This is a genomic window from Streptomyces sp. NBC_00846 (genome assembly GCF_045207325.1).
Lineage (GTDB): Bacteria > Actinomycetota > Actinomycetes > Streptomycetales > Streptomycetaceae > Streptomyces.
The window spans coordinates 6,605,283-6,720,625 of record NZ_CP108846.1; the positions used below are offsets into that span (position 1 = coordinate 6,605,283).

Sequence of the window (115,343 nt, forward strand, 5' to 3'; positions counted from 1 at the left end):
GCAGGAGAATCTGGCAAGTCTGAGCACCACCGCCAGCAGCACCACGATCGCCGCCAGCGCCGACACCCGCTGGTGTGCGTCGTCCGCGACCATGCCGTAGACGAGGACGAAGTACGCCGGGGCGAGTCCGAAGCTGATCAGGTCCGAGAGGTTGTCCAGCTCGGCGCCCATCGGCGAGGAGCGCAGCTTGCGTGCCACGAGCCCGTCGAAGAGGTCGAACACCGCTGCCAGCAGCATGAGGATCACGGCGGTGGCCGCGGAGTGCCGGGCCATGCCGCTCTCGTCGCTGCCCGTGAGGTGCGGGATGAGGATTCCGGTGGTGGTGAAGTACACCGCCATGAATCCGCACGTGGCATTGCCGAGAGTGAGGGTGTCCGCTATCGACAGCCGCAAAGAGAGCGGCATGTCCTCACCGGCGTCCTCCTCGGACTCCGCCTCGGGCACCCAGCCTGCCTGGGTCTCAGGATCAATCACGGTCAATTCGAGTCACCCCCGCGGTGGTGGCCTGGCCGACCTCGACCGCGACATCGATACCTTCCGGAAGGTAGATGTCGACCCGGGAGCCGAAGCGGATCAGGCCGATCCGCTCGCCCTGCTCCACCTTCGTGCCCTGCGGGATGTAGGGGACGATACGACGTGCGACCGCACCCGCGATCTGCACCATCTCGATGTCGCCGAGTTCGGTGTCGAAGTGCCAGACAACGCGCTCGTTGTTCTCGCTCTCCTTGTTGAACGCCGGAACGAACCCACCGGGGACGTGCTCGACCGAGGTCACCGTGCCGGCCAGAGGCGCACGGTTGACGTGGACATTCAGCGGGCTCATGAAGATCGCGACGCGGGTACGCCCGTCCTTCCACGGCATGATGCTCTGCACCACACCGTCGGCCGGCGAGATGACCCGGCCCTGGGCGATCTCGCGCTCGGGGTCGCGGAAGAACCACAGCATGCCTGCCGCGAGCGCGGTGGTGGGCACGGCCACCGCCGCCCAGCGTCCGGACTTGCGGGCCCGGGCGAGGCTGAGTGCCGCGGTGGCGACGGTCGGCAGGAGCCACGGCGAAGCTCCGCGCGCAAGGCGGACTCCGCCGCGGGGTGCAGAGGTTTGGCTGTCGGGCATGGATGACCTTCGTAGCGGATGATGCCGCGCTGGCAACGGGGGACGGCGGCTTTTCCGGCGATGTTAGCGGTTGCCGGCCGCAACTGGGCAAGCCAGCAGCCGAGTCGGACGGCTTGAAGGCACCGGCCGAGGATGACAGGGTGTGATCTTCTTCGCGGCCAAATTGGCACGAAAGGGGCAATCAACCCTGGATCCGGTACTCCTCCAGGAGTCGGCGCCCAATGATCATTTTCTGGATCTCGGCGGTACCTTCACCGATCAACAGCATCGGGGCCTCCCGGTAGAGGCGCTCGATCTCGTACTCCTTGGAGAAGCCGTAGCCGCCGTGGATCCGGAAGGCGTCCTCTACGACTTCCTTGCAGTACTCGGAGGCGAGGTACTTCGCCATCCCTGCCTCCAGATCATTTCGTTCCCCGGAGTCCTTTTTGCGTGCTGCATTTACCATCATCGCATGGGCGGCCTCGACCTTGGTGGCCATTTCGGCCAGCTTGAACTGGATCGCCTGGTGCTGGGCGATCGGCTTTCCGAAGGTCTGGCGCTGCTGGGCATAGGAAATGCCCAGTTCGAATGCACGCTGAGCGACGCCGCAGCCACGCGCGGCCACATTTACCCGGCCGACCTCGACGCCGTCCATCATTTGGTAAAACCCGCGACCGGTGGTGCCGCCCAGTACGCGATTGGCTGGAATACGTAGGCCGTCCATGATGAGTTCGGTCGTATCCACGCCCTTATAGCCCATTTTGTCGATTTTGCCGGGAATGGTGAGGCCGGGCAGAACCTCACCGAATCCGGGCTCCTTCTCCACCAGGAACGTCGTCATCGACTTGTGCGGAGCGGTCCCCTCGGGGTGGCCTTCGTCACTGCGGCACAGGACGGCGACGAGCGAGGACGTACCACCGTTCGTCAGCCACATCTTCTGGCCGTTCAGGACGTACTCCTCGCCGTCCCTGACGCCCTTGGACGTGATGGCCGAGACGTCCGAGCCCAGCGCCGGCTCGGACATCGAGAAGGCGCCCCGGACCTCGCCCAGCGCCATCCGCGGCAGGAACGTGTCCTTCTGTTCCTGGGTGCCGTGCTGCTTGAGCATGTACGCCACGATGAAGTGCGTATTGATGATTCCCGACACGCTCATCCAGCCGCGTGCGATTTCCTCCACGCACAGCGCATATGTGAGAAGCGACTCACCCAGTCCCCCGTACTCCTCGGGAATCATCAGGCCGAACAGGCCGAGCTCCTTGAGCCCCTCGACGATCTCCGTCGGGTACTCGTCACGATGCTCCAGTCGGGTCGCGACCGGAATGATCTCCTTGTCGACGAAATCCCGGACCGTGGAGAGGATTTCCTGCTGGACATCATTGAGGCCGGCGGTCTGGGCGAGTCGCGTCATGGCTACTTCTCCACGTTCTTCTGCGAAGGCTGGTTCAGCTCGGGACGGCCGGGCTGCTCCCCGCCGCGCTCCTTGATGTACGTCTTGGTGGGGACCATCACCTTGCGGCGGAACACGCAGACGAGCGTTCCGTCCTGCTTGTAGCCCTTGGTCTCGACATGGACGATTCCCCGGTCGCTCTTGGATTTTGACGGAGTCTTGTCGAGGACGGTCGTCTCGCCGTAGATCGTGTCGCCGTGGAACGTCGGCGCGACGTGCTTCAGCGACTCGACCTCCAGGTTGGCGATCGCCTTTCCGGAGACGTCCGGCACGGACATGCCGAGCAGCAACGAGTAGATGTAGTTGCCAACTACAACGTTCTTGCCGAAATCGGTGGTCTTCTCCGCGTAGTTGCTGTCCATGTGCAGCGGGTGGTGATTCATGGTCAGCAGGCAGAAGAGATGGTCGTCGTACTCCGTGACCGTCTTCCCGGGCCAGTGCTTGTAAATTGCACCGACCTCGAACTCCTCATAGGTGCGTCCGAACTGCATGATCAGGCCTCCGGTGCTTCGAACTTGGAGGTGCGCTGCATGCCGGCGGCGCGGCCCTTGCCCGCGACGACGAGGGCCATCTTGCGGCTCGCCTCGTCGATCATCTCGTCGCCGAGCATCGCCGAGCCCTTCTTGCCGCCCTCCTCGGAGGTGCACCAGTCGTACGCGTCGAGGATCAGCTCGGCGTGGTCGTAGTCTTCCTGCGTGGGCGAGAACACCTCGTTGGCCGCGTCGACCTGACCGGGGTGCAGCACCCACTTGCCGTCGAAGCCCAGCGCCGCCGCACGGCCCGCGACCTCGCGGTACGCGTCCACGTCGCGGATCTGCAGGAAGGGGCCGTCGATCGCCTGGAGGTCGTGCGTACGGGCCGCCATCAGAATGCGCATCAGGATGTAGTGGTACGCGTCCGCGCCGTACCCGGGCGGCTGCTGACCGACGACCAGGGTCTTCATGTTGATCGACGCCATGAAGTCGGCCGGTCCGAAGATCAGCGTCTCCAGGCGGGGCGAGGCGGCGGCGATGTCGTCGATGTTCACCAGGCCCTTGGCGTTCTCGATCTGCGCCTCGATGCCGATCCTGCCGACCTCGAAGCCCATCGTCTTCTCGATCTGGGTCAGCAGCAGGTCCAGGGCGACCACCTGCTGGGCGTCCTGGACCTTCGGCAGCATGATGCAGTCGAGGTTCTGGCCGGCGCCCTCGACGACCGTGATGACATCGCGGTACGTCCAGTGCGTCGTCCAGTCGTTGACCCGCACGACCCGGGTCTTGCCCGTCCAGTCGCCGTTGTTCAGCGCGTCGACGATCGTGTGCCGGGCGCCCTCCTTGGCGAGCGGCGCGCAGGCGTCCTCCAGGTCGAGGAAGACCTGGTCGGCCGGGAGGCCCTGGGCCTTCTCCAGGAACCGCGGGTTCGAGCCGGGCACGGCCAGGCACGAGCGGCGCGGACGCAGGCGGTTGGCGGCAGTCATGCGGGGACCTCCAGAGGGTCGAGCTTGTTCGCTTTCCGGATCTCGTCGACGATACGGCCGATGATCTCCGTGATACCGAAATCCTTCGGGGTGAATACGGCGGCGACACCGGCACCGATCAGGGCCGCGGCATCGGCGGGCGGAATGATCCCGCCCGCGATCACCGGGATGTCGCAGGCGCCCGCCTCGCGCAGGCGGGTGAGTACGTCGGGGACGAGTTCGGCGTGCGAACCGGACAGGATCGACAGGCCGACGCAGTGCACGTCCTCGGCAATGGCGGCCGAGACGATCTGCTCGGGGGTCAGCCTGATCCCCTGGTACACCACCTCGAAGCCGGCGTCGCGGGCCCGTACGGCGATCTGCTCGGCGCCGTTGGAGTGCCCGTCCAGGCCCGGCTTGCCGACCAGCAGCCGCAGCCGCCCGGCGCCCAGGTCGGCCGCGGTCCGGGCGACCTTCTCGCGGACCAGAGCGAGCGGTGTGCCGGCCTCGGCGGTCACCGCGACCGGCGCCGACGAGACGCCCGTCGGAGCCCGGAACTCGCCGAAGACATCGCGCAGCGCCCAGGACCACTCGCCCGTGGTGACACCCGCGCGGGCACACTCCACGGTCGCTTCCATCAGGTTCTCGGTGCCCGCGGCGGCCTTCTTCAGCGCGGCCAGCGCATCGGTGGCACGGGCCTCGTCGCGGTTGTCGCACCACTCGGCCAGGGCCGTGACGACCCTGGCCTCATTGGCGGGATCGACGGTCATGATCGCCCCGTCGAGGTCCGCGGTGAGCGGATTCGATTCCGTCGTCTCGTAGATGTTGACGCCGACGATCTTCTCCTCGCCGCCTTCGATCCGGGCCCGGCGGGCCGCGTGCGAGGAGACCAGCTCGGACTTCAGATAGCCGGACTCGACGGCCGCCATGGCGCCGCCCATCTCCTGGATCCGGCCGATCTCGGCGAGCGACTCCGTGACCAGCTCGTCCACCTTGACCTCGACGACATGCGAGCCGGCGAAGATGTCCTCGTACTCCAGCAGATCGCTCTCGTGCGCGAGGACCTGCTGGATACGGAGCGACCACTGCTGGTCCCAGGGCCGGGGGAGCCCCAGCGCCTCGTTCCAGGCGGGCAGCTGCACGGCCCGTGCCCGGGCGTCCTTGGACAGGGTGACGGCCAGCATCTCCAGGACGATGCGCTGGACGTTGTTCTCCGGCTGCGCCTCGGTCAGACCGAGCGAGTTGACCTGGACGCCGTAGCGGAAGCGGCGCTGCTTGGCGTCGGTGACGCCGTACCGCTCGCGGGTGACCTGGTCCCAGATGCGGCCGAAGGCGCGCATCTTGCACATCTCCTCGATGAAGCGGACGCCCGCGTTCACGAAGAAGGAGATCCGTGCGACCACATCGCCGAACTTCTCCTCGGGCACCTGGCCGGATTCCCGTACGGCGTCCAGGACCGCGATGGCCGTCGACATGGCGTACGCGATCTCCTGGACCGGAGTGGCTCCCGCCTCCTGCAGGTGGTAGCTGCAGATGTTGATCGGGTTCCACTTCGGGATGCGGTTGACCGTGTACGTGATCATGTCGGTGGTCAGCCGGAGCGAGGGGCCGGGCGGGAAGACATGCGTCCCGCGCGAGAGGTACTCCTTGACGATGTCGTTCTGTGTGGTGCCCTGGAGTTTCGTGGGATCGGCGCCCTGCTCCTCGGCGACCACCTGGTAGAGCGCCAGCAGCCACATTGCGGTGGCGTTGATCGTCATCGAGGTGTTCATCTGCTCCAGGGGGATGTCCTGGAACAACCGGCGCATGTCACCGAGGTGCGACACGGGCACGCCGACCCGGCCGACCTCGCCGCGGGCCAGGACGTGGTCGGGGTCGTAGCCGGTCTGCGTCGGCAGGTCGAAGGCGACGGACAGGCCGGTCTGGCCCTTGGCGAGGTTGCGCCGGTAGAGCTCGTTGGACGCCTCGGCGGTCGAATGACCGGCGTACGTCCGCATGAGCCACGGACGGTCCTTCTGACGGCCACTCATGTCAGACGTCCCGGCTGTGCTTGTCGGTCCGCTCCGCTGACGCGTCCCGGCTGTGTTTGTCGGTCCGCTCCGCTGACGCGTCCCGGAACAGGTTGATGGCGTCGATGTGCTGCTCGCGCAGCTCCTCGTCGCGCACCCCCAGACCCTCGCGGGGGGCGAGTGCGAGCACGCCGACCTTGCCCTGGTGGAGGTTGCGGTGGACGTCGTACGCGGCCTGGCCGGTCTCCTCCAGGGAGTAGACCTTCGACAGCGTCGGGTGGATCTTGCCCTTCGCCACCAGGCGGTTGGCCTCCCACGCCTCGCGGTAGTTGGCGAAGTGCGAGCCCACGATCTTCTTGAGCGACATCCACAGGTAGCGGTTGTCGTACTCGTGGTTGTAGCCGGACGTCGACGCGCAGGTGACGATCGTGCCGCCCTTGCGGGTCACGTACACCGAGGCGCCGAACGTCTCGCGGCCCGGATGCTCGAAGACGATGTCCACGTCCTCGCCGCCGGTCAGTTCGCGGATGCGCTTGCCGAACCGCTTCCACTCGCGCGGGTCCTGGTTGTGCTCGTCCTTCCAGAACTTGTAGCCCTCGGCGTTGCGGTCGATGATCGCCTCGGCGCCCATCTTCCGGCAGATGTCCGCCTTCTGCCCGCTGGAGACGATGCAGATCGGGTTGGCGCCACCGGCCAGCGCGAACTGCGTGGCGTACGAACCGAGTCCGCCGCTGGCGCCCCAGATCAGCACATTGTCGCCCTGCTTCATGCCGGCGCCGTTGCGCGAGACGAGCTGGCGGTACGCGGTGGAGTTGACCAGGCCCGGAGCGGCGGCCTCCTCCCAGCTGAGGTGCTGCGGCTTCGGCATCAGCTGGTTGGACTTGACAAGCGCGATCTCCGCCAGACCGCCGAAGTTGGTCTCGAAGCCCCAGATGCGCTGCTCGGGGTCGAGCATCGTGTCGTTGTGGCCGTCCGAGGACTCCAGTTCGACCGAGAGGCAGTGTGCGACGACCTCGTCGCCGGGCTTCCAGGCGTTGACGCCGGGGCCGGTACGCAGCACGACGCCCGCCAGGTCGGAGCCGATGATGTGGTACGGCAGGTCGTGGCGCCTGGTGAGCTCGCTGAGCTTGCCGTAGCGCTCCAGGAAGCCGAAGGTGGCCATCGGCTCGAAGATCGAGGTCCAGACGGAGTTGTAGTTCACCGAACTCGCCATGACGGCGACCAGTGCCTCGCCGGGGCCGAGTTCGGGCACCGGGACCTCGTCCAGATGCAGCGACTTGCGGGGGTCCTTGTCACGGGTGGCGAGCCCGGCGAACATCTCCGTCTCGTCCTTGTGCACGGTCACCGCGCGGTACGACTCGGGGATGGACAGGGCCGCGAAGTCAGCGGCCGTAGTGTCCTGCGATTGGATCGCGTCCAGGATTTCCTTCACGGTGTGCCTCCGGCGGATGGGGGCGCTGAGGGAGCGTTTGAGGGTCCCTGCGAGCAGCGGGGGAGCTGTGTGGTGTGGAGGTGCTGCCGTCGGTTCGGCTGGTACGGCTTCGGCTTGCTCTGTGGAGCAGAAGGGTTTGCCTGTGACGCAGGCGTCCGGGCGCGCAGGCACTTGGCTTGCGGGGACAGCCGGCGTACGTGAGTTCGCAGCACGCCGGCCGCCCGGACTACTTCAACGTATGGCACTCCGTGACACCTGGCAAGGCACTCGGTGCCAACATTTTCTCTCGCTTGTCATCCGCCGGTCGCGCATGAGCAGGAGGGGCGGTGTTTTGCGCGGTTCTGTCCTGCCGGGAGTGGTCAGCGCGAGGGCCGGTACTCGTACGGAGTCGTGGTGCTCAGGGCGAGGAATCCGAGGCGCTGGAGGATCGGGCGGCTCTGGTCGGAGGCGTCGACCTGAAGGTAGCGGTAGCCGCCCTCCGCCGCGCTCCGGGCGCGGTGGGCGACCAGGGCCCGGTAGATTCCCTTCCCGCGCCATGCGGGGACCGTCCCGCCGCCCCACAGCCCCGCGAAGCCGGAGCCGGGGTGCAGTTCCATCCGTGCCGCGCTCACCGAGAGCCGTGCAGTGCGCGACCTGAGCCGCGATCGCGGCGTCCGCCCGGACGGGATCCAGGTCCGGGGCCGACCAGACGACGCCGTTCCAGTCATCGGCCGTGCCGACCTGCCGTACGACGTCCCCGGCGCGTTCGACCCGCACACTGGAGCAGCGGGGCGCGGCAACCCGGTTTCCGGGGCGGGGACCTGTCCCCGCCCCGGTCAGCGGTCCTTGAGCGCCTGCTGGATCGTGCGCATCACTTCGTCGAGGGGCGCGTCCGTCCGCGCCACCGCGACCAGCACCTCGCCCTGGGACGTCACCGAAGCGGCCGGCTGCTTCGCCGGTTCGGCGCCCGCGATCCGGCCCGCGCCGATGCCGGTCCCGAACGTGTCGCGGACGATCGAGAACGCGTGGTCGAGCTGGGCCTCCACATCGCCCTCGCCGTTTGCCCGCAGCCAGCGGCGCAGCACGTGGTTGTGCGCGGTGACGACGGCGGACGCGGCGACCTCCGCGAGCAGCGGGTCGTCGTTGCCGACGTGGTGGTCGCGCTCGTCGAAATGGCCCAGCAGATAGCGTGTGAACAGCCGCTCGTAGCGGGCCACCGAGGCGATCTCCGCCTCGCGCAGGGTCGGGACCTCACGGGTCAGCTTGTAGCGGGCCACGGAGACCGCGGGCTTCGCCGCGTACATCTTCATGACTTCCTTGATGCCGCGGCAGACGGTGTCGAGGGGGTGCTCGTGCGCGGGGGCGGCATTGAGGACGGCCTCGGCCCTGACGAGGGTGTCGTCGTGGTCCGGGAAGATCGCCTCTTCCTTGGAGCGGAAGTGCCGGAAGAAGGTCCGCCGGGCGACCCCGGCGGCGCCCGCGATCTCGTCGACGGTCGTCGCCTCGTACCCCTTCGTGGCGAAGAGTTCCATCGCCGCGGCGGCCAGTTCACGGCGCATTTTGAGCCGTTGGGCTGCGGCGCGGGTGCCTGCGGCACTCTCCTGGGGGTCGGGCGCGGCGGAGACACGGGGGGACCTGGCGGGCTGGGACATGGTGTGAACGTACTGCATCGGTGCAGGGGAACGCGCCTGTGGGGGCGGGCCGCCCGACGGATCGAGCAGCCCTCCCCACCCGGCCCCGGGCTCAGCGCCGGGCATATTCGCGAAAGCCGCGCCCCGTCTTGCGGCCGAGGCAGCCGGCGGCCACCAGATGCTCCAGCAGCGGCGCCGGGGCCAGGCCCGGGTCGCGGAACTCGCCGTGCAGCACCTTCTCGATGGCGAGCGAGACATCGAGTCCGACGACGTCGAGGAGTTCGAACGGGCCCATCGGATAGCCGCCGCCCAGCTTCATCGCGGCGTCGATGTCGTCGAGGCTCGCGTAGTGCTCCTCGACCATCTTGATCGCGTTGTTGAGGTACGGGAACAGCAGCGCGTTCACGATGAAGCCGGCCCGGTCCCCGCAGTCCACCGGGTGCTTGCGGACCTTGAGGCACACCTCGCGGACGGTGGCGTGGACGTCGTCCCCGGTGAGTACCGTGCGGACCACCTCGACCAGCTTCATCGCGGGCGCCGGGTTGAAGAAGTGCATCCCGACGACGTCCTGCGGACGTGAGGTGGCCCGCGCGATCGCCACGACCGGCAGCGAGGAAGTGGTGGTGGCGAGTACCGCTCCCGGCTTGCAGACCTTGTCCAGCATCCCGAACAGCTGCTGCTTGACCGCCAGGTCCTCGGCGACCGCCTCGACCGCGAGATCGACGTCGGCGAAGGCGTCCGGCGAACCGGCCGCGGTGATCCGGCCCAGGGCCTCGTCCCGGGCCTCGGCGGTCAGCCGCCCCTTGGTGACGGAACGCTCCAGGGACGTGGCGATCCGGCCCTTGGCCGCGTCCGCCTTCTCCTGGCTGCGGGCGGCGAGCACCACGTCGTAGCCGGCCTTCGCGAAGACCTCGGCGATCCCCGAGGCCATCGTCCCCGAGCCCGCGACACCCACCGACCCCACCGTGCGCCCGGCCACCGCGGACGCGCTGTCCTGCGGGGTGAGCGCGTCCGGCACCACGGTCTGGCTGCCGGACTCCGCGTACGTGTAGAAGCCGCGGCCCGACTTGCGGCCGGTCAGCCCCGCCTCGCTGAGCTGCCTGAGCACGGGGGCCGGGGCATGCAGCCGGTCCTGCGACGCGGAGTACATCGCCTCCAGGACGGTTCGGGCCGTGTCGATGCCGATCAGGTCGAGCAGGGCGAGCGGGCCCATCGGCAGGCCGCAGCCCAGCTTCATCGCCGCGTCGATGTCCTCACGGGAGGCGTAGTTCGCCTCGTACATCGCGGCGGCCTGGTTGAGGTACCCGAACAGCAGCCCGTCGGCGACGAAACCCGGCCGGTCGCCGACCGCGACCGGTTCCTTGCCCAGGCTGCGGGCGAGCGCGGTGACCGCCTCGACGGCCGGCGGCGCGGTCAGCACCGAGGAGACCACCTCGACCAGCTTCATCGCGGGCGCCGGGTTGAAGAAGTGCAGGCCGAGCACGCGCTCGGGGCGCAGCGACTCGGCGGCCAGCCGGGTCACCGACAGGGCGTTGGTGCCGGTCGCCAGGATCGCCGTGGGGGAGACGATGGTGTCGAGCTCCCGGAAGACCTGCTGCTTGATCTCGTACGACTCGGGCACGACCTCGATGACCAGCTCGGCCTCCGCGGCGGCCCGAAGGTCCACGAAGGTACGGAACCGGGCGAGGGCGTCGCTCCGCTCCTCCTCCGTGATCCGCTCGCGCCGCACGGCGCGGGCGGTCGCGGCTTCCAGGGCGGCGACGGCCTGACGGGCGGCCGCCTCGCTGATGTCGATACCGATGACCTCGTGGCCGGCGCGGGCGAGGACCTCGGCGATGCCGGTGCCCATGGTGCCGAGACCGACGACGGCAATGGTGCTGAGCGGGGTGTCCATCACGGGACTCCAGAGAATGAGTGACGGCTGTGAGGAGCACGGCGTGCGCTGAAGGGCGAACCGGCGCAACGCGTGCGGGAATTGCATGTCGTGGTGCTCAGGGCCGGGGAACGCTGGGCGCGCCCGGACCGGGAAGGGGCGACGGACTCTGTCCCGGAGTCACGTCTCGCAAAGCTGCCGAACCGACAAGCACTCCGAATGGCTGCGTCACCAGGCCACCGGAGCCGGCGGGGAGTGTGTCCCGCTCACATGAGATTAACCGGTGGGTAACGAGCGCGCCAGCCCTGCACAGTTGTGGGCCATGCCACATTCACCCCGGCTCTCGATACGCAGAGTTCCCGTCGATACGCTGACGGTCATGGACGAGGAGTTCCGGTCACTGACGGACCGGCTGGCTGACGAGGCGGGGGAGTCGGCGGCGTACCGCAGACTGCTCGCCACCGACGACGACGAGGAACTGGCCCGCGTCCTCGTGGAACGCGAACGCCCACTCTGGGCAAGGGAGATCGCCGCGTTCCGGCTCGGCTGCGCCGGAGACCGACGGGCCTTCGAGGCGCTGGTCCTGCTGCTCAACCACCGTGACCCCGAGCGCTGCGTCTGCGCAGCCCACGCCCTGGTGCGCCTCGGCGACCCCCGCACCCCGCGGGCAGCCGCCGCCCTGGCGACCAACACCCTGCGCACCGCGTATGCCCTGCATCCGGTACGGCTCCTTACCGCGCTGCGGGCCCCGGAGTCCGTACCGGCGCTGATGAGCACCCTGGAGCGGCTGCTGGTCCCCGGCGATCCGCACTGGCGGGTGGCGCTCGCCTGCGTGGAGGGGCTCGGGCAACTAGGGGACGAACGGGCCCGCCCGCTCCTGGAGGCGGTGGTGCCGCACCCGCGACTGGGCGCCGCGGCGCGGGACGCGCTCAGCCGGCTGCGGAGGCCGGAGGCCTGAGAGCGCGTACGTAGCGCAGCTCGGGCACGAGTACGCCGTCCACCTCGAAGGGCTCCTCGGCGCCGTCGGGGAGGAAACCGGCACGCTCGTAGAAGCGCCGGGCCGGGGCGTTCTCCTTCAGGACCCACAGCACCAGGTCCGGGAAGCCGTCCGCGGCGGCACGGTTGAGTATCTCCGTCATCAGGGCGCGGCCGGCCCCGGTCCCGATCTGCTCGGGCGTCACATAGATCGCGTACAGCTCGCCCCGCGCCGTTCGTCGGTCGTTCTCGCGGTACGGGCCGTAACAGGCCCAGCCGATCACCCCGGCGCCCGGCCGCTCGGCCACCACATTCACGACCGTGTTGCCCTCGGCGAAGAATCCGCGGCGCCGTCGTGCGTCCTCGGCGATGTCCATGGCGTCGAGATGGGACTGCGGCATCAGCCCGGCGTATGCGGCCTGCCAGCTGCGCACCCGGACCTTCGCGACCGCCTCGCAGTCGTCGACGGTCATGTCCCGCACGCGCACGCGCACGCGCACGCGGGCGTCGGGCATGCGGGGCGGGGTCGTCCGTATCGTCATACGGGCCATCCTGGCTCATGCGCCAGGATGGCCCGTACCGGTTTGTCCGGCCCTGGTTCGGCAGCCGTCAGCCGCGGAAACCGAGCAGGCCGTGCAGGATGCCGCCCCTGCTGCCGGCTTGCGCTCCCGGGACCGACTTGACCGACTTCGCCGCCGCCTTGCCGGTCAGCGGATTCGGGTCGGGGGACTTCGCGCAGACCGCGTCCGCGTCGGCGTGGCTGCCGTTGCCGCGCGGGACGGTGCCCTTGGCGAGATAGTCCGCCAGATAGGTGTCCAGACAGTCGTTGCCGCTCAGCGTGATGCCGTGGTTTCCGCCGCCCTGCTCGACCACCAGGCTGGAGCCGCGCAGCTTGCGGTGCAGCGTGACACCGCCCTCGTACGGCGTGGCCGCGTCCTCGGTGGCCTGGAAGAGCAGCACCGGCGGCAGGCTGCTGTTGGAGACCCGTACCGGATTCAGCGGCTCCACCGGCCAGTCGGCGCACGGGGCGTTGTACCAGGTGTTGTTCCAGGTGAAGAAGGGCGCTTTGGCCTGGACGTTCCAGCTGTTGTTGCGCCAGGTGTTCCAGTCGCGGGGCCACTGGGCGTCGCGGCACTGCACGGCCGAGTAGACCGAGTACCCGTTGTCGCCCTTCGCGTCGACCGCGCCGAACTTCTTGTATGCCTTCACGAGCGAGTCCTGGTCGTGGTCGTTCACATAAGCCGCGAACGCGTCGGCCAGGTAGGGCCAGTAGCCGTTGTAGTAGCCGCCCGGCAGGAAGGTGTCCTCGACCTCGCTCGCCCCGACCGTTCCGCCCGCCGGGTGAGCCTCGACGGCGTCACGCATCGCATACCAGGCACGCTCGACCGCTGCCGGGTCGCTGCCGAGCCCGTACGTGCTGTCGTGCTTCGCCACCCAGGCGGTGAACGCCTTGTGGCGGGCGTCGAAGGCATAGTTCTGGCCGATGTTGTCGTCGTACCAGACGCCCTCCGGGTCCACGTTCGAGTCGAGCACCAGGCGCCGCACCCGCTCCGGGAACAGCTTGGCGTACACCGCGCCGAGGTAGGTCCCGTAGGAGTACCCGAAGTAGTTGAGCTGCTGGGAACCGGCCGCCTGCCGGATGACATCGAGGTCCTTGGCGGCGCTGACCGTATCCATGTGGGGCAGCAGATCCGGATACCTCTCCCCGCATGCCTGCGCGAACGAGCGGGCGCGGTTCCGGTTGGCCTCCTCCACGGCGGGCGAGCCCGGCACCGAGTCGGGACGCAGTGGAGCGAAGTACCCCGGTACGCAGTCCATCGCGGGTTCGCTCTTCCCGACGCCGCGCGGGTCGAAGCCGATCACGTCGTACTGCGCGGCAATCGGCTTCGGCAGCGAGGACGCGACGAACCCGGCCATCGAGAGGCCGCTGCCGCCGGGGCCGCCCGGGTTGACGAACAGGGGGCCCTGGAAGGTCTTCGAGGTGTGCGGGATCCGGGACAGGGCGAGGGTGATCTGCCGACCCGACGGATCGTCATGATCGAGCGGAGTGCTCACCGATGAGCACTGCAGCCTCGGGTACGACTCGGTACCGCAGTCGGTCCACGTGAGCTGCGCCGCGGTGCGCGGCGTGCCGGTGTCGGCGATCGCCGGGGGCGGTGCGGCGGTCACGAGACCGGCGACCGTCGCACCGACGGCGAACAGAATTCCTGGACGTTTCGTCATATGGCCTCCCGTGGTGGGGGAAACGCGGCTGCGCGGGGTGCAGCCCCCGCCGCATGCTCCCCACATTCACGCCCGGAAGGACCTGTTCTTGTGAGAGTTGACCCATTTGCACGCTCCGGATGCGCCGGGTCCCGGACCCGGATATGTCACATCCGCACGGTCGGAACAGGGTCGGCTGAGTCGGCTCGGAGCCGTCGAGCGATGACTGCCGCTCCTGACGCAGGGGCAGCCGGCGGGCCGAGCCGTGGCGCGAGGGGCCGATGCCGAACTCGGTCGCCGGCTCGTGGACGTACCGTGTGATGCGCCGCTGGTACCACTGGGGCGCATGGGCGCCCTCGGTGCAGAGCCGCTCGTACTGCCGCACCGGATGGGGGTGGCGCTGCCCGAGCCATCGCATGTACCACTCCTGGGCGCCGGGGTGCAGATGTGCGTGGTCACTGCGTCGGCGGTGAACCGCGCGCTGTTCCCGGCCATATCGGGGTTCTCGACCGGATTATCCCGGCGCAGGGACGCCTCCTCGGTAGCACCGGATCGTTTTCTCCCCTTCGTCCCGGCCCGGATTTTGAGTGGCGTGCCGGAGGTGGTTGGCTCAGCACACCCGGAACAACCGAGTGCTGGAGGAACAGCCATGGCGCAGGTCGAGGCCACGACAGAGCGAGTCATCGCGGCGGATGCGGAGACGGTGTTCGACGCGCTGGCCGATTACGCGGAGACCCGGAGCAAGGTGCTGACCGGCCACTTCAGCGAGTACGAGGTGCGCGAGGGCGGTGACGGCGAGGGGACCCTCGTCCACTGGAAGCTCCAGGCCACCAGCAAGCGGGTGCGCGACTGCCTGCTGGAGGTCACCGAGCCCACCGACGGCCGGCTCGTGGAGAAGGACCGCAACTCCTCCATGGTCACCACCTGGACCGTCACCCCGGCCGGTGAGGGGAAGTCGAAGGCGGTCGTGTCGACCGTCTGGAACGGTGCCGGCGGCATCGGCGGATTCTTCGAGAAGACCTTTGCCCCCAAGGGACTCGGCCGGATCTACGACGAGCTGCTGCAGAACCTCGCCACCGAGGTCGAGAAGTAGCTCCACGCTCTCTTGACCGGCCTCACCGGTTCGGGTGGTCTTCTCGGCCCGTCGGTTGTGCGCCGTAGTGGCTCTCACCGGGGGATAAGCCCCCCCGAGTGCGCCGTCAGCGCCCCCGTCGCGTTTGCCCTTGCTCGTCGCCCGATGCGAAAAATGGGCGGCGCAGATGCGACGAGGGGAGCGGCACGTGGTGGGTGGGATCACTCTGTTGGAGGACGAGCCGGGCGGCATGGGGGCCGCAGAGGCGGCGACCACGGTGCCGATGCCGCAGCCCTCACCGTCCCCCGCCGAGAAGGAGGCCGCCGCCGCTCCGTCCCCCGCGCCGGAGACCAGCCCCCGTCACATCCGGCTGGTCTTCCTGGGACTGATGCTGACGCTGCTGCTCGCGGCGCTCGATCAGATGATCGTCGCCACCGCACTGCCGAAGATCGTCGGTGAGCTGCACGGCCTGGAGAAGATGTCCTGGGCCGTCACCGCGTACCTCCTCGCCTCCACCATCGGGCTGCCGATCTACGGAAAGCTCGGCGACCTCTTCGGCCGCAAGAGCGTCTTCCAGTTCGCGATCGTCGTCTTCGTCATCGGCTCCGCGCTGGCCGGCTGGTCCCGCACCATGGACGAACTGATCGCCTTCCGCGCCGTCCAGGGCATCGGCGGCGGCGGACTCATGATCGGTGTCCAGGCAATCATCGCGGATGTCGTGCCACCCCGGGAACGCGGCCGGTTCATGGGGCTCATCGGCGCCGCCTTCGGCCTCGCCTCCGTCGCCGGCCCGCTGCTCGGCGGCTTCTTCACCGACCACGCCTCCTGGCGCTGGTGCTTCTACATCAACGTCCCGTTCGGCCTGATCACCCTCGCCGTCATCACCGTCGTCCTGAAACTCCCCCGGCCCACGGTCCGCCCCCGCCTCGACGTCCTCGGCGCGCTGCTCCTCGCGACCGCCTCCACCTGCCTGGTGCTGCTGACCAGCTGGGGCGGTACGGAGTACGCCTGGGGATCGCGCACCATCCTGGGGCTCGGCGCCGGGGCCGTCGGAACGGCCCTGCTCTTCCTCGTCGTCGAGCACCGGGCAGCCGAACCGATCATTCCGCTGCGGCTGTTCCGTGACTCGATCTTCAATGTCACCGCGCTCGTCGGCGCGGTCGTCGGGGTCGCGCTCTTCGGCGCCGCCAGCTATCTGCCGACGTTCCTGCAGATGGTCGACGGCGCCACGGCCACCGAGTCGGGGCTGCTGATGCTCCCGATGATGGGCGGCATCGTCGTCGCGTCCGTCGTCTCCGGCCAGCTGATCTCCCGTACCGGCCGATACCGCGTCCATCCGATCCTCGGCGGCGCCGTCTCGGTGGTCGGCATGTGGCTGCTCTCCCGGCTCGAAACCGGCACGCCGCGGTTCGAATACAGCATCGCGCAGGCCGTGCTCGGCATCGGGATCGGCCTGATCATGCCGGTACTCGTGCTCGCCGTGCAGAACTCCGTACGGCCCGCCGATCTCGGCGCCGCCACCAGCGCCAATAACTACTTCCGGCAGATCGGCGGCAGCGTCGGCGCCGCCGTCTTCGGGACGCTCTTCGCCGGCCGCCTCGCCGACGCGCTCGCGGTCCGTCTGCCGTCCGGCGCCGATCTGCCCGACCCCGAGTCGATCACCCCGCAGCTGGTCCATGCCATGGAGCCCGCGCTGCGCGACAGCTACATCCAGGCGTACGCCGACGCGATGCCGCGGATCTTCCTCTACCTCGTGCCGGTGCTCGCGCTCGGCCTGTTCTTCGCCTTCTTCCTCAAGGAGAAACCGCTGGTGTCCCACCACAGCCCCGAATCCGCCGCCGAGTCCGCACCGATCCCCGCCGCCCGTGCCACCGCCGCCGCTCCGCCGCCCGTGTACCTGTCGGGCGTGCCCGTGTGCGGCAGCGTCCAGCACCCCGACGGTACGAAGGTCCCGCGCGCCGCCCTCACCCTCATCGACGTCCAGGGACAGCAGGTCGGACGGGGCGCGAGCGGGGACGACGGGAGGTACGCGCTGAGCGTGCCCGGCGCCGGCAGTTACGTCCTCATCGCCGCGGCCGGCGGTCACCAGCCGCAGGCCGTCAGCGTCACCGTGGGCGAACGGCCCGTCGAACTCGATGTGGTGCTCGGCGGTGCCGGGCGTCTCGCCGGGAGCGTCGTCACCGCCGACGGCATCCCGGTGCGCGATGCCGCAGTCACCCTCACCGATGTGCGCGGCGAAGTGGTCGCGTCCACCCGCAGCGGCCGCGAAGGCGGCTATGTGATCACGGAGTTGGTGGCCGGCGAGTACACCTTGGCCGCCAGCGCCCCCGCCTTCCGGCCCGCCGCCCTGCCGGTGAGCGTGCAGGCCGCCAGGGAGACCCGGCAGGACATCGAGCTCGCCGGTGGTGCGGTGCTGCGCGGCGTCGTACGGGCGAGCGGCGGCCGGCTCGTCGAGGACGCCCGGGTCACACTCCTGGACGCGGCGGGCAATGTGGTCGACACCCTGACCACCGGGCCCGACGGCGCGTTCCGGTTCGTCGACCTGTCCACCGGTGAGTACACGGTGATCGCGGCCGGGTATCCGCCGGTGGCCACCGTCCTCCAGGTCGCGGGTGGCGGACGGACCGAACGCGACCTCCAACTGGGGCACGCGGACTGACCGTTGCGAGAAACGGGCCGGCCGATGGCCTGACCACCGGCCGGCCGGCCCCGCAGCGGGGCCCTCGACACCTGCAGCGGAGTCGCGCAGGAGGCAGGGGCGTTCGCGAGGGCTCTGGGCGGATGACCGTTCGCACCGTCCCGCCCCCCGCTGCCCTGACAGCCCGCCGTCACTCCGGAGCAGCGCCAGCAGCTCCCGCGCGCCCGGGCTCATGGTCCGGGCCGCCGGCAGCACCACGACGCTCTCGTAGTAAGGCTGTTGGAGCCCCTCGAGTTCCACCGCCGCCAGCCCCCGGGCCTCGGGTTTGCGCGAGAAGTGGTGCGGCACCAGCGCGATCCCCAGCCCCTCGTGCACCAGCTCCAGCAGGCTGTGTACGTCGTTCACCTCCAGCCCCACCGTGCCCCGCACCCGCGCCTCGGTGAATGCCCCGTCCGCCGCCCGCCGCGGGCCCCAGTCCGGATGGAAGTCGATGAAGGACTCACCGGGCAGCTCACCCCACGCGACGCGGTCCGCCGCCGCGCCCCGGTGGCCGGGGGCGCAGAGGACGACCATGGGCTCGCGCGCCAGCGTCGCTTGCCCGCCTCACGTGTTGAGGAACTCCGCGCACCGGTAGGGGCCCAACGTGGCGCCTTCGGACGGCCGAAGGGTGACCTCGACGTCGTCGGTCCTGACCTTCGGGTCGAGTACGGACTGGGCGCGCGCCAGCGTGCACACCAGCTGGCCCGTACCCTGGTCGCGTCCCGACTCCGCGTAGGGGCCGTCGAGGCGTACAGTGACGCGGGTGCCCGTTCCGGTCACCGAGTAGGCGCCGAGCTGCTGGACGAGAGAGATGAGCCCGTCGCGCTGCTCGGCGGGCGAAGGACCCACGGCGAGCAGCTTCACCACCGCGTTGAGGTCCTTGACCTCCTTGTCGAGCAGGGGCACCCCGCGCAGTCCGTTGTCGGACGCGAAGTACAGCCGCATCCCGCGCGTCAGCCCGGACGCGGGCTCGCCCGCGCCTATCACTCCGGTCGGCTGGACGCCGCAGCCCATGAGAGCAATCCCCAGCGCGGCGACCACGACCCCCTGTCGGACCTTCACTCCGTGCCCTCTCCTGTACGTCGCAGGGGCAGCCGCAGCGTGAACACCGCGCCGCACCGCGGTCCATCGGCCACGTCGGCCACGTCGATCGTGCCGCCGTGCAGCCGTGCGTTCTCCAGCGCGATCGCCGTGCCGAGGCCGCTGCCCTGTCCGCTGTCGTCGGCCGCGCCACGCGTGCGGGCCGCGTCCGCCTTGTAGAACCGGTCGAAGACCCGCTCTCGAGCCCCCGGCGGCAGCCCGGGACCGTGGTCGGTGACCTCGAGCGTCACGCACTCCCCGCCCGCCTCGCGGGCCGTCTTGAGGGTCACGGTGACCGGCGGGGCTCCGTGCCGCAGCGCGTTGCCCACCAGGTTCGCGACGATCACGTCGATGCGGCGCCGGTCGACCACCGCCCGTACGTCCTCATGGAAGTGCGTCTGTACCCGGTCCGTCCAGCCGCGCAGCGCCAGCGACGCCCGTACGGTGTCGGCGAGGTCCGTCTCGGCCGCGTTCAGCCGTACCGCCTTGGCGTCGAAGCGGGAGATCTCCATCAGGTCCTCGACCAGCCGGGACAGCCGTGCCGTCTCCGCGCCGACGGTACGGGCCGCCCGCGCCGCGTCCGGCGGCAGCTGGTCGGCGTCCTCCTCCAGGACGGTCGCCACCATCGTCATCGCCGTGAGGGGCGTGCGCAGTTCGTGCGACACGTCCGCCACGAAGCGGCGTGCCTTCGCCTCCTGCTCGCGCAGTTCCGCGTCGGAAGCCTGGAGCGCGTCGGCGGTCTCGTTGAACGTCGTCGCCAGGTCGGCGAGTTCGTCGTGCCCGGTGACGGCGACCCGGCTGCCGAGGTCTCCGGCCGCGAGCCCGCGGGTGGCCCGGCCCAGCTTCCGTACCGGACGAAGGACCGTCCCCGCGGCCAGCAGCGCGAGGACGGCGGCCAGCAGCACCACCGGCACGATGCCCTTCCGTACGGAGTCCAGCAGGGCGGCGGTGTCGTCGCGCTCGGCCCGCAGATCGGTGATCGCGAAGACCTCCAGGCCGGAGGTGCGGTGGTCCCCGTCGGCGAACGTGACAGGCGTGCCGACGACCAGGTAGGGCTCACCCCGCCACTGCACCCGCTGGAACTTGGCGTCGTCGCCGGTCATGACGGCGCTGCGCAGCTCGACGGTGATCCGGCCCTCCGTCTCGGCGAGCGAGTCGGAGACCGCGGTGAGGTCCTGGTGGCGGGCGACCACGATTTTCCCGCCGATGCCCTCCGACACCTTCGCCGCGAACCGGGACAGCGACTGCTGGTCGGGCGGTACGTCGAAGTCGGCGGCCACCGTGCCGACCCGCTCCCGGAAGTCGTTCACGGCCGCGTTCTGGGCGCGCTGGAGGATGGCGGTACGAGCATCCCGGTAGGCGAGGGCGGTCGCGGTCACCGCGCTGATCAGGGCGACGACGACGAAGGTGACGACGAGCCGGACGCGCAGCCCGCCGACGAGCCGCCGGGAGTGCCTCTTCGAGGCGACGCCAGGCTTTCCTTCGTCCGTACGGTTCACAGTGGCCCGAAGCGGTAGCCGAAGCCCCGTACCGTCTGTACGTACCGCGGCTTCGCCGGTATGTCCTCGAGCTTGGCCCGCAGCCGGCCGACCGCCGCGTCCACCAGCCGGGAGTCGCCCAGGTAGGTGTGGTCCCAGACGGATTCGAGGAGCTGCTCGCGGCTGAAGACCCGGCCGGGGGAGGCCGACAGTTCCAGCAGCAGCCGCAGTTCGGTGGGCGGCAGCGGGACCGGTGTGCCGTTCTTGGTGACGGTCAGTCCGGCGCGGTCGATCACCAGCCCGGCGAGATCGGCGTCCGCACGCTGCCGTGCGGACGGTTCCGCGCGCCGCAGGGCGGCTCGGATGCGGGCCTCCAGGACGGGCGCGGTGACCGGCTTGACGACGTAGTCGTCGGCGCCCGCCTCCAGGCCGGTCACGATGTCCGAGTCGTCGCCGCGGGCGGTTAGCATGATGACCGGCAGGGTCGCCGAGCGGGCGCGGATGCGGCGGCACACCTCGAAGCCGTCCATGCCGGGCAGCATCAGGTCCAGTACGGCCAGTTCGACCCGCGCGCCCCGCTCCCCGGCCAGCAGGGCAAGAGCCTGCTCGCCGGTGGCTGCGGTGTCCACGCCGTACCCGTGACGGCGCAGTACGAGCTCCATTCCGTCCCGTACGGACGCGTCGTCCTCGATGAGCAGTACATGCGGCATGGGACCGATTATGAGCATGCGGGGACCGCTTCCGCCTACTCCGTACGGGGGGTGGACGCGCAGGTCGGGGGCATTGTTACGTTCCCATCATGTGGCCGTGGACGGGCCATCATCTGCGGCGGCGAACGTGCAGCGCATGAGTTTCCTCAGGACGAACCCCCGAACCCCGGCCAGGCTGCGGATGGCCACCCTCGTGGCCGTGCCCGTACTCGCCTTCTCCGTCGCGTGCGGTGGCGGTGACGACAGCGCCGGCGGAGCGAAGAAGGACGACGCGATCGCCGACGTACCGGACGCTCCGACCGAGAGCACCGCGAAGGGTGGGAGCAAGCCGAACACCCGGCCCGCGGATAAGAGCGCCTTCTTCGACGCCCAGATGAAGTACGTCCAGTGCATGCGCGTCAAGGGCGGCTTCAAGGACTTCCCCGACCCCAAGCTCAGCGGGCACCTCGACTGGACGAAGGTCGACGAGATCGGTTCCCAGCCCGGCCGCAACGAGGGCATCAAGGGCGGCAAGAACGGTGTCTGCGTCACCGAGTTGCAGGCCGCCATGACGGCCGAGCCCAGGCGCGACCAGCAGAAGGACTACGAGTCGATGCTCGCGCACGCCAAGTGCATGCGGGACAACGGTGTCTCCAAGTTCACCAACCCGACTATGAGCGGCGGAAACGCCCAGCCGGGCGGCGACCCGAACCCGGCGTCGCCGTCCATCGACACGAAGTCGCCGTCGTACAAGCAGGCCCGCGAGGCGTGCAAGTCGAAGCTGCTCGACGGTCTGGACGGCATGCAGTGAAGCGCCGCACCGCCTTCCTCGCGCTCGGCGCGGTGACCGCCGCCGTCACCGGGGGAGTCCTGTTCCTCGGCGACGGCGGCGACGCGGGCGCCTCCGGGAGGGGCGGCGACCTGCCGCCCGCCACCGCGACCGTCGTACGCACCGACCTCGTGCAGTCCAAGACGGTCGACGGCAAGCTCGACTTCGCGCAGCGCCGCGCCGTCAAGTCCGCAGTCGAGGGCACCGTCACGGTGGCCGCATCCGAAGGGAAGACGCTGACCATGGGGCAGGCACTGTACGAGCTGAACGACAAGCCCGTCACCCTCCTCTACGGCCCGGTCCCGATGTTCCGCGAGATGAAGACGGGCGACCGGGGCAGCGACGTGCTCCAACTGGAGCGCAATCTGCGCGACCTGGGGTACGGAGCGAATCTTTACGTCGACGCGCGGTACGACGAGAACACCGAGGCCGCCGTCAAGCAGTGGCAGAAGTCGCTGAACCGTGAGACCACCGGCAAGGTCGGCAAGGGCGATGTCGTCTTCCAGCCCGACCGGGTCAAGGTCGTCACCGCGGACGCGGCGCTCGCCGACCAGGTCGGCCCGGATACGCCTGTACTGACGGTCGCCTCCACCAAGCCGGTCGTCCGCGCGCAGCTCGACCAGGGCGACGGCGCGCTCACCTCCCGGGGCACCAAGGTCGAGGTCACCCTGCCGAGCGGGAAGACGGCGACCGGCAAGGTGGCCCGGACGGTGCGCCCCGAGGCGTCCGCCGGGGAGAGCGACGCCGCGCAGAACGGCATCACCGTCGAGGTCGTCCTGGACGGCGGGGTGAGCGCCGCGTCCGGCGAGGACGCCAAGGCGTCGGCGAGCGTGAAATTCGTCAGTGAGGCGCGCAAGGGGGTCCTCGCGGTCCCCGTCGAGGCGGTCGTCGCCCTGCGCGGCGAGAACGGCGGCTACGGCCTCCAAGTCGTCCAGGGCGCCACCTCGAAGATGGTGCGGGTGGAGACGGGCATGACCGCCGACGGGCAGATCGAGGTCAGCGGCCCGGACGTGCGCGAGGGCCTGAAGGTCGGAGTGGCGAAGTCATGACGTCGGCTCCGGTGATCGAACTGCGGGACGCCACCAAGTCGTACCCCGGCGGTGTCCACGCCCTGCGCAGAGTGAACCTCGTCGTCGAGGAGGGCGAACTGCTCGCCGTCGTCGGCCCGTCCGGCTCCGGCAAGTCCACGATGCTCAACGTCATGGGCACCCTCGACAAGCCCACCACGGGCACCGTCCGGGTCGCGGGGTACGACGTGTCCGAGCTTTCCGACTCCCGGCTCTCCGCACTGCGCGCCCGCCACATCGGCTTCGTGTTCCAGCACTTCCACCTGGCGGCGGGGCGCGACGCGGTGGACAACGTCGCCGACGGGCTGCTGTACGCGGGCGTGCCGCTGAAGGAACGGCGCATGCGCGCGCGGGAAGCGCTCGCCAAGGTGCGACTGGACCACCGCTACTCGCACACGCCGAACGAGCTGTCCGGCGGCGAGAAGCAGCGCGTGGCCATCGCCCGCGCCCTGGTGGGAGACCCCCGGCTGCTGCTGGCGGACGAACCGACCGGGGCGCTGGACACCGCGTCCGGCGAGATCGTCATGGAGCTGCTGCACGAGCTGAACGCGTCCGGCACCACCATCTGCGTGATCACCCACGACAACGAGATCGCGGGCTCGCTGCCGCGCCGGGTCCGCTTCAAGGACGGCGAGATCGTCTCGGACTCGTGCTCCGCATCCCGTACGGAAGAGGTCGGTTCATGAAGAACGACCTCAAGCCCTCCCGCCTCTCCCTGTGCGACATCCTCCGCGTCGGTGCGGTCGGCCTTCGCGCGCGTCGCGCGCGCGTGGTGCTCTCGGCGCTCGGCATCGCCATCGGTATCGCGACCATGGTCGCGGTCGTCGGCCTGTCCGAGTCGAGCCGCGCGGACCTGATGGCCCAGCTCGACCGCCTCGGCACCAACCTCCTCACCGCCGAGGCGGGCGAGGACGCCATGGGGCAGGCCGTCAAGCTCCCCAAGAACGCGGTCGCGATGGTCGAGCGCGTCGGCCCGGTGCAGCACGCCACGGCCACTGCCGACGTCGACGCCCGCATCCGCCGCAGCGACGTGGTCCCCGAGGAGCGCACCGCCGGTGTCACCACCCAGGCGGCCCGCATCGACCTGCTGTCCGCACTGGGCGGCGAGGTCGACAAGGGCGTCTGGCTGAATCCGGTCGGCGAACGCCTTCCGACGACGGTCCTGGGCGCGGTGGCGGCGGACCGCCTCGGCATCACCCGCACCGGCGAGACGATCATGATGAACGACACGCGCGTGGTCGTCGTGGGCATCCTCAAACCGCTCGAACTGGTCCCCAACCTGGATCGGGTGGCCATGGTGGGATTCCCCGCCGCCGAGCGTTACTTCGGCTTCGACGGCCATCCCACCACCATCTTCGAGCGCTCCACGGACGCCTCGGTGGAGGACGTACGGGCTGTCCTGGCCCGCACCATCAGCCCCGGCAACGAGGCGGGCATCAAGGTCTCCCGCCCCTCGGACGCGCTGGCCGCCAAGGCCGCCACCGACGAGGGCCTGACGACCCTGATGCTCGGCCTGGGCGCGGTGGCCCTCCTCGTCGGCGGTGTGGGCGTCGCCAACACCATGGTCATCTCCGTCCTGGAACGCCGCCAGGAGATCGGTCTGCGCCGCTCGCTGGGCGCGACCCGGGGCGCGATCCGGCTCCAGTTCCTGACCGAGTCGTTGCTGCTGTCGGCGCTGGGCGGGGCGACGGGCGCGCTGCTGGGCGCGGCGGCGACGTACGGCTTCGCGCGGGTCCAGGGGTGGACGGCGGTGGTCCCGCTCTGGTCCTTGGCGGGCGGCCTGGCCGCCACCCTCCTGATCGGCGTGGTCGCGGGCCTCTACCCGGCGATCCGCGCCTCCCGTCTCCACCCGACGGTGGCTCTGAACGCGACATGAGGCGGCGGCGTACGGGATGCCGTCTCCAGGCGGCGTCCCGTACGCCCCACTTGCCCCACGCCGAACGGGCTTGGGTGCGACGGTGCGACGACGTCATGACGGTTGCCCCGTTGCGGCGGTGTGTGGGGCGACCGTGCCGGTGATGAACCGGCGGAACTCGGTGCGCTTCGGGGAGAGCACGGCCCTCTCGTACGCCTCCCGTCGCGACGCGGCCGGTGTGAGGATGGCTGCCATGACATGGACGGCACCTCGAATCGAACGTACGACGGTCGACGGCGACCAGCTGAACGTCCCGAGCACCGCGGACGAGCGGGTCATGCTGGAAGGCTGGCTCCGGTGGCACCGCGAGACGCTGCTCACCAAGTGCGCCGGGCTGACTCCGGCACAGCTCGCCCGTACCGCCGCCGAGCCCTCCGGCCTCACCCTCCTCGGCCTCGTGCGGCACATGGCGGAGATCGAACGCTGGTGGTTCCGCCGGAGCTTCGCGGGTGAGCCGATCGGTGATGTCTTCACCGGTCCGGGCGACGGCGACGAGGGCATCGAAGGCGTCGAAGCCGCGCACGCCGAGCGCGACTTCGCCGCCTTCCGCGCAGAGATCGAGGCGTGCGAGGCCGCTGTGGCGGGGCGCGGCCTCGACGAGACCTTCGTGTCGGTCACCCGCGGTCGGATCGTCAGCCTGCGCTGGGTGTACCTGGTGATGATCCAGGAGTACGCCCGCCACAACGGCCACGCGGACCTGCTGCGCGAGCGGACCGACGGTGCCACGGGTGACTACCCCGCACCGGCATGACGGTGACCGGCCCCCACCGGGGGGACAGGCCACTCTTCGTCGACGAGGCGTACGGCGCCGCGCCTCAGCCGGCGTCCGCGTCGGGCGGATAGACGGCCGCGTAGGTCGACCGGAACAGGGCGTCGACTTCCTGGCCGCTGAGTCCCTGCGCCCGTGCCTGCTCCAGCCACTCGGCGAGCGATGTGCGCAAGGGGGAATCGGCGTCCGCCTGCGCCGGGGCGAGGGAGCGGGTGATGAAGGTGCCCGCTCCCTGCCGTACCTCGGCGAGGCCCGCGCGCTCCAGCTCGCGGTACGCCTTGAGGGTCGTGTTCGGGTTGACCTTGGTCTCCGCCGCGACCTGCGCTGCCGTGGGCAGCCGGTCGCCCTCCTCCAGGGCGCCCATCCGCAGCGCCTGTTCGACCTGTCGCACGATCTGGAGGTACGTTGCCACTCCGCTGCGTCTGTCGATGCGGAATACGACCACCGTCTTCACCTCCCGTTGGACTGCCGAAACAATATGCACCTGCGGTGCGGGTCCTAGAGGGGGCTCCGGGAGACCCGCCACAGGGTGAACGCGGTGAGTACCGCGGTGGCCGCGAGCAGGATGCCCGCCCCGGTCCACTGCATGGCCGGCATCTGGTCGTAACCGAGGTACTCGACGACGTTGTTGACGATGCCGTGCTCCTTGACGCAGGCGTCCGAGGCAGCCTCGGTGGTCTTGGCGCACAGACCCCAGCCGTAGAGATGGCCGTCGGCCGAGCCGATCCAGCGGTCCACCTCGTGCGACTCGCTCAGCCGTGCGGGGAGGTCGGTGGCGAGCGGATAGGTGACCATGCGCGACGGCGCGAGGTGTACGCGCAGCTCGCCCCAGACGATCTCGACGAACGCGGCGAAGACGAAGGTGACCGCCATGGACACGAGGACACGGCGCAGCAGCATGCCGATGGTGATGCCGGCGGCGGTCAGGAAGAGCCCCAACGTCGGGAGCACCGGGCCGGTGTTGTTGAAGACCGGCCCGTCCGGCCACAGACTGGGGAACACCGAACGGTAGGGCTTCCACCACCAGGTGAAGAACGCCGAGACCACCGCGCCGGACACGATCACGGCCCCGTAGCACCAGGCGAGCTTCACCGTCACCCAGCGGCGCCGGGACACGGACTGGGTGGTGATCAGCTGTGCGGTGCCGTGCTCCTGATCGCCCGAGATCAGCGTGGCGCCGAGGAAGACGGCGAGGATCACCGGCAGTGCGCTCAGGGCGGTTACGGTGAGGCTGAGCCCCGTCGAGTCGAACGTCGGCTGCGACAGCTGCTTGTCCGGCCAGCCGGCCGCTTCGAGCGCCTGGGACATCCTGCCGCGCTGGTAAGCGATCCAGATCGGGCCGAGGACCGTCACGGCGAGCAGAGAGAGCAGCGCGGCCCGGTGCTGGCGTACGACGAGCCAGTTCAGCCCGCGCAGCAGCCGGGGACGGGGCGTCCGGCCGGTCCGAGGGGTGTCGGTCAGGGTGGCGCTCATGAGGTGTGGATCCCTTCGGCCTCGACGCGGGCACCGGGTGTGAACAAGGGGGGCGCGTCCGACGAGCGGAGGTGCGCCAGCAGGACTTCCTCCAGGCTGGGTTCGGCGACCACCCAGTCGGCCGACAGCGGGCCGTTCGTTCGCACCAGCGCGTGGAACTGCCTGCCCTGGACACGCATTTCGATCACCGTGTGGGGGGCCAGCAGGTCGGCCGGGTTCCCGCCCGAGGCGAGTCCCGTCACCAGCGCGTGGGCGGGGACGAGTGCGTCCGCGTCACCCGCCATCCGGATCCTGCCGTCGGCGAGGACCAGCAGGTAGTCGCACATGTCCTCCAGCTCGGACAGCATGTGAGAGGACATCACCACGGTGGTGCCGCGCTCGACGGCCTCCGACATCAGGAGGGTGCTCATGTCGTGGCGGGCCACCGGATCGAGGTCGGACATCGGCTCGTCGAGCAGTAGCAGATCCGGCCGCTTGCCGAAGGCGAGCGCGAAAGCGACACGGGTGCGCTGACCGCCGGAGAGCGTGCCGACGCGGGCGTGCATCGGCACCTGGCCCGACCGTACGATCCGCTCCGCGGCGGTCATGTCCCAGCCGGGGTTGAGCTCGCTGCCCAGGCGCAGTGTCTCGGCCACGGTGAACCGCTTGAACAGCGGCTTGTCCTGCCCGAGGAACGCGAATCGCGGCATCACCGCGGGATCGTCCACCGGCACGCCGAAGATGCGGAGCTCACCCTCCGTCTGCCGGACCTGCCGCGTCGTGAGCCCCAACAGGGTGCTCTTCCCTGCCCCGTTGGGGCCGACGAGACCGCAGATCCGCCCGGCGGGCAGCCGGAACGAGCAGTCGCGCAGCGCCCAGCCGCGCCGGTAGCGCTTACCCAGGCCGCGGGCCTCCAGCGCCCAGGCGCCGGACGCGCCTCCCGGAGTGAATGCGTCTGCCATGCACTTCGCCTCAATTCCATTAGTCAATTAATGGAATCATGGTCTTGCCGAGGGGGGACTGTCAAGGAGGTGCCGCCGGGTCCGTGCGACCTGCGGCTCCGGGCTATCTGGAATGCGCCTGTTCGGGGTGTGGGGCGCTTTCGACCGGAAGAGTGCGCCCCTGGCACAAGGGCATGCCTTGTGCCAGGGGCGCGGTCAGGATGAGGCCGGCGTGCGGGTCAGCGCACGGCGTAGGCCTTGATCAGGGTCTGCTCGATCTTGCTGCCGTTGGCGTCCTGTGCCTTGACGCGCAGCGACACATAGCCCGATGCCGGGTTGCGGACGGACACCTTGTAGTGGCCGTCGGTCTTGGTCTTCACCGTCGCGGGGCTCCAGGTGGCACCGTCGTCGGTGGACGCCTCCACCTCGACCCCGTCGATGTCCGGGGTGGCGCCGGTCTGGAGCGCGAACGCCAGATCGAAGTTGTCGATGGCGCCACCGACGGCGGTGTTCTCCGCATCCAGGTTGAAGCCGTACTTCGGCCAGAGCAGCGCGAGGTTCTCCGTGCCGCTCGCCGGCCGGGCGGACTTGAACGTCCATGCGGTGCTGGTCTGCGCGGACAGCGGGAACCACGCCGGGCGCTGCGTGTCCAGGGTGATGCGGTAGTTCGCCGGGTCAGGGCTGACCGGCAGCGTGGTCGCCAAGAGTCGCGGCACCTCCTTGAGGAGCTTCCCGTCCTGGTATATCCGCACCGTCCGCTTGTCGGCGGCGTGTTCGAAGAAGCTGTGGTGCCCGGGTTCGCTGTCACTCATCTCCGGCACCGTGAGGGTGATGTTGTCACCCTCGCGGACCGCCTGGGTGTTCTCCGGTCCGGCCGGGCCGTTCGCCGCGCCCAGCCAGGTCTCCTCGTGCTGCTCGCCCGGCTGGTAGGTGCGGATTACGTCCCTCACATTGCGGATGGTGTCGGTGCGGTCCGGGTAGACCATGTGCCACCACCGCAACTCCTCCATCATCGGCCGCTTGCTGCCGGTGGAGTACCACTCCTCCCGGTCCACCGGCGCGTCGAAGAAGTCCGGGGTGCCGACGACGATGGAATCGTTCGGGCGGATCGCCAAGCTGACGTCGCCGATCATGGTGCCCTTGGTGCTGCGGTAGTGCGACTTCACCACGGCCGAGTTCTCCGCGGTGACCGCGTCGACGGGGTCGGCCGGAATCCTGCCGGGAACCATCGTCGCGATGTTGTACACCTGGGGAACGCCTGTGATCCCCTTCAGGACGATCTGCGTGGGACCGTCGGCCATCCGGCCGAAGAGCACCGCGCCCTCGTCCTGGGTGAGGGACCAGGCCGGGATGGCAGTGCCGGTGCTCTTCGCCACGCTGGTGCCGAAGGGGCCGGGCTTGTCGTTGACGAGGATCACTGCCTTCGCGCCGGCATCGGCCACTGCGGCGATCAGCTCGGCAGACTTCGTGTAGCTGAACGGGGTGCTCGCGCGGGTGACGACCGCGAGCTTGCCACGGAGGTCCTTGCCGGCCAGGTCCTCCGGCCGTGCCATGCCGGCGTCGACCGCCTGGAGTGTGCTGGTGCCGTACAGCCGGGCCGCATAGACCACTGGCTCAAGCGGGAGCGCCTGCCCGTTATAGGTCGCCCGGATCACCGGCGAGTGCCTGCGCTGCTGGAAGTGGAACTCGAACGTGCCGAGCTCCACCGGCTTGGTGGGCACCACATAGGAGTGGTCCCAGAGCGGGCTGAACGCGCCCTTCAGGAAGTCGATCCCCAGCTTGCCGGGGAGCCGCTGGCGGTACCCGAGCTTGGCGCCGTTCGTCGCCACGGACTCCTTGGGCGTGGCGACCTTGACCTCCTTGCCCAGCCGGGCATCCAGCGTGATCGTCCGATCCGCCTTCACTTCCACCACGGGCTCACCGGCGAGGGTGTAGTCCGTGACGCGGGACGAGGCCTCGTCCCTCGTGTGTACGACACCCATGACGGAGTAGCGTCCCAGCGGCACCGCGACAGTCTTGGTTCCGTCCTGGGGGAAGACCTGCTGGAAAGCCCCCGTGTCCAGGTTGAACACCGCAAGCTCGCCGGGCGCCGGGTTTCCGTGCCGGTCGATCGTGTCGACGGTGAGGTCGACGGTGGGCACCCCCTTCGTCGCACCGACGGTCGTGTGGATCGCGGTGCCGTCGGTCGCGGTGGCGGTGATGACACCGGTGTAGTCACCCAGGGCGCCGAGCTCGGGGTGGTAGGTCACCGTCACGCTCGCGGTGGAGTTCGCCGGGACCGTCACGCCGGTGGCGCTGAGCGTGAACGTGCCGTCCGGTGCGGGCCCGGTCTCCCCGGAAGAGGCCAGGCCGAGCGACAGCGTGGTGTCCGCCGCGGAGGTGTTCACGTAACTGACCGTCTTGGTGACCGGCGCGCTCTCGGCCGTCGACTTGCCCATGCTGACGACGGCGGGGCTGGAGTAGACCGTGGCGTCGATGGCCTTGGGCACGTCGACCCGGCCGCCACCCTGCTGGTAGGCGGTGTACGAACCCTGCTTGGCGGTGCCGACCAGCACCTGCTTGAGCCGGTCGGCGGTCCAGTCCGGATGGCGCTGGGCCAGGATCGCCGCGGCGCCGGCCACATGCGGCGTGGCCATCGAGGTGCCGTTGGCCGCGGTGTAGTTGGCGTCGACCGCGGTACCCATCGAGGTGCCGGCGGCGCGCGCGGCGACGATGCCCACGCCCGGCGCGGTGATCTCCGGCTTGACCGTGAAGGTGTCCTTGAGCGGTCCGCGGCTGGAGAAGTTCGCGAGCTGGTCCTGCTTGGACACCGCGCCGACGGTCAGCGCGGCGTCGGCGGCACCCGGCGAGCCCACGGTCGACTTGCCCGGGCCCGTGTTGCCGGCCGCGATGACGAACAGCGCGCCGGAGGACACGGTGAGCTGGTTGACGGCCTCGCTGATCGGGTCGGTGCCGTCACTGGGGGCCTGCGAGCCCAGGCTCATGCTGACGACGTCCGCACCCTGGGACACCGCCCACTCCATGCCGGCGATAACCCCCGACTGGGGGCCCTCACCGGCATTGTTGAGCACCTTGCCGACGTACACGTCGGCGCCCGGCGCCACACCCTTGAACTTGCCGCCCGACGCGGCACCCGAGCCGGCGATGGTCGAGGCGACATGCGTGCCGTGACCGTGGTGGTCGACCGCGTCGGGGTCGCCGGTGAAGTTCTGCGTCTGCTTCACCCGCCCCGCCACATCAGGGTGGTTGGGGTCGACACCGGTGTCGAGGACGGCCACCTTGGTGCCGGTGCCGTCGTAGCCCTTCGCCCACGCCTCCGGTGCGCCGATCTGCGGCACACTCTGATCCAGCGTCACCTGCACGGGCCGGTCGAGCCAGAGCTTCTTGATGCCATCGGCAAGCTTCGGTGCCTTCGTCGCGGCGGCGCTGTCGTCGTCGACCGCCTCCCAGAACGTCGCCGCCTTCTTCTTGCTCGCGCGCAGCGCCACCGCGTTGGCGCTGGGCAGCTCGTCGGCCTTCACCGAACCGGCCGGCGCGGCCTGCTTGAGCGCCTTGCCCGCCTTGCCCGGCGCGCCCGCGAAGGTCGCCATCAGCGGCACGGTGGGGCGGTGCGCGTCGTCGTAGCCGTACTCGACCAGCTTGGTGACATTGAACAGCTCGCGGTCGAGCTCGTTCGCGGCAAGGTACGGCTGTGCCTTGTCGGGGATGACATAGAGCTCGTCGCCCACCTTGATGGTGGAGAACGCCGCCGGGGTGCCGTCGGGCGCGGGCTCGACCGTCGCCGCCTGGAGGCCGTTGGCGTGGCGCTCCAGCGTCACGACCTCGCCCGTGACGAGGGTGAGCGTGTGTGTGGCGACAACCGGGCCGTTCTGCTGCGGCTGGGTCGCCCGGGTGGCCGGCGTTTCGGCGGCGGCGATGGCGGGGATGCCGAGCGTCCCGGCCACACAGGCGGTGGCCAGCAGCGCCGTGAGTACCCGGTGTGAGCGGTGCGGCAAGCGCCGGAGTATGGGGATGGACAGGTGGGGCGGGAACCTGGTTGCCCCAGCCGGTGGTGACTGTCTCATACGGCAATAACCTTTTCTGAGGGGAGAATGCGCGCTAGTGCCGCGCGGTCGCGGGGATTTGTCATCGCGCCGAGCGGCTGCGATGAATGTGGTTGGTGCCAACCAGTGCTGCTCCAGGCCGATCGGTGGCGCAGCGCCGGGCGGCGAACGGCGCGTTCCGCTGCTGCGGCAGTGACCTGGCACCGGTCGGTCGGCCTGCGGGGTTCGCCCCGGAACCCGGCCTCGTCGGGAAACCAGGAGGGCTGGGCCGGTCGAGGCGATCCGTCAGATTCGACCGTGCGCCAGAAACCCTCCGGACGCGGGGGGATGAGAGGCGACAGGCGGACGTATCGATTCCATGCCGCTGAGTGTTGTTCACGTACCGGCCACCGGACGACTGGGCAGATGACCCAATTTTGCTGCCGCGCCCGCCTAACGGTGCGCGCCGGCCAAGCTGTCGACGACGACGCCGGCTTCGACGACCTTCACGGCCAGCGCAGTCCGGGACGACACCTCAAGTTTGCGCATCGCTCCTTCCACGTGCCGCGCGACCGTCTTCGGCGACAGGATGAGGACACCGGCGATCTCCCGGTTGGTCCGGCCTCCGACGAGCAGCCGGACCACGTCGAGCTCCCGGGGAGACAGCTGATCGCCGTAGCTTCGCCGTCCACCGCGCCACGACGGACGCTTCACCCCGACACCGTATCCACGCAGTGTGTGCATGACGCGCTCGGCGTCGCCACGAGCGCCGAGGGTGGACAATCCCTGGAAGATTTCCGTAAAGAGGGAGAGAGCCGCATCGGACTGGTCCGCACATAGCAGACAACGGGCCTGTCGCTCACGGCTGAGCAGGGCGTCGTACGGCCGCGGAAGGCCCTGCCACGCGTCGGCCGCACGCGCGAACAGTTCGGCGGCGCTGAGGGGATCGCCTTGATGCTGGGCCAGAATCGCCCTGCAGGCCGACAAGGCGGCGTGCGGGCCAGGTGCGCGGCGATCGCGCACTCCCGCTGCGAAAGCGTCGACCAGGTCGCCGGCTTCGTCGGCGCGGCCGGCCATGAGCAGCGCCTCGGCCCGGACCGGGGCGAGTTCGGTGGCCCAGATCCAGGTGCCCTTGCGTTCCAGAAACCGGATCGGCTCGTCGGTCAGCTGCAGTACGTCGTCGATCCGCCCGGCGCCGAGCCGGAGCCTGGCCAGGGCGCCGGCAGGTTCGATGGAGTACTCCGCACCGCCATGTCGGTCCGCCTGTTCAAGGACGAGCCGCAGGCACTCGTCCGCTCTGTCCTGGTCACCGCGGGCCGCATACAGCAAGCCGGTGACCATGGCCGGCGCCAGGCGACTCACCGGCTGCAGGAGTTCCTCGTCACCGGCCAGCAAGCCGGCCCGGTCGGCCAGCCCGTCCCAGTCTCCGGTGAGCCAGTCGAGGTGAGCCAGCGTTACCTGCCCGAGCCTACGATGCTTCCGGTACTGATACGTGTCGGCCAGCCCTACGGCCAGCGTGAGCAAACGCCTCGCCTCCGGGTACCTCCCCCAGATCAGCGCCATGTGCCCGACGTTGATTTGGCCGACCGTGATCTGCTGCCTCTCCGCGGCGGTGGACGCGTCATCGCCGATCAACGCCGCCTCCGCCCACCCCTCCTCCTCACCGAGCAGCAAAAGTCCGCTCGCCCGTCCGACCCGGATGCTCAGCCGGTCCCCCGGCGTCATCGAGACCGGCATCTGCGCAACGCGCCGCAGCCACCTGAGGTGTTCGGCCGCCGGTGTCGTCGTCCCGTACGGCAGGCCGAGAAACACCATTGCGCGGGCTTCTTTCACCGGGTCGTGCCCGAGGTCGGGCAGTGCCCGTTCCATCTCGATCCGGGACTGCTCGAACGCCTCCGTCTGCTGCAGTAGCCGGGCGATGTGGAAGCGGATTTCCGCCGCCTCGCTCGGCGCCGCCTCACCGGTGTCCAGCACGAGGCGGAGAGCGTCCATCAGTTCGCGGTAGCGTTCGTGCCCGCTGAGCAGACCGAACGGAACCTTGCCGGTCAGCCGGACCACGTCGGCGGGCGGCAGGTCGGCGTTGGTGAGCAGATCGTGCAGCAGGATGACCGCCGTCGCATCGTCACCCGAGGCGAGGGCGAGGTCGGCAGACTGTTCCGCGTACCGGCACCAAGCAGTCGTGTCGCCGGCCTCCCGGAAGTGGCGCGCCAGCTGGGCGACCGGGGGCGTGGTGACGCTTTCGAGGACGTGCGCGGCGCGCAGGTGCATCGCCCTCCGCTGCGGCACGGGAATCGCCTCGTACACCGCGCGGCACGCCAGCTTGTGCCGGAACGAGACCAGCCCGCTGGGGTCCTCCGTCAGCAGCCCTGAACCCACCGCCTCCGCCAGGCCCGCCAGCCTGCTCGCCGGATCGCCTTCCGGAGCCATCACCTCGACGACGGCGTCCTCGGGGGCGGGGTCGGTGAGTACGGCGGCCGCGCGCAACGCCGCCTGCGCCGCCGGGCCGAGCCGTGCGCCGCGTTCCAGTACGACGTCCCGCACCGTCGGCGGTACGTCGATCTCACTCAGTCGCTGCCGCGCCCAGGAATCGCCCCGCGGGGTCATGTCAGCGCGGTTCCACATCAGCCGGACGGTCTCCTCGACCGCGAGCGGAAGCCCGTCGATCCGCTCGTGCAGGATGGTCGCGAACTCGTCGGAAACCCGTTCTCCACCCAGCATCGAGGACACCATCTCGGCAGTCCCGGGGACATCCAACGGCTCCAACGACAGCCGCAGCCGCGCCGCTCCCGCCGGTTGCCGCGACGACAACCGCAGCAGCAGGGAGTCCGGAGCGATTTCCTCCGGGCGGTAGCTCACGAGCAGACTGATGCGTTGCTGCGGACGGGATGCCAGGAACAGCAGAAACTCCAGGGTGGCCTCATCTGCCCAGTGCACGTCCTCAACCGCGAGCAACCCGATCTCGAGCCGTTCGAGGAGCTCCTCGATGGCCCGGAACAGCCGGTGTCGTGCCGCTGCCGCGTCTTCGGCAGGGTCGGGTGTGGGCGGCAACGCTGATGCCCACTCGGGGAACAACGGCCGGAGCGCCCCCGCCAGCCCGCTCAGGCCGAGCCGGGCGACATCCTCGGTCGCCGGTCGGATCGCGTCCACCACCGGCCCGAGCGTAAAGGGCTGTCGAACAGCCGGGCAGGCCGCCAGCAGCACCCGCTGCCGGGCCGGGGCATGCGCCGCGAGCAGTTCCTGGATCAGTCGGCTCTTACCGATCCCGGCCTCGCCCTCGATCAGCACGACCACCGGCGGGTCGGACAACGCCGCTCTCAGAGCGGCGAGTTCGCGCTCGCGTCCGACCAAACCGGGTGATGCGATCGCCAGTAGGCTGCGTGTGTCGGAATCGCTGGTAGACATGCGCCCCACTGTGGGAGACAGACGACGGCGTGCCCGAACCGTCGTCTTCCGTGAACAATATGACCAGAGGTTACAAGGCGGGGTGGCAGGGGGATAGGCCAGGTTCAAGGCGTGGTGCCGAAGGCGATACCTGTGGAGTTCCAGGGCTGGGGTTTGTGCTGCCGTCGCGCCCGCCCGGGGGCAGAGAACTCCGTGTCACTTGCCTCAGACTCACATCGGTCCGCTCCGCCGCCGTGGCGCTACGGACCGGCGGGACGCCGCACCGGTACCGCGTTCTTGCACCGTGCGCGGTCTTTGACGGCCGGTTTCCCGGAAGCGGCGTCACGTGCTGTGCCTAAGCTCAGCAGTTGTCACCCCGGCAGAGTTGACGGAAAAGGCAGGCGGAGCAGCCTGACTCGCCGAACTCCTTGAGCGCCGGCGTCGGGTCGGTCAGCAACCGATTAGCCAGTCGGCAGATCCCGCTGCGGAACACTCGTCCGCAGCCGGTACAGGATCCCGTTGGTCACCTCCGGTGCCTCTTGCGCCGCCTGCCTGAGAGCCGAGGACTCTCCGTATCGGCTCTCGACGGCTTGGGGATGAGGAACGACATCGCGATGGCGGCGGGCGAACCAGCCACCCCCAACCGGGGTCGGTCTACCAGATGTCCACTACCTCGGCGAGCTCAACCTGGCCGAGGAGTTGCTCGCCGGGAACCTGCCGCAGCCGGGCCATCCTGAGGCACGGTCACTTCGACACGACGATGTCGGTTCACACCCACGCCGCGCTACAGGCGCGGCGCGAGGCCCTTGACAGGGTAAGGGCACTGCTTGCGGCTGATGGGAGCGATGCCGGATCGTGAGAAAGGGGCGTTTCGGCCTCGGTGACGGCGGAGGGGAGACGGTTGGCCAGCAAAGATGCTTGTATGGGGGCGCCGAGTTGGGTGCCTGCTTAACAGCCTTCAGGAACTGATGTCGGCAACTGGTTTCGCGACCGGCCCGGATAGCCCCTGACCTGTAAGAAGACGGACTCATCATGAAGATCCTGATCAGTGCGGACATGGAAGGCGCCACCGGCGTCACCTGGCCGGCCGATGTGCTGCCGGGCACCCCCCAATGGGAGCGGTGCCGTGCCCTGTTCACCTCCGATGTGAACGCGGCGGCGCTCGGCTTCTACGACGGCGGCGCCGACGAGGTGCTCATCAACGAGGCTCACTGGTCCATGCGCAACCTCCTGCTGGAGCGGCTCGACGACCGGGTGCAGATGCTCACCGGCAGACACAAGTCCCTCTCCATGGTCGAAGGCATCCAGCACGGCGACGTCGATGCCATCGCCTTCGTCGGCTACCACACCGGCGCCGGTGCCGAGGGGGTCCTCGCCCACACCTACCTGGCGAACTCCATCACCGGGGTCTGGCTCAACGGCGCCCGGGCCAGCGAGGGGCTGCTGAACGCGCATGTCGTGGCCGAGTACGGCGTACCCGTCGTCCTCGTCACGGGCGACGACCTGACCTGCGTGGACGCGGACGGGTACGCCCCCGCCGCCCGCAAGGTCGCCGTGAAGGACCACGTTTCGCGGTACGCGGCGGTGTGCCGCACCCCGGCCCGTACCGCCGCTGACATCCGTGCCGCGGCCAAGGACGCGACCGCGCTGGCCGTCCGGCACACCCCGGTGGAGGGCGGCCCCTTCACCATTGAGCTGGAGTTCGACGCCGAGCACCTGGCCGCGGCGGCCACCGTCGTCCCCGGCGTGGCGCCCAGCGGCGAACGGCGCGTGGCCTACACCAGCGCGACGATGTACGAAGGTATCCGCACGTTCAAGGCGGTGACGACGATCGTGTCGTCCGCCGTGGAGGAACAGTATGGCTGAGGCGACCCACCCCCAGGAGAGCGCCGAGAGCGCCGAGAGCGTCGACCGGCAGGCGCTCGACGAATCGGTGACGTTCACCTCCGAACTGATCAGGATCGACACCACCAACCGCGGCGGCGGCGACTGCCGGGAGCGCCCGGCCGCCGAGTACGTCGCCGAGCGGCTGGCCGCCGCCGGACTGGAACCCGCCCTGCTGGAGCGCACCCCCGGGCGCACCAATGTGGTGGCCCGGATCGAGGGCACCGACCCGTCCGCCGACGCCCTGCTCGTACACGGCCATCTCGACGTCGTCCCGGCCGAGGCCGACGACTGGTCCGTGCACCCGTTCTCCGGGGAGGTCCGCGACGGCGTCGTCTGGGGGCGCGGCGCCATCGACATGAAGAACATGGACGCGATGGTCCTGGCCGTCGTACGGGCCTGGGCGCGCGCCGGTGTCCGCCCCCGCCGCGACATCGTGATCGCGTACACCGCCGACGAGGAGGCCAGCGCCGAGGACGGCTCGGGTTTCCTCGCCGACCGGCACGCCGCACTCTTCGAAGGGTGCACGGAGGGCATCAGTGAATCCGGCGCCTTCACCTTCCACGCCGGACCGGACATGCCGCTCTACCCGATCGCCGCCGGCGAGCGCGGCACCGCCTGGCTGAAGCTCACCGCACACGGCAAGGCCGGGCACGGCTCCAAGGTCAACAAGGCCAACGCGGTCAGCACGCTCGCCGCGGCCGTTGCCCGGATCGGCGCGCACGAATGGCCCGTCCGGCTCACCCCGACGGTCCGCGCCGCGCTCACCGAGCTCGCCGCCCTGCACGGCATCCACCCCGACCTCGACGCCCCCGGCTTCGACGTCGACGAGCTGCTCGGCAAGCTCGGGCCGGCCGCCGACCTGGTCGCACCGACCGTCCGCAACAGCTCCAACCCGACCATGCTGGAGGCCGGGTACAAGGTCAACGTCATCCCCGGCCACGCCACCGCCTTCATCGACGGCCGGATGGTCCCCGGTGGCGAGGACGAGTTCCACGCCACCCTGGACCGGCTGACCGGACCCGACGTCGACTGGGAGTTCCACCACCGCGAGGTCCCGCTGCAGGCCCCCGTCGACTCGCCGACCTTCGCGAAGCTGCGCGCCGCGATCGAACGTTTCGACCCGGACGGCCACGTCGTGCCGTACTGCATGTCGGGCGGTACGGACGCCAAGCAGTTCTCCCGGCTCGGCATCACCGGCTACGGTTTCTCACCGCTGAAGCTGCCCGTCGGCTTCGACTACCAGGCGCTGTTCCACGGCGTCGACGAACGCGTCCCCGTCGACGCACTGCACTTCGGTGTCCGCGTCCTCGACCACTATCTGCGCACGGCCTGACCCGGAACGGGGGGAATCGAACATGGTGTCCACAGGGCCCTACGGAACGTGGCCTTCGCCGATCGACGCGCGGCTGGCCGCCTCGCACGACGGCCGTCCGGAATACGTCGGCGTGGTCGGCGACGAGGTGTGGTGGACGGAGCCGCGCCCGGCCGAGGCGGGCCGCCGCGCCCTGATCCGCCGCCGCGCGGACGGGACCGGTGACAGCGTCCTGCCTGCTCCGTGGAACGTACGGAGCCGGGTCATCGAATACGGCGGACAGCCCTGGGCCGGGGCCGAACGCGCCGAGGGCGGACCACTGATCGTCTTCGTCCACTTCGCCGACCAGCGGCTGTACGCCTATGCCCCCGACGAACCCGGCGAGCCCCGGCCGCTCACCCCGGTCTCGTCCGTTGGCGGCGGGCTGCGGTGGGTCGACCCGCAGCTCCACCTCGACCGGGGCGAAGTATGGTGCGTCCTGGAGGAGTTCACCGGCGAGCGGCCCACCGACCTGCGCCGGGTGATCGCCGCCGTACCACTGAACGGCTCGGCCGCCGAGGACCGTTCCGCGGTACGCGAACTCACCGACGACAGCCACCGGTTCGTCACCGGGCCGAGGCTCTCGCCCGACGGGCGGCGGGCCGCCTGGCTCGCCTGGGACCATCCGCGCATGCCGTGGGACGGCACCGAAGTGATGCTCGCGGACGTCGCCGAGGACGGTACGTTCCAGCACACCTGGAGCTTCGGCGGCGGCCCCGAGGAATCGGTGCCGCAGATCGAATGGGACGCCGACGGGCGGCTTCTCTTCGCCAGTGACCGCAGCGGCTGGTGGAACCTGTACCGTGCCGACCCGCACCGGGGCGCGGTCGCGCTCTGCCCCCGGGAGCAGGAGTTCGCCGGACCGCTGTGGAAGATCGGCCTCAGCTGGTTCCGGCCGCTGGAGAACGGCCTGATCGCCACCGTCCACGGCAGGGGCACCACCACGCTCGGCATCCTCGACCCGGCGACCGGTGACCTCGCCGACGTCGCCGGCCCCTGGACCGAATGGGCCGAGTCGCTCACCGTGCACGGCAGTCGGGTCTACGGCATCGCCGCGAGCCCGTACAGCGCCTACGAGGTCGTCGAGCTGGACACCGCGACCGGCCGCACCCGGATCATCGGCACACCGCACGAGGACGCCGTCGACCCCGCGTACTACCCGCGGCCCGAGAACCGCACCTTCACCGGGCCCGACGGCCGGGAGATCCACGCGCACATCTACCCGCCCCGCAATCCCGACCGGGCCGGCCCCGACGGTGAACTGCCGCCCTACGTGGTCTGGGCGCACGGCGGCCCCACCGGCCATGCCGCACTCGTACTCGACCTGGAGATCGCCTACTTCACCTCGCGCGGCATCGGCGTCGCCGAAGTGAACTACGGCGGTTCCACCGGCTACGGCAGGGGCTATCGCAACCGGCTGCGCGAACAGTGGGGCGTCGTCGACGTCGAGGACTGCGCCGCCGTCGCCCGGGCGCTGGCCGCCGAGGGCACGGCCGACCCGCGGCGGCTCGCCATCCGGGGCGGCAGCGCCGGCGGCTGGACCACCGCGGCCTCGCTGACCGGCACCGACGTCTACGCCTGCGGCACGATCATCTACCCCATTCTCGACCTGACCGGCTGGGGCACCGACGAGACCCATGACTTCGAGTCGCAGTATCTGGAGTCCCTCGTGGGCCCCCTCGCCGATGTCCCGGACCGCTACCGCGAACGGTCGCCGGTCAGCCGTACCGACCGGCTGACCACCCCCTTCCTCCTGCTCCAGGGGCTGGACGATCCGATCTGCCCGCCCGTCCAGTGCGAGCGGTTCCTGGCCGAGATCGAGGGGCGCGGTGTCCCGCACGCGTACCTCACCTTCGAGGGGGAGGGGCACGGATTCCGGCGCGCCGATACGATGATCCGTGCCCTGGAGGCCGAACTCTCCCTGTACGGGCAGACGTTCGGCATCGATTGCCCGGACGTACCGCGACTGGAGCTGAAGAAGTGACCCTCGCACCCCTGACCCGCCCCGCCCGGCTGCGTCCCGGTGCCAGGATCGCCGTCGTGGCACCGAGCGGGCCGGTGCCCGCGGACCGTCTGGAGGCGGGCCTCGACGTACTGCGGAGTTGGGGCCTGGACCCCGTCGAGACTCCTCATGTGCGCGACGTCCACCCGGAGTTGGAATACCTCGGCGGTACGGACGAGGCGCGCGCCCGGGATCTCCAGGAAGCCTGGTGCGATCCGTCCGTCGACGCGGTGATCTGCGCCCGTGGCGGGTACGGCGCGCACCGCATGGTCGACCTGGTCGACTGGGCGGCGATGCGCGCGGCCGGACCCAAGGTGTTCATCGGCTACAGCGACATCACCGTGCTCCACGAGGCGTTCGCCCGGCGCATGGGGCTCGCCACGCTGCACGGTCCGATGGCCGGCGCCGAAACCTTCCTCAAGGACCCGGACACGCAGGAGTCCCTGCGGGCCACCCTGTTCGAGCCCGAGACGGTACGGACCCTCGGCCTGCCCACGGCGCGGGCGCTGGTACCGGGCCGGGCCCGCGGCATCACCTACGGCGGCTGTGTGAGTCTGCTCGCCGCCGACCTGGGCACCCCGCACGCCCGCACGTCGGCCCGGGGAGGGCTGCTCGTGATCGAGGACACCACCGAGGACCCGTACAGCATCGACCGCGTCCTCACCCAGCTGCTGAGGGCCGGCGCGCTCGCCGGGACAGCCGGGGTGGCCTGCGGTTCCTGGGCCGGCTGCGGCCCGTACGAGGGCGTGCGGGCGGTCCTCGCCGACCGGCTCGGGCCCCTGGGCGTACCCGTCGTCGAGGAGCTGGGCTTCGGGCACGGGCCGACGGCGCTGACGATTCCGCTCGGCGTGCCCGCCGTGCTGGACGCGCCGGCCGACGGCGGCCCCGCGACGCTCACGATCGAGGGGTCCGCGCTGGTCTGAACGGGGGGCACAGCGGCGGGCAGGTATCCGGTGAACTCGACCTGGGCCAGGGTAATCTGGAGACCAGCTACGTGGGACAGCACGTCCTCGCCTGGTTCAACCGCTACCTCCAGCACAAGAAGAGCACCGACACCGGGCCCGAGTTCGCCTACTAACGCGACTGGAGGAGTGGCCACGGCACCGCGGCCGCCGTGCCGGCCCTGAACCGGAAGAGGTACCTCTCCGGCGACGGCAAGTTCATAGCGGGCGACAGCGCGTACTTGGGCAACCGCGGCATCAAGCCGGTCGCGGTGTTCAGCGCCCCCGAGGACACCGGTGTGCTGGAGCTGCCGGTGGTCGGCGAGCCGGGGAAGTGAGGAGCGCGCGACGGGCCGACCGCCCCCTAAGCTGGCCGGATGTCTGCATTCGACTATCTGGCCGAGGGGCGCCGTGTGGCGATCCGCGCCTACACCCCGGCGGATGCCGAAGAGTTCACCACGCGGGCGAGGGAGAGCCGGGGCGTACACCGCCCCTGGCTCTTCCCGCCCGAGGACGTCCGTGCGTACGCCACCTACGCGGGACGGCTGATCGACGACCCGACCAAGGCGGGCTTCCTGGTCTGCGAACCGGAACGTGAACGCGAACGCGAACGGGAAGCCGGCAAGGGCAGGGCCGGAGAGGGCGGGGGCGGCGGTGGGATCGCGGGGTTCATCAACATCAACAACATCGTCCACGGCGGGTTCCGCTGCGGCGCGCTCGGATACGGGGCCTTCGCCCACACGGTGGGGCGCGGTCTGATGAGCGAAGGACTGGCACTGGTTATGCGGTACGCCTTCGGGCCGCTCGGCCTGCACCGGCTCGAAGCCAACATCCAGCCCGCCAACGAGGAGTCGATCGCCCTCGTCCGGCGGGCCGGATTCCGCCTCGAAGGGTTCTCGCCGGACTTCCTCTTCATCGACGGAGCCTGGCGCGACCACGAGCGGTGGGCGATCACGGCCGAGATGCTGAGCTAGGGCCGGGGCCTGCGGGGCATCGAGCAGGCCGGCCGGCTGAGTCGACCGGCCGGCCGACCGACCGACCGACCGGCCGGATCGGATCGGCCGGCCGTGTTGGTTGTCCGGATCGGATCGGCCGCGCGGTTCAGCAGTGGCCGGGCCTGGCGTACACGGTGATGCGCGCCTGCGTGACCGTCCGGCTCGCGCACTGCTCGAAGTACGCGTCGAGGGTGGCGCGCTTGACCGCCTCGCGCGCGCTCGCGTCCAGGGGCTGGCCCTCCGGGTCGCGCACCGCGATGACGCGAGTGCTGGTCAGGATGCGCTCGCGGATCCGCTCCGGCGGAAACTCACGGCCGAACAGCGTGTTGGACGCCACGGGGGTCCGCTCCAGGGCGAGGTCGGACAGCGCCACGAAGGAGTCCGGCCGGGCCAGCGTCCACACGCGTCTGCGCGACGGCATGAACAGCAACCCGTCCCCGGGCCCGGCGATGTCCTGGACCGCCCGGGCGATCGCCACCGCGTCGTTCTCGCGGCTCCCCGGCTTCCGCAGCGCGGTGCTCACGGGGACGAGGGTGGCGAGCAGCGCGACCATTGCCAGAGCACATGTCACACGTCGCACGGTTCCCGCGTCGCGCGCCGACAGCCGTAGCCGGAGACGGTCGAGCCCCGCGCCCGCCAGGAGCGCGAAGCCGATGGCGGAGGCCAGGATGTACCGGTCCACGTACAACGGATGCAACGGGCTCGTCAGTATGAGCAGCGTGGTGGGCAGGATCAGCAGCGGGAGCGCGAGCCCGGGCAAAGTGACCGGTCCGCGCGAGCGGCCGGTGGAGCGGGCGAGGACGAGGCCCAGCAGGGCTGTCACGACGAAGCCCAGCACCTCCCCGGCGTCCGGCGGGCCGATCCAGTCCACCTGCGCCGACTGCGTGGTGCTGAAGACGGCGATCGGGAGGAGCCCGGCGAGGACCCCGCCCGCCGTGATGGTCCACGCCCGTCTCATCGGCCGCACCGAACGCGTCCCGAAGACGGTCACGCCGTGGCCCAGAAGTATCAGTACGGCGAACTCGTGGAGCAGACAGGCCGTCAGCATGACAACGCCATATGTCACCCATCCCCGTGCCCAGCCCTGCATCCGTGCCCGTCTGCGCCCCCGTGCCCGCCCCTTGTCCGGTCCTTCCGGCCGGGAGAGGTTGCTGACGAGAAGACAACTGGCCCATGTGATCAGCGCGCAGATCAGCGCGTAGGACCGGCCTTCCTGCGCGTACCGCTGTATCGGCGGAAGCATCGGGAGGACGAGGCCCGCCAGCAGTCCGGTCCAGGTCCCGCCGAGGCGTTGTCCGAGCCGTACGATGCCGACCGCAGCCGCGGCGACCGCCAGTACCGAGGGCAGCCGCAGTGCCACGAGTCCGCCGTCCCAGAGGCCGAACACGCCGCGCATGATCAGGTAGTAGAGGCCGTGCACGACGTCGACGTGACCCAGGGTGTGCCATATCTGAGGCACATTCCGGTGTGACATGGCATAGGTGACCGCCTCGTCTCCCCACAGGGTGTTCTGGCGACGGATTCCCCAGAACCCGACGAGCAGGGCGACGAGACCGGGGGTCCACGAGGCCGCCCGGCGCAGGGCTCTCCGGGGCGGTGGCGGTGGCCGGTGATGTTCCGTTCGCGAAGCGACGGCGGGTGCGGGGTGCTGGATGAGAGGGATGACGTGCTCCGTCCCGAGTGGGTCTCTCGCTCGGTCGATCGTCCGCCGTGTCGATGGGCAGCCCCCGCAGGCAGCGCCCATCAATTTTGTTCGCGCTGCTCAACGCCGTCGCGCGGAGAATTCGACGCCGCATCGCGTGAGCGGCGGGTTCACGCTCCCGGAACGTACCGCTGCCCGTATGGCGGGCGCAGCTGCCCGATCCGGCGTATGGGCCCCGTGCCGAGCCGCCGGGTACACCCCACTGGCCGAAGCTGGATTGGGCAAGTCTTTGCCCATGGCCGATTCGGGTTGCCTCCGCGACGCGTGCGCCCGCCGGGTACGGGATGCGGGTCTCTGCACTCCGTACAGGAAGGGGAAAACGGCGGCCGAAAGTATCGGGAGTCCGTCGCCGGCGAGTTGACGATCGTGTTGACCGAACGCAAGCGCAGGCACAGGCTCGATATATAGCTGCTAAATACAACTGGTTCTGCCGGGCCTTCGCCTTCGGCATGCCGCCCGAGCGACGGCACCGTGCGTACGACCGCTTCCCGGCCGGGACCGAATCGGAAGGACGCGTATGTGTGGCATCGTCGGCTGGGTCTCCTTCGACCGCGATCTGCGGGGCGCCGCGGAAGCCGCGACCCTGGACGCGATGACGGAGACCATGGCCTGCCGGGGCCCGGACGACCGGGGGACCTGGACCGCCGAGCATGCGGGGCTCGGACACCGCCGGCTCGCGATCATCGACCTGCCCGGCGGACGCCAGCCCATGACCGTCTCCACCCCCGAGGGCGACGTCGCCCTCGTCTACTCCGGTGAGGCGTACAACTTCACCGAACTGCGCACCGAACTGGCCGCCCGCGGGCACCGCTTCCTCACCGACTCGGACACCGAGGTCGTGCTGCACGGCTACCTGGAGTGGGGCGAGTCCGTCGCCGAACGGCTCAACGGCATGTACGCCTTCGCCGTCTGGGACAGCCGCCACGACAAGCTCGTCATGATCCGCGACCGGATGGGCGTCAAGCCCTTCTACTACTGGCCGACGCCCGACGGAGTGCTCTTCGGCTCGGAGCCCAAAGCCATCCTCGCCAACCCGCTGTCCCGGCCCCGGGTGACCCTGGACGGGCTCCGGGAGCTCTTCAGCCTCGTCAAGAACCCCGGACACGCCGTCTGGGACGGCATGTACGAGGTGGAGCCCGGCACGGTGCTCACCGTCGACCGCGGCGGTGTGCGCCGACACGTCTACTGGCGGCTGGAGACCCGTCCGCACTCCGACGACCGGGACACCTCGATCGCCACCGTACGGTCACTGCTCGACGACATCGTGCGCCGCCAGCTGATCTCCGACGTGCCCCGCTGCATCCTGCTCTCCGGCGGCCTCGACTCCTCCGCGGTCACCTCCCTCGCCGCCCGGCAGCTCGCCAGGGCCGGTGAGAAGGTACGCACCTTCGCCGTCGACTTCGTCGGGCGCACCGAGAACTTCGTCGCCGACGAACTGCGCACCACCCCCGACACGCCGTTCGTCCACGCCGTGGCCGAGCGGGCCGGCACCATCCACCGCGACATCGTGCTCGATCCGGACGCCCTCGCCGACCCCGATGTGCGCGCCCGGATGATCCGGGCCCGGGACATCCCCATGGGCCTCGGCGACATGGACGCCTCGCTCTATCTGCTCTTCCGGGCCATCCGCGAACACTCGACGGTCGCGCTGTCCGGCGAGTCCGCCGACGAGGTCTTCGGCGGCTACCTCCAGTTCTTCGACGAGGAGGCGCGGAGCGCCGACACCTTCCCCTGGCTGGTCCGGTTCACCGAGCACTTCGGCGAGGACGCGGGCGTGCTCCGCGACGAAGTGAACCAGGCCCTCGACCTGGAGAAGTACATCCGCGAGAGCTACGAATCCGCGGTCGCCGGCATCGAACGGCTCACCGGCGAGAGCGACTTCGAGTACCGCATGCGCCGGATCTGCCACCTCCACCTGACCCGGTTCGTACGCGTGCTGCTCGACCGCAAGGACCGCGCGAGCATGGCCGTCGGTCTGGAGGTCCGGGTGCCGTTCTGCGACCACCGGCTCGTCGAGTACGTCTACAACACCCCCTGGGCCCTGAAGTCCTTCGACGGCAGGGAGAAGAGCCTGCTGCGCGAGGCCACCGCCGATCTGTTGCCCCGTTCCGTGTACGAGCGGACCAAGAGCCCCTATCCGTCGACCCAGGACCCGAAGTACGCCGTCGCCCTCCAGGAGCACGCCCGCACCCTGCTCGCGAGCCCCGGCCACCGGGTCTTCGACCTCGTCGACCGCGACCGGCTGCGCAGGGTGGCCGAACACGACGCGCCCGGGATCACCTCGGCGTCCCGACGCGGGCTGGAACGCACCCTGGACCTCGCGATGTGGCTGGACATGTACGAGCCGGAGCTCGACCTCGGCTGAGCGGGCTGCAGGCGGCGGGGCGCGCGATGGCCGCCCCGCCGCTCACCGCCCCTTGTAATTGATCTTCATGGTGTCCATGTCCGTTGCCTTGGACCGGAGTTCGCCATGACCGTAACCCTGGTTCCGCAGCAGGGTCTCGGCCCGGTCCTCGGCGATCGCGGACGCCATCTCCTCGCCGTCCTCGGCGTCCGACACGACCACGAACCGGAAGCTGAAGTGCTTGAGCACCCGGTCATACGTCAGCGAGCCCTCCTCGGTGAACTGCATCGCGCTCAGGCCGTGCTCGTCCACCGCGGACAGGAGCCGGGCGCGCGCCTCTTCGGTCAGGCCGTCCCAGGTGCCGCGCACGATCACTCGGTAGGTGTGCTGCGTGCTCATCGTGTTTCCCGCTCCGCTTTTCGCTCGTGAACCATCGAGGGGCAAGGTTACGGCGGTGCGGGTGAGACGCACGCGAATTATCCGGGCCACCGGGTCCGGGGCCACCGGATTCCGGGCCACCGGCTCCGGGGCTCCGGGCCGGCGGTCTCCGGTGCCGCTCCCGTGATCTTTCGGTCTTTTGCCGAAGTCCGACGGCAACGCCCCTGGCCGGGCCGCAGTCCAACGTGTTCGATGGTCATCGGGGGGGCGCCCGGACCTGAGGCGACCCGCGCGAGGGAGCGAGGTTGCCTTGGCCACGACCGTACGACGTGCCGTACTGACTCTGCCCGCCGCACCACTGGGCCCGGAGAACCCGCTGCCCGCACTGCGGCCGCTCGACGAGATGCATGTCGTCGACGACCGCGAACGGGCCGGACTGCCACGTGACATGGCACACCAGATCGGCTACGAACCGCTGGCCACCGTGCTGCCGGTGCGCATCCTCGACGGGTACGGGCGCGAGCGCGTCCCCACCGGACTCGACGCGATCATCATCGAGAACGCCCGGCTGCGGGCCACCGTCCTGCCCGGGCTCGGCGGCCGCATCCACTCCCTCCACCACAAGCCGACCGGCCGCGAACTTCTCTACACCAACCCCGTCCTGCAGCCCGCCGACTTCGCGCTCAACGGCGCCTGGTTCTCCGGCGGCATCGAGTGGAACATCGGCGCCACGGGCCACACCACGCTGTCGTGCGCCCCGGTGCACGCGGCCCGGGTGCCCGCACCCGACGGCGGGGACATGGTCCGCCTCTGGGAATGGGAGAGGTTGCGCGACCTGCCGTTCCAGGTGGACCTCTGGCTGCCCGAGGACTCCGACTTCCTGCACGTCGGGGTACGGATACGCAATCCGCACGAGCACACGGCACCCGTCTACTGGTGGTCCAACATCGCCGTGCCCGAGGGCGAACGCACCCGCGTCCTGGCCCCGGCCGAGGAGGCGTGGCACTTCGGTTACGAGCGCACCCTGACCCGGGTCCCGGTCCCCGAGTCGGGCTCTGTCGACCGTACGTACCCGGTGCGCGGCGACTTCCCCGCCGACTACTTCTACGAGGTGCCCGACGGCGCGCGCCGCTGGATCGCCTCCCTCGACGAGGACGGGAACGGACTCGTCCAGACGTCGACCGATCTGCTGCGGGGCCGGAAGCTGTTCCTGTGGGGCAGCGGCCCGGGCGGGCGGCGCTGGCAGGAGTGGCTCACCGAGCCGGGCACCGTCGGCTACGCCGAGATCCAGGCCGGACTCGCCCGTACCCAGCTGGAACACGTTCCGCTCGAACCGGGAGCCGAATTCAGCTGGCTGGAGTCGTACGGGCCGCTGTCCGCGGACCCCGGGGCCGTGCACGGCGACGACTGGGCGGCAGCCCGCGCCGAGACGGAGCAACGGCTCGCCGAGGTGCTGCCGCGGGCCGATGTCGACGCCGCGTACGCCGCCTGGCGCTCCTGCGCCGACACCGAGCCCGGCGAGTCGCTCGCCACCGGTTCCGGCTGGGGCGCCCTGGAAGTCCGGCGCGGAAAGTACCAACTCCCCGGCACGCCGTTCGCCGAGTCCACGTTGGATGAACAGCAGGAGCCCTGGCTGGAGTTGCTGGACCAGGGCACCTTCCCCGAGCCCCGGCGGGCGGCCCCGCCCGGTCCTTCCCTGGTCTCGCCGCACTGGCGCGACATGCTGGAGACGGCCGCCGCCGAACCCCTCACCGAATACCATCTCGGCGTCGCCCAGTGGCACGTCGGCGACCGCGCCCAGGCGGTCCGCAGTTGGGAACGCGGACTGGCGCTCGCCCCGTCCCGGTGGCCGCTGTTGCGCTGCCTCGCCGTCGCCGCCGAGGAGAGCGGACAGGGGGACCGGGCCGCCGATCTCTACGCCGAGGCGTTCGGCGACCTGTGTGCGCAACACCCCGACGGCGAGGGCGACGATGAAGGCGGTGATGGCGCCCGGACGTCCGCCGCGTCGGCGCTCGGCCGCGAGGCGATGGAGGCAATGCTGGCGGCGGGGCGCTCCGCGGCGGCCCGGACGGTGTGGGCGGGCCTGCTTCCGGTGGTCCAACAGCGTGGTCGTTTCCGCCTGTTGGAGGCGCGACTGCTGATGGCCGAGGGCGACCGCAGCGCCGCCCGGGCCGTCTTCGACGAGGGCTTCGAGGTCGCGGATCTGCGCGAGGGCGCGGAGATCCTGGACGAGGTCTGGGCCGAGCTCACCGACGAGCCACTGCCGGACGCGTACAACTATCGGATGCGGCCCGGGGCTTGACGCCGACGGCCGTCCGGCCCGCGCCCACCTCCACCGGTGCGGGCCGGACGGCCGCGAGTCGGGTCCGTCGGGAGGGGAGCCCGCGGCTCAGCCGGCCGGGGTCCGGTCGACGTACTCGAAGACCGAGCCGTCCGGATGCACCGCGATCAGATTGCGGCCCACCGGCGTCGGTACCGGACCTGCGAGGATCCGGGCGCCGACGCGGGTGAGGGAGGCGTGGGCCTCGTCGACATCCTTGACCGCGATCGTCGCCGTCACCTTGCGCAGGATCTCCAGCTCCGACTCCGGGCCGCTCATCAGCAGGAAGCAGCCGATCGCGGCGACCGAGACTCCGCCGCGCTCGAAGCGCAGCGCGGAACTGGCCGTGAGGTCCTCGTAGAAGGCCACCGCGGCCTCCAGGTCGTCGACGCAGATGCGCAGCGTGGTTCCCATAATGTCCATGCGCACAAGGGTAGTTGGCGGCGCTCAGGCCCGGCAGAGCACCTCGCCGTGCGGGACCGTGAACCAGGCGTCGTCCCGCTCGCCCCATGCGTGCCAGGCCGCGGCGATCGAGGTCAGCTCCCCGGCGCTCGCATGGCCGCCGGACACGGCCTGCTCCGCGTACACCGAGCCGACCGTACGGTCCGCCCACAGGCCGCTCCACCAGGCACGGCTCTCCGGAGCGGCGAAGCACCAGTTGGCGGCGGTCGGGGTGATGTCGGTGAAGCCGGCCTGCCGCGCCCAGGACAGCAGTCGCCGGCCCGCGTCCGGCTCGCCGCCGTTGGCGCGGGCGACCCGGCGGTACAGCTCCAGCCAGGCGTCCATGCCCGGCACCTCCGGATACCAGGCCATTGCCGCGTAGTCGCTGTCGCGGGCCGCGACGATGCCACCGGGGCGGCAGACGCGCCGCATCTCGCGCAGCGCCTGCACCGGGTCGCCCACGTGCTGGAGCACCTGATGGGCATGGACGACGTCGAAGGAGTCGTCGGGGAAGTCCAGGGCGTGCACGTCCGCGGTGGTGAACTCGACGTTGTCCAGGCCGCGTTCGGCCGCGACCTCGGCAGCCCGGGCCAGGATCTCCCCGGTGGTGTCGACGGCGGCCACCCGGCCGGGGGCGACCAGCGCGGCCAGGTCCGCGGTGATGGTGCCGGGCCCGCAGCCGACATCCAGCACGTTCATGCCGGGGCGGAGTTCGTCGATCAGGTAGGCGGCGGAATTGGCGGCGGTGCGCCAGCGGTGCGAGCGCAGTACCGACTCGTGGTGGCCGTGGGTGTAGACGGCGGTCTCTTTCGGCATGGCGGTGGATCCTTCCTCGGGGCGCGGAGCCCGAACGCGAGCCGCGCGAAGGGCTGATCGTCAGCGACACCGTACGCGCGCATGTCGAATATTGAGATACGTGTCTTGGTATGTGGGCGCTCTCGCGCCCCCACCCGGGTCCCCCGGCACCGCACGGCCACTGTGCCGAGGCCTTGGTCACGCGGCTACGCTGAGTGCGTGATTCCGGTGGTCCGCCGGACCGAGGAGCGCGAGAAGGAGCCGATGGGCCTCGCGGCCGACGGTGCCGAGGTGCTCTCCGGCCGGGGCTCGGACACCACGAGGGGCAGAGACATCGAGGGGCAGAGACATTGAGTGGCGCAGGCCTGGACGTGGCCGTACGCGAGCAGGCCGAGCTCGGCGAGGGCCCGACCTGGGACCCGGTCACCGGCCGGCTGATCTGGGTCGACATCGTCGCCGCCCGCGTGCACACCTACGACCCGGTGACCGGCCTTCGTACGGTCATGGCCACCGAACAGCACGTCGGAGCGGCCAAACCACGCGCCGGTGGTGGGCTCGTGGTCCATCTGCGTGACGGCATCGGCCTGTACGACCCCGACGGCGCGTTCCGCTGGCTGGTCCACGACCCCGAGCCCGGACGCCGCGGCAACGACGCGGCGGTCGCCCCGGACGGTGTGCTGTGGGCGGGCACCATGCGCTACGACGGCGCGGAGACCGGCGGCAGCCTCTCCCGCATCGCACCCGACGGCACGGTCACCCCGGTGCTGCCCGTCGTGGCCTGCGGCAACGGCATCGGGTGGAGCCCGGACGAGCGGCTGATGTACTTCATCGACACGCCCACGCGCCGTATCGACGTCTTCGACTTCGACGGCGAACACGCCGTGAACCGGCGCCCGTTCGCCACCGTCGAGGAGGGCGCGGGGTTCCCCGACGGGCTGACGGTCGACGCCGACGGGGCCGTCTGGGTCGCCCTGTGGGACGGCGCCGCGGTGCGCCGCTACACGGCCGACGGCTCCCTGGACCGCGTCGTCGGACTTCCGGTACGACGCCCGACCGCCTGCGCGTTCGGCGGTGCGGACCTGCGCGACCTCTACATCTCCACGGCCCGCACGGGCCTCGCCGACCCGCACCCGCTGTCCGGTTCACTGCTGGTGCTGCCGGACGCGGGGCACGGGATGCCCCAGACGGCCTTCGCGGGCTGAGCCCGCCCCCTCGGCCGGTTCCGGTGACGGCTCCGTCGGGCGGGCGCCGCCGGTCGAACCCTCGTATAAAGGGCCCTGAGTGCTAAAGGTTCCTGATTGAGTACCAAGGGACCCTGAGCGCGGGACGCACGGGACAGGGCGACGGGGCGGCGAAGGAGGTTCGATGGCGCGGAAGCGGACCGGGCGGACCGGACTGGCGGGGCGCGGCCGGCAGGGCGGGGGCGGCACGCGTTCCGTACGGGAGGACCGCGGCCCGGTCCGGTACGGGCCGCCGGCCCTCGATCCGGGGCTGCCCGTCCTCCCCGAACTGGCCGAGGTGCTCGCCGCCGCGGCCGGACGCGGCGAATCCGAACCGACCGGCGGCGGCGACGCCCTGCGCGAGGCCGCGACCGAGTACTGGGCGCGGCGCGGACTGCACGGCGGCCCGGAGCACGTCGCCGCCGCCCCGGGCGCCTCGCCGCTGCTGCTCGCGCTGATCGCCGCGCACGGCGGCGACGTGCTCATGCCCCGCCCCTGCACGGCCACCTGGTTCCCGCAGGCCCGGCTGCTGGGCCGGCCCGCCTACCACGTGCCGACCCCGGCCGAGTGCGGCGGTGTGCCCGATCCGTACGCGCTGCTGGAGACCGTGCGCCGGGTGCGCGCCGAGGGCGGCCGGCCCCGGCTGCTGCTGATCTCCGTCGTCGACGACCCGACCGCCACCGTCGCCCCGCCGGAACTGGTGCGCGAGGCCTGCGAGGCCGCTGTCGCCGAGGGGATGCACATCGTCAGCGACGAGACGTGGCGCGACACCCTGCACCGGCCGCACGACACGGTCCTGCTCAGTCCGGCCGAGATGTGCCCCGACGACGTCACGGTCGTCAGCGATCTCGCCGGTGCGCTGACCCCGTCCGCCTGGCCGGTCGCGGTCGCCCGGTTCCCGGACACCGAGCGGGCGTCGGCGCGCCATGCACGTACCCTCGACATCCTCACCGCGCTCGGCGCGCTCGTCGCGGGGCCCGTCGCCATGGCCGCCGCCCACGCGCTGCGCGAACCGGAATCCGTCACCGACCGGGTCCGCCGGTCCGCCGCGCTCCAGGCGAAGGTCGCCGCGGCGGCCCACCGGGCGGTTCTCGCGTCGGGCGCGCTGGCCAGGCCCCCGCAGGCGGGGCGCCATCTGTACGCCGATCTCGGGCCGCTCCGATCGAGGCTGGCGAACCGCGGTGTCACGGACTCCCTGGAGCTGGAGGAGTACCTGACGGAACGTCTCGGTACACCGACGCCGGGCGGCCACCGGTTCGGCGACGAACTGGGGGCGCTGCGCGTACGGCTGGGCACCGGGACGCTGCTCGGCTCGACCCCGGAACAGCAGATGGAGTCCCTCACCGCTGTGGAGCCCCTGGAATTGCCGCATGTGGCCGAAGCCCTGAGCATTTTCGGGACGGCACTCGACGAACTCCGATGAGGAACAGCGAGACGGGAGTCTCTCGATGACGGAACACACCGAGCGCTCCCGCACGGGGATCGCGCAACCGCACCGGATCTCGCGCGGCGAGGTCGTCGAACCGCGTCCGCTCGGCGAGGTCCGGGTCTGGCCCACAACCTTCGCCGACCGGCTCACCACGCCACTCCCGAGCGTCATGAGCATGTCCCGGCTGGCCCGTGAACGCGCCCTGCGGCCCAACCCGGAAGGGCTGCGCGGCATCCAGCGGCTCCCGTACGCCCCCGAACCCCTGCCCGTCACCTCGGCCGGCGCCACCTCCGTCACCTGGGCCGGGCACGCCAGCTGGATCGTCCGCACCGGGGGTCTCACCGTCCTCACCGACCCCGTCTGGTCCCGGCGTATCCTCGGCACCCCGGCCAGGATCACGCCGGTCGGCGTCCGCTGGGAGGACCTGCCGCCCGTCGACGCCGTCGTCATCAGCCACAACCACTACGACCACCTCGACGCCCCCACCCTGCGCCGGCTGCCCCGGAACACCCCGCTGTTCGTCCCCGCCGGACTCGGCCACTGGTGCCGCCGTCGCCGCTTCACCTGCGTCACCGAACTCGACTGGTGGGAATCGGCCCGGCTGGACGGCGTCCGCTTCGACTTCGTGCCCGCCCACCACTGGTCCCAGCGGACCCTCACCGACGCCTGCCGCTCCCTGTGGGGCGGCTGGATCATCGGCGCCGACGGCGGCGACGGGCAGCGGATCCACTTCGCGGGGGACAGCGGGTACGGGCACTGGTTCGGCGAGATCGGCCGCCGGTACCCCGGCATCGACCTGACCCTGATGCCGATCGGCGCGTACGAACCGCGCTGGTGGCTCGGTGACGTGCACACCGATCCGGAGGAGGCCGTGCAGGCGTACGAGGACCTCGGCGCCCGCGCGATGGCGCCGATGCACTGGGCGACCTTCCTGCTCTCCGCGGAGCCCGTACTGGAACCGCTGGCCCGGCTCCGTACCGCCTGGCAGCGGGCCGGGCACCCGCGGACACGGCTCTGGGACCTGCCGATCGGCGGCTCCCGCCTGCTCGACCCGGTACCCCGCACGGTCAGTGGCTGAACCGCGCCCGCATCCTGCGCCACACCGCGGGAGCCCCGCTGACCAGCAGCGTCAGACCCACCGCCGCCACCACGCCCTGCCACGGCTCGGGGAAGAGCGAACCGCCCAGAGTGCCGATCAGCTGGTACGTCGCCGCCCACGCCAGACAGGCCGGCACATCCCCGCGGGCGAACCGGCGCAGTGGCATCCGGCCCAGCAGACAGGCCAGCATCACCGGAATCCGGCCCGCCGGAACCAGCCTCGACAGCACGAGCACCACCGCACCGTGCTCGTCCAGCTTCTGCTGCGCCTGCGCCAGCCGCTCCGGAGCGGCCCGGTTGCTGATCGTCCGCAGCCACTTCGAACCGTTCTTCGACCGCACCCCGCGCTGACCGAGCCAGTAGAGACAGATGTCACCGAGGAACGCCGCGGCCGACGCCACCCCGAAGACGATCAGGAGCGAGAACGGCGACGCCTGATGCAGCGCCACCACGGCGGCCGAACTCACCAGAGCGCCCGTCGGCACCACCGGCACCAGCGAGCCCAGCGCCACCAGCAGAAACAGGGACGGGTAGCCGACCGCCTGCTGCGTCGACTCCGGGGGCAGCTGTCTGACGACCTCCTGGATCACCGGGCGGCCTCCGGCCACACGTGTTCGCCGTGCGACAGCCGGTGCACCGTCACCTCCGGCGCCAGCAGCGCCGCCTTGCGGACGAACTCGTCACCCGGCGAGTGGAACTCGTGCGGCCTGACCCCGTCCATGCCGATCGGCCAGTACGTCCCGTAATGCACCGGCACGGCCGACCGGGGAGCCAGCCGGGCCAGCGCCTGCGCGGCCCGGCCCGCGTCCAGATGACTGTGGCCCAGGTGCGGACCCCAGCCGCCCACCGGCAACAGCGCCACATCCACCGGACCGACGGCCCGGGCCATGTCGTCGAAGAGCCCGGTGTCACCGGCGAAATACGTCCGCGCCTCGCCCTCGACCACATAGCCGAGCGCGGGGGAGCGGTGCGGGCCCACGGGCAGCCGCCTGCCGTCGTGCAGCGCGGGAACGGCCCGGACCCGGACCGCGCCGACCGGGACCACGTCGCCCGGAGAGACCTCGTTGATCCGCAGCCCGCGCACCGAGCGCAGCACCCGCAGCCCCGGTACGGAGCGCACCGCACCCGTCGGCACGATGAGCCGGCTGCCGGGCGCGAGCCGGGCCAGTGACGGCAGATGCAGATGGTCGGAGTGCAGGTGCGAGACGAGCACCACATCGGCGACCGCGGCCTCGGGGGCGGGCAGCTCGCCGCGGCGTCGGCGCAGGTGCGCGAAGCGCCGTACGAAGAGCGGATCGGTCAGCACACGGACCCCGGAGTCCTCGATCGTGCAGGTGGCATGACCCCACCAGGTGACTTCCACCGGCACGCGGTGCCTCCTCGTTCCCGGGATTCCTTTGGTTCCGGCTCCTTGCTCCGGCCCCGGCATCGAGCCTAGTGCCGTGACCCGAACGGGGGCCCGGCTCCGTCCGGCCGTCGACCGCGGCCGGTCACTCTCAGTCGGTGAGGCCCAGCGCCCCCGCTGCCTGGATCGCCAGCCAGACCTCCGCCAGGGCCCCCGTCGACGCCATGTCACGGCCGGCCAGCGAACCGAAGCGGCGCAGCCGGTAGGCGAGGGTGTTGGGATGGATGTGGAGCGCGGCCGCGGCCGTCTCCGTGCGGCGGTCCCGTTCCATCCAGGTACGGACGGACACCAGCAGCTGCGAGTCGTGCGCCGTGTCGTAGCGCAGGACGTCGCCCAGCACGTGCTCGACCAGCGCGGTCAGCACGGCCGGGTCGTCGGGCAGCCACCGGCCCAGCGAGTCGTCGCCGTAGCGGACCACGGAACGGCCCGACTCGACGGCCTTCGAGACCGCCCAGAGCGCCTCGCGCTGAGCCACCCGCAACGGGGCCCCGGGAAGGAACGGGCGGCTCATCCCGGCCGCCACATCCGGCAGTTCACCGATCTCCGCCGCCAGCTGCGGCGCGCCCAGGACATACCGGTCCGTGCCCCACGTGAGCAGCAGATGCGGATGGTCCTGGAGGCAGCGCAGCAGCGCCTCGTCCGTGGCCTGCCGCACCACGATCAGCACGGTGTCGCCCTCGATGGCATGCCGGGCGAGCCTGCGCCGGGCCGCTTCCGGGTCCAGCACCTCCTGAAGGAGTTCGGCCAGCGTCTCCGCGCCCTCGCGGCGCAGCGTCTCGCGCTCGTTGCGCACCATCGCGACCCGTAGCGCCGCCACCGTGGCGATGTGCTGGACGACCGCGAGCCCGGCGGGCTGGGCGCCCTCGCGTTCGTACGCGACGAGGAATCCCGCCGGGCCGCCGGGCGCCGGCACGGGCAGCACGAACCCGCCGGGAATGGTCGGCGGAGCGTCCACCGACGCGGGCAGCACGCCCCGGTCCGGCACCGGCACCCCCGGAAGCAGGGGCCGCCCCTGCGGGGTGCACAGATACACGTCGTAACCGGACAGGCGCTCCAGACGGCGCAGCAGCGTCGGCGTGTCGAGGTCCTCGGCGACCAGCCAGCGCAGCGAGCCGAAGACCTGGAGCTGCGCGCCGAGCCGGTGCCTGGCGTCCTCCTGGACCGAGGCCGCGACCTCCTGGGAGACGGCGATGAACGGGACGGCGAGCGGGACCTCCAGGACCGGGAACCCGCGCTCCTCGGCCGCCCGGAAGAACGCGTCATGCAGTGGTGGCATGTGCAATTGCGCAGACAGGGCCAGCGCGGAGACACCCGCGTCGTCGAGCCGCTCCAGATAGGCGCGCTGCCCGGCTGCGGTACGCGGGACCGCCAGCCCCGTCGTCATGATCACCTCGGCGCCCAGCAGCCAGGGCGTTGGATCGGCGAGTTCGCTCGCATGCGCCCAGGAAACGGAACGTCCCAGGCCGCTGCTGCCCGCCTTCACGGAGAGCTGGAGAGCGGGGAACGAGAGCAGATCCTCGACGGTGAGTTTGTCGCTGGCCACAGACAACAGCGTACTGCTCTGTGATGTGCACAATTGTCGGCCGCAGTCCGGGGGCACAGACTGTGGGACCGTCCCATGAACAGCGGGACCGTCCCATATGAACAGAGTGTGGGGCTGCCTCATGAACAAAAGCTGGAGCGCCATGACTACCTCGATCACCGAAGTCGAGACCAATGGTGTCGAGCGGATTCCCGACGCCGACCGCACCGCTCGGCCGGTCGACCTCTTCCGGCTCGCCTTCGGCGGTGCCAACACCTTCGCGACGTGCGTGCTGGGCTCCTTCCCGATCCTGTTCGGGCTCTCGTTCTGGCAGGGGCTCGCGGCGACGCTGCTCGGCCTTCTCGCCGGTGCGCTGCTGCTTGCCCCGATGGCGCTGTTCGGCCTGGCCAACGGCACCAACAACGCCGTGTCCTCCTCCGCCCACTTGGGCGTGCACGGCCGGATCGTCGGCTCGTTCCTCTCGCTCCTCACCGCGGTCGCGTTCTTCTCGATCTCGGTGTGGTCCTCGGGCGACGCGCTCGTCGGAGGCGCCCACCGACTCGCGGGTCTGCCCGAGTCGGATGTGACCTATGGCATTGCATACGCGATCTTCGCCGGGCTCGTCCTGGTGGTCTGCGTCTACGGCTTCCGCTTCATGCTGATGGTCAACAAGATCGCGGTGATCGCCGCGTCGGCGCTCTTCGTCCTCGGTGTCTTCGCCTTCGCGGGAGACTTCGACGCGGGCTACGCGGGCACCTTCGCGTCGACGGCCGATCCGCTGTTCTGGCCGTCGTTCATCGGCTCCGCGCTGATCGTGCTGTCGAACCCGGTCTCCTTCGGCGCGTTCCTCGGCGACTGGTCGCGCTACATCCCGGCTACGACGCCCCGCCGCCGCGTGATGGGCGCCGCGTTCCTCGCTCAGATCGCCACGCTGCTGCCCTTCGTCTTCGGCCTGGCCACCGCCTCGATCATCGCGTCGAAGGCCGCCGAGTACGTCGACCCGGACGCCCCCAACTACGTCGGCGGACTGCTCGCCATCTCACCCGGCTGGTACTTCCTGCCGCTCTGCCTGATCGCCCTGATCGGTGGCCTGTCGACCGGCACGACCGCGCTGTACGGCACCGGCCTCGACGTCTCCAGTGTCTTCACCCGCTTCAGCCGGGTGCAGTCGACGTTCTTCATCGGCGCCCTGTCGATCGCGTTCATCTTCATCGGCCGCTTCGCGCTCAACCTCGCCCAGTCCATCTCCACCTTCGCGACGCTGATCATCACCTGCACCGCCCCGTGGATGATCGTGATGACACTCGGCTACGTGACCCGGCGCGGCTGGTACGACGGGGACGCGCTCCAGGTCTTCAACCGCCGTCAGACCGGTGGCCGCTACTGGTTCAACCACGGCTGGAACTGGCGCGGTGTGTCCACCTGGTTGCTCTCCGCCGGTGTGGCGCTGCTGTTCACCAACCTGCCCGGTCAGTTCGTTGGCCCGCTCGGCAACCTCGCGAACGGCGCCGACATCTCGCTGCCGGTCGGCCTCGCCCTCGCGGCCGTCGTCTACCTCGGCCTGCTCACCCTCTTCCCCGAGCCGCGCGGGGTGTACGGACCGGAGGGCCCTCGTTTCGTCAGGGCGTCGGACACCGCGGTTGCGCCCATCGTCGGCAGCCCGGACGAGGAGACCGCCGCCGAGCCGGCCACCGCGGTCTGAACACCACGGCCTTTTGACGCCCCGCCCCGCCCCGTAGCCAGGAGCCGCACATGAGCACCACCCCCGCGCAGGAAGTCCAGGACGTCGAAGACGTGCAGGACGCCCGGGAAGTCCGCGCCGCCGCCGACGCGCTGATCGCCGCCTTCGCCGAAGGCCGCCTCGACGACTACTTCGGCTCCTTCGCCCCGGACGCCACCTTCGTCTTCCACTCCACCCCGCGGCGGCTCGGTTCCACCGACGAGTACCGTGCGCTGTGGCAGCAGTGGGTGGCGGAGGACGGCTTCCGCATCGTGCGCTGCACCTCTACGGGACAGCTGATCCAGCACTACGGCACCACGGCCGTCTTCAGCCATGACGTGGAGACCACGGTCGCCACCCGGGCCGGCGAGGAGACCGTCCACGAGCGGGAGACGATCGTGTTCGCCCGCGCCGCCGACGGCAGCTGGCCCGCCGTCCACGAGCACCTGTCCGTCCGTACGGCAGCCTGACCGCCCCCCCTTACCGCTACGCCGTCCAACCACGCGTTCCGCCCGACCATGAGAAAGACCGGTTCCATGAGCACCACGTTCCGCAATTACATCGACGGCGTCTTCGCGGACGCCTCGGACGGCCGCACCCTCGACGTCGTGGACCCCAGCACGGGCGAGGTCTACGCGACCTCCCCGCTCTCCGGCCAGGCGGACGTCGACGCGGCGATGGCCGCCGCCGCTGCCGCGTTCCCCGCCTGGCGGGACACCACCCCGTCCGCACGGCAGCTGGCCCTGCTGAAGATCGCCGACGCGATGGAGGAGCGGGCCGACGAACTGGTGGCCGCCGAGAGCCGTGACACCGGAAAGCCGCTCCACCTCACCCGCAGTGAGGAACTGGCCCCGGCCATCGACCAGGTCCGCTTCTTCGCGGGCGCCGCGCGGCTGCTCGAAGGCCGCTCGGCCGGTGAGTACATGGACGGGATGACCTCGATCATCCGCCGCGAGCCGGTCGGCGTCTGCGCCCAGGTCGCGCCGTGGAACTACCCCCTGCTGATGGCTGTGTGGAAGTTCGCCCCCGCGCTCGCCGCGGGCAACGCCGTCGTCCTCAAGCCGTCCGACACCACCCCGGCGTCGACCGTGCTGATCGCCGAGATCATCGGTCAGATCCTCCCCAAGGGCGTCTTCAACGTCATCTGCGGCGACCGCGACACCGGCCGCGCGATGGTCGAGCACCCGACCCCGGCGATGGCCTCCATCACCGGTTCGGTACGGGCCGGCATCCAGGTCGCCGAGAGCGCGGCCAAGGACGTCAAGCGGGTCCACCTGGAGCTCGGCGGCAAGGCCCCGGCGGTGATCTTCGAGGACGCGGACCTGGAGAAGGCGGTCGAGGACCTCGTCGTCGGCGGTTTCTTCAACGCGGGCCAGGACTGTACGGCCGCGACCCGCGTCCTGGTCCACGAGTCCGTCCACGACGAGTTCGTCACCGCCCTCGCCAAGGCCGCCGCCGACACGAAGACCGGGCAGCCGGACGACGAGGACGTGCTGTACGGCCCGCTCAACAACGCCAACCAGCTGAAGCAGGTCAGTGGCTTCATCGACCGCCTCCCCGACCACGCGAAGATCGAGGCGGGCGGCCACCGGGTCGGCGAGAAGGGCTACTTCTACGCCCCGACCGTCGTCTCCGGCCTCCAGCAGGACGACGAGATCATCCAGAACGAGGTCTTCGGCCCCGTCATCACCGTCCAGTCCTTCTCCGACGAGGCCCAGGCCGTCGCGTACGCCAACGGCGTCGACTACGCCCTCGCGTCCTCCGTGTGGACCAAGGACCACGCCCGCGCCATGCGGATGTCCAAGAACCTCGACTTCGGCTGCGTGTGGATCAACACCCACATGGCACTCGTCGCCGAGATGCCGCACGGCGGATTCAAGAAGTCCGGCTACGGCAAGGACCTCTCCGCGTACGGCTTCGAGGACTACACCCGGATCAAGCACGTCATGACCTCGCTCTGACCCACCCGCACCACGTGCGCCCCCGGCGGGGGGCGCACCGGCGTTCCGTGTCCGTACGCCGCACGCCCCCTCGCTCCTCCCGTCCCCGCACGCGCCTTTTTGCGCGGGGGCCGGAGGGGTAGGGTCGCCGTTACGCCCAGCACGGGGGACGGCCACGGGGGACGCAATGGACTTACGGGTGGCGGCCATCGCCAGTCTCACACCACTCGAGGAACTCGACAGTGATCCGTTCCTCGTGGACACCCGCAGCCAGCACGACATGTGCGCCCGCTGGGCCACCGACAAGGGATACGTCGTCACCCGGCAGCTGCGTTTCTACGGACTGCGCCCCGACCACCACGCCCTGTGGACGGACGTCGAGAGCGGCGAAGTCGAGGTGTTCGTCGCCGCCAACGACCGGGTGCTGGCGCGGGCCCTCACCTCGGTGCCGGAGTTCACCGCGGAGTGCGAGCGGCGCGGCGTACGGCTGGAGATCGTGGGACTCGACGAGCCGTCGTACAGCGCCCGTACGAAGGCGAGCGTGCACCGCAGGCTCTCCATGCCGACCGCCGGATACGACGGCTGCTGACCGTCCCCCCGACCGCTGTCGCCGACGGTTCGCGGCCCCGCTGTGAAAGGCTGGGGGGTCAGGGCCCGGAACGGCGGGGTCCGGATGTGAGGTGGGAACGGCGTGGGTGACGGGCGATGGCGAACAGCCGGCAACGCCCTGATGCGGGTGATTGTGGTCTGGGCGGTCTCGACGCTCACGATGCTGGCACTCGCCGGGATTCTGCCGGACTTCCAGCTCCAGTCGGACAACGGCGACAGCATCACCAAGACCGCGTTCACCGCGGCCTGGGGCGCCGGAGCGTTCGGTCTGCTCTCCGCGCTGGTCTGGCCGGTCCTGGTACGGGCGCTGCTCATCGTGCCCGCACTCGTCCTCGGGATGCTCGTCTTCTTCCTCAACGGTTCGCTGCTCCTGGTCGCCCTGCGGCTCATACCGGACGGGCGCGGCGCCGCCAACCCGGAGACCGCGGTCGTCGTCGCGGCGGTGATGTCCGCCGTCGCCTCCGCGACCTCCACGGCGCTCGCCGTCCGCGACGACAACGCCTACCGGCGCCGTCTCTCCCGGCTCGCCGACCGCCGCAGACGGCGCAGCGGTGCCGACAGCGGGCGCAGCGGACCGCCCGGCACCGTCTTCATCCAGCTCGACGGCGTCGGCCACGACGTGCTCGTCCGCGCCGCCGGCTCCGGCCTGATGCCGACCGTCGCGAACTGGCTCGCGGACGAGAAGAGCCATCGGCTCACCCCCTGGCGCACCGACTGGTCCAGCCAGACCGGCGCCAGCCAGCTCGGCATCCTGCACGGCAGCAACCACGACGTCCCCGCCTTCCGCTGGTACGAGAAGGAGACCGGCGACGTCATGGTCTCCAGCCGCCCCGCGAGCGCCCTCGAAATCCAGCGCCGGGCCATCGCCCGCACCCATGACGAGGGGCTGCTCACGGTCGACGGCGCCAGCCGCGGCAACCTCTTCAGCGGCGGCGCCGATCAGCTGGCGCTCGTCCTGTCCATGGCGGCCCGGCTCGGCAGGGGCCGCCGTTCCAGGTCGGGGTATTTCGCCTACTTCTCCGACCCGGCCAACGCCGTACGCACCGCGCTGTCGTTCGTCGCCGAGGTCTGCCGCGAGATCGGCCAGTCGACCCGGGCGCGGATACGGAAGGACACGCCCCGGATCAAACGCGGTGGGTTCTACCCCTTCATCCGGGCCTTCGCGACCGTCGTCGAACGTGACGTGGTGGTCGCCGCCGTCATGGGGGACATGTTCGCCGGACGCACCGCCGTCTACGCCGACCTGGTCGCGTACGACGAGGTGGCGCACCACTCCGGACCGCACAGCCGCGACGCGGAGAAGGTGCTCGCTCGCCTGGACCGCTCGCTCGCACTGATCGAGAAGGTCGCCGAACACACCCCGCGCACCTACCGGATCGTGCTGCTCTCCGACCACGGACAGAGCCCCGGGGAGACGTTCGCGGGGGCGTACGGGCTGACGCTCAAGGACCTGGTGCGGGCCGGCTGCGGGCTGCCCGTGCCCCGTCGGGCGCAGCGCACCCGCAGCGGTTCGGAGGCGCGTGACGCGGTACGGATCGCCCTGCACCGCCGACCGGTCGAGGAGGGCGAGGCGGAACACCGCGCGAAGCCGTCCGACCCGGTCGTCCTCGCCTCCGGCAACCTCGGCCTGATCTCCTTCCCGGACATCGAGGGACGCGCCTCGCGCGAACAGCTCGACCGGAGCCGTCCCGCGCTGCTCGGTACCCTCGCCAACCACCCCGGCATCGGCTTTCTGCTGGTCCGCAGCGAACAGTACGGATCGGTCGTCCTGGGCCGCGGGGGCATCGAGGTACCGGTGTCGGAACTGCAGGACGGGCAGGGGCCGCTGGCTTCCTTCGGTCCGGGCGCGGCGGCCGCGGTGCGGCGCACGGACACCTTCCCGCACGTCGCCGACATCATGGTGAACTCGATGTACGACGGGGGCACGGGCGTTGTGCACGCCTTCGAGGAGCAGATCGGCTCGCACGGCGGCCTGGGCGGCGAGCAGTCCCGGCCGTTCCTGCTGTGGCCGGCGGAACTGTCGGCGCCGGTGGCGGAGGGCACGGAGCTGGTGGGGGCCGAGCAGGTGCACGGGGTGCTGCGGCGGTGGCTGCGGGAGTGCCCGGGGCCGCAGATCCCGCTGGCGGCGCCCGCCGCGGTGGGCGGTGCCGACGAAACGGACGGAACGGTTCAGGTGGCCGGCTGAGGGCCGTCGTCCCTGCTGGGAGGGTGTTGTCAGTGGTGGGCGGCAGGATGGGGGACATGACGAACTCAGCTGTTGTGCTCGCCGATGCCGCCGCCTACACCGCCGCGGTCGAAGAAGCGTCGCAGGCCGCCGCCGCGTACTACGCCACCGGCGAGAGCACGCTCGACGACGATGCGTACGACCGGCTGGTGCGGGGGATCGACGCCTACGAGCAGGAGCACCCGCAGGAGGTCCTGGAGACGTCCCCGACAGGCAAGGTTGCGGGCGGCGCCGCGGGCGGCGACGTGCCGCACACGGTGCCGATGCTGTCCCTGGACAACGTCTTCTCGGCCGAGCAGTTCGCCACCTGGACGGCGTCGCTGGAGCGCCGGATCGGCCGGCCCGTCGCCGCGTGGAGCGTGGAGCCGAAGCTCGACGGCCTGGCCGTCGCCGCCCGCTACCGGGCGGGCCGTCTGGAGCGGCTGATCACCCGGGGCGACGGCACCGCCGGTGAGGACGTCTCGCACGCGATCGGCACCGTGGCCGGCCTCCCCGAGCAGCTCGCTGAGCCCGTGACGATCGAGGTGCGCGGCGAGATCCTCATGACGAACGAGCAGTTCGAACAGGCCAACACCGTGCGCACCGAGCACGGCGGCACCCCCTTCGCCAACCCGAGGAACGGCGCGGCGGGCACACTCCGGGCCAAGGACCGCGCGTACACGGTGGAGATGACGTTCTTCGCCTACGGTGCCCTGCCGCTCCCCGGGACGGGAGAGCTGACTGACACCCTCGCCGAACTCCCGCACAGCGAGGTCCTGGAGTACGTCGCCGGGCTCGGCGTGCACACCGCGGCGGACACGGACGTGGCACCGCGCACCGTCACCACCGTCGAGGAGGTGCAGAGCCGGGTCGAGGGCATAGCGGCGCTGCGTGCCTCGTTGCCGTTCGGCATCGACGGCATCGTGATCAAGGCCGACCTCGCGGCCGACCAGCGCGAGGCCGGTTCCGGGACCAGGGCGCCGCGCTGGGCCATCGCCTACAAGCTCCCCGCCGTGGAGAAGGTCACCCGGCTCCTCGACGTCGAGTGGAACGTCGGCAGGACCGGCATCATCGCGCCGCGCGCCGTGCTCGAACCGGTCGAGATCGACGGCTCGACCGTCAGCTACGCCACACTGCACAACCCGGCCGACATCACCCGCCGCGATCTGCGCCTGGGGGACCGGGTGATGGTCTACAAGGCGGGTGACATCATCCCCCGTATCGAGGCGCCCGTCGCCCATCTGCGGACCGGCGAGGAGCAGCCCGTCGTCTTCCCCGAGGCGTGCCCGCAGTGCGGCTCCGAGATCGACACCAGCGAGCAGCGCTGGCGCTGTGTCCGGGGCCGCGACTGCCGTCTCGTCGCCTCCATCTCGTACGCGGCGGGCCGCGACCAGCTCGACATCGAGGGCCTCGGCGCGACCCGGGTCGTCCAGCTCGTCGACGCCGGCCTGGTGGCCGACCTCGCCGATCTCTTCACCCTCGACCGGGAACAGCTGCTCGGCCTGGAGCGCATGGGCGAGACCAGCACCGACAACCTCCTCGCCGCCATCGAAACGGCACGCACCCAGCCGCTCTCCCGGGTCTTCTGCGCGCTGGGGGTACGCGGCACCGGGCGCTCCATGTCACGCCGAATCGCCCGGTACTTCGCGGACATGGACCGGATCAGAGCGGCCGACGCCGAGGCGCTCCAGCAGGTCGACGGGATCGGTAAGGAGAAGGCGGCGGGCGTCGTCGCGGAGCTGGTGGAGCTGGCCCCGCTGATCGAGAAGCTGGTGGCCGCAGGGGTCAACATGACGGAGCCCGGCGCGACGCCGCCGCCCGCACCCGGCGAGGAAGGCCCGGAAGCGGCTGCCGCCACGGACGGCGAGGGGGCCGCCGGGCTGCCACTGGACGGGATGACCGTAGTAGTGACGGGCGCGATGACCGGCGTACTGGAGAAGCTCTCCCGGAATCAGATGAACGAACTGATCGAGCGGGCCGGCGGGAAGTCCTCGTCCAGCGTCTCCAAGCGCACCACGCTCCTGGTCGCCGGGGAGAAGGCCGGATCCAAGCGCATCAAGGCGGAGGACCTCGGCATCCGGATCGCGGCACCGGACGAGTTCGCCGAACTGATCGCCGGGTACCTGCCGTCGGAGGTCTGAGGCAATACGGAGACCTCGCAACGCCCGAGCCCTTGGCTTTTGCCGGGGAGTGGCTTTCTTTGCCTCCCTATTGCATAGTGAGGGCTCGGCCATGCCTCGCTATCAGCGGGTCCATGGATAGGTCAATGGCCACGGTGGCGCGCAGGGGGAGGAGGGGCGGATGCATTCGTCGCACGACGGACCGCGACTCGACCGGTCCGTCCGCCGGGAGTACCGCGGCCTCACCCGCGGTCTCGCCCTCGACCTGGGCAGTTCGCGGACCCGCGCCTGGATGCCGGGACACGGCGTCATCGCCGACACCGAGGCGTGCGGCGACTTCGGCGCCGAGCCGGGGCACGGCCGCCCGGTCCGGCGGGGACGCATCGTCGACCCCGTGTCCTGCGGCCGGATGCTCGGCCGTATCGCCGATACGGCCCTGGGCGCGGACCGCACCGACACCGTGATCGTCCTCAGCCACCCCGTCCTCGCCGGGGCCGAGCACCGCGCCGCGGCAAAGGACCTGATCGCCGCACTCGGGCCGGTGAGGGTCATCGCCCTGGACAGCGCGCGGGCCGCCGCCGTGTGCGCCGGGCCGCAGGACGGCGGCCCACTGCTCGTCGTCGACATCGGTGCCGAACTGACCGAGGCGACGCTCCTCGTCGACGGACTGGTCCGTGACGCGCGCCAGGCCGAGACGGGACTGAGCGACCTCGACCCCTCCGAGCCGCCCACGGCGGTCGTCCGCACGGTCCTGGACATGGTGACGGAGATGTGGAAGCAGGACCGGCACGGCGCCGTCCTGGGGGCCCTGCGCAAGGGCCCGTTGCTCGCCGGGGGCGGCGCCGCCCGCCCCGACATCACCGACCGGATCGAGGCTCGCCTCGGCGTTCCGGTACGTCTCGCGGACGACCCGGCGAACACGGTGGTGCGCGGCGCCGGACTGATCCTCAGCTCCGTGCTCAGCGGTGCCGGCGAGGCACCGGACCGGCGGGAGACCGCCGGCACGGCACCGGCCCGGCCCGGCCGAGAGCGGTGATCCCCCTCCCGGGGCCGCCCCCGGGGAACGCGCCCCCGAGGCCACGACCGGGTACCTCGGCACGTCGCGGCCGCGCGCGGGAGGCCCGGAAGCTCGTCGTCGCCGTCCTGCTGGCCGTCCTCACCGTCATCGGCGGCGCCCCCGCAGCCGCCGGATCCTCGCTTCCCGCCCGGCCGTTCGCCGGTGTGCCGCCCGTCGCCGCGTCCTCGCCAGGCGCCCATCAGCCGATCCTGCACAGCGACCGGACCGCTCGCACCGGCACCGCCCACGACACCCTCCGCACCCACATCCGCACGGCCACGGCGACCGACGGCCACCGCCCGGTGCCGACACCTCCGCCCCGGCCCAGGGCCGGGGCCGACCACGCCCGCACCGCGCACCATCTCCCGCCGCCCGGCCCCGACATCCTGCTGTCCGGCGCACCGGACATCCGCGTACCGCGCCACGCGCACCGGCGAACACCCGCCGCACCCCCTCGTGCCACCGGCCGTTTCCGCGTCACGCTCCCAGGCGTACGCGGGCCTCCGAGGACGGTCGTTCACCGGCCACCGGTCCTGCCACCGGTCCCGTCCCACACGCACGCCGTGCCGTCCTCGCCGAGGTGAGGGCGCCCGGCGCCCCCTCGGAGGAAACCCATGACTCGCGCCACCACGGTGCGAGCGGTTCTGGCTGCGGCCGTCCTGCTCGTCTCCGTGCTCATCACGCTGACCATGTCACCCAGACTCGGCCTCGACCTGCAGGGCGGCACCAGAATGGTGCTCCAGGCCAAGGACTCCGACACCGCGAAAGCGGACCGCGAGAGCACCGACCGCACCCTTGAAGTGCTTCGCCAGCGCATCGACTCCCTCGGCGTCGCCGAGCCCACCCTGACCCGCTCCGGCGAGGACCGGATCATCGTTGAACTCCCCGACGTCCAGGACCCGCGCAAGGCCGCCGAAGTCATCGGCAGAACCGCCCAGCTCAGCTTCCACGCCGTCCAGGGCCCCGGCACCGAGCCCGAGAACAAGGCGAACGACAAGGCGAACGACAAGGCGAACGACAAGGCGAACGACAAGGCGGGCGCCGAGCCCGACGGCAAGGCGGACGGCACGACCGGCGACGGGCTGACCCTCCCCGACGAGCAGGGCCGCCCCCTCGCTCTCGGCCCGACCCGGCTCTCCGGCGCGGGCGTCAAGGACGCCACCGCCGCGTTCGACGGCCAGCAGGGCGCCGGCTGGACGGTCTCCCTCGACTTCCACAAGAAGGCGGGCCGGGACTGGACCCGGCTGACCGGCGAAGCGGCCTGCCACCCGGTCCAGGACGACCGGCGCCGCGTCGCCATCGTCCTCGACCAGAAGATCATCTCCTCGCCGCAGGTCTCCCCCTCGGTCGGCTGCAACGTCGGTCTGCCGTCCGGCTCCACCCAGATCACCGGCTCCTTCAGCGCCGACGAGGCCCGCGAACTGGCCCTGCTCATCAAGGGCGGCGCCCTGCCGCTCCCCGTCGAGATCGTCGAGCAGCGGACCGTCGGCCCGACGCTCGGCGCCGCCGCCATCGACGCCAGTGCCCGGGCCGCCCTCATCGGCGCCGCGGCCACCGCACTCTTCATCACCATCGTCTACCGGCTCTTCGGCGCGCTCGCCGCCGTCGCGCTCGCCTCCTACGGACTGATCTCCTACGCGGCCCTGGTCGCCCTCGGCGTCACGCTCACGCTGCCCGGCCTCGCCGGATTCGTCCTGGCCATCGGGATGGCGGTCGACGCCAACGTGCTGGTCTTCGAACGGGCCAGAGAGGAATACGCGCAACATCCCGGCCGCACCCTGCGCTCCTCGCTGACCGCCGGATTCCGCGGCGCCTGGAGCGCCGTCGCCGACTCCAACGTCACGACGCTGATCGCGGCCGGACTGCTCTTCTTCCTCGGCTCCGGACCGGTGAAGGGCTTCGGTGTCACGCTCGCCATCGGTGTGCTGGCCTCGATGTTCTCCGCACTCGTCATCGCCCGCGCACTCACCGAGATCGCCGCACGCTCACGATTCGTCAGCGACTACCGGGGCATCAACGGCATCGCCTCCCCCGGCCGGGTACGTACCTGGCTGACCCGCCGCGATCCCCAGCTGATGCGGTTCCCCCGCCGCTGGCTGCTGGTCTCCGCGGCACTGGTCGCCGTCGCCGTCCTCGGTATCGTCGTACGAGGCGTCAACCTGGGTGTCGAATTCACCGGCGGCCGGCTCGTCGAGTACTCGACCAGCAGGCCCGTCGAGGTGGAGCGGGCCCGCACCGTCCTGGCCGACGCGGGCTTCGGCGACGCGGAGGTCACCACCGCGGGCGCGGGCGATCTCTCCGTACGCACCGGAAAGCTCGACAACGACGACGAACACGCCCTGCGCGCCGCCCTCGCGAAGGAGGGCGGCGAAACCACCAAGGTCCGCGACGAACTCATCGGCCCCAGCCTCGGTGACGAACTCCGGCGCAACGCCCTGATCGCGCTCGCCATCGCCGTCCTCGTACAGCTGGCCTATCTCGTGATCCGGTTCCGCTGGACGTTCGCCGTGGCCTCGGTCGGGGCGCTGGTCCACGACGTCATCATCCTGGTCGGCGCTTTCGCCTGGCTCGGACGCACCATCGACGGCATCTTCCTGGCCGCACTTCTCACCGTCATCGGATACTCCGTCAACGACTCCGTGGTGGTCTTCGACCGGGTGCGGGAACTGTGGGCGAAGGCCCGCCGCGTACCCATCGCCACGGTCGCCAACCGGGCCGTCCTCCAGACCGTTCCCAGAACGGTCAACACCGGAATGGGCGCCCTGTTCATTCTGACCGCACTGGCCGTGCTGGGCGGCGACTCCCTCGCCGACTTCGCGCTCGCCCTCCTGATCGGCATCTGCGTCGGCACGTACTCCTCGGTGCTGACCGCCGTGCCGGCCGCGCTCGTCCTGGAACAGAGCAGCAAGGCCCCGCCGCCCGCCCGTAAACGTGCTTCCGGACGCCGGTCCGGGACACGGACGGCGCGCCGGGACCCGCTCGACAACGGAGCACGCGTATAGCCGCTCCGGAAGGTACGACGCCCCCGCCCCGAAGGAAGCCGGGCCTTCTTCGGGGCGGGGGCGACCTGCGTCGGTCGTGGCGTTCCGTGCGCCCGGGGCAGCACAATTCCGAGCACCCACCTGTGATCGGAGCAAGCCCGTGACCATGCCCGTGCCCGTCGTGGCTGCGTGAGGCATGGTCCACCGTCGTACCCGACATGAACGACCGGCACGGACCGCTGCCTCCGCTGATGCTCGCCCTGACCGTCGTGACGGGACTGGTCGACGCGGTCAGTTACCTGGAACTCGGCAGGGTCTTCGTCGCGAACATGACCGGCAATGTGGTCTTCTCCGGCTTCGCGATCGCCGGAGCCCCCGGCTTCCCGTTCGCCGCCTCGCTCGTCGCGCTCGCCGCGTGCCGGACGACGGGTGCTCTCGGTTGCCGCCATGATGACCGGCGCGCTCGTCGGAGCCACGGCCGTACTGAACGGGCGCCCGAGACTTCCCCTGCTGCTCGCCCTGGCCCTCCTGGCAATCGTGACCATGGCCGCGATCGTCCTGGCGCGTGCGGACGCCCCCTGGGCCCGTGCGATCGTCAGGAAGTGAGGGAGCGCAGACGGTCGGCGGTGGCCCGGTCGGCGGGCAGGAACGTCTCGATGGCCAGCTCGGCCACCGTCACATCCATCGGCGTGTTGAACGTCGCGATGGAGGAGACGAACGAGAGCACGTGCCCGTCGTGCTCGATGTGCAACGGCAACGCGAAAGGCGGCGATGCCGGGCCGGCCCCTTCGATCGCCCCGGCGCCGTCGGCCCGGTCCGTACCTCCGGGTGCGGGATAGCCGGCGACCTCCTCGTACAGCTTGCGCAGCTCCGCCGACCGGGCCAGGGCGATCTGGCGATCCATCTGGGCCAGCAGATCGGCCCGCCACTGCCGGAGATTACGGATGCGCGGAGCCAGGCCTTCCGGATGGAGGGTGAGCCGCATGGCGTTCAGCGGCGGCGCCAGCAGATGCCCGGCCACGCCCTCCAGCAGCATCGTGATACCCCGATTGGCCGCCACCACGTTGTACATCCCGTCGACGACGAGCGCCGGGTACGGGTCGTACCCGTGGAGCAGCCGCTCCATCCCCTCGCGCAGCGCGCCGAACGCCGGGTCGTCGAGCGCGGTCTGTGTGTAGCGGGGCGCGTAACCGGCCACCACCAGCAGAGCGTTGCGTTCCCTGACCGGGATGTCGAGGTGCTCGGCCAGCCGCAGGATCATGTCCTCGCTGGGCCGGGAGCGGCCGGTCTCGACGAAGGAAATGTGCCGGGCCGAGGAATCGGCCCGCAGCGCCAGCTCCAGCTGGCTGATCCGACGCTGCTCCCGCCAGCTGCGCAGCAGCGGCCCTACCCCCGTGTCAAGCGCGACAGTTGTCATACCCAGACCGTAACGTCACCGGCACCGTCGACCGGAACCGATCGCTCGTGAGGGAGTCTCAACATGCCCGCCGCACCCTTGTCGCAGAAGGAGATCGAGGACCGTCTGGGTGATCTGCCCGGCTGGTCGCTGGAGGGGGACCGGATCACCTGCACCTACCGGCTCCACACGCATTTCGCCGCTCTGGGGCTGACCGTGCATATCGCCCAGATCCAGGACGAGCTGAACCACCACTCCGACATGACCCTCGGATACAACACCGTCAGCCTGTCCGTGAACACCCATGACGCGGGCGGTGTCGTCACCGAGAACGACCTGAAACTGGCCGCGCGCGTGGTGGCGATCGCCCCCGGGCACGGCGTGAGATAGCAGGGGGGCGAACGGGCACACCACGGTCGCGCGATGACATGTCACAGCACGACAGCGAATCCGAGGGTGCACGGTGGTCTGTCACATCCCGACCCGTCCCGAGCCCGCCGACCCGCGATGGCATGTCACATCGCCGGGCCGAAGCGTGGATGCGCAGCGAGCCACCCCGTATAGCTTTCGCTGCGCTCCACCGCCTCGAGTACCAGCTCACCGAGAAGCGTGGGCCGGGCGCCGGTGTGGTCCCGCTCGAAGAGCGGGCCGCCGAGTGCCTTCTCGATCCGTCGCAGTTGCGCGCTCAGCGCGGGCTGGGCGTGCCCGAGAGCCGCGGCCTTTGTCGGGCTCCCGGTGTCGGCAACGGCTCGCACGGTTCGCAGCTGGCGCAACTCAAGCTCAATAAACGCAAGTTATGGTCCCGGCGGCGTACCGGCAATATGCGGGTGTCCAATCGGCGGAGGTCTGCTCTAAAGTCGGCCGGTTGCTGGACTACGACACCGAAGCAGCCGTCTACGACGCCACGCGCGGTGGTGCGCCCAGGGCTGCGGCCGCGGCTGCCGCAGTACGGGAGTTGGTCCCGTCGTCGGCCCGCACCCTGCTGGACATCGGCTGCGGTACGGGACTGGTCACCGAGCACATGGCCCTTGCCCGCCCCGGACTTCGGGTGTTCGGCACGGACGCCTCGTACGGCATGGCACGGGTTGCCCGGCGGCGGATCGGCGCGGTGGCGCTGGCCGACGCGCGCCGGCTGCCGCTGCCCGGCGCGAGGGTGGACGCGGTCGCCGCGATCTGGCTGCTGCATCTGCTGCGCGGGGCGGAGGACGTGCGGGCTGTGGTGTCCGAGACGGCGCGGGTGCTGCGGCCCGGTGGTGTGTTCGTCACCACCGTCGACAAGGACGCGGCCCATGACGTCGGCAGCGACATCGACGTGGCGTTCGCCCCTTACCTGAACGCCGATCCGTCCGACGCCGCGGACCTGATCGTCAGGTACGGCTCGGAGACGGGCCTCGCCGTGGTGGGGGAGGCCCACTTCCTGGGACACGGTCAGGGCCGGAGCCCGTCGAGCGTGGCGCACGCGGTGCGTGCGGGCTATTACGCCTCACGCCTGCACCTGCCGGGGACGGCGGCCGAACGGCTCGCCGCCGCCCTGACAGAGCTGCCCGAGCCCGACAGACCGCGCGCCGACCCGCGCTACCGGCTGCTGGCACTGCGCCGGAGCGACTGACCCTGGACCACCCCTCCCACGTCACGCCCCACCGCCCGCCGTCCCGTCCCACCACCCCGCCCGTACCGGCACGACGGCTTGCCGAATCGGCAACAAATCTGGCCAGAACGCCGATGTGTGGCGAGGCTGTCCCCATGAGCCAGCACACCGACCATGGTCATCAGCACACCACCACTCCCGGCCACCGGCACAACGACCCCACCCACGCGCATCACCACGGCACCACCGAATTCGACTGGGACGTCATGGGCCCGCTGCTGGAGCAGAACGCCGAGCTCAGCCGCCCGCAGTACGAGGAGGCGGCCCGCTGGATCGCCGGCCTGCCCACGGCCCCGAACGTGCGCAGGGTGCTCGACATCGGCAGCGGCCCCGGCGTGATCTCCTGCCTGCTCGCCGAGGTGTTCCCGGAGGCCGAAGTCGTCGCCGTCGATGGCACCCCGGCCCTTCTGGAACGCACCCGGACCCGTGCCCGGCGGCTCGGTCTCGGCGACCGCGTACGGACCCAGCAGGCCGAGATCCCCGAGAGCCTCGACGCGTTGGGGGAGGCGGATCTGATCTGGGTGGGCAACGCTCTGCATCACATGGGCGACCAGCGCGCCGTCCTCGCCGGGTTCGCCGCCCTGCTGCGCCCCGGCGGGACCATCGCCCTGGTCGAGGGAGGTCTGCCGCCCCGTCAGCTCCCGCGCGACATCGGCATCGGGCGGCCCGGTCTGGAGGCCAGGCTCGACGCGATCACCGCGGACTGGTTCGAGGACATGCGGACGTCACTGCCAGGCACCAAGCGGGAGACCGAGGACTGGAGCGCACTGTTCACCGCGGTGGGGCTCGACCCGCAGGGCACCCGCAGCTTCCTGCTCGACCTCCCGGCACCGCTGTCGGAGCCCGCGCGCGACCATGTCATCGCCGAGTTCACCCGGCGGCGCGAGATGTTCGAAGAGGTGCTCCCGGCCGAGGACGTTGCCGTTCTGGACCGGCTCCTCGACCCCGAGGACCCGGCCGGACTGCGTCAGCGCCCCGATGTCTTCCTGCTCATGGCACGCACGGTGCACCTGGGCCGACGGGGCTGACCTGTAAGCGCCTCGGTCGTCGTCCCCTCGCACCGCCCATGGACGGATTGGAGTGCTCCCCGGCAGCCGAGTGGGACATCTCGTCCACTGCGGTGGTGTGTGCTGTGGGCCCAGGATGTGGTCTTGCGAGCCGGGCCGTCACCGGCCCGGCTCGCGCCACGTCGCCTCGCGCGAGGACGCGCATCGAGAGGAAGCCCATGCAGCACACTTCAGCCATCCTGCCGCGGGCCGAGGGCGCCCACATACGCCGCACCGTTGTCGAACTGCCCTGCCGTGAGGACCCGTTGTGGCGCGAGGAGGTGTTCGAGCCACGTGAACAGGTCCGCGCCGCACGGGACTTCCGTACCGACGCGGCCACGGTGTGCGCACGCGGCTCCCGGACGGTGACCCGGTGACCGCCGCCGTTCCCGGCCCCCTGTCGGGTGTCGTGGTCGCCGACTTCGGGAGGGTGCTGGCCGCCCCGTACGCCACGATGCTCCTCGCGGACCTGGGCGCCGACGTCATCAAGGTGGAACGTCCGGGCTCCGGCGACGACACCCGGGCCTGGGGCCCGCCGCACGCCCATGACGAATCCACCTACTTCCTGTCCGTGAACCGCAACAAACGGTCCTTCACCCTCGATCTCGGCACGGCGGAAGGGCGTCGGCACGCCCACGAACTGGTGCGTCGCGCCGATGTGCTCTTCGAGAACTTCCGCCCCGGCACGATGGGCAAGTACGGGCTCTCCTACGAGGAGGCCCACGCGCTCAACCCAGGCATCGTCTACTGCTCGATCACCGGATTCGGAGCCGGCGAAGGAGCCGCACTGCCCGGCTACGACCTGCTGCTTCAGGCGGTCGGCGGGCTGATGAGCGTCACCGGGCCCGCACCGGGACAGCCCGTCAAGACGGGTGTGGCACTTGTCGACGTGCTCACCGGACTGCACGCGGCCGTGGGCGTCATGGCGGCGCTGCGCCACCGCGACGCGACCGGTGACGGCCAGCACGTCGAGGTGAATCTGCTGTCCTCGTTGCTGTCGAGCATGGTGAACCAGGCGGGCGGCTACACCCTGGCCGGCCAGGTGCCGGGCATCCTCGGCAACCGTCACCCGTCCATCGCCCCGTACGAGATCTACCGGGCGGCGGACCGGCCGCTGGTCATCGCCGTCGGCAACGACCGGCAGTTCCATGCCCTGTGCCGGGGTCTGGGTGCCGAGGAGTTGGCCGCCGACCCCAGGTTCGTGTCGAACGCGGACCGGGTCACGCACGTCGACGCGCTGGCTGAGGAGATCTCCGCGCTGCTCGCCCCGCGCACCGCGGCCGAGTGGTCCGCCCTGCTCACCCCGCTCGGGGTGCCCTGCGGTCCGGTCAACGATCTCGCGGGCGCCTTCGGCCTCGCCGAACGCCTGGGCCTGTCCCCGCAGGTCACACCGGCCGACGTGGGCCCCGACGACCCCATGCGTCTGGTGGCCAACCCCATAGGGCTGTCCCGTACGCCGCCGCGGTACGAACGGCGGCCGCCGCGCCTCGGCGAGCACACCGAGGACCTCAGACGCTGGCTGGACGGCTGACCGCCCGCAGACCGGCGGACGGGGCCGTGGACGACCGGCGTCCACAGCCCCGTCCGCTGCCCGGACCGTGTCAAGAGAAGACACGCTGCCGCCAGGGTGAGCGGGCATCAGAAAGTCCCCTGTACAGGCTAATTGTGGATCAATTCGCCTACGAATAAAGGCAATTGGTAGCTCATCTAATTATATGGAAATAGCATATGGCGTACTTTATGTACCTCGATCGGCGTGCAGGCGTCGACCTTCAACGTGTCCGATATGACAGGTATGGGGGTCGTCAGTACGTTCATCCACGGGTCGACTGCTCAGCCGACCTCTCTGAGACAGGAGAAGCGACATGGTTACCCGTTCCACTATCGTTACAGCCGCCGTCGCGGCCGCTGCGGCCATGGCCGCCACCGGCATCACCTACGCTTCGGCCGCCACCTCCGAGCCGGTCCAGGCCGTCCAGCAGGCCGCTCCCGTTTCGGCTCTTGACGGTGGCGACGCCGGAAAGGGCGACGCCGGCAAGGGCAACGAGGGCAAGGGCAACGAGGGCAGGGGCAACGAGGGCCGTGGCAACGAGGGCCGTGGCTACGAGCGCCGTGGCTTCGAGGGCCGTGAGCACTTCGAGGGCCGCATCCACATCAACGAGCGGACGTACTCCGCCCAGCCGGGCGGCTGCATGGTCGTGGTCAGCGGCCTCGGCGCCAAGAGCCTCAACATCCGCAACGACAGCCGCCGGACCGTCGAGGTCTTCCGCGGAGCCACCTGCGACAACGGCGCCCCCATCGCCACCGTCGGACCGTGGAGCTCCAGCGACGGGGTGTTCCCGGGGCGCGTCAAGGGCGGCGTGTTCGTCAAGAACGGAGTGGTGGGCAGCTTCCGGGTGATCCACCGCTTCGACGAGGACCGCGACCGCGATGACCGCGGCGACCGCGGCGACCGGGACTGGTGACCGAGTCACCCGGTTGACGTAGAACCCCGGCCCGCCGGAATCGGGCCGGGGCTCCAGCCAGGGCATCCGATCGGAGCGACCCGGTCGGATGCCCACATCTGAACGACGACTGACAAACCCAAACACCTGCCACGCCATACTAGAGGCGGACGGCGAGGCACTGCCAGCCGACCGGAACAGCCGCGCCACGCGCGGCGACCACGCTCCGGTGTCGGTTCCGGTTCCGGTCCCGGGTTCGGCTTTCCGGGCTCCGGTTCCGGGAACCGGCTTCCGGATTCGTTCTCGGCCTGCGGCCCTCGGTGGGGCCCGGCGACCGAGCGGCAGAACGTGGCGCCGGCGTGGCAGACGCCGCCCACGTCCCGGCCGCCAGGGAACCGGCCGGCCGTACGGCCGGGATACCGGCGATCGAGGAACCCCCCGGTTCTCGGAGGCACCTGGCGACGGGCCCTGACCCGGATGGGTGACGGCCCGGGCGGCACGGCCCGAAGGGCCACCCGCATTCCGGTCCACGTTCCGGTCCGCGCGCATCCGCACGTCGGCCGGTCTCCGGTCTACACCTCGGAGGCGTCCCGCACCGGCTCCAACTGCCACCACTGGCCGGGTGAGTCGGTGTCCTCCCACTGCTGGACATGGGCACCGTCCGCCGTGCTGCCGTCGGCGACCTCCAGAACGAGCCCGCTGATGAAGCTGACCAGTGTCACCACCCCCGGCGCATCCAGATGCCGCTCGATCAGCCATTCCTGGGCGCCGTAGTTGTTGGCCCGCCACTGCTGGATCGCGGCGCCGTTCTCGGTGGAGGCGTTGGCGACGTCCAGCCGTTTGCCGCTGTGGACATTGACCAGGTGGTACAGCGCCGCGCCCTCGTGCACGGGGGAGAGCCGCCAGTGCTGAGCCGTCGAACCGCTCTCCGTGCCCTGCTGCACCGGGGCACCACCGCCCTTGGCGGATCCGTACACCTCCAGCAACAGTCCGCTGCCCACATTGCGCAGCCGGTAGCGGCCGGCCGCGACGACGGGCGCGGTGTCCCCGCTCATGTTCCGGTTCCTTCCCGCGGCACGGACCGCCGCCCGGCTCGGCAGCAGGGCGGCGGTCCGTGTGCGTCAACGGTGCGATGACAGGGCTCAGGCGCCGAGGTTGAACTCACCAGGGTTCGGGCCGAGGCGCTTGCCCTCGTCCAGCGCGGCGAACGCGGCCAGGTCGTCGGCGTCCAGCTCGAAGCCGAATACATCGAGGTTCTCCACGATCCGGGACGGCGTCACCGACTTCGGGATCACCACATTGCCGGTCTGGATGTGCCAGCGGAGCACCACCTGAGCCGGTGTGCGGCCGTGCTTCCGGGCGATCGCGACGACCGTCGGCACCTCCAGGAGCCCCTTGCCCTGGCCCAGCGGTGACCAGGCCTCGGTCGCGATGCCGTGCTTGGCGTGGAGCGCGCGCGACTCGGCCTGCTGGAGCTGCGGGTGGAGCTCGATCTGGTTGAGCACCGGGACCACGGAGGTCTCGCCGAGCAGACGCTCCAGGTGCTCGGGGAGGAAGTTCGAGACACCGATGGCCTTCGCGCGGCCCTCGGAGTAGATCTTCTCGAAGGCCTTGTACGTGTCGAGGTACGCGTCCTTGGCCGGCACCGGCCAGTGGATCAGATACAGATCGACATACTCCAGCCCCAGCTTGTCGAGCGAGCTGTCGAAGGCGCGCAGGGTGGAGTCGTAGCCCTGATCGGTGTTCCACAGCTTCGTCGTGACGAAGAGCTCTTCGCGGGCGACACCGGAGGCCGCGACGGCCCTGCCGGTGCCCTCCTCGTTCTTGTAGATCGCGGCGGTGTCGATGCTCCGGTACCCGGACTCGATGGCTGTCGCGACCGCCTTCGCGGCCTCGTCGTCAGGCACCTGCCAGACACCGAAACCGAGCTGCGGCATCTCGACGCCGTTGTTGAGGGTGATGGAGGGGACCTTGCTCACGAGCGGTCGATCCTTACGTCGTCGGTTGGGATTCTCAGGGTCAACGATCAGCGAGTGCCATGCATTCCCCGCCGCCCGGGCGTCGGCCGCACCCGGTCCCGCCCCGATGCCGCCGATCCGTGCCCGAGCTGTCCGAAATCCTGCGTGCGGGCATGGAGATTTGGGCCCGCGCGGAGCATTGAAAGATCGTTCTCCAGGGGAATCCCATGCAGTGATGGTTAGGAACCTTTCCTACCGTCGCCCCGAAGGGAGCACCCGTGCACACTGACCGCCCCCCACGCCGAACCGTGGCCGTCCTCGCCGGACTCAGCTGTCTGTTTCTGCCCCTGCTCGCCCACATCCCCAAGGCCTCCGCCGCTTCGGACGCCGGCTCCCCGTCCGCCGCCACGGTGGCCGCGGGCCCCGGCTCGGTCGTCACGGCGACGATGGCGGGAGCCGACCCGGAGGCCAGGACGGTCTTCGACAGCATGGTGAAGTACCTGCTCGCGCACCCCTCGGTCAACAACGCCAACCTCCTCGCCGCCGGGCAGGACTGGATGACCGACCACTTCCGCGCCTTCAAGACGGCGACGGGCGACAGCACCTGGGACACCGTGCGCACCGCGCACCAGAACCTGATCACCTCCCAGCAGTCCAAGTACGCGGCGAACACCGGTCTGTTGGCGGACTTCATCGTCAACACCAACACCACCCCCAAGCCTGCCGCGGGCGAGGTGCTCGAAGGACTCAACGACTGGCTCGACGCCCTCTGGAACAAGCTCGCCGCCACCTCGGTCGACCCGCAGCTGTACTACGGCGGCAGCTTCCAACTCCAGTCGATGATCGTCGCATCCGGCAACTAATGGATTCCCTGACGGAAGTTCAGATGCGGGCCGGAACGCACAACACGTTACGGGGCAAAGTGGCCGCCCTCGCGGTCACGCTGTTCTGTGCGGCTCTGGTGCAGACGGTCCCGCAATCCGCAAGTGGGCCAAGAGGGTTGTCCGTGACCATGACGCGCTCATCAAGGTCACCCCCGGCGGCACCATACCGCTGAGGCACGGCCGGCCGTGCCTCAGCGGTACAGGGCGTCGACCTCCGCCGCGTACGCCGTCTCGATCGCCTTGCGCTTCAGCTTCAGCGACGGCGTGAGCAGGCCGTGCTCCTCGCTGAACGGATGCGCCAGGATCCGGAACGTACGGATCGACTCGGCCTGTGACACCGCCGTATTGGCCGCGACCACCGCACGCCGGACCTCCATCTCCAGGTCCGGATCCCGCACCAGCTCCTCCGGCCGCAGGGGCGCCCGCCCCTGCATGGCGAGCCAGTGGTCCACCGACTCGTGGTCGACCGTGACGAGCGCGGCGACGTAAGGTCGGTCGTTGCCGACCACGATGCACTGCGCGACCAGTGGATGCGCCCGCACCCGCTCCTCCAGACCGGTCGGCGACACGCTCTTGCCGCCCGACGTCACCAGGATCTCCTTCTTCCGCCCCGTGATCGTCAGATAGCCGTCCTCGTCGAGCGCCCCCAGGTCCCCGGTGGCCAGCCAGCCCTCCCGCAACACCGCGGCGGTGGCCTCCGGGGCGCCGAGGTAGCCCGCGAACACATTGTCGCCGTGCACCCACACCTCGCCGTCCTCCGCGATGTGCACGGTCGTGCCGGGGATCGGCTGCCCGACCGTGCCGTACCGGGTGCGCTCCGGCGGATTGGCGGTCGCCGCCGCGGTCGACTCGGTCAGCCCGTACCCCTCGTACACGATGACGCCCGCGCCCGCGAAGAACAGCCCCAGCTGCCGCGCCATGCCCGAACCGCCGGACATGGCGTGCCGGATCCGGCCGCCCATCGCCTCGCGCACCTTCCGGTACACGATCTTGTCGAAGAACTGGTGCTGCATCCGCAGCCCGGCGGACGGCCCGGGACCGGTCCCGAACGCTCGCGCCTCCACCGCCTCGGCGTACTTCACCGCGATGTCCACGGCCTTGTCGAACGCCCCGGCCCGGCCCTCCGCCTCGGCCTTGCGCCGGGCGCCGTGGACGACCTTCTCGAAGATGTACGGAACCGCCAGGATGAACGTCGGCCGGAACGACACCAGATCCGGCATCAGGGCCTTCGCGGACAGCTCCGGCTGGTGGCCCAGCTTCACCCGGCCGCGGACCGCGGCGAGCTCCACCATCCGGCCGAAGACATGCGCCAGCGGCAGGAAGAGGAGGGTGGCCGCCTCGTCGCCCGGCTTGGAGTGGAAGACCGACTCCCAGCGCGAGGCCATGGTGTCCGTCTCGAACATGAAGTTGGCGTGCGTGATCACACAGCCCTTGGGGCGTCCCGTCGTCCCTGAGGTGTAGATGATCGTCGCCACCGACTCGGGCGTCACCGCGCGCCGGTGGCGGTGCACCACCTCGTCCTCGACCTGGGCGCCCGCGTCGAGCAGCTCGTTCACCGCGTCGGCGTCCAGCTGCCAGAGCCGCTTGAGCCCGGGCAACTGGTCGATCACCGACGCGATCGTCATCGCGTGGTCCTCGTGCTCGACCATGACGGCGGACACATCGGCGTCGTGCAGCATCCAGAGGACCTGCTCGGCCGAGGACGTCGGATAGACCGGTACGGACTGGGCGCCGACCGTCCACAGCGCGAAGTCGAAGAGCGTCCACTCGTAGCGCGTCCGCGACATCAGGGCCACCCGGTCGCCGAATCTGACGCCGTGCGCGATCAGGCCCTTGGCGAGCGCCAGCACCTCGTCGCGGAACGTTGCCGCGGTGACATCCCGCCAACGTCCGCTCGCGTCTTTTCGGCCGAGCGCGACCCGGTCCGGATCTTCCTCGGCGTAGTCGAACACCACATCGGCCAGCCCGCCTACGAGGGGCGCGGCCGCCATGGGTGGGACAGTGAACTCGCGCAATGACCTGCTCCTTGTGGCGCTCCGCACAGCGCCGCGACGCTACCCCAACGGACGGCGCGGCGGGAGGGCCCCATACCCGCGGACCCGGTGGCATATGCACAGGTCAGCCACCGAAAACCGGCCAGATGGGCAAGGGTCGGGCGTGGCTGAGACCACGGAGTAAGCGGTTCGGCGCGGGAATCTCCACCAAATCTGTACGCCACAGTCACTCCCGTTCCGGATGGTTACGGGGGGATTGGTCCGCGGATCAGCCGGTCGCCACCCGCCAGGATCGCCGCCGCCAGGGCGTCCGCGGCCTCCTGCGCACTGCCCCGGCGGTGGCCGTGCAGCAGGACGAAGTCCACCTCGCCCAGCTCCGGCAGCCCCGCCCTGGTCGGCACCGGCACCAGACCCGGCGGGATCAGCCCACGGCTGTGAGCCATCACGCCCAGTCCCGCACGGGCCGCCGCGATCAGCCCGCTCAGGCTGGTGCTCGTACAGGCGACCCGCCAGGCCCGGCCGTGCTCCTCCAGGACCTCCAGGGCGCGGGCCCGGGTGATGCCCGGCGGCGGGAAGAGGACCAGCGGAACCGGACCGTCCGGATCGAACCGCAGCCGCGGGGCGCCGATCCAGGTCAGCGCGTCCTGCCAGACCAGCTCCCCGTGCGTGTCGCCGACGCGCCGCTTGGCGAGCACCAGATCGAGCCGGCCCGCCGCGAGCCGTTGGTGCAGCGTCCCGGAGAGCTCCACCGTCAGCTCCAGCTCGACCTCCGGGTGGTCGCGGCGGAACGACTCCAGGATCTCCGGCAGCCGCGTCAGCACGAAGTCCTCGGACGCCCCGAACCGCAGCCGCCCGCGCAGCCGCGTGCCGGTGAAGAAGGCCGCCGCCCGCTCATGGGCCTCAAGTATCGTCCGGGCGAAACCGAGCATCGCCTCACCGTCCAGGGTGAGATCGACCCGGTGCGTGTCCCGGGTGAACAGCTGCCGCCCCGTCGCATCCTCCAGGCGCCGCACATGCTGGCTCACCGTGGACTGCCGGACCCCCAGTCGCTGGGCGGCCCGGGTGAAGCTCAGGGTCTGGGCGACTGCCAGAAAGGTACGCAGCTGCGCGGGGTCGTACATGGGATCAGGCTATCGCGAATCGCGATGACAGTAAGAGCGGTATGCGGGATTCCCGATCGCCCGGTTCGGGAGGAGTATGGGAAGGGCGCGACCGGAACCAAGAGAACAAGTGGAGCAGATGAGCCGCCGCACCGTGAAACTTCCGTCCTGGCTGCCGATCGACCCGTACATCATGGCGCTGATCGGCACGGTCGTACTCGCGGCGGTACTGCCGGCGTCGGGGACCGCCGCGGAGGTGGCGGGCGGTGCGTCGACCGGAGCCGTCGCCCTGCTCTTCTTCCTGTACGGGGCCCGGCTCTCCACCGCCGAGGCGCTCGACGGACTCAAGCACTGGCGGCTCCATCTCACCGTCCTGGTCTGTACCTTCGTGGTCTTCCCGCTGCTCGGGCTGGCGGGTAAGGGGCTGGTTCCGTACGTCCTGACGCCGCAGTTGTACAGCGGCTTCCTCTTCCTCTGCCTCGTCCCCTCGACGATCCAGTCGTCGATCGCCTTCACCTCGATCGCCCGCGGCAATGTGCCCGCGGCGATCTGCGCGGGCTCCTTCTCCTCGATCGCCGGGATCTTCCTCACCCCGCTGCTCGCCGCGGCGCTGATCGGCAACGACGGCGGCGGATTCTCGGCGGACGCGCTGCTGAAGATCGGGGTCCAGCTGCTGCTGCCGTTCGTCGCGGGGCAGTTGCTGCGCCGTTGGATCGGCGGCTTCCTCACCCGCCACAAGAAGGTGCTCGGCCATGTCGACCGCGGCTCGATCCTGCTCGTCGTCTACTCGGCGTTCAGTGAGGGCATGGTCGCGGGCATCTGGCACCAGGTCACCCCGGCCAGGCTCGGCGCGCTGCTCGGCGCCGAAGCGGTGCTGCTCGCGCTGATGCTGATGCTGACCTGGTACGGGACGAAGCGGCTCGGCTTCGACCGCGGGGACCGGATCGCCATCCAGTTCGCCGGCTCGAAGAAGAGCCTGGCCGCCGGGCTGCCGATGGCGAGTGTCCTGTTCGGGGCGCAGGCGTCTCTCGCCGTGCTGCCGTTGATGCTCTTCCACCAGATGCAGCTGATGGTGTGCGCGGTGATCGCCAAGCGGCGCTCGCGCGACCCGCTGGAGGAAAGCCAGGAAGACGGCGTGATGGCACGGGAGCCGGCCGCGGTGAGCTGAGGGCGGAGCCCCCGGGCCCGCCGCTCAGGGGTGGGTCCGGGGGCGCAGGGGCGCTCCCCGCGGGCCGGACCCCTGACCCGTGCGGACGGGCGGGGCGCCTCAGTCCTGGCCGATCGTCGCCGCCAGGGTGATCCGGTGCTCACCCGCGTACACGTTCATGGAAGGGCCCCGCAGGAAACCGACCAGGGTCAGTCCGGTCTCGGCCGCCAGATCGACGGCGAGTGACGACGGCGCCGAGACCGCCGCGAGCATCGGGATCCCGGCCATCACCGCCTTCTGGGCCAGTTCGAACGAGGCCCGCCCCGACACCAGCAGGATCGCCCGGGACAGCGGCAGCCGATGGTCGGTCAGGGCCCGGCCGACCAGCTTGTCGACCGCGTTGTGCCGGCCGACGTCCTCCCGGACGTCCAGCAGTTCGCCGGTCTCGGAGAACAGCGCCGCCGCGTGCAGGCCCCCGGTCCGGTCGAAGACCGGCTGCGCGGCCCGCAGCCGGTCGGGGAGGGCGGCGAGCAGCGCGGGTTCGACCCGGACCGGGGGAGTGTCGGCGATCGGATGCCGGGTCGTGGTGCGTACCGCGTCGAGGCTCGCCTTGCCGCACAGCCCGCAGGACGACGTGGTGTACACATTGCGTTCGAGGGTGATGTCGGGAACCGGGACACCGGGCGCGAGCCTCACGTCCACGACGTTGTACGTGTTCACGCCGTCCGCCGTGGCGCCGGCGCAGTAGACGATCGACTGGACCTCGGAGCCGTCACCGATCACGCCCTCGCTCACCAGGAAGCCCGCCGCCAGCGCGAAGTCGTCGCCCGGCGTGCGCATCGTGATGGCGAGCGGCCTGCCGTTCAGCCGGATCTCCAGGGGCTCCTCGGCGACGAGCGTGTCGGGGCGTGTGGAGACCGACCCGTCCCGGACACGGATGGTGCGGCGGCGCTCGGTGACCCGTCCCATAGCGGTTAAACCCGATTCTGTGCGTGTTGGAAGCCGAACCGGCCCTTGATGCAGAGGTTGCCGTGGGTCACCGGATTGTCGTGCGGAGAGGTGACCTTGGCGGTCTCATTGTCCTGCACATGGAGTGTGACATTGCAGCCGCTCCGCAGTACGCGCAGATGATGTCGATGTCCTCACGGGCCTCACCCGGCGGAATCAGCGCGGCCCGGACGCGCTGCACCCGCCGTTCGCTGTTGGCCGTCGTGCCGTCGGTCTCGGCCCAGGCGGCCGTCGCGGGCAGGACGGCATCCGCCGGCTCGGCGGTCCGGGTGAGGAGGATGTCCTGCACCACCAGATGGTCCAGCGCCGTGAGCCGCCGGACGGCCTGCTCGCTGTCGGCCGCGGACTGCGCCGGGTTCTCCCCGATGCAGTACACCGTCAGCTGCCTGACCGGTGCCGCTCACAGTTTCACGGCCCGCATCTCACCGCTCTCCATCGACTCGGACGTCTCGGTGAGCGTCTTGCCGTAGCGGGGGCTGGGCGACGATGTCCCGGCTCCGCTCGAACTTCCGCCGGACCGGGGGGTCGAGGATGTCCTGGAAGCCGGGCATCCGGTTGGGAACGGCGCCCATGTCGCCGCCGCCCTTGGCCCAGCGGAAGAACAGGAGGCGATGTGGCATACGTCGACAGAATATTGTCTACAGTATGCTTTCGGCAGTCAAGGCTGTCGTCAAGCCTCCAATGACCGGGTCCTATTCCTGTGGGAACACGTGCCCCCGTACCGGGCGGTAGCGACCAAGACTGGATGGTTCCTGCCGTACGTAGCGAGGGGATCCTGTACATGACCGGCTCACGTGTCGTGGCGCTCGGCCACTATCAGCCCGCCAAGGTGCTCACCAACGACGATCTGGCGGCCATGGTCGACACCAGCGACGAGTGGATCACCAGCCGCGTAGGCATCAAGACCCGCCACGTCGGAGGCCCTGACGAGCCGGTGGACGAGATGGCCGCGCATGCGGGGGGCAAGGCGCTCGCCGCGGCGGGGCTGCGGCCCGCCGAGGTCGATCTGGTGCTGGTCGCCACCTCCACCGCGATCGACCGCTCGCCGAGCATGTCGGCGCGGGTCGCCGCCCGGCTCGGCATGGGCTCGCCCGCGGTCATGGACATCAACGTGGTCTGCTCCGGATTCACCCACGCCCTCGCCGCCGCCGACCACGCGGTCCGGGCGGGCGCGGCCGAGCGCGTCCTCGTCATCGGCGCCGACAAGATGGCCGACATCGCGGACTGGACCGACCGCAGCACCTGCGTCCTGCTCGGTGACGGAGCCGGCGCGGCGGTCGTCGTCGCGGACCCGGGCGGCGGGGACGGTCCCGGGATCGGCCCCGTCCTGTGGGGTTCGGTGCCGGAGATGGGCAACGCGGTTCGGATCGAGGGGACGCCCCCGCGCTTCGCGCAGGAAGGGCAGTCCGTATACCGCTGGGCCACCACGCAGCTGCCGCCCATCGCCCGCAAGGTGTGCGAAAAGGCAGGTGTCGCCCCCGAGGATCTGGCCGCGGTCGTGCTGCATCAGGCCAATCTGCGGATCATCGAACCCGTCGCCAGGAAGATCGGCGCGGTCAACGCGGTCATCGCCCGGGATGTCGTGGATTCCGGCAATACGTCCGCGGCGTCCATCCCGATGGCCCTGTCCAAGCTGGTGGAACGCGGCGAGGTGCACAGCGGCGCGCCGGTGCTGCTTTTCGGCTTCGGCGGAAATCTCTCGTACGCGGGCCAGGTGATCCGCTGCCCCTGAGCGGCGTTGTGCTCGGTAGACTGTAGACAATAAGTAATTGCTCGTCGCCCGGAGGGGGACCGCGATATTGTCCGCAGGACTGCCGCCAGGGGCTGTGCCGAAGCTGGAACGGCCTGGTCCGCTGCGCGAGCGCGTGTACGAGGCACTGCTCGAACTCATGGCGACGCGCGCGCTCCGTCCCGGCCAGCACCTGGTCGAGAGCGAACTGGCCGGCCATCTCGGGGTGTCCAGGCAGCCGGTGCGGGAGGCGCTGCAGCGGCTGAACACCGAGGGCTGGGTCGATCTCCGGCCCGCCCAGGGCGCGTTCGTGCATGAGCCCACGGAGGACGAGGCGGATCAGCTGCTCTCGGTCCGCACCCTGCTGGAGGCCGAGGCCGCCCGCCTCGCCGCGGCCAACTCCGACGCCGCGGGCATCGCCGCCCTGGAGGAGCTCTGCGCCAAGGGCGAGCAGGCGGTCGCCGACGACGACGTGGATCTGGCGGTCGCCACCAACACGGCCTTCCATGCCAAGGTCATGGAGCTGGCGGGCAATGTCGTCCTCTCCGAGCTGGCCGGGCAGGTGGACCGCCGGGTCCGCTGGTACTACACCCCGGTGGCCCGCCAACGCGGCACCCAGTCCTGGATCGAGCACCGCTCGCTCATAGCGGCGATCGCCTCGCGCGACGAACAGCGGGCCACGGAGATTATGCGGGCGCACACGGAACACACGCGCAGGACGTACCACCAGCGCGCCGAGGAGTAGCACGCGGCCGGGCGGGTCGCACGGGGCCCTTCCGCGGGTTCGCGGGTTCGTGGCCGCCGTCGACCGAGCGGCTTTGTCCTCGGTGTGGAGAAAGTTGTAGCGGATTCCTGCGCAACTTCTTCCCACTCCCGGCAACCGCTGCTACGTTCCCCTCGAAAGCCCGACGGACAGGCCGATGTGGCGGGGAGGGGCGCGTGAGACGTATGACGGCACGACCCGCGAATGCGCATCAGGCGCGACTGCTAAGGCTGTTGCGCGACGGCGGGCCCAACTCACGGGCACAGCTGGGGGATCAGGTAGATCTCTCCCGCTCCAAGCTCGCCGTCGAGGTCGACAGGCTGCTGGAGACCGGACTTGTCGTGGCCGATGGACTCGCCGCATCCCGCGGAGGGCGTCGCTCGCACAATATCCGGCTCGCCCCGCAACTGCGCTTCCTCGGCGTCGACATCGGTGCCACATCCGTCGATGTGGCCGTCATCAACGCCGAGTTGGAGGTCCTGGGCCACCTGAACCAACCCATGGACGTACGCGAAGGGCCGGTCGCCGTCTTCGAGCAGGTGCTGGCCATGGCGGCCAAGCTCCGGGCCTCCGGCCTCGCCGAAGGCTTCGACGGTGCGGGCATCGGCGTACCCGGACCGGTCCGCTTCCCCGAAGGCGTGCCGGTCGCACCGCCGATCATGCCCGGCTGGGACGGCTTCCCGGTCCGCGAGGCGCTCAGTCAGGAACTGGGCTGCCCCGTCATGGTCGACAACGATGTGAACCTGATGGCGATGGGGGAGCAGCACGCGGGCGTCGCGCGCTCCGTGGGCGACTTCCTCTGCGTCAAGATCGGTACGGGTATCGGCTGCGGCATCGTCGTCGGTGGCGAGGTCCACCGCGGTACGACGGGCAGCGCCGGAGACATCGGCCACATCCAGGTCGAACCCGAAGGACGCCCCTGCGCCTGCGGCAACCGGGGTTGTCTGGAAGCCCACTTCAGCGGTGCCGCGCTCGCCCGCGACGCCGAGGACGCGGCGCGTGCCGGGCAGTCGCCGGAGCTCGCGGGCCGACTGGAAGCGGCCGGCGGACTCACCGCCGCCGACGTGGCCGCCGCCGCGGCCGCCGGCGACGCCACCTCGCTCGACCTGATCCGCGAAGGCGGCAACCGGGTGGGCCAGGTCATCGCCGGACTTGTCAGCTTCTTCAATCCCGGACTGGTGGTGATCGGCGGCGGCGTGACCGGCCTCGGACACACACTCCTCGCCAGCATCCGGACCCAGGTATACCGGCAGTCGCTGCCGCTGGCCACCGGCAATCTCCCCATCGTGCTCGGTGAGTTGGGACCGGCCGCCGGAGTGATCGGCGCGGCCCGCCTCATCAGCGACCACCTGTTCTCACCGGCCTGATCCTCGGCCGGTACGTACCAACCGCTCCCGCCTCTTGTCCCGGGGGTCCGGGGGGTAACCCCCGGGACAGCACTGCGCCCTGCCCGCTCACCGGCCCTCCCCCAGTTCTCGGCTGTGCTCGAGCAGGGGAGACCCCATTCGCCGAGGGGATTTGTCATGGCACCAGAACCGCCCTTGCTCACCATGTCCGGCATCACCAAGTCGTTCCCCGGAGTGCGCGCCCTCGACGGCGTGGACCTGGAGGTACAGGCCGGCGAAGTCCACTGTCTCCTCGGACAGAACGGCGCCGGCAAGTCCACCCTCATCAAGGTGCTCGCCGGGGCCCACCAGCCCGACGGCGGCGAGATCACCTGGCGCGGCGAATTGGCCGCGCTCAAGTCACCCATCGCCGCGATGCGGCTCGGCATCGCCACCATCTACCAGGAACTCGACCTGGTCGAGGGCCTGTCGGTCGCCGAGAACGTCTTCCTCGGCCATGAACCCACCACCGCCCGCTTCATCGTCCGCACCCGCGAGGGCCGTGCGGCGGCCGCCGCGCTGCTGAAGCGTCTCGGCCACCCGGAGATCGACCCGGCCCAGGCGGTCGGAGAACTGTCCGCCGCACAGCAGCAGATCGTCTCCATGGCGCGGGCACTCTCCCACGACGTACGGCTCATCGTGATGGACGAGCCGTCCGCCGCGCTCGACCCCGACGAGGTCGACAACCTCTTCCGAACCGTCACCGCTCTCACCGCCGACGGGGTCGCCGTCGTCTACATCTCGCACCGCCTGGAGGAGATCCGCCGCATCGGCGACCGGGTGACCGTGCTCAAGGACGGTCGCGCCGTCGCCGTGGGGCTGCCCGCCAAGTCCACACCGACAGGCGACGTCGTTGCCATGATGACCGGCCGCAACGTCGAACACGTCTTCCCGCCGCGCATCACGGACCGCGCGGCGGCGGCCGTCGAAGAACCGGTACTGAAGGTCGAAGGGCTGACCAGGAAGGGCGAATTCGCCCCGGTGGACCTGGAGCTCCGGCCCGGCGAGATCGTCGGTCTGGCCGGACTCGTCGGTTCGGGACGCTCCGAGATCCTGGAGACCCTCTACGGCGCCCGCAGGCCGAGCGCCGGACGCGTCACCGTGGCAGGGAAGCAGCTGCGACCCGGCAGCGTCCGTGCCGCCGTCGCCGCCGGGATCGGGCTCGCCCCCGAGGAACGCAAGGCGCAGGCCCTGCTGATGCTCGAAACCGTCACCCGTAACGTCTCCGTCTCCTCGATGTCCCGCTTCTCCCGGGCCGGCTGGCTCGACCGCGGAGCCGAACGCCGGGCCGCCCGCACCGCCACCCGCGAGCTCTCCCTGCGCCCCGACAACCCGGACACCCAGGTCCGCACACTGTCCGGCGGCAACCAGCAGAAGGCCGTCCTGGCCCGCTGGCTGCTGCGCGGCTGCCGGGTTCTGCTGCTCGACGAACCGACCCGCGGTGTCGACGTCGGCGCCCGCGCCGAGCTCTACGCCGTGATCCGCCGGCTGGCCGACGAAGGCCTCGCCGTCCTGCTCGTCTCCAGCGAGGTGCCCGAAGTGCTCGGCCTCGCCGACCGGGTGCTGGTGCTCCGCGAGGGCCGCGTCGTGCACACGGCGGACGCCCGGGAGCTCGACGAACACCGCGTACTCGACCTAGTGATGGAAGGGAGCCCGACGTCATGACGCAGCCCGTCTCATCGGCGCAGCAGGGCGGGCCGGACAAGGGGGCCGTCCCCGTCCCGGCCGCCGGACCCAGGAAGCAGGACGGACCTTCGCGCACCTTCGGCCTGCGCCTGGACGTGCGTAACCTCTCGCTGCTCGGCGTCCTCGCCGCACTGATCGTCGTCGGCGGATTCACCGAGCCCGACGCGTTCCTGGACACCGGGAACCTTCAGCTGATCCTGACCCAGTCCTCCGTCATCGGAGTCGTCACCGTCGGGATGACCTTCGTCATCACCAGCGGGGGGATCGACCTGTCGGTCGGTGCGATGGTTGCGCTCGCCTCCGTCTGGGCGACCACGCTCGCCACTCAGGAGTACGGCTTCGCGGGGATTCTGTTCACCGCCGTGATCGTCGGACTCGGCGCCGGGCTGGTGAACGGTGTGCTCATCGCCTACGGGCGGATGGTGCCGTTCATCGCGACGCTGGCCATGCTCGCCTCGGCCCGCGGGCTCGCCCTCCTGATCACCGACGGCAAGACCCAGATCGTCACCGTCAAGTCGGTCCTCGACCTGGGCCTGCCCGACTCGTACGTCCTCGGCATCCCGCCCCTGGTCATGATGTTCGCCGTGGTGACCGTCATCGGCTGGCTCGTACTGAACCGCACGACCTTCGGACGGCGCACGGTCGCGGTCGGCGGCAACGCGGAAGCGGCCAGGCTGGCCGGCATCGACGTACGACGGCAGCGGCTCTACCTCTATCTGCTCTCCGGACTGTGCTGCGGCATTGCGGCCTTCATGCTGATCGTCCTGGCCGGATCGGGACAGAACACCAACGGCAATCTGTACGAGCTCGACGCCATCGCCGCCGCGATCATCGGCGGCACCCTGCTCAGCGGCGGACGCGGCACCATCGTCGGCTCCGTACTCGGCGTCCTCGTCTTCACCACCATCACCAACATCTTCGTGCTCAACAACCTGCAGAGCGACGTCCAGCAGATCGCCAAGGGCGCGATCATCGTCGCCGCCGTCCTGGTCCAGCGCCGCGCATCGGCGCACGGGGAGACCTGAGCCCACCGCCCCGGTTCTCCGCACGCCCCTGCTTCTTCCCATCCCCCTGCTTCTCCGTACCGCCCACTGCTCCGTTCGTCACATGTGACATGTCACGCACCGACATGACGTATCACGCACCGGATGAAGGGTTTGACAGCCATGCCAGAAACCAGCCGCAGACGACTGCTCTTCGGCACCGCAGCCGTCTCCGCAGGCGCCGTCCTCACCGCCTGCACCAGCAACGAGCCCAAGAAGTCGGAGACCGCGCAGAGCAATCAGCCCGCCGCCGACGACAAGCCCGGCAAGCCCGTCACCATCGGCTTCGCGGGTCCGCAGGCCGACCACGGCTGGCTCAACGCCATCAACGAGAACGCCAAGTCGCGGGCGGCGAAGTACTCCGAGGTGACGCTGGAGAGCACCGAGGGCTCCAACGACACCGCCGCCCAGATCGGCCAGGTCAAGACCCTCATCAACAAGAAGGTCGACGTCCTCGTCATCCTCCCCGCCGACGGCAAGGCGCTCACCCAGGTCGGCCTGGAGGCCATGCGGGCGGGCATCCCCGTCATCAACCTGGACCGGATCTTCGCCTCCCCGCAGGCCTACCGCTGCTGGGTCGGCGGCGACAACTACGGCATGGGCCTCAACGCCGGTACGTACATCGGTGAGCAGCTCAAGGACAAGGCGGGAGCCAAGGTCGTCGAGCTGGCCGGCATCGACAACCTGGAGCTCACCAAGCAGCGCAGTCAGGGCTTCGCCGACGCGTTGAAGAACTACCCCAACATCAAACTGGTGGCCCGTCAGGCCGCCGACTTCACCGTCGAGTCGGGTCAGGCGAAGATGGCCCAACTCCTCCAGGCACAGAAGAAGTTCGACGCTCTATGGAACCACGACGACGACCAGGGTGTGGGCGCGCTGCGCGCCATCCAGCAGGCGGGCCGCGAAGAGTTCCTGATGGTCGGCGGCGCCGGGGCCAAGTCCGCGATGGACGCCATCAAGGCCGACAACAGCGTGCTGAAGGCGACCGTTCTCTACCCGCCGACGATGGCGGCGTCCGCCATCGACCTGGCCCGCGCCCTCGTCCAGGGCAAGGGTGTCGGCGGCCTGGCCGAAATGGAGATCCCGACCAATCTCACTCTCTACTCGGCCGTGGTCACCAAGGAGAACATCGAGCAGTACCTGCCGACGGGCTTCAGCTGAGCCGCCCCGCAGGAGGGTGCTGACCCTCCTGCCGCACCCATCGAACGACCGACGAGGAGGAAGCCCGGATGGCCCGTAGGGAAGAGACGGATCAGGAGGCCGCAGGTCCGCCGACGCAACGGCCGGTGGCGAGCGCGCCCACGCAACGGCCGATGACGGGCGCGCCCACGCAACGGCCGACGACGAGTGCGCCCACGCATCCGCCGCTGGCGAGCGCACCGACGCATCCGCTGGTGGCGAGCACGCCGACGCTCGGAGTCGGCATGGTCGGATACGCGTTCATGGGCGCCGCCCACTCGCAGGGGTGGCGTACCGCGGGACACGTCTTCGAGCTGCCGATGCGACCGGCTCTCGCCGCGATCTGCGGACGTGACCGGACGGCTGTCGACGCGGCGGCGGCCCGCCACGGCTGGGCGGCGGCGGAGACCGACTGGCGGGCCCTCATCGCCCGGGACGATGTGCAGCTCGTCGACATCTGCACCCCCGGCGACAGTCACGCCGAGATCGCCATCGCCGCCCTGGAGGCCGGCAAGCACGTGCTGTGCGAGAAGCCGCTCGCCAACACGGTCGCCGAGGCGGAGGCCATGACCGAGGCCGCGGAGCGCGCCGCGGCCCGCGGCCAGGTCGCGCTGGTGGGCTTCAACTACCGCAAGGTGCCCGCGATCACGTACGCCCGGCAGCTGATCGCCGAGGGCCGGATCGGTGCCCTGCGGCATGTCCGTGCCACCTACCTCCAGGACTGGCTCGTCGATCCCGAATCGCCGCTCACCTGGCGGCTGAAGCGGGAACACGCCGGCTCGGGAGCGCTGGGCGATCTGGGGGCGCACATCGTCGACCTGGCCCAGTTTCTGGCGGGGGAGAAGCTGGTCGGGGTGTCGGCGGTCCGTGAGACGTTCGTACGTGAACGGCCGCTGCCGGCCGGTCCGTCCGCCGGGCTCTCCGGCGCCGCGGACCCGGCGGCGCGCGGGGCGGTGACCGTCGATGACGCGGCCCTGTTCACCGGCCGGCTCGCCTCCGGGGCGCTGGCCTCGTTCGAGGCGACCCGGATGGCGGCCGGCCGGAAGAACGCGCTGCGGCTGGAGATCAACGGACAGCTCGGTTCGCTCGCCTTCGATCTGGAACGGCTCAACGAGCTGTCCTTCCACGACCACACCGAACCCGCCACCACTGCAGGGTTCCGGCGCATCCTCGTCACCGAGCCCCAGCATCCCTACCTGGAGGCGTGGTGGCCGCCCGGCCACGCCCTCGGCTACGAGCACACCTTCATCCACCAGGCCCGTGATGTGGTGCGCACGATCGCCGAAGGGACCGCCCCCGCACCGTCGTTCGCCGACGGGCTGCAGGTGCAGCGGGTGCTCGCGGCGGTGGAGGAGAGCGCCGAGAAGAACTCCGTACACACCCCCGTGGCTCTCTAGGAGGTCCCGCTCATGTCCCGTCCCTTCACACTCTTCACCGGCCAGTGGGCCGACCTGCCCCTGGAGGAGGTCTGCCGGCATGCCCGGGACTTCGGCTACGACGGGCTCGAACTCGCCTGCTGGGGAGATCACTTCGAGGTCGACAAGGCCCTGACGGACCCCGGCTACCTGGACGGCCGACGGCAACTGCTCGACAAGTACGGGCTGAAGTGCTGGGCGATCTCCAACCACCTCGTCGGCCAGGCCGTCTGCGACAACCCGATCGACGAACGGCACCAGGGGATTCTCCCGGCGCGGATCTGGGGCGACGGTGAACCCGAAGGGGTACGCCGGCGTGCCGCCGAGGAGATCAAGAACACCGCACGCGCGGCCGCCGCCTTCGGAGTGCGTACGGTCATCGGCTTCACCGGCTCCTCGATCTGGCACCTCGTCGCGATGTTCCCGCCCGTCCCGCCGCACATGATCGAGCGGGGGTACGAGGACTTCGCCGAGCGCTGGAACCCGATCCTGGACGTCTTCGACGCGGAGGGCGTGCGGTTCGCCCATGAGGTGCACCCCAGCGAGATCGCGTACGACTACTGGACCACACACCGCGCGCTGGAGGCCGTCGGCCACCGGGCCGCGTTCGGGCTGAACTTCGACCCCAGCCACTTCGTCTGGCAGGACCTCGACCCGGTCGGCTTCCTGTACGACTTCCGGGACCGCATCTACCACGTGGACTGCAAGGAGGCGCGTAAGCGCCTGGACGGCCGCAACGGCCGCCTCGGCTCCCATCTGCCGTGGGGCGACCCGCGGCGCGGCTGGGACTTCGTCTCCGCCGGGCACGGTGATGTGCCGTGGGAGGACGTCTTCCGGATGCTCCGGTCGATCGCGTACGAGGGCCCGATCTCAGTCGAGTGGGAGGACGCGGGGATGGACCGGCTGGCAGGTGCGCCGGAAGCGCTTGCCACGCTGAAGCGGTACGACTTCGAACCGCCGTCGGCATCGTTCGACTCGGCCTTCGGGGGTGGCGACTGACGGGTCCTTCCCGGGGTGTTGCCCGAGGGGCCTCGATGTCAGGGCCCCCGGACCGGGAAGGGGCGGGCCGAGCGGGATGGGGGACGGAAGTCCGCCGCCATCCCGCGCTCGACCCTGCCCTCACCCCGCTTTGTCCTGACCCGGGAAAAAGTTCAACATGACCGCTGCGTAAGGGCTTTCCGTCCGGGACGAACAGGTCTACGGTCCATAACGTGTACATGACATGACTCGGGTCGCGGGCGCCCCACAGGCCCCGAACGACCTGCGCGGCAGTCCCCGCGCGGAACGGCACGGCAGCACCCGCCCGTACCACCGGCACTCTCCGGAGGACACTCGTGCACATCACCAGATACAGGAGCAGAACCCGGCTCCGCGTCCGTACATCCCTCGCCCTGCTCACCGGAGGCCTGCTCACCGCGGCCACCCTCACCCTCGGCGCCTCGCCCGGAGCGGCCGTGGAAGGACCGGCGTCGCCGGCCGCCGCCGACGCCACGGCCGAGGAATTCCAGCAGGTCACGCTCGCCAAGGGCGCGGCCGAGACCGGCGAGCCCATGACCCTCGCCGTCCTCCCCGACCGCAGCGTGCTGCACACCTCGCGCACCGGCGAGCTGCGCCTCACCGACAGCGGCGGAAACACCCGGGTCGTAGGGTCCGTCCCCGTGTACTCGCACGACGAAGAGGGCCTCCAGGGCGTCGCCATCGACCCCGACTTCAGCGAGAACCGGGCCATCTACCTCTACTACGCGCCCCCGCTGGACACCCCGGACGGAGACGCGCCGGAGAACGGCACGGCCGCCGACTTCGCCAAGTTCGACGGGGTGAACCGCCTCTCGCGCTTCGTCCTGAACGACGACGGCACCCTCGACAACGCCAGCGAGAAGAAGATCCTCGACATCCCGACCTCGCGCGGTATCTGCTGTCATGTCGGCGGCGACATCGACTTCGACGCGCAGGGCAACCTGTATCTGTCGACCGGCGACGACTCCAACCCGTTCGCCTCCGACGGCTACGCGCCGATCGACGAGCGTCCCGACCGCAACCCGGCGTTCGACGCCAGGCGCAGCGCCGGCAACACCAACGACCTGCGCGGCAAGATTCTCCGCATCAAGGTCGCCGAAGACGGCTCGTACACCATCCCCGACGGGAACCTCTTCGCGCCGGGTACGGACAAGACCCGTCCCGAGATCTACGCGATGGGCCTTCGCAACCCGTTCCGCTTCTCCGTCGACAAGGCCACGGGCATTCTCTACGTCGGCGACTACGGGCCCGACGCGGGCGCGGCCGACCCCAAGCGAGGACCGGCCGGACAGGTCGAGTTCGACCGGGTGACCGAGGCGGGCAACTTCGGCTGGCCGTTCTGCACCGGAGCCAACGACGCGTACGTCGACTACGACTTCGCGACGAAGACGTCCGGCGCATCCTTCGACTGCAACGCTCCTAAGAACACCTCGCCGCACAACACCGGCCTCGTCGACCTGCCGCCCGCCCAGCCCGCCTGGATTCCCTACGACGGCGGATCCGTGCCCGAGTTCGGCACCGGCTCCGAGTCGCCGATGGGCGGCCCCGTCTACCACTACGACGCCGACCTCGACTCGCCCGTGAAGTTCCCCGAGGCCTACGACGGGCAGTTCTTCGCCGGAGAGTTCGGCCGGCGCTGGATCAAGGCCATCAAGCACGACGCCGACGGCACCGTCCAGTCCATCAACCCCGTTCAGTGGACCGGGACCCAGGTGATGGACATGGCCTTCGGACCCGACGGGGCGCTGTACGTCCTCGACTACGGCACCAGCTGGTTCGGTGGCGACGAGAACTCCGGGCTCTACCGCATCGAGAACGCCAGCGGCGGCCGCTCACCCAATGCGGTCGCGTCGTCCGACAAGACCTCGGGCACGGCGCCGCTCAAGGTGAGCTTCTCCTCGGCAGGCACCGTCGACCCCGACGGCGACCCCCTGACGTACGCCTGGGACTTCGGCGACGGCGGCAGCTCGACCGCCGCCAACCCCACGTACACATACAAGAAGAACGGCACCTACACGGCGACCGTCACCGCCAAGGACCCGACCGGCCGGACCGCTTCCGCGAGTGTCCATGTCACGGTCGGCAACACGGCACCGAAGGTGGAACTCAAACTCCCCGGTGACGGGCAGCTGTTCACCTTCGGTGACGAAGTCCCGTTCAAGGTGACCGTCACCGATCCCGAGGACGGCACGATCGACTGCTCCAAGGTCGAGGTCCGCTTCGTCCTCGGCCACGACAGCCACGGCCACCCCATCACCACCGTCAACGGGTGCTCCGGCACGATCAAGGCCGCCGTCGACGGCGGACACGACCCGAACGCCAACATCTTCGGGGTCATCGACGCCTCCTACACGGACGGCGGAGGCGGCGGTCAGGCGTCCCTGTCCGGCCACGACCAGGCGCAGCTCCAGCCGAGGCACCGCCAGGCCGAGCACTTCAGCGCCTCGTCCGGGATCAAGGTCTACGACAAGGCGACCGCCAACGGCGGCAAGACCGTCGGCGACATCAACAACGGCGACTGGATCTCCTTCAAGCCGTACATCCTCGGCGACTCCAACAAGCTCACCGCCCGCATATCGTCCGGTGGCAGCGGAGGATTCCTGGAGGTACGGGCAGGCTCGGCGACCGGCACGCTCCTGGGCTCGACCCCGGTACCGGTGACCGGCGGCTGGGAGACCTTCCAGAACGTCGACGTGGCCTTGAGCAAGGTCCCCAAGAAGGCCACCGAGCTCTTCCTCGTCTTCAAGGGAGGCGACGGAGCGCTGTACGACGTCGACGACTTCGAGCTCACCCACAGCACCGCCGGAAAGGCCGCCAAGCGGGTCCTGGTCTTCTCGAAGACGGCCGGCTTCCGCCACGACGCGATTCCCGAGGGCATCGCCGCGCTGAAGGAACTCGGCAAGGACAGCGACATCACCGTCGACGCGACGGAGGAGGCCCGCCAGTTCACCACGGGCAACCTGGCGCGGTACGACGCCGTCGTCTTCCTGTCGACGACCGGTGATGTGCTCGACGCCGACCAGCAGAAGGCATTCGAGAACTACGTGGCCACCGGCGGCGGCTACATGGGCGTCCACGCGGCGGCGGACACGGAGTACGACTGGCCGTTCTACGGCGGACTCGTCGGGGCGTACTTCTCCTCGCACCCCGCCATCCAGCCCGCCACCGTCCGCGTCGAGGACCACAAGCACCCGGCCACCGCCCACCTCGACGACGAGTGGAACCGCACCGACGAGTGGTACAACTACCGCACCAACCCGCGCGGTCAGGCCAAGGTCCTCGCCACACTCGACGAGACGACCTACACCGGCGGCACCATGAAGGGCGACCACCCGATCACCTGGTGCCAGGCCTACCAGGGCGGACGCTCCTTCTACACCGGCCTCGGCCACACCAAGGAGTCGTACGCCGAACCGGCCTTCCGGGGGCTCCTCCTCGGCGGTATGCGGTACGCGGCCGGTCAGGTCAAGGCCGACTGCAAGCCCGACACCGGCTACCGGTCGATCTTCAACGGTAAGACGCTCGAAGGGTGGAAGCAGGCCGGCCCCGGAAAGTTCGACATCGTCGACGGTGAACTGCGCTCCGTGGGCGGCATGGGTCTGCTCACCTACCAGGCCAAGGAGCTCGGGTCGTACTCGCTCAAGCTCGACTGGAAGATGCAGGGCGACGACAACTCCGGTGTCTTCGTCGGCTTCCCGGAGTCCGACGACCCCTGGTCCGCGGTGAACAACGGCTACGAGGTCCAGATCGACGCCACCGACGCGCCCGACCGCACCACGGGCTCGATCTACACCTTCAAGGCGGCGGACATCAAGGCCCGCGACGAGGCCCTGCGGCCGCCCGGCCAGTGGAACAGCTACGAGATCAAGGTCCAGGGCGAACGTCTCCAGGTCTTCCTCAACGGAGTGAAGATCAACGACTTCACCAACACCGATCCGGTACGGAGCCTGAAGGACGGCTACATCGGCCTCCAGAACCACGGTGCCAATGACCATGTGTCCTTCCGCAACATCCAGCTGAAGGAACTGCCCTCGGCGTAGGGCGGGCACTTTGGCCGACGGCGGGCGGGAAAGGGAAAACCTCCCCGCCCGCCGTCACCAACCGGCCGTCCCACCTCGTCGGCCGTGTCCCCTCGTTGCACAGCGCCACCCGTTCTGCCCAGCCAGCACCCCCAGCCAGGGAGGCAGCCCGTGTCAGCATCCGCCGTTCGTACCGGAGTCTGGTTCATCGGAGCACGCGGTTCCGTCGCCACCACCGCCACGGCGGGGTGTGCGGCGGTCGCGGCAGGGCTCCACCCGGCGGCCGGCATGGTCACCGAGACCACGCCGTTCGCCGACAGCGGGCTGCCCACCCTCACCTCACTGGTCTTCGGCGGACACGACACCGTCGGCTGTCCCCTGCCCAAACGCGCCGAGGTCCTGGCCGCCGGGGGAGTGCTTCCGCACGGACTGCCCCGGGCCGTGCGCTCCGAACTCGCCGCCGCCGACGCGGAGATACGGCCCGGCGGGCCGCTGCCCGGCGACACCCGCAGCGATGAGGAACTCATCACCGCCTTCGCCGCCGACCTCGTCGACTTCGGGCACCGCAACGGTCTGACCAGGACGGTCGTGGTCAACGTCGCCTCCACGGAACCCGCCCCCGCCCCCGGCGGCCCGCGTTTGGCCGTCAGCTCGCTCTATGCCGCGGCAGCGCTCCGGGCCGGCTGCCCGTACATCAACTTCACCCCGTCCACCGGGCTGCGCACCCCCGTGCTCCAGGACGCCGTCGCGGGCTGCGGACTTCCTCACGCGGGCCGCGACGGCAAGACCGGCCAGACGCTGCTCCGCTCCGTACTCGCCCCGATGTTCGTGCAACGCGCCCTGCCCGTACGGGCCTGGTCGGGTACCAACCTGCTGGGCGGCGGGGACGGAGCGGCGCTGGCCGACCCGGGCGCGGCCGCGGCCAAGAACGCGGGCAAGGAACGCGTCCTCGCCGACACGCTGGGATCGGCGCCCGAGGGCGAGGTCCACATCGACGACGTACCGGCCCTCGGCGACTGGAAGACGGCGTGGGACCACATCGCGTTCGACGGCTTCCTCGGGGCGCGCATGGTGCTCCAGACCACCTGGCAGGGGTGCGACTCCGCACTGGCCGCACCCCTGGTCCTGGACCTGGCGAGACTGGTTGCCCGCGCCCACGAGAAGGGAGTGACCGGCCCCTTGCCCCAGCTCGGCTTCTACTTCAAGGACCCGGACGGCGGCCCGGCCGCACTCTTCGAGCAGTACGGAGAGCTGCTGGCCTTCGCCGACACCCTGCGGGGGGCGAAGTGACGCTGCGGGCCTGGGCGGAACTGCTGCGGGTGTCGGCCCTGTTCACCGTCCCCGGCGACGCGCTCGCCGGAGCGGCGGCGAGGGGCCTGCGCCCCGACCGGGGCACCGCGCTCGCCGTCGGCGCCTCGCTCTGCCTGTACGAGGCGGGGATGGCCCTCAACGACTGGGCCGACCGTGACGAGGACGCCATCGACCGCCCGCACCGGCCGATCCCCTCGGGACGGATCGCCCCCGGCGCGGCCCTCGCGGCGGCCGGCGCGCTGACGGCCGCGGGCCTGGGCCTCGCCGCCCGGGCCGGCCGCCCGGCCCTCGCGGTCGCCGCGGGGCTGGCGGCGACGGTCTGGGCGTACGACCTCCGTCTCAAACACACCCCGGCGGGACCGGCGGCGATGGCGGCGGCGCGAGGACTGGATCTCCTGCTCGGCGCCGCAGCCACGGGGGCCGCGAAGAGACCGACGCGTTCGGACCCGGCCCCTGGCGCGGCTGCGCGCGGCGGTAATCGCGGGGGCATGCGGAGCGCCCTCCCGGCCGCCGGACTGCTCGGCGCGCACACCTACGCCGTGACCGCCGTCTCCCGGCACGAGGCACAGGGCGGATCCACCACCGTCCCCCTCGCCGCGCTCGCGGCCGTCACCGCGCTGGGCGCCGCGGCCCTGCGCGAGCCCGGGGGCGCGCTCCCGGAACCGGGAGGGCCCGGGGGCACGCCCCCGCACGGGCCGCACGGCCGGAGGCGGACGGCGCATCTCTCGCACCGGCCCCGGGCCACCCCGACGTCCACCACCACCCCCCGCCTCCTCCTCACCGCGCTCACCGGCAGCTACTTCCGTACCGCCGCCGGGCCCCTCCTCCACGCCGCCCTCAACCCGTCCCCGCCGCTCACCCAGCGCGCCGTCGGCGGTGGCATCCGGGCGATGATCCCGCTCCAGGCCGCCCTGGCCGCCCGCGCCGGAGCAGCCGGAACCGGGTACGCCGTCATGGGGCTCGTCCCGCTCGCCCGCGCCCTCGCCCGGAAGGTGAGCCCCACATGACGATCCGCCTCGGCTACGGCACCAACGGACTCACCGACCTCCGCCTCGACGATGCCCTCGGCCTCCTCGCCGACCTCGGGTACGACGGGGTCGGCCTGACTCTCGACCACATGCACCTCGACCCCCTCGCCCCGGACCTCTACGCCCGCACCCGCCGGGTGGCGTCCAGACTCCAGGAGCTGGGCCTCGGCGTCACCGTCGAGACCGGGGCCCGGTACATCCTCGACCCCCGCCGCAAGCACGGCCCGTCCCTCCTCGACCCGGACCCCGAGGCCCGCGCCGCCCGCACCCGGCTGCTCGTCCGGGCCGTCGGCATCGCCGCCGACCTCGGCGCCCACGCCGTGCACTGCTTCAGCGGCATCACCCCACCGGACACCACCGCCGACACCGCCTGGCAGCGGCTCGCCGACTCCCTCGCCCCCGTCCTGGACGCCGCCGACCGCTCCGGCATCCCCCTGGCCATCGAACCCGAGCCCGGACACCTCCTCGCCGATCTCGCCGACTTCCACCACCTGCGCGTCCTCAGCGGCGATCCACCACCGCTCGGACTCACCCTCGACATCGGCCACTGCCAATGCCTGGAGCCCGCGCCGCCCGCCGACTGCGTCCGCGACGCCGCCCCCTGGCTGGCGCACGTCCAGATCGAGGACATGCGCAGGGGCGTCCACGAACACCTCCCGTTCGGCGACGGCGAGATCGACTTCCCGCCCGTACTCGAAGCGCTCGACGCCCTCTCGGACGCCGGCTACCGCGGTCTGACCGTCGTCGAGCTGCCCCGTCACTCCCACGCCGGACCCGAACTCGCCCGCACCTCCATCGAGTTCCTCCGCAAGCACGGCCCGTCAGGACGCTGAAACCGCGAAGGGAGCGACGATGCCATGCCGATGAACCCGACGACCACCCGGCTGCTGACCCGCAAGGAACTCGAAGCCCGGCTCGGCGGAGCCGCACGAGCCTGGCTCGACGAGGCCCTCGCCGAGGCCGAACACGCCGCCTCCCACGAAGACACCGAACAGCGGTCCGGCGGCCCGTACGCCGTACCGTCGTGGGAGCTGCGGTACGCGGCCGCCGGCCGGCACTGCGGACTCGAACACGCTGATTCCGTACGCGCCCTGCTGCTCATCGAGGCCCGCGCCGCACTGTCTGCCCTCACCAGGCTCTACGAGCAGGGCACCGCCGCCGAACGGCGCGCCGTCCTGCTCACTCTGCACCGGCTGGACCTCGGCCCCACCGCCCTTCCGCTCGTCGAGGACGCCCTGCGCACCAATGACACCCGGCTCGTCGCCGCGGCCGTCGGACCGTACGCGGCCGCCCATCTCGATGCGCACAACTGGCGCCACGCCATTCTCAAATGCCTCTTCACCGGTGTCCCCGTCGAGACCGTCGACCAACTGGCCCGGCGCTCGCGCGGCGACGCGGAACTCGCCCGCATGCTCGGTGACTTCGCGGCCGAACGTATTGCCGCGGGCCGCAGCGTCCCCGCCGGTCTCACCCGCGTCCTCGCCCTCACCACCCCTGGCCCCGCGGCCCCCACGGAGGAGTCCTGATGCGCATCTTCGACCCCCACATCCATATGACCTCCCGCACCACGGACGACTACCAGGCGATGTACGACGCGGGCGTCCGCGCCCTCGTGGAACCCTCCTTCTGGCTCGGCCAGCCCCGCACCTCGCCCGCCAGCTTCTTCGACTACTTCGACGCCCTGCTCGGCTGGGAACCCTTCCGCGCCGCCCAGTACGGCATAGCCCACCACTGCACGCTCGCCCTCAACCCCAAAGAGGCGAACGACCCCCGCTGCACCCCCGTCCTGGACGCCCTGCCCCGCTACCTCGTCAAGGACTCCGTCGTCGCCGTCGGCGAGATCGGCTACGACTCCATGACCCCGGCCGAGGACACCGCCCTGGCCGCCCAGCTCCAGCTCGCCGCCGACCACGGCCTGCCCGCTCTCGTCCACACCCCGCACCGCGACAAGCTCGCCGGTCTGCACCGCACCCTCGACGTCATCCGCGAATCGCACCTCCCCCCGGAGCTGGTCCTGCTCGATCACCTCAATGAGACGACCGTGAAGGACGCCACTGACAGCGGCTGCTGGGCCGGCTTCTCCATCTACCCCGACACCAAGATGGACGAGGACCGCATGATCGCGATCCTCAAGAGCCACGGCACCGAGAAGGTCCTGGTCAACTCGGCCGCCGACTGGGGCAGGAGCGACCCGCTCAAGACCCGCAAGGTCGGCGACGCGATGCTCGCCGCCGGATTCGGCGAGGACGACGTCGACCAGGTGCTCTGGCGCAACCCCGTCGCCTTCTACGGCCAGAGCGGCCGCCTCCAGCTCGACACCGTCGCACCGCAACCACTCCACGAGGGCAACTCCATCCTGCGCGGAGGGGAGTGAGGCGATGCGCTTCCGCCACCCCGACGGCTCCACCGTCCACCTCGCGTACTGCACCAACGTCCACCCCGCCGAGACGCTCGACGGGGTCCGGACCCAACTGCGCGACCACTGCGAACCCGTCCGCAAGCGCCTGGGCCGCGACCGGCTCGGCATAGGCCTCTGGCTCGCCAGGGACGCCGCCCGCAGCCTGATCAACGATCCCTCCCAACTGCGGTCCCTGCGCGCCGAACTGGACCGGCGCGGCCTGGAGGTCGTCACCCTCAACGGCTTCCCGTACGAGGGCTTCGGCGCCGACGAGGTCAAGTACCGGGTGTACAAACCGGACTGGACCGACCCCGAACGGCTCGCCCACACGACCGACCTCGCCCGGCTCCTCGCCGGCCTGCTCCCCGACGACGTCACCGAAGGAACCGTCTCCACCCTCCCCATAGCCTGGCGCACCCCCTTCGACACGGACGCCGAAGCCGCCGCTCTCGCACACACCGCGCTCACCACCCTCGCGGAGCGCCTCGACGCGCTGGCCGAGCTCACCGGCAAGTCCATCCGCATCGGCCTCGAACCCGAGCCGGGCTGCACCGTCGAGACCACCGCCGATGCCATCGCACCCCTCACCGCCGTCGGACACCCACGCATCGGCATCTGCATCGACACCTGCCACCTGGCAACCTCGTTCGAGGACCCCGGCACGGCCGTCGACGCGCTCCGCGCAGCGGGCATTCCGGTCGCCAAGGCGCAGCTCTCCGCCGCACTGCACGCCGAACACCCCCACCTTCCCGAGGTACGCGCCGCGCTCGCCGCCTTCGCCGAGCCCCGCTTCCTCCACCAGACCCGCACCAGCACCGCCGCCGGACTGCGCGGCACCGACGACCTCGCCGCGGCACTCACCGGCCGGGCCCTGCCCGACGGCGCCCCGTGGCGCGCCCACTTCCACGTCCCCCTGCACGCACCCCCGGCACCACCGCTCACCTCCACCCTTCCCGTCCTGCGTGCCACGCTGACCCGGCTCGTCGGCGGCGCCAGGCCCCTCACCCGGCACCTGGAGGTCGAGACGTACACCTGGCAGGCATTACCGGCCGCGCTGCGCCCGCGCACCCGCACCCAGCTCGCCGACGGCATCGCCGCCGAACTCACCCTCGCCCGCGACCTCCTGGTCGACCTCGGCCTCAAGGAACTCCCATGACCGCAGCCGAGCACCCGACCGAGCGGACCACCACGGCCACCGCACCCACCGCACCCACCCCCCTCCTCGTTCTCGACGTCGTCGGCCTCACCCCACAACTCCTCGACCACATGCCCCACCTCAAGGCCCTGGGGCAATCCGGCACCCACGCTCCCCTCGGCACCGTCCTTCCCGCCGTCACCTGCGCCGCCCAGTCCACGTTCCTCACCGGCACCACCCCCGCCGAGCACGGCATCGTCGCCAATGGCTGGTACTTCCGGGAACTCGGCGACATCCTGCTCTGGCGCCAGCACAACGGCCTGGTCGCCGGAGACAAACTCTGGGACGCCGCCCGCCGAGCCCACCCCGGCTACACCGTCGCCAACATCTGCTGGTGGTACGCGATGGGCGCCGACACCGACATCACCGTCACCCCGCGCCCCGTCTACTACGCCGACGGCCGCAAGGAACCCGACTGCTACACCCGGCCGCCCGCCCTGCACGACGAACTCACCGGGAAACTCGGCACGTTCCCCCTCTTCCACTTCTGGGGCCCCGGCGCCGACCTCGTCTCCTCCCAGTGGATCATCGACGCGACCCGGCACATCCTCGACACCCGCCACCCCGACCTGGCCCTGTGCTACCTCCCGCACCTCGACTACGACCTGCAGCGCTACGGCCCCGACGACCCCCGCTCCCACCGCGCCGCCGCCGATCTCGACCGGGCCGTGGCACCCCTCCTGGACGACGCGCGCCGCGAGGGCCGCACCGTCGTCGCCCTCTCCGAATACGGGATCACGCGTGTCGACCGGCCCGTCGACATCAACCGGGCCCTGCGCCGGGCCGGCCTCCTCGAGGTCCACACCCAGGACGGCATGGAGTACCTCGACCCGATGGCATCGCGCGCCTTCGCCGTCGCCGACCACCAGATCGCCCACGTCTACGTACGCCGCCCCGAGGACCTCGAAGCGACCCGCGAAGCACTCCAGGACCTTCCGGGCATCGAGCAGCTCCTCGACGACGAGGGCAAGAAGGCCAACGGCCTGGACCACCCCCGCTCCGGCGAACTCGTCGCCGTCGCGGACCCCGATGCCTGGTTCACGTACTACTACTGGCTCGACGACGCCCACGCGCCCGATTTCGCACAGCTCGTCGAGATCCACCGCAAACCCGGCTACGACCCCGTCGAACTCTTCATGGACCCCCAGGACCCGTACGTTCGGGTCAAGGCGGCCAAGGCGGTCGCCCGCAAGAAACTCGGCATGCGCTACCGCATGGCGGTCGTACCGCTGGACCCGTCACCTATTCGCGGCAGCCACGGCCGCCTCCCCACGAGCGACGAAGAAGGTCCGCTCATCCTGTGCTCCACCCCCCACGCGTTCAGCGGCCCCGTCCGGGCCACCGAGGTGAAGTCCTTGCTCCTCACGCTTGCCGGCCTCGCGTGAGACCGGTCCGCACATGGCGTTTCGAGCATTTTCGAGAAGGAGAGAGACCGTGACCGTGTACAACGACGAATCCGCGACGGACGGCGCCCTGCGCCGCAGCCTCGGCGTCAACCGCCGCCGCTTTCTGAGCACCTGCACGGCCGCTGCGGCAGCGGCGATCGCCGCGCCCGCCTTCGGCGCGTCGCCGGCCTTCGCCCAGACCGCCTCCAGCAACGGACGGGGCGTCGGCCAGGCTCTGGTCCCGGCGGACAAGCGAGGAATCATCCTGTACACCGTGCGTGACGCCACGGGCCGGGATCCGCTCAGCACGGACCTTCCCTCGGGCTTCCGTGAGGTCTTCAGGGAGCTGGCCCGCTACGGCTACCAGCAGGTCGAGTTCGCCGGGTACGGCCAGCACGCCAACGCACCCGGCGGAAGCAACCTCGAATCGGTGGAGGGCGCGAAGCTGCTGCGCTCGTGGCTGGACGACTACGGTCTGCGAGCCCAGGGCAACCACGGCTTCATCCCGTCGTCCTGGCCGCTGAACCAGAGCGACCTGGACCAGTTCAAGCGCCACCTGGAGATAGCGAACATCCTCGGCATGGAACACATGGGCACCGGTGGCGACCCCACCGGCAGCGCCTACCGTGCCGACTGGGACGTGGCCGCCGACAAGTGGAACACGCTGGGACGCATCGCCCGGAGTGCGGGCATCAAGCTGTACACCCACAACCACGACGCGGCCTACGGCTTCCTGCTCGACGGCGGTCCGCTGGACGCCCAGGGCCGCCCCACCCGCAGCTCCGGCACCCGCAAGCTGGAGTACTTCCTCCAGGTCACCGACCCGAAGTCCGTATGGCTGGAGATGGACATCTTCTGGGCGCACGTCGCCCAGTACAAGTTCCACACCTACACCGCGCACGACGGGTCGCAGCAGGAGAACATCTTCGACCCGGCGGCACTGGTCGGCTGCAACACCAAGCGCTACCCGCTGTTCCACGCCAAGGACGGCATCGTCAACACCACCAGCGGTCAGGGCTACGACATGGTCCCCTTCGGCACCGGGGTCATCGACTACCGCACGTTCTTCCGCCGCGTCGGGGCGAAGAACTACCACAACCCGATGGTCGAGCAGGACAACGCACCGAGCTCGACCGTCCCCGCGCAGTCCCTGAACCATGCGCGGATCGGTTACGACAATCTGGCGGCGCTGCGCAAGTAGGACCTTCGGCGGCTCCGGAGGGGCGGTCCGCGCCTCACCCCGGACTCCTGGAGACCGGGGAGCGGCGCAAGCGCCCGCCCGGTGCTGTCAGGCACCGTACGCTCCACGGCAGTCACCAGGAGCGTACGGTGCCTGACCAGCTCCGTGAACCGCGCGACCAACCCCGGGGCCGGCTGAGAATCCGCCGGCCGTTCTCCCCGATCCGGCGATGATGAACGCCCTCGCCGTGACCGCCGACCGACACTCGGCGTACATGTCCCACCCCGGACCGTACGCACGATGGGGGGAGTTTGCCGGATCGCGCCGAGGACGTCCGCCGCACCGCACTGACCACCGGAAACGCAGGTGAGAGCCACCCCGAACCCCTGGTATTGTTTTCCATGTCGCCGCGGGAAACCGGGGCCGACCACCTGGTCCGGGTGGCGGAATGGCAGACGCGCTAGCTTGAGGTGCTAGTGCCCTTTATCGGGCGTGGGGGTTCAAGTCCCCCCTCGGACACCAGCAGAGACCCCAGTTGATCTGGGGTTTTTCTGTTTCTCGGGCTGTGTCGTGACCAACCGCGTGACCAACAGCCGAGCGAATCCCCAGGTCAGACCAGGGACGACAGGCCGAGTCGGCCCGCACCGGAGGCGGCCAGTCGGCGTGCTCCGTATCGATGGCCGACAGTGCCGTGACCACGGTGACGGCCCGGTCAAAGGCCCGAGGCCGGGCCTCGGGCCTTTGACCGGTCGCATCACGGACTGCACGATCTTTCAGACATGCTCCGGCCTCACATGTGGATGGGCAGATGGCGCGGTCCGCGGAGCATGGCGTTCTGCCGGTAGGGGGGCGGGTCCTGGACCAGGCGTGCCGTGCCGAGGCGGGGGATCAGCGCCCCGAGGGCGGCCTGGGCCTCGATGCGGGCGAGCGGCGCGCCGTAGCACAGGTGGATGCCGCTGCCGAAGCCGAGGTGCTGGTTGTCGGGGCGGGTGGGGTCGAACCGGTCGGGGTCCTGGAACCGCTTGGGGTCGCGGTTGCCTGAGGCGAGCACGAGTACGACAGGCGTGCCTTGGGGGATGGTGGTGCCGGCGACGTCCATGTCGGCGAGGGGGATGCGCTCGCGCATGTGGACCGGGGGCTCGTAGCGCAGCAGTTCCTCCACCGCTTGCGGCAGCAGGCCCGGTTCGCGACGCAACTGGTCCAGATGCCCGGGGTGGCGCAGCAGGGTGAGCACACCGTTGGTGATCAGGTTGACCGTGGTCTCGTGTCCGGCGATGAGCAGCAGCACGGCGGTCTCCGCCAGTTCCGCCCGGCTGAGCCGCAGGGCCGGATCCGGTTCGTTGACGAAGGCGGAGAGCATGTCGTCGCTCGGACGGCCACGGCGCTGCTCGGCGAGGTCTACCAGGTACTGGCCCATCTCGATCCGCGCCTGTTCGCCCGTCCGGTCCCGCTCGGTGGAGTCCTCTCCGGGCGTGACATCAGCGGATGCGACCACAGCGTCGGACCATTCCCTGAACAGCGGCTCGTCCTCGCGCGGCACACCGAGCAGCCGGCAGATCACCGTGACGGGCAGCGGGTAGGCGAAATCGTCGACGATGTCGACCTGCCGGCCCGCCTCGAATGACGCGAGCAGTTCCTCGGTGATCCGGGCGATCTCGCCGCGCATGGCATCGATCCGGCCGGGGCTGTGTGGCGGGCCGAACGGTCGCATGGCCAGGGTGCGCAGCCTGTGGTGCTCGGGGTCGTCGAGCCGCAGGAACGGCGGCTCGGGCATCGTTTCGCCACGGCTGCGGGGATCGGCGCTGATTCGCGGATCGTGCAGCAGAGCGGTGATCTCGTGGTAGGTGCCGATCAGGTAGCTGCCGTCCGCCTGCGGCACCACGGGACCGGCCTCGCGGAGTTCCGCGTACAGCGGGTAGGGGTTGGGGCGGTTGGCGTAGTCGGTGATCCGTTCCAGCAGGGTGTCGGCGGCCATGCGTACGGCTCCTCGTGGTGGGGCGGGATGTTGGTCAGCCGGCGGGCTGCACCATGGTCAGCCGTCGGTCCGGCAGGTAACCGGTGAGCGCCACGGTGGGGCCGTGGGACAGCCCCTTCGGGTCCGGCACATCGGAGGGGACCGGGATCTCGGCCGCCAGCGGACGGTCTGCCGCGCCGGACGCGGGCGGGAACGGGGCTGCGGTCTCGATCAGGTGCTGGTAGTACTCGAGCGACTTGGCCATGTCGACGGTGACCGCGGCGGTGACCCGCCCCTGGTAGCCGTAGACCATCGCCAGACGGCGCGTCTCCAGCGAACCCTGTGCGATGACGACTTGGTCGGAGAAGGTGGGCACGCCCACCGACTTGATGTTGAGCCCGAACTGGCTCGACCAGAACGTCGGGAGGGCAAGGTGCGGGCGCCGCAGCGGTCCCGGACTGACCATGTTGTGCGCGGCCACCTCGGCCTGCGCGACCGCGTTGCCCCAGTGCTCCAGGGAGAGCATCTGGTACCCGAACAGCGGGTGCGGGAAGCGGGAGACGTCACCGGCCACGAAGACGTCGTCGGTGACGATTCCGTACATGGTGAAGGCCCGGCATCCGGCGTCGCAGGCGATCCCGCGGGGGCCCGCTGCGAGCCCGGAGTCCGCCAGCCACTCGACGTTGCGGACCGCCCCCAACGCCACGACGCACACGTCCGCCTCGACGCGGCTGCCGTCGGAGAGGTCCGCACCGGTGAACCGGCCGCTGCTGTCACCGCGCAGGGCGGTGACCGTCACTCCGCAGCGCAGGTCCACCCCGTGGTTGCGTTGCATGGCGGCCGCGAGCTTCGCCAGGGTGCCGCCGAGTGCGCCCACCAGGGGCGCGGGGCCGCGTTCGGTGACCGTGACGTCCAGTCCCCGTTCCCGGCATGCGGAGGCGATCTCCGAGCCGGTGAAGCCGGCGCCGATCACCAGCACCCGGCGGGGCCCGGCGGCCAGCCGCTCGGCCAGCCCCGCGGCGTCGTCGCGGGTGCGCAGGGTGAACACCCCGTCCAGGGCGGCCTCCTCCGGATGGGGCCAGGGCCGCGCCCGGGTCCCGGTGGCGATCAGCAGCCGGTCGTACGGGAGCGCGTCCCCATCGGCCAGCAGCACTCGCTTCCTCATCGGGTCCAGACCGGTGGCGCGTACCCCCAGCCGCCACTCGGCCTCCGGGTTCCGGCGCATCGGCAGCCCGGTCGTGTCCGCCGCCACCTGGCCGAGCAGCACCTGCTTGGACAACGGCGGCCGGTCGTAGGGCGGACAGGACTCATCCCCCACCACGGTCAGTGAGCCGGTGAAACCCTCGTCGCGCAGCGTCTCGGCGGCCCGCAACCCGGCCAGCGATGCGCCCACGATGACGATCCGACCCTCGCGCAGATCACCGGCCACCGGCCTTCACCTCCTCGCCCACGAGGACAGCCTGGACGGGACACGCCGCCGCAGCCTGGCGCACGCGCTCGGCCTGGTCGTCGGGGACGGCCGGGTGGTACAGCAGTCCCTCCTCCCCGTGCAGTTCGAACACCTGCGGAGCGAGGAACACACACTGCGCATAGCCCTGGCATCGCGTGAGGTCCACAACGGTCTGCATGGCGAGTCACTCCCTTGGTCGTCGCGGCGTTCCCTCTCCTGTCTACGTCTGTGCCGCATCGGGCGCTTGCCCGGCTACGCCTTTCGGGATCCCGTAAGGAGCGGCAGCTGCAATTCCCGGGGGCATGCAACCGAGGCCCTGGCCGGGAACCATCCCGACCGGGGCTTTGTGTTGTGCGGGACGGTGCTCGACGGTCATGCCGGAGCTTTGACGGGCCGCTTCGCGGCCGAGGCCGGCGCCCGACGGATGGCTACCGGTCGGCGGAAGGGGGCAGCTGCGCGGGGCTCACCCGCTTGCCCAGCACCTCGGTCATGAACTGGACGAGCCACCGCTGAGAGGGGCTGCGCGAGGCCTCGTGGCGCGCGTAGAGAGCCACTTCCACCGGCTCCGCCTCGAACGGGAGGCGTACCAGGCGCAGGCGGTGCGAGGCCGTGAAGACCTCCCCGACGTACTCCGGGATGACGGCGATCAGATCGGTCTGCTCCAGCAGGTACGGGAGCATCGAGAAGCGCGTGGCTTCCACGGCGACCCGGTCCAGGAGGCCGTGCGCGGCCAGCACGGTGCGCGGCGCGGCGTGACCGCTGGGCCCGTGCACGGTCGCGTGCTGCTCCGCCGCGAGCGCCTCCAGGCTGATCGAGTCGCCCGTCACCCGGGGGTGGTCGGCCGAGACCATCCCGACGTAGCGCTCCTGGAAGAGGGGAATCCGCACCGTCCGGTGTGAGCTGAGCACCGGGGTGGCCACGAACGCGTCCAGTTCGCCCCGGCGCAGCCGGCCCTCCGCGTCGGCCACGTCGAGCGGCTGGATGGTGAACGAGACGCGAGGCGCCCGTTCGCGCGCCTTCGCCAGGAGCCGGGGCAGCAGCGACGTCTCGCCCAGGTCCGAGAGGGCGATGGTGAAGCGGCCCGACATCGTCTCGGGATCGAAGTCGTCGGCCTGGCGCACGGTTCCGTCGATCTCCGCGAGGGCATGCTGCAACGGTTCGTACAGCCGGCGTGCGCCCGCGGTCGGGGTCAGCCCGCGCCCGGTGCGCCGGAACAGCTCGTCGCCGAAATGCCGCCGCAACTTCCCCAGGCTGTAGCTGACGGTCGGCTGTGTCACGTGCAGCGTCTCGGCGGTGGCCGTGACGCTGCCGGTCTCGTACAGCAGCACGAAGACCCGAGCGAGGTTGAGATCGAAGCTCCTCATATCGATCGACTCTATATCGCAGATCCGCAACATCTATTGGTGCTTTGGTCGAAGCATTGCCTAGCGTGTCCGCCACCAACAACGTAAGGAACGTCCGTGCCGTCCGTACGCCGTGTCTCCCATGAGTTCCTGGAGCGCCGAGGACTCACCACCATCTTCGGCAACCCCGGCTCCAACGAGCTGCCCTTCCTGGCCGAGTTGCCCGACAGCTTCCGCTACGTCCTCGGTCTTCACGAGGGCGCGGTGGTCGGGATGGCCGACGGCTACGCTCAGGCGACCGGCCGCCCCGTCCTGGTCAACCTGCACGCAGCCTCCGGTTCCGGCAACGCCATGGGCGCGCTGACCAACGCCGTAGCCTCCCGCACGCCCATGGTGGTCGTCGCCGGCCAGCAGGTACGGCCCGCCATCGGCCCCGAGGCCAACCTGGCGAGCGTCGACGCACCCGCGCTCATGAAGCCCCTCGTGGGCTGGGCCGCGGAACCCGCGTGCGCCGAGGACGTACCGCGTGCGCTCGCGCAGGCCCTGTTCGAGGCGGAGCTGCAGCGGCGGCCGACGTATCTCTCCGTTCCCTATGACGACTGGGCCGCCGAGGCCGGTGACAACTGCCTGCCCATCCTCGACCGGCGGGTCGAGCGGGGCTCCGCGCCCGGCGGTGAGCAGGCCCGCCGGCTCGTCGAGCAAGTGACCGCGGCACGGCGGCCGTTGATCGTGCTCGGCGGCGACATCGACTCGGCCGGTCTCTTCGACGACGCCGTCCGGCTCGCCGAGCGCCTGGGCAGCCCGGTGTGGGCCGCGCCGTCGCTGTTCCGGCTGCCCTTCCCCAACCGGCACCCACTGTTCCGGGGTGTGCTGCCCGCGGGCATCGCGCCCGTCTCGGCGGCGTTCGAGGGCCATGACCTCGTACTCGTGCTCGGAGCCCCGGTGTTCCGCTACCACGAGTACCTGCCCGGCCGATACCTGCCGGAGGGCACCCACCTGATCCAGGTGACCGACGACGCCTCCGCCGCCGCGCGGGCGCCGATGGGCGAGGCGTTGGTCGCCGCACCCGGCGCCGTCATCGACCTGCTGGTGAACGCCCTGGACGCACCCGGCGAGGCCGCGGGCGAGTACCGGCCCGCCCCTGAGCCGCCGACGGCCGAGGGTGATCGGCTGCACCCGGAGGAGGTGTTCGCGGCGCTGCGCGACCGGATGCCCCACGACACCGCGTACGTGGTCGAGTCCACGTCCACGAACTCCGCGTGGTGGCGGCAGATGGACCTGCGCAGGTCCGGCTCCTACTACTTCCCGGCCGCCGGCGGGCTCGGCTTCGGACTGCCCGGCGCGGTCGGCGTCGCGATGGGCCGGCCGGACCGGCCCGTCGTCGGAGTCATCGGCGACGGCTCCGCCAACTACGGCATCACCGCCCTGTGGACCGCGGCCCAGCACCGCGTGCCGCTGACCGTGGTGCTGCTGCGCAACGGCACGTACGGCGCCCTGCGTTGGTTCGGCGGGCTCCTGGGCGTTCCGGACGCGCCCGGCCTGGACATTCCCGGTCTGGACTTCACCCGCATCGCGGAGGGCTACGGCGTCGCGTCGCAGCACGTCCACAGTGCGGAGGAACTGCGGGCCGTGCTCGCCGAGCACCCCGAACATCCGCGCCTCGTGCAGGTGGACACGGCGCTCACCACGCCCTCGTAGCCGATTCGACGCACGGCAAGTACCGCAAGAACCCGAAGTGCCCCAAGTACCCGAAGAGTTCGAAGTACCCGAAAAGTTTGAAGAGCACGAAGAGTTCGAAAAGTTCGTAGAGTTCGAGGAAAGGCAGATCGATGACACTCCTGGACAGCGCCGTCTGGGGCGGGAAGCTCTACAGCGACGGTTGGCAGGACTCCGCCTCCGTGCACCCGGTGGTCGAACCGGCGACCGGTGCCCAGCTCGGCACCGTGGGCCTGGCCACGGAGAAGGACGCGCACCGCGCCGCCGCCCGTGCCGCCGAGGCGCAGCGGGCGTGGGCCGCGACCTCGCCGCAGGCACGGGCCGCCGTGCTGCGCCGTGCGGGCGAGCTGTTCACCGAGCATGCGGCGGAGATCGAGGACTGGCTCGTGCGCGAGGCCGGTTCGGTGCGCGCCAAGGCGGGTTCCGAGGCCCAGCTCGCCGTGGGGGAGTGCTTCGAATGCGCGTCACTGCCCACGCACCCGCAGGGCGAGGTGCTCACCACCGAGGAGGCGCGCTGGTCGCTCACCCGCCGCCGCCCCGCCGGTGTCGTGAGCGTCATCGCTCCCTTCAACTTCCCCCTCATCCTCGGCCTGCGTTCGGTGGCACCCGCGCTCGCCCTGGGCAACGCGGTGCTGCTCAAACCGGATCCCCGCACCGCGGTGACCGGCGGCGTCGTCATCGCGCGCATCTTCGAGGAGGCCGGACTGCCGGCCGGTGTGCTGCACCTGCTGCCGGGCGACGGCGCGGTCGGACAGGCGGTCGTCGAGGCCCCGGAGGTCCGGGTGATCTCCTTCACCGGTTCGACACCGGTCGGGCGGGCCATCGGTGAGCGGGCCGGCCGCCTCCTGAAGCGGGCCCACCTGGAGCTCGGCGGAAACAACGCTCTGGTCGTGCTGCCCGGTGCCGATGTGCGGAAGGCGGCATCGGCCGGCGCGTTCGGTTCGTATCTGCACCAGGGCCAGATCTGCATGACGACCGGCCGCCACATCGTCCACGAGTCGCTGGTGGAGGAGTACACGGCCGTGCTCGCGGCGAAGGCCCGTGCGCTGCCGGTCGGCGACCCCGCCCGTGAGGACGTGGCCCTCGGCCCGATCATCGACCGCCGGCAGCTGGAGCGCGTGCACGGCATCGTCACCGAGAGCGTCGCGGCGGGCGCCACGCTCGCCGCGGGCGGCGAGATCTCCGGCGCCTGCTACCGGGCCACCGTGCTGAGCGACGTGACCACCGACATGCCCGCCTGGCGCGAGGAGGTCTTCGGCCCCGTCGCACCGGTCATCGGCTTCTCGACGCTGGAGGAGGCCGCGCGCATCGTCGACGACTGCGAGTTCGGCCTGTCCGTCGGCATCCTCGGCGACGTCGGCACCGCGATGAAGCTCGCCGACCGGATCGAGTCCGGCAAGGTCCACATCAACGAGCAGACCGTGGCCGACGAGCCCAACGCGCCCTTCGGCGGTGTGAAGGCGTCTGGCACCGGCTCCCGCTTCGGCGGCGCCGCGGCCAACGTCGAGGCCTTCACCGAGACCCAGTGGGTCACCGTCCGTCCCGACATCGCCGACTACCCGTTCTGACCCGCTTCGCACTCCCTCTCCCGTAGCCGCCCCAGGGGGCCCACCG

The 115,343-nt window shown here is 70.6% G+C and carries 93 protein-coding genes, 1 tRNA gene and 8 pseudogenes (2 of these 102 cut by a window edge); 60 read left to right on the top strand and 42 right to left on the bottom strand.

The features are described from left to right. From pssA to OG936_RS30410, 10 genes and pseudogenes are all read right to left on the bottom strand, one after another. Window positions 1-444, bottom strand: the 5' portion of a protein-coding gene (gene pssA, locus OG936_RS30365) for a CDP-diacylglycerol--serine O-phosphatidyltransferase (RefSeq protein ID WP_406500669.1). 378 nt of this gene lie to the left of the window's left edge; the window shows 444 of its 822 coding nt (coding positions 1-444); its start codon is at window positions 442-444; the stop codon falls past the left edge of the window. Between the two features lie 22 nt (window positions 445-466). Next, window positions 467-1,114, bottom strand: coding sequence for a phosphatidylserine decarboxylase (locus OG936_RS30370; protein ID WP_326768947.1), 648 nt, complete (start codon window positions 1,112-1,114; stop codon window positions 467-469). 181 nt (window positions 1,115-1,295) lie between these two features. Continuing rightward, window positions 1,296-2,501, bottom strand: a complete 1,206-nt coding sequence (locus tag OG936_RS30375; protein ID WP_406499030.1) for an acyl-CoA dehydrogenase family protein — start codon at window positions 2,499-2,501, stop codon at window positions 1,296-1,298. A gap of 2 nt (window positions 2,502-2,503) precedes the next feature. Further along, the gene (locus OG936_RS30380; RefSeq protein WP_406499032.1) at window positions 2,504-3,031 is read right to left on the bottom strand and encodes a MaoC family dehydratase; all 528 of its coding nucleotides are present in this window, start codon (window positions 3,029-3,031) and stop codon (window positions 2,504-2,506) included. 2 nt (window positions 3,032-3,033) lie between these two features. Continuing rightward, complete coding sequence (locus tag OG936_RS30385; RefSeq protein WP_406499034.1) at window positions 3,034-3,996, bottom strand: HpcH/HpaI aldolase/citrate lyase family protein; 963 nt, start codon at window positions 3,994-3,996, stop codon at window positions 3,034-3,036. Then, a complete protein-coding gene (locus OG936_RS30390) occupies window positions 3,993-6,005 on the bottom strand; it encodes a protein meaA (RefSeq protein ID WP_406499036.1) in 2,013 nt (670 codons plus the stop codon). Before OG936_RS30390 ends, OG936_RS30385 begins: the two co-directional genes overlap by 4 nt. A gap of 1 nt (window position 6,006) precedes the next feature. Next, a complete protein-coding gene (ccrA, locus tag OG936_RS30395) occupies window positions 6,007-7,416 on the bottom strand; it encodes a crotonyl-CoA carboxylase/reductase (protein ID WP_383760091.1) in 1,410 nt (469 codons plus the stop codon). Between the two features lie 359 nt (window positions 7,417-7,775). Further along, window positions 7,776-8,235 (bottom strand): annotated as a pseudogene (locus OG936_RS30400) (GNAT family N-acetyltransferase). Continuing rightward, on the bottom strand, window positions 8,232-9,047 hold the full coding sequence (locus OG936_RS30405; protein ID WP_266749966.1) for a TetR family transcriptional regulator: 816 nt from the start codon (window positions 9,045-9,047) through the stop codon (window positions 8,232-8,234). Before OG936_RS30405 ends, OG936_RS30400 begins: the two are co-directional and overlap by 4 nt. A 91-nt stretch (window positions 9,048-9,138) precedes the next feature. Beyond that, the gene (locus tag OG936_RS30410; RefSeq protein WP_406499037.1) at window positions 9,139-10,920 is read right to left on the bottom strand and encodes a 3-hydroxyacyl-CoA dehydrogenase family protein; all 1,782 of its coding nucleotides are present in this window, start codon (window positions 10,918-10,920) and stop codon (window positions 9,139-9,141) included. A 301-nt stretch (window positions 10,921-11,221) separates the two neighbouring features. On the opposite strand from OG936_RS30410, the gene OG936_RS30415 reads away from it, so the two are divergent. Then, window positions 11,222-11,857 (top strand): adenylosuccinate lyase, encoded by a 636-nt coding sequence (locus tag OG936_RS30415; protein WP_406499039.1) that lies wholly within the window; start codon window positions 11,222-11,224, stop codon window positions 11,855-11,857. Here the strand turns inward: OG936_RS30415 and OG936_RS30420 are convergent. Together OG936_RS30420 and OG936_RS30425 are read right to left on the bottom strand one after the other, a co-directional pair. After that, window positions 11,829-12,416 carry a GNAT family N-acetyltransferase gene (locus OG936_RS30420; RefSeq protein ID WP_406499041.1) on the bottom strand — a complete coding sequence of 196 codons (588 nt, stop codon included), beginning with the start codon at window positions 12,414-12,416 and terminating at the stop codon, window positions 11,829-11,831. The two genes, OG936_RS30415 and OG936_RS30420, sit on opposite strands and share 29 nt — an antisense overlap. 67 nt (window positions 12,417-12,483) lie before the next feature. After that, on the bottom strand, window positions 12,484-14,097 hold the full coding sequence (locus tag OG936_RS30425) for an alpha/beta hydrolase (protein ID WP_406499043.1): 1,614 nt from the start codon (window positions 14,095-14,097) through the stop codon (window positions 12,484-12,486). A gap of 628 nt (window positions 14,098-14,725) precedes the next feature. On the opposite strand from OG936_RS30425, the gene OG936_RS30430 reads away from it, so the two are divergent. Next, a complete protein-coding gene (locus OG936_RS30430) occupies window positions 14,726-15,169 on the top strand; it encodes an SRPBCC family protein (RefSeq protein WP_384463227.1) in 444 nt (147 codons plus the stop codon). Window positions 15,170-15,356: 187 nt separating this feature from the next. Beyond that, a complete protein-coding gene (locus OG936_RS30435; RefSeq protein ID WP_406499045.1) occupies window positions 15,357-17,807 on the top strand; it encodes an MFS transporter in 2,451 nt (816 codons plus the stop codon). Between the two features lie 168 nt (window positions 17,808-17,975). On the opposite strand, the pseudogene OG936_RS30440 reads toward OG936_RS30435, so the two are convergent. The 4 genes and pseudogenes from OG936_RS30440 to OG936_RS30455 form a co-directional block, all read right to left on the bottom strand. Continuing rightward, a pseudogene (locus OG936_RS30440) lies at window positions 17,976-18,389 on the bottom strand (LysR substrate-binding domain-containing protein); the annotation flags it as partial. Beyond that, window positions 18,390-18,887 carry a hypothetical protein gene (locus OG936_RS30445; RefSeq protein WP_406499046.1) on the bottom strand — a complete coding sequence of 166 codons (498 nt, stop codon included), beginning with the start codon at window positions 18,885-18,887 and terminating at the stop codon, window positions 18,390-18,392. Then, window positions 18,884-20,404 carry an ATP-binding protein gene (locus tag OG936_RS30450; protein WP_406499048.1) on the bottom strand — a complete coding sequence of 507 codons (1,521 nt, stop codon included), beginning with the start codon at window positions 20,402-20,404 and terminating at the stop codon, window positions 18,884-18,886. Before OG936_RS30450 ends, OG936_RS30445 begins: the two co-directional genes overlap by 4 nt. Next, on the bottom strand, window positions 20,401-21,093 hold the full coding sequence (locus OG936_RS30455; protein ID WP_406499049.1) for a response regulator: 693 nt from the start codon (window positions 21,091-21,093) through the stop codon (window positions 20,401-20,403). Before OG936_RS30455 ends, OG936_RS30450 begins: the two co-directional genes overlap by 4 nt. Before the next feature lie 136 nt (window positions 21,094-21,229). Here OG936_RS30455 and OG936_RS30460 point away from each other — a divergent pair, with 136 nt between their 5' ends. The 4 genes from OG936_RS30460 to OG936_RS30475 are packed head-to-tail and all read left to right on the top strand — an operon-like array spanning window position 21,230 to window position 24,844. Further along, window positions 21,230-21,883 carry a hypothetical protein gene (locus OG936_RS30460; protein WP_406499051.1) on the top strand — a complete coding sequence of 218 codons (654 nt, stop codon included), beginning with the start codon at window positions 21,230-21,232 and terminating at the stop codon, window positions 21,881-21,883. Beyond that, on the top strand, window positions 21,880-22,950 hold the full coding sequence (locus OG936_RS30465) for a peptidoglycan-binding protein (protein WP_383760110.1): 1,071 nt from the start codon (window positions 21,880-21,882) through the stop codon (window positions 22,948-22,950). Before OG936_RS30460 ends, OG936_RS30465 begins: the two co-directional genes overlap by 4 nt. Next, window positions 22,947-23,654, top strand: coding sequence for an ABC transporter ATP-binding protein (locus tag OG936_RS30470; protein ID WP_406499053.1), 708 nt, complete (start codon window positions 22,947-22,949; stop codon window positions 23,652-23,654). Before OG936_RS30465 ends, OG936_RS30470 begins: the two co-directional genes overlap by 4 nt. Continuing rightward, window positions 23,651-24,844, top strand: a complete 1,194-nt coding sequence (locus tag OG936_RS30475) for an ABC transporter permease (RefSeq protein WP_406499055.1) — start codon at window positions 23,651-23,653, stop codon at window positions 24,842-24,844. Before OG936_RS30470 ends, OG936_RS30475 begins: the two co-directional genes overlap by 4 nt. Window positions 24,845-24,955: 111 nt before the next feature. Here the strand turns inward: OG936_RS30475 and OG936_RS30480 are convergent. After that, window positions 24,956-25,042: pseudogene (locus OG936_RS30480) on the bottom strand (RacP protein); the annotation flags it as partial. Window positions 25,043-25,076: 34 nt separating this feature from the next. Here OG936_RS30480 and OG936_RS30485 point away from each other — a divergent pair. After that, window positions 25,077-25,634: a DinB family protein gene (locus OG936_RS30485; RefSeq protein WP_406499057.1), complete on the top strand. Its 558-nt coding sequence runs from the start codon at window positions 25,077-25,079 to the stop codon at window positions 25,632-25,634. A 64-nt stretch (window positions 25,635-25,698) separates the two neighbouring features. On the opposite strand, the gene OG936_RS30490 is transcribed toward OG936_RS30485, so the two are convergent. The 5 genes from OG936_RS30490 to OG936_RS30510 all read right to left on the bottom strand — a co-directional run bounded on the left by OG936_RS30490 (window position 25,699) and on the right by OG936_RS30510 (window position 35,469). Continuing rightward, on the bottom strand, window positions 25,699-26,106 hold the full coding sequence (locus tag OG936_RS30490; protein ID WP_406500670.1) for a GntR family transcriptional regulator: 408 nt from the start codon (window positions 26,104-26,106) through the stop codon (window positions 25,699-25,701). Between the two features lie 44 nt (window positions 26,107-26,150). Then, complete coding sequence (locus OG936_RS30495) at window positions 26,151-27,125, bottom strand: ABC transporter permease subunit (RefSeq protein ID WP_406499059.1); 975 nt, start codon at window positions 27,123-27,125, stop codon at window positions 26,151-26,153. Then, window positions 27,122-28,066: an ABC transporter ATP-binding protein gene (locus OG936_RS30500; protein ID WP_406499060.1), complete on the bottom strand. Its 945-nt coding sequence runs from the start codon at window positions 28,064-28,066 to the stop codon at window positions 27,122-27,124. Before OG936_RS30500 ends, OG936_RS30495 begins: the two co-directional genes overlap by 4 nt. 218 nt (window positions 28,067-28,284) lie before the next feature. Further along, the gene (locus OG936_RS30505; protein ID WP_406499062.1) at window positions 28,285-32,040 is read right to left on the bottom strand and encodes a S8 family serine peptidase; all 3,756 of its coding nucleotides are present in this window, start codon (window positions 32,038-32,040) and stop codon (window positions 28,285-28,287) included. A 480-nt stretch (window positions 32,041-32,520) separates the two neighbouring features. Continuing rightward, window positions 32,521-35,469 carry an AAA family ATPase gene (locus OG936_RS30510; RefSeq protein ID WP_406499064.1) on the bottom strand — a complete coding sequence of 983 codons (2,949 nt, stop codon included), beginning with the start codon at window positions 35,467-35,469 and terminating at the stop codon, window positions 32,521-32,523. Between the two features lie 1,011 nt (window positions 35,470-36,480). Here OG936_RS30510 and OG936_RS30515 point away from each other — a divergent pair. The 6 genes and pseudogenes from OG936_RS30515 to OG936_RS30540 all read left to right on the top strand — a co-directional run bounded on the left by OG936_RS30515 (window position 36,481) and on the right by OG936_RS30540 (window position 42,603). Beyond that, complete coding sequence (locus OG936_RS30515) at window positions 36,481-37,314, top strand: M55 family metallopeptidase (RefSeq protein ID WP_384453837.1); 834 nt, start codon at window positions 36,481-36,483, stop codon at window positions 37,312-37,314. After that, window positions 37,307-38,668, top strand: a complete 1,362-nt coding sequence (locus tag OG936_RS30520; protein WP_406499066.1) for a M20/M25/M40 family metallo-hydrolase — start codon at window positions 37,307-37,309, stop codon at window positions 38,666-38,668. The genes OG936_RS30515 and OG936_RS30520 overlap by 8 nt, the downstream gene beginning before the upstream one ends. A gap of 22 nt (window positions 38,669-38,690) precedes the next feature. Next, a complete protein-coding gene (locus OG936_RS30525; protein ID WP_406499068.1) occupies window positions 38,691-40,670 on the top strand; it encodes a prolyl oligopeptidase family serine peptidase in 1,980 nt (659 codons plus the stop codon). Further along, entirely contained in the window at window positions 40,667-41,611 is a 945-nt protein-coding gene (locus OG936_RS30530) for an LD-carboxypeptidase (protein ID WP_406499069.1), read from the top strand. Before OG936_RS30525 ends, OG936_RS30530 begins: the two co-directional genes overlap by 4 nt. Before the next feature lie 5 nt (window positions 41,612-41,616). Continuing rightward, window positions 41,617-41,853 (top strand): annotated as a pseudogene (locus OG936_RS30535) (peptidase S15); the annotation flags it as partial. Between the two features lie 153 nt (window positions 41,854-42,006). Next, the gene (locus tag OG936_RS30540; RefSeq protein ID WP_406499071.1) at window positions 42,007-42,603 is read left to right on the top strand and encodes a GNAT family N-acetyltransferase; all 597 of its coding nucleotides are present in this window, start codon (window positions 42,007-42,009) and stop codon (window positions 42,601-42,603) included. A 127-nt stretch (window positions 42,604-42,730) separates the two neighbouring features. Here the strand turns inward: OG936_RS30540 and OG936_RS30545 are convergent, their stop codons facing one another. Next, window positions 42,731-44,083, bottom strand: a complete 1,353-nt coding sequence (locus OG936_RS30545; RefSeq protein WP_406499073.1) for a hypothetical protein — start codon at window positions 44,081-44,083, stop codon at window positions 42,731-42,733. Window positions 44,084-44,843: 760 nt separating this feature from the next. Between OG936_RS30545 and asnB the strand changes: the two genes are divergently transcribed. Then, window positions 44,844-46,691, top strand: a complete 1,848-nt coding sequence (gene asnB, locus OG936_RS30550; protein ID WP_406499075.1) for an asparagine synthase (glutamine-hydrolyzing) — start codon at window positions 44,844-44,846, stop codon at window positions 46,689-46,691. Window positions 46,692-46,733: 42 nt separating this feature from the next. On the opposite strand, the gene OG936_RS30555 is transcribed toward asnB, so the two are convergent. After that, window positions 46,734-47,069 carry a DUF6204 family protein gene (locus OG936_RS30555; protein WP_406499077.1) on the bottom strand — a complete coding sequence of 112 codons (336 nt, stop codon included), beginning with the start codon at window positions 47,067-47,069 and terminating at the stop codon, window positions 46,734-46,736. 289 nt (window positions 47,070-47,358) lie between these two features. Here OG936_RS30555 and OG936_RS30560 point away from each other — a divergent pair, with 289 nt between their 5' ends. Beyond that, window positions 47,359-49,350 carry a DUF5107 domain-containing protein gene (locus tag OG936_RS30560; RefSeq protein WP_406499078.1) on the top strand — a complete coding sequence of 664 codons (1,992 nt, stop codon included), beginning with the start codon at window positions 47,359-47,361 and terminating at the stop codon, window positions 49,348-49,350. 87 nt (window positions 49,351-49,437) lie between these two features. Here OG936_RS30560 and OG936_RS30565 read toward each other — a convergent pair whose 3' ends face one another. After that, on the bottom strand, window positions 49,438-49,791 hold the full coding sequence (locus OG936_RS30565; protein ID WP_266750022.1) for a VOC family protein: 354 nt from the start codon (window positions 49,789-49,791) through the stop codon (window positions 49,438-49,440). A 24-nt stretch (window positions 49,792-49,815) separates the two neighbouring features. Next, a complete protein-coding gene (locus OG936_RS30570; protein WP_406499080.1) occupies window positions 49,816-50,625 on the bottom strand; it encodes a methyltransferase domain-containing protein in 810 nt (269 codons plus the stop codon). Between the two features lie 198 nt (window positions 50,626-50,823). Here OG936_RS30570 and OG936_RS30575 point away from each other — a divergent pair, with 198 nt between their 5' ends. The 4 genes from OG936_RS30575 (at window position 50,824) to OG936_RS30590 (ending at window position 54,331) form a co-directional block, all read left to right on the top strand. Further along, window positions 50,824-50,958, top strand: a complete 135-nt coding sequence (locus tag OG936_RS30575) for a hypothetical protein (protein ID WP_406499082.1) — start codon at window positions 50,824-50,826, stop codon at window positions 50,956-50,958. Beyond that, a complete protein-coding gene (locus OG936_RS30580; protein WP_406499084.1) occupies window positions 50,955-51,806 on the top strand; it encodes an SMP-30/gluconolactonase/LRE family protein in 852 nt (283 codons plus the stop codon). Before OG936_RS30575 ends, OG936_RS30580 begins: the two co-directional genes overlap by 4 nt. Window positions 51,807-51,969: 163 nt before the next feature. Continuing rightward, window positions 51,970-53,247: an aminotransferase class I/II-fold pyridoxal phosphate-dependent enzyme gene (locus OG936_RS30585; RefSeq protein ID WP_406499086.1), complete on the top strand. Its 1,278-nt coding sequence runs from the start codon at window positions 51,970-51,972 to the stop codon at window positions 53,245-53,247. Window positions 53,248-53,272: 25 nt separating this feature from the next. Continuing rightward, on the top strand, window positions 53,273-54,331 hold the full coding sequence (locus OG936_RS30590; RefSeq protein WP_406499088.1) for an MBL fold metallo-hydrolase: 1,059 nt from the start codon (window positions 53,273-53,275) through the stop codon (window positions 54,329-54,331). Here OG936_RS30590 and OG936_RS30595 read toward each other — a convergent pair. The 3 genes from OG936_RS30595 to OG936_RS30605 form a co-directional block, all read right to left on the bottom strand. Further along, a complete protein-coding gene (locus tag OG936_RS30595; protein WP_406499089.1) occupies window positions 54,321-54,941 on the bottom strand; it encodes a DedA family protein in 621 nt (206 codons plus the stop codon). The genes OG936_RS30590 and OG936_RS30595 overlap by 11 nt on opposite strands. Next, complete coding sequence (locus tag OG936_RS30600) at window positions 54,938-55,720, bottom strand: MBL fold metallo-hydrolase (protein WP_406499091.1); 783 nt, start codon at window positions 55,718-55,720, stop codon at window positions 54,938-54,940. Before OG936_RS30600 ends, OG936_RS30595 begins: the two co-directional genes overlap by 4 nt. A 127-nt stretch (window positions 55,721-55,847) precedes the next feature. Continuing rightward, complete coding sequence (locus OG936_RS30605) at window positions 55,848-57,299, bottom strand: PucR family transcriptional regulator (RefSeq protein WP_406499093.1); 1,452 nt, start codon at window positions 57,297-57,299, stop codon at window positions 55,848-55,850. Between the two features lie 142 nt (window positions 57,300-57,441). Between OG936_RS30605 and OG936_RS30610 the strand changes: the two genes are divergently transcribed. From OG936_RS30610 to OG936_RS30660, 11 genes and pseudogenes are all read left to right on the top strand, one after another. Beyond that, window positions 57,442-58,980 (top strand): purine-cytosine permease family protein, encoded by a 1,539-nt coding sequence (locus OG936_RS30610; RefSeq protein WP_406499095.1) that lies wholly within the window; start codon window positions 57,442-57,444, stop codon window positions 58,978-58,980. Window positions 58,981-59,030: 50 nt separating this feature from the next. Next, window positions 59,031-59,468, top strand: coding sequence for a YybH family protein (locus tag OG936_RS30615; protein ID WP_406499097.1), 438 nt, complete (start codon window positions 59,031-59,033; stop codon window positions 59,466-59,468). 66 nt (window positions 59,469-59,534) lie between these two features. After that, on the top strand, window positions 59,535-60,959 hold the full coding sequence (locus OG936_RS30620; RefSeq protein WP_406499099.1) for a gamma-aminobutyraldehyde dehydrogenase: 1,425 nt from the start codon (window positions 59,535-59,537) through the stop codon (window positions 60,957-60,959). A 166-nt stretch (window positions 60,960-61,125) separates the two neighbouring features. Further along, complete coding sequence (locus tag OG936_RS30625; protein ID WP_406499101.1) at window positions 61,126-61,527, top strand: hypothetical protein; 402 nt, start codon at window positions 61,126-61,128, stop codon at window positions 61,525-61,527. 102 nt (window positions 61,528-61,629) lie between these two features. After that, a complete protein-coding gene (locus OG936_RS30630) occupies window positions 61,630-63,732 on the top strand; it encodes a phage holin family protein (protein ID WP_406499103.1) in 2,103 nt (700 codons plus the stop codon). 47 nt (window positions 63,733-63,779) lie between these two features. After that, window positions 63,780-65,891, top strand: coding sequence for an NAD-dependent DNA ligase LigA (gene ligA, locus OG936_RS30635; RefSeq protein WP_406499105.1), 2,112 nt, complete (start codon window positions 63,780-63,782; stop codon window positions 65,889-65,891). Between the two features lie 160 nt (window positions 65,892-66,051). Next, entirely contained in the window at window positions 66,052-66,906 is an 855-nt protein-coding gene (locus tag OG936_RS30640; RefSeq protein ID WP_406499107.1) for a rod shape-determining protein, read from the top strand. After that, window positions 66,903-67,511 carry a hypothetical protein gene (locus OG936_RS30645; RefSeq protein ID WP_406499108.1) on the top strand — a complete coding sequence of 203 codons (609 nt, stop codon included), beginning with the start codon at window positions 66,903-66,905 and terminating at the stop codon, window positions 67,509-67,511. Before OG936_RS30640 ends, OG936_RS30645 begins: the two co-directional genes overlap by 4 nt. A 30-nt stretch (window positions 67,512-67,541) precedes the next feature. Then, window positions 67,542-69,929, top strand: a complete 2,388-nt coding sequence (gene secD / locus OG936_RS30650; RefSeq protein ID WP_406499109.1) for a protein translocase subunit SecD — start codon at window positions 67,542-67,544, stop codon at window positions 69,927-69,929. Between the two features lie 197 nt (window positions 69,930-70,126). Further along, a pseudogene (locus OG936_RS30655) lies at window positions 70,127-70,354 on the top strand (YoaK family protein); the annotation flags it as partial. Continuing rightward, window positions 70,338-70,514, top strand: a complete 177-nt coding sequence (locus OG936_RS30660) for a hypothetical protein (RefSeq protein WP_406500791.1) — start codon at window positions 70,338-70,340, stop codon at window positions 70,512-70,514. The pseudogene OG936_RS30655 and the gene OG936_RS30660, both read left to right, overlap by 17 nt. On the opposite strand, the gene OG936_RS30665 is transcribed toward OG936_RS30660, so the two are convergent. After that, window positions 70,504-71,325, bottom strand: a complete 822-nt coding sequence (locus OG936_RS30665; RefSeq protein ID WP_406499111.1) for a helix-turn-helix domain-containing protein — start codon at window positions 71,323-71,325, stop codon at window positions 70,504-70,506. The two genes, OG936_RS30660 and OG936_RS30665, sit on opposite strands and share 11 nt — an antisense overlap. Window positions 71,326-71,388: 63 nt before the next feature. Here OG936_RS30665 and OG936_RS30670 point away from each other — a divergent pair, with 63 nt between their 5' ends. Then, complete coding sequence (locus OG936_RS30670) at window positions 71,389-71,694, top strand: 4a-hydroxytetrahydrobiopterin dehydratase (protein ID WP_266750045.1); 306 nt, start codon at window positions 71,389-71,391, stop codon at window positions 71,692-71,694. 194 nt (window positions 71,695-71,888) lie between these two features. On the opposite strand, the pseudogene OG936_RS30675 reads toward OG936_RS30670, so the two are convergent. Beyond that, window positions 71,889-72,089, bottom strand: a pseudogene (locus OG936_RS30675) (LysR family transcriptional regulator); the annotation flags it as partial. An 80-nt stretch (window positions 72,090-72,169) separates the two neighbouring features. Between OG936_RS30675 and OG936_RS30680 the strand changes: the two are divergent. From OG936_RS30680 to OG936_RS30700, 5 genes are all read left to right on the top strand, one after another. Then, the gene (locus OG936_RS30680; RefSeq protein WP_406499113.1) at window positions 72,170-72,913 is read left to right on the top strand and encodes a class I SAM-dependent methyltransferase; all 744 of its coding nucleotides are present in this window, start codon (window positions 72,170-72,172) and stop codon (window positions 72,911-72,913) included. A 134-nt stretch (window positions 72,914-73,047) separates the two neighbouring features. Further along, the gene (locus tag OG936_RS30685; RefSeq protein WP_406499115.1) at window positions 73,048-73,980 is read left to right on the top strand and encodes a class I SAM-dependent methyltransferase; all 933 of its coding nucleotides are present in this window, start codon (window positions 73,048-73,050) and stop codon (window positions 73,978-73,980) included. A gap of 197 nt (window positions 73,981-74,177) precedes the next feature. Further along, window positions 74,178-74,375, top strand: coding sequence for a hypothetical protein (locus tag OG936_RS30690; protein ID WP_406499116.1), 198 nt, complete (start codon window positions 74,178-74,180; stop codon window positions 74,373-74,375). Continuing rightward, the gene (locus tag OG936_RS30695) at window positions 74,372-75,529 is read left to right on the top strand and encodes a CaiB/BaiF CoA transferase family protein (protein WP_406499117.1); all 1,158 of its coding nucleotides are present in this window, start codon (window positions 74,372-74,374) and stop codon (window positions 75,527-75,529) included. The genes OG936_RS30690 and OG936_RS30695 overlap by 4 nt, the downstream gene beginning before the upstream one ends. A 334-nt stretch (window positions 75,530-75,863) precedes the next feature. Further along, a complete protein-coding gene (locus OG936_RS30700) occupies window positions 75,864-76,463 on the top strand; it encodes a hypothetical protein (protein ID WP_406499118.1) in 600 nt (199 codons plus the stop codon). Window positions 76,464-77,014: 551 nt separating this feature from the next. Here the strand turns inward: OG936_RS30700 and OG936_RS30705 are convergent. Further along, window positions 77,015-77,497, bottom strand: a complete 483-nt coding sequence (locus OG936_RS30705; protein WP_406499120.1) for an RICIN domain-containing protein — start codon at window positions 77,495-77,497, stop codon at window positions 77,015-77,017. Between the two features lie 87 nt (window positions 77,498-77,584). After that, on the bottom strand, window positions 77,585-78,421 hold the full coding sequence (locus tag OG936_RS30710; protein ID WP_406499122.1) for an aldo/keto reductase: 837 nt from the start codon (window positions 78,419-78,421) through the stop codon (window positions 77,585-77,587). 257 nt (window positions 78,422-78,678) lie between these two features. On the opposite strand from OG936_RS30710, the gene OG936_RS30715 reads away from it, so the two are divergent. Next, window positions 78,679-79,263 carry a hypothetical protein gene (locus OG936_RS30715; RefSeq protein WP_406499123.1) on the top strand — a complete coding sequence of 195 codons (585 nt, stop codon included), beginning with the start codon at window positions 78,679-78,681 and terminating at the stop codon, window positions 79,261-79,263. A 212-nt stretch (window positions 79,264-79,475) separates the two neighbouring features. On the opposite strand, the gene OG936_RS30720 is transcribed toward OG936_RS30715, so the two are convergent. After that, window positions 79,476-81,275, bottom strand: coding sequence for an AMP-dependent synthetase/ligase (locus OG936_RS30720; RefSeq protein WP_406500672.1), 1,800 nt, complete (start codon window positions 81,273-81,275; stop codon window positions 79,476-79,478). A gap of 248 nt (window positions 81,276-81,523) precedes the next feature. Next, window positions 81,524-82,399 (bottom strand): LysR family transcriptional regulator, encoded by an 876-nt coding sequence (locus OG936_RS30725; RefSeq protein WP_406499125.1) that lies wholly within the window; start codon window positions 82,397-82,399, stop codon window positions 81,524-81,526. Window positions 82,400-82,517: 118 nt separating this feature from the next. Between OG936_RS30725 and OG936_RS30730 the strand changes: the two genes are divergently transcribed. Further along, entirely contained in the window at window positions 82,518-83,546 is a 1,029-nt protein-coding gene (locus OG936_RS30730; RefSeq protein ID WP_406499127.1) for a bile acid:sodium symporter family protein, read from the top strand. 99 nt (window positions 83,547-83,645) lie between these two features. Here the strand turns inward: OG936_RS30730 and fdhD are convergent, their stop codons facing one another. From fdhD to OG936_RS30745, 3 genes and pseudogenes are all read right to left on the bottom strand, one after another. Next, window positions 83,646-84,494 carry a formate dehydrogenase accessory sulfurtransferase FdhD gene (gene fdhD, locus OG936_RS30735; RefSeq protein WP_406499128.1) on the bottom strand — a complete coding sequence of 283 codons (849 nt, stop codon included), beginning with the start codon at window positions 84,492-84,494 and terminating at the stop codon, window positions 83,646-83,648. 5 nt (window positions 84,495-84,499) lie between these two features. Beyond that, window positions 84,500-84,654, bottom strand: a pseudogene (locus OG936_RS30740) (Fe-S-binding domain-containing protein); the annotation flags it as partial. Beyond that, a pseudogene (locus OG936_RS30745) lies at window positions 84,637-85,120 on the bottom strand (molybdopterin oxidoreductase family protein); the annotation flags it as partial. The pseudogenes OG936_RS30745 and OG936_RS30740, both read right to left, overlap by 18 nt. A gap of 194 nt (window positions 85,121-85,314) precedes the next feature. On the opposite strand from OG936_RS30745, the gene OG936_RS30750 reads away from it, so the two are divergent. The 18 genes from OG936_RS30750 (at window position 85,315) to OG936_RS30835 (ending at window position 107,788) form a co-directional block, all read left to right on the top strand. Next, window positions 85,315-86,265, top strand: a complete 951-nt coding sequence (locus OG936_RS30750; protein ID WP_266904830.1) for a beta-ketoacyl-ACP synthase III — start codon at window positions 85,315-85,317, stop codon at window positions 86,263-86,265. A 64-nt stretch (window positions 86,266-86,329) separates the two neighbouring features. Beyond that, the gene (locus OG936_RS30755) at window positions 86,330-87,007 is read left to right on the top strand and encodes a GntR family transcriptional regulator (protein WP_406500673.1); all 678 of its coding nucleotides are present in this window, start codon (window positions 86,330-86,332) and stop codon (window positions 87,005-87,007) included. 203 nt (window positions 87,008-87,210) lie between these two features. Beyond that, window positions 87,211-88,392 (top strand): ROK family protein, encoded by a 1,182-nt coding sequence (locus OG936_RS30760; RefSeq protein ID WP_406499130.1) that lies wholly within the window; start codon window positions 87,211-87,213, stop codon window positions 88,390-88,392. A gap of 156 nt (window positions 88,393-88,548) precedes the next feature. Further along, window positions 88,549-90,075 carry a sugar ABC transporter ATP-binding protein gene (locus tag OG936_RS30765; RefSeq protein WP_406499131.1) on the top strand — a complete coding sequence of 509 codons (1,527 nt, stop codon included), beginning with the start codon at window positions 88,549-88,551 and terminating at the stop codon, window positions 90,073-90,075. Then, entirely contained in the window at window positions 90,072-91,121 is a 1,050-nt protein-coding gene (locus OG936_RS30770) for an ABC transporter permease (protein ID WP_406499133.1), read from the top strand. The genes OG936_RS30765 and OG936_RS30770 overlap by 4 nt, the downstream gene beginning before the upstream one ends. 141 nt (window positions 91,122-91,262) lie before the next feature. Then, window positions 91,263-92,300: a substrate-binding domain-containing protein gene (locus OG936_RS30775; protein WP_406499135.1), complete on the top strand. Its 1,038-nt coding sequence runs from the start codon at window positions 91,263-91,265 to the stop codon at window positions 92,298-92,300. A gap of 263 nt (window positions 92,301-92,563) precedes the next feature. Then, on the top strand, window positions 92,564-93,715 hold the full coding sequence (locus OG936_RS30780) for a Gfo/Idh/MocA family protein (RefSeq protein WP_406500675.1): 1,152 nt from the start codon (window positions 92,564-92,566) through the stop codon (window positions 93,713-93,715). A 12-nt stretch (window positions 93,716-93,727) separates the two neighbouring features. Continuing rightward, window positions 93,728-94,732, top strand: coding sequence for a sugar phosphate isomerase/epimerase family protein (locus OG936_RS30785; RefSeq protein ID WP_406499137.1), 1,005 nt, complete (start codon window positions 93,728-93,730; stop codon window positions 94,730-94,732). A gap of 335 nt (window positions 94,733-95,067) precedes the next feature. Further along, window positions 95,068-98,790, top strand: coding sequence for a ThuA domain-containing protein (locus OG936_RS30790; protein ID WP_406499138.1), 3,723 nt, complete (start codon window positions 95,068-95,070; stop codon window positions 98,788-98,790). Between the two features lie 150 nt (window positions 98,791-98,940). Next, window positions 98,941-100,059 carry an inositol-3-phosphate synthase gene (locus tag OG936_RS30795; RefSeq protein WP_406499140.1) on the top strand — a complete coding sequence of 373 codons (1,119 nt, stop codon included), beginning with the start codon at window positions 98,941-98,943 and terminating at the stop codon, window positions 100,057-100,059. After that, window positions 100,056-101,087: an SCO3242 family prenyltransferase gene (locus tag OG936_RS30800; RefSeq protein WP_406499142.1), complete on the top strand. Its 1,032-nt coding sequence runs from the start codon at window positions 100,056-100,058 to the stop codon at window positions 101,085-101,087. Before OG936_RS30795 ends, OG936_RS30800 begins: the two co-directional genes overlap by 4 nt. Continuing rightward, complete coding sequence (locus OG936_RS30805; protein ID WP_406499143.1) at window positions 101,084-101,941, top strand: sugar phosphate isomerase/epimerase family protein; 858 nt, start codon at window positions 101,084-101,086, stop codon at window positions 101,939-101,941. Before OG936_RS30800 ends, OG936_RS30805 begins: the two co-directional genes overlap by 4 nt. A 24-nt stretch (window positions 101,942-101,965) precedes the next feature. Further along, the gene (locus tag OG936_RS30810) at window positions 101,966-102,634 is read left to right on the top strand and encodes an EboA domain-containing protein (RefSeq protein WP_406499145.1); all 669 of its coding nucleotides are present in this window, start codon (window positions 101,966-101,968) and stop codon (window positions 102,632-102,634) included. Then, window positions 102,634-103,482: a TatD family hydrolase gene (locus OG936_RS30815; protein ID WP_406499146.1), complete on the top strand. Its 849-nt coding sequence runs from the start codon at window positions 102,634-102,636 to the stop codon at window positions 103,480-103,482. Before OG936_RS30810 ends, OG936_RS30815 begins: the two co-directional genes overlap by 1 nt. A 4-nt stretch (window positions 103,483-103,486) precedes the next feature. Next, a complete protein-coding gene (eboE, locus tag OG936_RS30820; protein ID WP_406499148.1) occupies window positions 103,487-104,662 on the top strand; it encodes a metabolite traffic protein EboE in 1,176 nt (391 codons plus the stop codon). Next, window positions 104,659-106,086, top strand: a complete 1,428-nt coding sequence (locus OG936_RS30825; RefSeq protein WP_406499150.1) for a nucleotide pyrophosphatase/phosphodiesterase family protein — start codon at window positions 104,659-104,661, stop codon at window positions 106,084-106,086. Before eboE ends, OG936_RS30825 begins: the two co-directional genes overlap by 4 nt. A 49-nt stretch (window positions 106,087-106,135) precedes the next feature. Next, window positions 106,136-107,287, top strand: coding sequence for a sugar phosphate isomerase/epimerase family protein (locus OG936_RS30830; RefSeq protein WP_406499152.1), 1,152 nt, complete (start codon window positions 106,136-106,138; stop codon window positions 107,285-107,287). A gap of 413 nt (window positions 107,288-107,700) precedes the next feature. Further along, window positions 107,701-107,788 (top strand) — tRNA-Leu (locus OG936_RS30835). Window positions 107,789-108,056: 268 nt separating this feature from the next. Here the strand turns inward: OG936_RS30835 and OG936_RS30840 are convergent. The 4 genes from OG936_RS30840 to OG936_RS30855 form a co-directional block, all read right to left on the bottom strand. After that, entirely contained in the window at window positions 108,057-109,241 is a 1,185-nt protein-coding gene (locus OG936_RS30840; protein WP_406499153.1) for a cytochrome P450, read from the bottom strand. A gap of 34 nt (window positions 109,242-109,275) precedes the next feature. Beyond that, entirely contained in the window at window positions 109,276-110,649 is a 1,374-nt protein-coding gene (locus OG936_RS30845) for an NAD(P)/FAD-dependent oxidoreductase (protein ID WP_406499155.1), read from the bottom strand. Continuing rightward, complete coding sequence (locus OG936_RS30850; protein WP_266750122.1) at window positions 110,639-110,848, bottom strand: ferredoxin; 210 nt, start codon at window positions 110,846-110,848, stop codon at window positions 110,639-110,641. The genes OG936_RS30845 and OG936_RS30850 overlap by 11 nt, the downstream gene beginning before the upstream one ends. Window positions 110,849-111,098: 250 nt before the next feature. Continuing rightward, a complete protein-coding gene (locus OG936_RS30855) occupies window positions 111,099-112,034 on the bottom strand; it encodes a LysR family transcriptional regulator (RefSeq protein ID WP_406499156.1) in 936 nt (311 codons plus the stop codon). A 96-nt stretch (window positions 112,035-112,130) separates the two neighbouring features. On the opposite strand from OG936_RS30855, the gene mdlC reads away from it, so the two are divergent. The 3 genes from mdlC to OG936_RS30870 all read left to right on the top strand — a co-directional run. Continuing rightward, the gene (mdlC, locus tag OG936_RS30860; protein WP_406499157.1) at window positions 112,131-113,711 is read left to right on the top strand and encodes a benzoylformate decarboxylase; all 1,581 of its coding nucleotides are present in this window, start codon (window positions 112,131-112,133) and stop codon (window positions 113,709-113,711) included. A gap of 131 nt (window positions 113,712-113,842) precedes the next feature. Next, window positions 113,843-115,297, top strand: coding sequence for a benzaldehyde dehydrogenase (locus OG936_RS30865; RefSeq protein ID WP_406499158.1), 1,455 nt, complete (start codon window positions 113,843-113,845; stop codon window positions 115,295-115,297). Window positions 115,298-115,342: 45 nt separating this feature from the next. Further along, window position 115,343 carries a 1-nt sliver of an MFS transporter gene (locus OG936_RS30870; RefSeq protein ID WP_406499160.1) on the top strand. It continues 1,256 nt past the right edge of the window, so just 1 of its 1,257 coding nucleotides falls inside the window; only part of the start codon is in view: it crosses the right edge, with 1 base visible at window position 115,343; its stop codon lies off the right edge, out of view.

Coding starts and splice junctions, on each gene's coding strand:
- OG936_RS30420 (WP_406499041.1), bottom strand. CDS start 12,416: ATGACGATACGGACGACCCCGCCCCGCATGCCCGACGCCCGCGTGCGC.
- OG936_RS30665 (WP_406499111.1), bottom strand. CDS start 71,325: ATGACAACTGTCGCGCTTGACACGGGGGTAGGGCCGCTGCTGCGCAGC.
- OG936_RS30775 (WP_406499135.1), top strand. CDS start 91,263: ATGCCAGAAACCAGCCGCAGACGACTGCTCTTCGGCACCGCAGCCGTC.
- OG936_RS30685 (WP_406499115.1), top strand. CDS start 73,048: ATGAGCCAGCACACCGACCATGGTCATCAGCACACCACCACTCCCGGC.
- OG936_RS30825 (WP_406499150.1), top strand. CDS start 104,659: ATGACCGCAGCCGAGCACCCGACCGAGCGGACCACCACGGCCACCGCA.
- OG936_RS30430 (WP_384463227.1), top strand. CDS start 14,726: ATGGCGCAGGTCGAGGCCACGACAGAGCGAGTCATCGCGGCGGATGCG.
- OG936_RS30485 (WP_406499057.1), top strand. CDS start 25,077: ATGACATGGACGGCACCTCGAATCGAACGTACGACGGTCGACGGCGAC.
- OG936_RS30470 (WP_406499053.1), top strand. CDS start 22,947: ATGACGTCGGCTCCGGTGATCGAACTGCGGGACGCCACCAAGTCGTAC.
- OG936_RS30415 (WP_406499039.1), top strand. CDS start 11,222: ATGCCACATTCACCCCGGCTCTCGATACGCAGAGTTCCCGTCGATACG.
- OG936_RS30555 (WP_406499077.1), bottom strand. CDS start 47,069: ATGAGCACGCAGCACACCTACCGAGTGATCGTGCGCGGCACCTGGGAC.
- OG936_RS30785 (WP_406499137.1), top strand. CDS start 93,728: ATGTCCCGTCCCTTCACACTCTTCACCGGCCAGTGGGCCGACCTGCCC.
- ligA (WP_406499105.1), top strand. CDS start 63,780: ATGGGGGACATGACGAACTCAGCTGTTGTGCTCGCCGATGCCGCCGCC.
- OG936_RS30760 (WP_406499130.1), top strand. CDS start 87,211: ATGACGGCACGACCCGCGAATGCGCATCAGGCGCGACTGCTAAGGCTG.
- OG936_RS30590 (WP_406499088.1), top strand. CDS start 53,273: ATGACGGAACACACCGAGCGCTCCCGCACGGGGATCGCGCAACCGCAC.
- OG936_RS30540 (WP_406499071.1), top strand. CDS start 42,007: ATGTCTGCATTCGACTATCTGGCCGAGGGGCGCCGTGTGGCGATCCGC.
- OG936_RS30570 (WP_406499080.1), bottom strand. CDS start 50,625: ATGCCGAAAGAGACCGCCGTCTACACCCACGGCCACCACGAGTCGGTA.
- OG936_RS30730 (WP_406499127.1), top strand. CDS start 82,518: ATGAGCCGCCGCACCGTGAAACTTCCGTCCTGGCTGCCGATCGACCCG.
- asnB (WP_406499075.1), top strand. CDS start 44,844: ATGTGTGGCATCGTCGGCTGGGTCTCCTTCGACCGCGATCTGCGGGGC.
- OG936_RS30640 (WP_406499107.1), top strand. CDS start 66,052: ATGCATTCGTCGCACGACGGACCGCGACTCGACCGGTCCGTCCGCCGG.
- OG936_RS30815 (WP_406499146.1), top strand. CDS start 102,634: ATGCGCATCTTCGACCCCCACATCCATATGACCTCCCGCACCACGGAC.
- OG936_RS30385 (WP_406499034.1), bottom strand. CDS start 3,996: ATGACTGCCGCCAACCGCCTGCGTCCGCGCCGCTCGTGCCTGGCCGTG.
- OG936_RS30425 (WP_406499043.1), bottom strand. CDS start 14,097: ATGACGAAACGTCCAGGAATTCTGTTCGCCGTCGGTGCGACGGTCGCC.
- OG936_RS30525 (WP_406499068.1), top strand. CDS start 38,691: ATGGTGTCCACAGGGCCCTACGGAACGTGGCCTTCGCCGATCGACGCG.
- OG936_RS30375 (WP_406499030.1), bottom strand. CDS start 2,501: ATGACGCGACTCGCCCAGACCGCCGGCCTCAATGATGTCCAGCAGGAA.
- fdhD (WP_406499128.1), bottom strand. CDS start 84,494: ATGGGACGGGTCACCGAGCGCCGCCGCACCATCCGTGTCCGGGACGGG.
- OG936_RS30850 (WP_266750122.1), bottom strand. CDS start 110,848: ATGCAGACCGTTGTGGACCTCACGCGATGCCAGGGCTATGCGCAGTGT.
- OG936_RS30475 (WP_406499055.1), top strand. CDS start 23,651: ATGAAGAACGACCTCAAGCCCTCCCGCCTCTCCCTGTGCGACATCCTC.
- OG936_RS30510 (WP_406499064.1), bottom strand. CDS start 35,469: ATGTCTACCAGCGATTCCGACACACGCAGCCTACTGGCGATCGCATCA.
- OG936_RS30750 (WP_266904830.1), top strand. CDS start 85,315: ATGACCGGCTCACGTGTCGTGGCGCTCGGCCACTATCAGCCCGCCAAG.
- OG936_RS30495 (WP_406499059.1), bottom strand. CDS start 27,125: ATGAGCGCCACCCTGACCGACACCCCTCGGACCGGCCGGACGCCCCGT.
- OG936_RS30460 (WP_406499051.1), top strand. CDS start 21,230: ATGAGTTTCCTCAGGACGAACCCCCGAACCCCGGCCAGGCTGCGGATG.
- OG936_RS30620 (WP_406499099.1), top strand. CDS start 59,535: ATGAGCACCACGTTCCGCAATTACATCGACGGCGTCTTCGCGGACGCC.
- OG936_RS30865 (WP_406499158.1), top strand. CDS start 113,843: ATGACACTCCTGGACAGCGCCGTCTGGGGCGGGAAGCTCTACAGCGAC.
- OG936_RS30515 (WP_384453837.1), top strand. CDS start 36,481: ATGAAGATCCTGATCAGTGCGGACATGGAAGGCGCCACCGGCGTCACC.
- OG936_RS30705 (WP_406499120.1), bottom strand. CDS start 77,497: ATGAGCGGGGACACCGCGCCCGTCGTCGCGGCCGGCCGCTACCGGCTG.
- OG936_RS30720 (WP_406500672.1), bottom strand. CDS start 81,275: ATGGCGGCCGCGCCCCTCGTAGGCGGGCTGGCCGATGTGGTGTTCGAC.
- OG936_RS30380 (WP_406499032.1), bottom strand. CDS start 3,031: ATGCAGTTCGGACGCACCTATGAGGAGTTCGAGGTCGGTGCAATTTAC.
- OG936_RS30585 (WP_406499086.1), top strand. CDS start 51,970: ATGGCGCGGAAGCGGACCGGGCGGACCGGACTGGCGGGGCGCGGCCGG.
- OG936_RS30770 (WP_406499133.1), top strand. CDS start 90,072: ATGACGCAGCCCGTCTCATCGGCGCAGCAGGGCGGGCCGGACAAGGGG.
- OG936_RS30725 (WP_406499125.1), bottom strand. CDS start 82,399: ATGTACGACCCCGCGCAGCTGCGTACCTTTCTGGCAGTCGCCCAGACC.
- OG936_RS30625 (WP_406499101.1), top strand. CDS start 61,126: ATGGACTTACGGGTGGCGGCCATCGCCAGTCTCACACCACTCGAGGAA.
- OG936_RS30455 (WP_406499049.1), bottom strand. CDS start 21,093: ATGCCGCATGTACTGCTCATCGAGGACGACGCGTCCGTACGGGACGGA.
- OG936_RS30805 (WP_406499143.1), top strand. CDS start 101,084: ATGACGATCCGCCTCGGCTACGGCACCAACGGACTCACCGACCTCCGC.
- OG936_RS30500 (WP_406499060.1), bottom strand. CDS start 28,066: ATGGCAGACGCATTCACTCCGGGAGGCGCGTCCGGCGCCTGGGCGCTG.
- OG936_RS30855 (WP_406499156.1), bottom strand. CDS start 112,034: ATGAGGAGCTTCGATCTCAACCTCGCTCGGGTCTTCGTGCTGCTGTAC.
- secD (WP_406499109.1), top strand. CDS start 67,542: ATGACTCGCGCCACCACGGTGCGAGCGGTTCTGGCTGCGGCCGTCCTG.
- OG936_RS30780 (WP_406500675.1), top strand. CDS start 92,564: ATGGTCGGATACGCGTTCATGGGCGCCGCCCACTCGCAGGGGTGGCGT.
- OG936_RS30810 (WP_406499145.1), top strand. CDS start 101,966: ATGCCGATGAACCCGACGACCACCCGGCTGCTGACCCGCAAGGAACTC.
- OG936_RS30390 (WP_406499036.1), bottom strand. CDS start 6,005: ATGAGTGGCCGTCAGAAGGACCGTCCGTGGCTCATGCGGACGTACGCC.
- OG936_RS30410 (WP_406499037.1), bottom strand. CDS start 10,920: ATGGACACCCCGCTCAGCACCATTGCCGTCGTCGGTCTCGGCACCATG.
- OG936_RS30520 (WP_406499066.1), top strand. CDS start 37,307: ATGGCTGAGGCGACCCACCCCCAGGAGAGCGCCGAGAGCGCCGAGAGC.
- OG936_RS30670 (WP_266750045.1), top strand. CDS start 71,389: ATGCCCGCCGCACCCTTGTCGCAGAAGGAGATCGAGGACCGTCTGGGT.
- eboE (WP_406499148.1), top strand. CDS start 103,487: ATGCGCTTCCGCCACCCCGACGGCTCCACCGTCCACCTCGCGTACTGC.
- OG936_RS30565 (WP_266750022.1), bottom strand. CDS start 49,791: ATGGACATTATGGGAACCACGCTGCGCATCTGCGTCGACGACCTGGAG.
- OG936_RS30615 (WP_406499097.1), top strand. CDS start 59,031: ATGAGCACCACCCCCGCGCAGGAAGTCCAGGACGTCGAAGACGTGCAG.
- OG936_RS30765 (WP_406499131.1), top strand. CDS start 88,549: ATGGCACCAGAACCGCCCTTGCTCACCATGTCCGGCATCACCAAGTCG.
- OG936_RS30610 (WP_406499095.1), top strand. CDS start 57,442: ATGACTACCTCGATCACCGAAGTCGAGACCAATGGTGTCGAGCGGATT.
- OG936_RS30690 (WP_406499116.1), top strand. CDS start 74,178: ATGCAGCACACTTCAGCCATCCTGCCGCGGGCCGAGGGCGCCCACATA.
- OG936_RS30700 (WP_406499118.1), top strand. CDS start 75,864: ATGGTTACCCGTTCCACTATCGTTACAGCCGCCGTCGCGGCCGCTGCG.
- OG936_RS30840 (WP_406499153.1), bottom strand. CDS start 109,241: ATGGCCGCCGACACCCTGCTGGAACGGATCACCGACTACGCCAACCGC.
- OG936_RS30405 (WP_266749966.1), bottom strand. CDS start 9,047: ATGTCCCAGCCCGCCAGGTCCCCCCGTGTCTCCGCCGCGCCCGACCCC.
- OG936_RS30370 (WP_326768947.1), bottom strand. CDS start 1,114: ATGCCCGACAGCCAAACCTCTGCACCCCGCGGCGGAGTCCGCCTTGCG.